The 114,623-nt window shown below is 62.1% G+C and carries 104 protein-coding genes and 1 pseudogene (1 of these 105 cut by a window edge); 37 read left to right on the top strand and 68 right to left on the bottom strand.

Annotated elements, in window-relative coordinates; translation table 11 throughout:
* Positions 1–183: the final stretch of an aspartate 1-decarboxylase gene (panD, locus tag A3M3_RS0109265; RefSeq protein WP_028266082.1), read on the top strand. It extends 234 nt beyond the left edge of the window; only the last 183 of its 417 coding nucleotides appear in the window; its start codon lies beyond the left edge, outside the window; the stop codon is at positions 181–183.
* 61 nt (positions 184–244) lie between these two features.
* Here panD and A3M3_RS24500 read toward each other — a convergent pair whose 3' ends face one another.
* A complete protein-coding gene (locus tag A3M3_RS24500; protein ID WP_051423077.1) occupies positions 245–787 on the bottom strand; it encodes a nuclear transport factor 2 family protein in 543 nt (180 codons plus the stop codon).
* Between the two features lie 122 nt (positions 788–909).
* On the opposite strand from A3M3_RS24500, the gene A3M3_RS24495 reads away from it, so the two are divergent.
* Positions 910–1,161 carry a hypothetical protein gene (locus A3M3_RS24495; protein ID WP_051423076.1) on the top strand — a complete coding sequence of 84 codons (252 nt, stop codon included), beginning with the start codon at positions 910–912 and terminating at the stop codon, positions 1,159–1,161.
* Here the strand turns inward: A3M3_RS24495 and A3M3_RS24490 are convergent.
* Positions 1,158–2,075, bottom strand: coding sequence for an acyl-CoA thioesterase (locus A3M3_RS24490; RefSeq protein WP_051423075.1), 918 nt, complete (start codon positions 2,073–2,075; stop codon positions 1,158–1,160). The genes A3M3_RS24495 and A3M3_RS24490 overlap by 4 nt on opposite strands.
* Positions 2,076–2,100: 25 nt before the next feature.
* Complete coding sequence (locus tag A3M3_RS24485) at positions 2,101–2,835, bottom strand: acyl-CoA thioesterase domain-containing protein (RefSeq protein WP_231497325.1); 735 nt, start codon at positions 2,833–2,835, stop codon at positions 2,101–2,103.
* Between A3M3_RS24485 and A3M3_RS28850 the strand changes: the two genes are divergently transcribed.
* On the top strand, positions 2,770–3,141 hold the full coding sequence (locus tag A3M3_RS28850; protein ID WP_231497353.1) for a hypothetical protein: 372 nt from the start codon (positions 2,770–2,772) through the stop codon (positions 3,139–3,141). The genes A3M3_RS24485 and A3M3_RS28850 overlap by 66 nt on opposite strands.
* Here A3M3_RS28850 and A3M3_RS0109240 read toward each other — a convergent pair.
* The 5 genes from A3M3_RS0109240 to A3M3_RS24480 are packed head-to-tail and all read right to left on the bottom strand — an operon-like array spanning position 3,134 to position 9,219.
* Complete coding sequence (locus A3M3_RS0109240; protein WP_028266081.1) at positions 3,134–4,345, bottom strand: acetyl-CoA C-acetyltransferase; 1,212 nt, start codon at positions 4,343–4,345, stop codon at positions 3,134–3,136. The two genes, A3M3_RS28850 and A3M3_RS0109240, sit on opposite strands and share 8 nt — an antisense overlap.
* A gap of 49 nt (positions 4,346–4,394) precedes the next feature.
* Positions 4,395–5,162 (bottom strand): 3-oxoacyl-ACP reductase FabG, encoded by a 768-nt coding sequence (gene fabG, locus A3M3_RS0109235; protein ID WP_028266080.1) that lies wholly within the window; start codon positions 5,160–5,162, stop codon positions 4,395–4,397.
* Between the two features lies 1 nt (position 5,163).
* A complete protein-coding gene (locus tag A3M3_RS0109230; protein ID WP_028266079.1) occupies positions 5,164–6,330 on the bottom strand; it encodes an acyl-CoA dehydrogenase family protein in 1,167 nt (388 codons plus the stop codon).
* Positions 6,327–8,282 carry an AMP-binding protein gene (locus A3M3_RS0109225; protein ID WP_028266078.1) on the bottom strand — a complete coding sequence of 652 codons (1,956 nt, stop codon included), beginning with the start codon at positions 8,280–8,282 and terminating at the stop codon, positions 6,327–6,329. The genes A3M3_RS0109230 and A3M3_RS0109225 overlap by 4 nt, the downstream gene beginning before the upstream one ends.
* Before the next feature lies 1 nt (position 8,283).
* The gene (locus A3M3_RS24480) at positions 8,284–9,219 is read right to left on the bottom strand and encodes an HpcH/HpaI aldolase/citrate lyase family protein (RefSeq protein WP_197023173.1); all 936 of its coding nucleotides are present in this window, start codon (positions 9,217–9,219) and stop codon (positions 8,284–8,286) included.
* Between the two features lie 179 nt (positions 9,220–9,398).
* Between A3M3_RS24480 and A3M3_RS0109215 the strand changes: the two genes are divergently transcribed.
* The 3 genes from A3M3_RS0109215 (at position 9,399) to A3M3_RS0109205 (ending at position 12,021) form a co-directional block, all read left to right on the top strand.
* Positions 9,399–10,601 (top strand): CaiB/BaiF CoA transferase family protein, encoded by a 1,203-nt coding sequence (locus A3M3_RS0109215; RefSeq protein ID WP_028266077.1) that lies wholly within the window; start codon positions 9,399–9,401, stop codon positions 10,599–10,601.
* Positions 10,602–10,636: 35 nt separating this feature from the next.
* Complete coding sequence (locus A3M3_RS0109210; protein ID WP_028266076.1) at positions 10,637–11,425, top strand: SDR family NAD(P)-dependent oxidoreductase; 789 nt, start codon at positions 10,637–10,639, stop codon at positions 11,423–11,425.
* Positions 11,426–11,547: 122 nt separating this feature from the next.
* On the top strand, positions 11,548–12,021 hold the full coding sequence (locus tag A3M3_RS0109205) for a MaoC family dehydratase (RefSeq protein WP_028266075.1): 474 nt from the start codon (positions 11,548–11,550) through the stop codon (positions 12,019–12,021).
* Between the two features lie 325 nt (positions 12,022–12,346).
* Here the strand turns inward: A3M3_RS0109205 and A3M3_RS24475 are convergent, their stop codons facing one another.
* The 5 genes from A3M3_RS24475 to A3M3_RS0109180 form a co-directional block, all read right to left on the bottom strand.
* Complete coding sequence (locus A3M3_RS24475; protein ID WP_051423073.1) at positions 12,347–13,159, bottom strand: SDR family NAD(P)-dependent oxidoreductase; 813 nt, start codon at positions 13,157–13,159, stop codon at positions 12,347–12,349.
* Positions 13,160–13,231: 72 nt separating this feature from the next.
* On the bottom strand, positions 13,232–14,026 hold the full coding sequence (locus A3M3_RS0109195; protein WP_028266074.1) for an SDR family oxidoreductase: 795 nt from the start codon (positions 14,024–14,026) through the stop codon (positions 13,232–13,234).
* Positions 14,027–14,074: 48 nt separating this feature from the next.
* Positions 14,075–15,532, bottom strand: a complete 1,458-nt coding sequence (locus A3M3_RS0109190; RefSeq protein ID WP_028266073.1) for an MmgE/PrpD family protein — start codon at positions 15,530–15,532, stop codon at positions 14,075–14,077.
* Between the two features lie 330 nt (positions 15,533–15,862).
* Positions 15,863–17,299: an MmgE/PrpD family protein gene (locus tag A3M3_RS0109185; RefSeq protein ID WP_028266072.1), complete on the bottom strand. Its 1,437-nt coding sequence runs from the start codon at positions 17,297–17,299 to the stop codon at positions 15,863–15,865.
* A gap of 345 nt (positions 17,300–17,644) precedes the next feature.
* The gene (locus A3M3_RS0109180; RefSeq protein ID WP_081736754.1) at positions 17,645–18,397 is read right to left on the bottom strand and encodes a GntR family transcriptional regulator; all 753 of its coding nucleotides are present in this window, start codon (positions 18,395–18,397) and stop codon (positions 17,645–17,647) included.
* A gap of 133 nt (positions 18,398–18,530) precedes the next feature.
* Here A3M3_RS0109180 and A3M3_RS0109175 point away from each other — a divergent pair, with 133 nt between their 5' ends.
* Genes A3M3_RS0109175 through A3M3_RS0109160 form a run of 4 tightly spaced genes read left to right on the top strand, consistent with a single transcriptional unit; the run spans position 18,531 to position 22,361 of the window.
* Complete coding sequence (locus A3M3_RS0109175; RefSeq protein ID WP_028266070.1) at positions 18,531–19,289, top strand: SDR family oxidoreductase; 759 nt, start codon at positions 18,531–18,533, stop codon at positions 19,287–19,289.
* 44 nt (positions 19,290–19,333) lie between these two features.
* Positions 19,334–20,560: a CoA transferase gene (locus tag A3M3_RS0109170; protein WP_028266069.1), complete on the top strand. Its 1,227-nt coding sequence runs from the start codon at positions 19,334–19,336 to the stop codon at positions 20,558–20,560.
* The gene (locus A3M3_RS0109165; protein WP_028266068.1) at positions 20,557–21,402 is read left to right on the top strand and encodes an HpcH/HpaI aldolase/citrate lyase family protein; all 846 of its coding nucleotides are present in this window, start codon (positions 20,557–20,559) and stop codon (positions 21,400–21,402) included. Before A3M3_RS0109170 ends, A3M3_RS0109165 begins: the two co-directional genes overlap by 4 nt.
* Entirely contained in the window at positions 21,399–22,361 is a 963-nt protein-coding gene (locus A3M3_RS0109160; protein WP_028266067.1) for a MaoC family dehydratase, read from the top strand. Before A3M3_RS0109165 ends, A3M3_RS0109160 begins: the two co-directional genes overlap by 4 nt.
* A gap of 104 nt (positions 22,362–22,465) precedes the next feature.
* Here A3M3_RS0109160 and A3M3_RS24470 read toward each other — a convergent pair whose 3' ends face one another.
* Genes A3M3_RS24470 through A3M3_RS24465 form a run of 3 tightly spaced genes read right to left on the bottom strand, consistent with a single transcriptional unit; the run spans position 22,466 to position 25,829 of the window.
* Complete coding sequence (locus A3M3_RS24470) at positions 22,466–23,863, bottom strand: acetate--CoA ligase family protein (RefSeq protein ID WP_051423072.1); 1,398 nt, start codon at positions 23,861–23,863, stop codon at positions 22,466–22,468.
* The gene (locus A3M3_RS0109150; RefSeq protein ID WP_028266066.1) at positions 23,860–24,669 is read right to left on the bottom strand and encodes an enoyl-CoA hydratase/isomerase family protein; all 810 of its coding nucleotides are present in this window, start codon (positions 24,667–24,669) and stop codon (positions 23,860–23,862) included. The genes A3M3_RS24470 and A3M3_RS0109150 overlap by 4 nt, the downstream gene beginning before the upstream one ends.
* Positions 24,666–25,829, bottom strand: a complete 1,164-nt coding sequence (locus A3M3_RS24465; RefSeq protein WP_051423071.1) for a CaiB/BaiF CoA transferase family protein — start codon at positions 25,827–25,829, stop codon at positions 24,666–24,668. Before A3M3_RS24465 ends, A3M3_RS0109150 begins: the two co-directional genes overlap by 4 nt.
* A gap of 127 nt (positions 25,830–25,956) precedes the next feature.
* Here A3M3_RS24465 and A3M3_RS0109140 point away from each other — a divergent pair, with 127 nt between their 5' ends.
* From A3M3_RS0109140 to A3M3_RS0109130, 3 genes are all read left to right on the top strand, one after another.
* Complete coding sequence (locus tag A3M3_RS0109140) at positions 25,957–27,150, top strand: acyl-CoA dehydrogenase family protein (protein WP_028266065.1); 1,194 nt, start codon at positions 25,957–25,959, stop codon at positions 27,148–27,150.
* Positions 27,151–27,230: 80 nt separating this feature from the next.
* Positions 27,231–27,503: a hypothetical protein gene (locus A3M3_RS0109135; RefSeq protein ID WP_028266064.1), complete on the top strand. Its 273-nt coding sequence runs from the start codon at positions 27,231–27,233 to the stop codon at positions 27,501–27,503.
* A gap of 69 nt (positions 27,504–27,572) precedes the next feature.
* Complete coding sequence (locus A3M3_RS0109130) at positions 27,573–29,729, top strand: amylo-alpha-1,6-glucosidase (RefSeq protein WP_028266063.1); 2,157 nt, start codon at positions 27,573–27,575, stop codon at positions 29,727–29,729.
* Positions 29,730–29,742: 13 nt separating this feature from the next.
* On the opposite strand, the gene A3M3_RS24460 is transcribed toward A3M3_RS0109130, so the two are convergent.
* From A3M3_RS24460 to A3M3_RS24445, 14 genes are all read right to left on the bottom strand, one after another.
* Complete coding sequence (locus tag A3M3_RS24460) at positions 29,743–30,603, bottom strand: ABC transporter ATP-binding protein (protein ID WP_051423070.1); 861 nt, start codon at positions 30,601–30,603, stop codon at positions 29,743–29,745.
* 14 nt (positions 30,604–30,617) lie between these two features.
* Entirely contained in the window at positions 30,618–31,406 is a 789-nt protein-coding gene (locus tag A3M3_RS0109120) for an ABC transporter permease (RefSeq protein WP_028266062.1), read from the bottom strand.
* A complete protein-coding gene (locus A3M3_RS0109115; protein ID WP_231497215.1) occupies positions 31,406–32,209 on the bottom strand; it encodes an ABC transporter permease in 804 nt (267 codons plus the stop codon). The genes A3M3_RS0109120 and A3M3_RS0109115 overlap by 1 nt, the downstream gene beginning before the upstream one ends.
* Entirely contained in the window at positions 32,206–33,207 is a 1,002-nt protein-coding gene (locus A3M3_RS0109110) for an ABC transporter substrate-binding protein (protein WP_051423069.1), read from the bottom strand. The genes A3M3_RS0109115 and A3M3_RS0109110 overlap by 4 nt, the downstream gene beginning before the upstream one ends.
* 115 nt (positions 33,208–33,322) lie before the next feature.
* On the bottom strand, positions 33,323–34,696 hold the full coding sequence (locus tag A3M3_RS0109105) for an MFS transporter (RefSeq protein WP_028266059.1): 1,374 nt from the start codon (positions 34,694–34,696) through the stop codon (positions 33,323–33,325).
* Positions 34,697–34,874: 178 nt separating this feature from the next.
* Complete coding sequence (locus A3M3_RS0109100) at positions 34,875–35,648, bottom strand: carboxymuconolactone decarboxylase family protein (RefSeq protein ID WP_028266058.1); 774 nt, start codon at positions 35,646–35,648, stop codon at positions 34,875–34,877.
* Positions 35,649–35,686: 38 nt separating this feature from the next.
* Positions 35,687–36,457 (bottom strand): methyltransferase domain-containing protein, encoded by a 771-nt coding sequence (locus A3M3_RS24455; RefSeq protein ID WP_051423068.1) that lies wholly within the window; start codon positions 36,455–36,457, stop codon positions 35,687–35,689.
* 49 nt (positions 36,458–36,506) lie between these two features.
* Entirely contained in the window at positions 36,507–37,334 is an 828-nt protein-coding gene (locus A3M3_RS0109090; protein ID WP_028266057.1) for an SDR family NAD(P)-dependent oxidoreductase, read from the bottom strand.
* A gap of 78 nt (positions 37,335–37,412) precedes the next feature.
* Entirely contained in the window at positions 37,413–37,892 is a 480-nt protein-coding gene (locus A3M3_RS0109085) for a cupin domain-containing protein (protein WP_028266056.1), read from the bottom strand.
* 60 nt (positions 37,893–37,952) lie between these two features.
* Positions 37,953–39,593 (bottom strand): flavin-containing monooxygenase, encoded by a 1,641-nt coding sequence (locus tag A3M3_RS24450; protein ID WP_035741543.1) that lies wholly within the window; start codon positions 39,591–39,593, stop codon positions 37,953–37,955.
* A gap of 196 nt (positions 39,594–39,789) precedes the next feature.
* The gene (locus A3M3_RS0109075) at positions 39,790–40,581 is read right to left on the bottom strand and encodes an IclR family transcriptional regulator (protein WP_028266055.1); all 792 of its coding nucleotides are present in this window, start codon (positions 40,579–40,581) and stop codon (positions 39,790–39,792) included.
* A gap of 50 nt (positions 40,582–40,631) precedes the next feature.
* Positions 40,632–41,459 (bottom strand): fumarylacetoacetate hydrolase family protein, encoded by an 828-nt coding sequence (locus A3M3_RS0109070; RefSeq protein ID WP_028266054.1) that lies wholly within the window; start codon positions 41,457–41,459, stop codon positions 40,632–40,634.
* Between the two features lie 40 nt (positions 41,460–41,499).
* Positions 41,500–42,420: a VOC family protein gene (locus tag A3M3_RS0109065; RefSeq protein ID WP_028266053.1), complete on the bottom strand. Its 921-nt coding sequence runs from the start codon at positions 42,418–42,420 to the stop codon at positions 41,500–41,502.
* 24 nt (positions 42,421–42,444) lie between these two features.
* Positions 42,445–44,052 carry an FAD-dependent monooxygenase gene (locus tag A3M3_RS24445; protein WP_051423311.1) on the bottom strand — a complete coding sequence of 536 codons (1,608 nt, stop codon included), beginning with the start codon at positions 44,050–44,052 and terminating at the stop codon, positions 42,445–42,447.
* Positions 44,053–44,213: 161 nt separating this feature from the next.
* Between A3M3_RS24445 and A3M3_RS0109055 the strand changes: the two genes are divergently transcribed.
* Positions 44,214–45,095: a LysR family transcriptional regulator gene (locus A3M3_RS0109055; protein WP_028266052.1), complete on the top strand. Its 882-nt coding sequence runs from the start codon at positions 44,214–44,216 to the stop codon at positions 45,093–45,095.
* 25 nt (positions 45,096–45,120) lie between these two features.
* Here the strand turns inward: A3M3_RS0109055 and A3M3_RS0109050 are convergent, their stop codons facing one another.
* Positions 45,121–46,089, bottom strand: a complete 969-nt coding sequence (locus A3M3_RS0109050; RefSeq protein ID WP_028266051.1) for a quinone oxidoreductase family protein — start codon at positions 46,087–46,089, stop codon at positions 45,121–45,123.
* 250 nt (positions 46,090–46,339) lie between these two features.
* Between A3M3_RS0109050 and A3M3_RS24440 the strand changes: the two genes are divergently transcribed.
* On the top strand, positions 46,340–47,863 hold the full coding sequence (locus tag A3M3_RS24440; protein ID WP_231497214.1) for an MFS transporter: 1,524 nt from the start codon (positions 46,340–46,342) through the stop codon (positions 47,861–47,863).
* Here the strand turns inward: A3M3_RS24440 and A3M3_RS0109040 are convergent.
* The 3 genes from A3M3_RS0109040 to A3M3_RS24430 form a co-directional block, all read right to left on the bottom strand.
* Positions 47,855–49,042, bottom strand: coding sequence for an acetyl-CoA C-acetyltransferase (locus tag A3M3_RS0109040; RefSeq protein ID WP_028266050.1), 1,188 nt, complete (start codon positions 49,040–49,042; stop codon positions 47,855–47,857). The two genes, A3M3_RS24440 and A3M3_RS0109040, sit on opposite strands and share 9 nt — an antisense overlap.
* Positions 49,039–51,204, bottom strand: coding sequence for a 3-hydroxyacyl-CoA dehydrogenase NAD-binding domain-containing protein (locus A3M3_RS24435; RefSeq protein WP_155854348.1), 2,166 nt, complete (start codon positions 51,202–51,204; stop codon positions 49,039–49,041). The genes A3M3_RS0109040 and A3M3_RS24435 overlap by 4 nt, the downstream gene beginning before the upstream one ends.
* A 67-nt stretch (positions 51,205–51,271) precedes the next feature.
* The gene (locus A3M3_RS24430; RefSeq protein ID WP_081736752.1) at positions 51,272–52,021 is read right to left on the bottom strand and encodes a TetR/AcrR family transcriptional regulator; all 750 of its coding nucleotides are present in this window, start codon (positions 52,019–52,021) and stop codon (positions 51,272–51,274) included.
* A gap of 62 nt (positions 52,022–52,083) precedes the next feature.
* Between A3M3_RS24430 and A3M3_RS24425 the strand changes: the two genes are divergently transcribed.
* From A3M3_RS24425 to A3M3_RS28015, 3 genes are all read left to right on the top strand, one after another.
* The gene (locus A3M3_RS24425) at positions 52,084–52,812 is read left to right on the top strand and encodes a GntR family transcriptional regulator (RefSeq protein WP_081736751.1); all 729 of its coding nucleotides are present in this window, start codon (positions 52,084–52,086) and stop codon (positions 52,810–52,812) included.
* A 123-nt stretch (positions 52,813–52,935) separates the two neighbouring features.
* Positions 52,936–54,150, top strand: a complete 1,215-nt coding sequence (locus tag A3M3_RS28020) for a CoA transferase (RefSeq protein WP_051423065.1) — start codon at positions 52,936–52,938, stop codon at positions 54,148–54,150.
* Positions 54,151–55,311: an acyl-CoA dehydrogenase family protein gene (locus A3M3_RS28015; RefSeq protein WP_028266048.1), complete on the top strand. Its 1,161-nt coding sequence runs from the start codon at positions 54,151–54,153 to the stop codon at positions 55,309–55,311. It abuts the gene before it with no gap.
* A 43-nt stretch (positions 55,312–55,354) separates the two neighbouring features.
* On the opposite strand, the gene A3M3_RS0109010 is transcribed toward A3M3_RS28015, so the two are convergent.
* From A3M3_RS0109010 to A3M3_RS24400, 14 genes are all read right to left on the bottom strand, one after another.
* Entirely contained in the window at positions 55,355–55,846 is a 492-nt protein-coding gene (locus A3M3_RS0109010; protein ID WP_028266047.1) for an HtaA domain-containing protein, read from the bottom strand.
* A 62-nt stretch (positions 55,847–55,908) separates the two neighbouring features.
* The gene (locus A3M3_RS24420; RefSeq protein ID WP_081736749.1) at positions 55,909–57,303 is read right to left on the bottom strand and encodes an MmgE/PrpD family protein; all 1,395 of its coding nucleotides are present in this window, start codon (positions 57,301–57,303) and stop codon (positions 55,909–55,911) included.
* An 11-nt stretch (positions 57,304–57,314) separates the two neighbouring features.
* Entirely contained in the window at positions 57,315–58,109 is a 795-nt protein-coding gene (locus tag A3M3_RS0109000) for an SDR family NAD(P)-dependent oxidoreductase (protein WP_028266046.1), read from the bottom strand.
* A gap of 31 nt (positions 58,110–58,140) precedes the next feature.
* Entirely contained in the window at positions 58,141–59,331 is a 1,191-nt protein-coding gene (locus tag A3M3_RS0108995) for a cytochrome P450 (RefSeq protein WP_028266045.1), read from the bottom strand.
* Positions 59,332–59,436: 105 nt separating this feature from the next.
* The gene (locus A3M3_RS0108990) at positions 59,437–60,231 is read right to left on the bottom strand and encodes an N-acyl homoserine lactonase family protein (RefSeq protein ID WP_028266044.1); all 795 of its coding nucleotides are present in this window, start codon (positions 60,229–60,231) and stop codon (positions 59,437–59,439) included.
* Entirely contained in the window at positions 60,228–61,772 is a 1,545-nt protein-coding gene (tcuA, locus tag A3M3_RS24415; protein ID WP_051423063.1) for an FAD-dependent tricarballylate dehydrogenase TcuA, read from the bottom strand. The genes A3M3_RS0108990 and tcuA overlap by 4 nt, the downstream gene beginning before the upstream one ends.
* A gap of 50 nt (positions 61,773–61,822) precedes the next feature.
* Positions 61,823–62,740 (bottom strand): NAD(P)-dependent oxidoreductase, encoded by a 918-nt coding sequence (locus tag A3M3_RS24410; protein WP_035741540.1) that lies wholly within the window; start codon positions 62,738–62,740, stop codon positions 61,823–61,825.
* Positions 62,737–64,266, bottom strand: a complete 1,530-nt coding sequence (locus tag A3M3_RS24405) for an aldehyde dehydrogenase (RefSeq protein ID WP_081736748.1) — start codon at positions 64,264–64,266, stop codon at positions 62,737–62,739. The genes A3M3_RS24410 and A3M3_RS24405 overlap by 4 nt, the downstream gene beginning before the upstream one ends.
* Before the next feature lie 159 nt (positions 64,267–64,425).
* Entirely contained in the window at positions 64,426–65,151 is a 726-nt protein-coding gene (locus tag A3M3_RS0108970; protein WP_081736747.1) for a GntR family transcriptional regulator, read from the bottom strand.
* 145 nt (positions 65,152–65,296) lie between these two features.
* Complete coding sequence (locus tag A3M3_RS0108965; protein ID WP_035741538.1) at positions 65,297–66,253, bottom strand: PDR/VanB family oxidoreductase; 957 nt, start codon at positions 66,251–66,253, stop codon at positions 65,297–65,299.
* 10 nt (positions 66,254–66,263) lie between these two features.
* Positions 66,264–67,535: a cytochrome P450 gene (locus A3M3_RS0108960; RefSeq protein ID WP_028266041.1), complete on the bottom strand. Its 1,272-nt coding sequence runs from the start codon at positions 67,533–67,535 to the stop codon at positions 66,264–66,266.
* Between the two features lie 116 nt (positions 67,536–67,651).
* Entirely contained in the window at positions 67,652–68,446 is a 795-nt protein-coding gene (locus A3M3_RS0108955) for an ABC transporter ATP-binding protein (protein WP_081736745.1), read from the bottom strand.
* Between the two features lie 17 nt (positions 68,447–68,463).
* Positions 68,464–69,747, bottom strand: coding sequence for an ABC transporter substrate-binding protein (locus A3M3_RS0108950; RefSeq protein WP_081736744.1), 1,284 nt, complete (start codon positions 69,745–69,747; stop codon positions 68,464–68,466).
* A gap of 58 nt (positions 69,748–69,805) precedes the next feature.
* Positions 69,806–70,774 carry a branched-chain amino acid ABC transporter permease gene (locus A3M3_RS24400; RefSeq protein WP_155854347.1) on the bottom strand — a complete coding sequence of 323 codons (969 nt, stop codon included), beginning with the start codon at positions 70,772–70,774 and terminating at the stop codon, positions 69,806–69,808.
* A gap of 529 nt (positions 70,775–71,303) precedes the next feature.
* Between A3M3_RS24400 and A3M3_RS0108935 the strand changes: the two genes are divergently transcribed.
* The 3 genes from A3M3_RS0108935 to A3M3_RS0108925 are packed head-to-tail and all read left to right on the top strand — an operon-like array spanning position 71,304 to position 74,225.
* The gene (locus A3M3_RS0108935; protein ID WP_028266038.1) at positions 71,304–72,503 is read left to right on the top strand and encodes a serine hydrolase domain-containing protein; all 1,200 of its coding nucleotides are present in this window, start codon (positions 71,304–71,306) and stop codon (positions 72,501–72,503) included.
* 7 nt (positions 72,504–72,510) lie between these two features.
* Positions 72,511–73,326 carry an ABC transporter ATP-binding protein gene (locus A3M3_RS0108930; protein WP_051423061.1) on the top strand — a complete coding sequence of 272 codons (816 nt, stop codon included), beginning with the start codon at positions 72,511–72,513 and terminating at the stop codon, positions 73,324–73,326.
* The gene (locus tag A3M3_RS0108925) at positions 73,323–74,225 is read left to right on the top strand and encodes a branched-chain amino acid ABC transporter permease (RefSeq protein WP_028266036.1); all 903 of its coding nucleotides are present in this window, start codon (positions 73,323–73,325) and stop codon (positions 74,223–74,225) included. Before A3M3_RS0108930 ends, A3M3_RS0108925 begins: the two co-directional genes overlap by 4 nt.
* Positions 74,226–74,276: 51 nt before the next feature.
* Here A3M3_RS0108925 and A3M3_RS0108920 read toward each other — a convergent pair whose 3' ends face one another.
* From A3M3_RS0108920 to A3M3_RS29255, 6 genes are all read right to left on the bottom strand, one after another.
* Positions 74,277–74,822 carry a TetR/AcrR family transcriptional regulator gene (locus A3M3_RS0108920; protein WP_028266035.1) on the bottom strand — a complete coding sequence of 182 codons (546 nt, stop codon included), beginning with the start codon at positions 74,820–74,822 and terminating at the stop codon, positions 74,277–74,279.
* Entirely contained in the window at positions 74,819–76,789 is a 1,971-nt protein-coding gene (locus A3M3_RS24395; protein WP_051423060.1) for an MFS transporter, read from the bottom strand. Before A3M3_RS24395 ends, A3M3_RS0108920 begins: the two co-directional genes overlap by 4 nt.
* 233 nt (positions 76,790–77,022) lie before the next feature.
* On the bottom strand, positions 77,023–78,360 hold the full coding sequence (gene gdhA / locus A3M3_RS0108910) for an NADP-specific glutamate dehydrogenase (protein WP_028266034.1): 1,338 nt from the start codon (positions 78,358–78,360) through the stop codon (positions 77,023–77,025).
* Positions 78,361–78,517: 157 nt separating this feature from the next.
* Positions 78,518–78,646, bottom strand: a complete 129-nt coding sequence (locus A3M3_RS29260; RefSeq protein WP_269317253.1) for a hypothetical protein — start codon at positions 78,644–78,646, stop codon at positions 78,518–78,520.
* Positions 78,647–78,881: 235 nt separating this feature from the next.
* A complete protein-coding gene (locus A3M3_RS0108900) occupies positions 78,882–79,601 on the bottom strand; it encodes an SDR family NAD(P)-dependent oxidoreductase (RefSeq protein ID WP_028266033.1) in 720 nt (239 codons plus the stop codon).
* Positions 79,602–79,830: 229 nt separating this feature from the next.
* Positions 79,831–79,965, bottom strand: a complete 135-nt coding sequence (locus A3M3_RS29255) for a hypothetical protein (RefSeq protein ID WP_269317252.1) — start codon at positions 79,963–79,965, stop codon at positions 79,831–79,833.
* A 384-nt stretch (positions 79,966–80,349) separates the two neighbouring features.
* Here A3M3_RS29255 and A3M3_RS0108890 point away from each other — a divergent pair, with 384 nt between their 5' ends.
* Complete coding sequence (locus tag A3M3_RS0108890; protein ID WP_155854346.1) at positions 80,350–81,429, top strand: hypothetical protein; 1,080 nt, start codon at positions 80,350–80,352, stop codon at positions 81,427–81,429.
* 742 nt (positions 81,430–82,171) lie between these two features.
* On the opposite strand, the gene A3M3_RS0108885 is transcribed toward A3M3_RS0108890, so the two are convergent.
* The gene (locus A3M3_RS0108885; RefSeq protein ID WP_028266031.1) at positions 82,172–83,059 is read right to left on the bottom strand and encodes a DsbA family protein; all 888 of its coding nucleotides are present in this window, start codon (positions 83,057–83,059) and stop codon (positions 82,172–82,174) included.
* Positions 83,060–83,220: 161 nt separating this feature from the next.
* Between A3M3_RS0108885 and A3M3_RS28010 the strand changes: the two genes are divergently transcribed.
* Both A3M3_RS28010 and A3M3_RS0108880 read left to right on the top strand, forming a co-directional pair.
* Entirely contained in the window at positions 83,221–83,373 is a 153-nt protein-coding gene (locus A3M3_RS28010; protein ID WP_155854345.1) for a hypothetical protein, read from the top strand.
* Positions 83,374–83,623: 250 nt separating this feature from the next.
* Positions 83,624–84,457, top strand: coding sequence for an IclR family transcriptional regulator (locus A3M3_RS0108880; RefSeq protein ID WP_035741535.1), 834 nt, complete (start codon positions 83,624–83,626; stop codon positions 84,455–84,457).
* Positions 84,458–84,462: 5 nt separating this feature from the next.
* On the opposite strand, the gene A3M3_RS0108875 is transcribed toward A3M3_RS0108880, so the two are convergent.
* Positions 84,463–85,275, bottom strand: a complete 813-nt coding sequence (locus tag A3M3_RS0108875) for an IclR family transcriptional regulator (protein WP_028266029.1) — start codon at positions 85,273–85,275, stop codon at positions 84,463–84,465.
* 128 nt (positions 85,276–85,403) lie between these two features.
* Positions 85,404–86,177, bottom strand: coding sequence for an N-carbamoylsarcosine amidohydrolase (locus A3M3_RS0108870; protein WP_028266028.1), 774 nt, complete (start codon positions 86,175–86,177; stop codon positions 85,404–85,406).
* Positions 86,178–86,526: 349 nt separating this feature from the next.
* Here A3M3_RS0108870 and A3M3_RS0108865 point away from each other — a divergent pair, with 349 nt between their 5' ends.
* Complete coding sequence (locus tag A3M3_RS0108865; RefSeq protein ID WP_028266027.1) at positions 86,527–90,393, top strand: hydantoinase B/oxoprolinase family protein; 3,867 nt, start codon at positions 86,527–86,529, stop codon at positions 90,391–90,393.
* Between the two features lie 117 nt (positions 90,394–90,510).
* Positions 90,511–91,878: an MFS transporter gene (locus A3M3_RS0108860; RefSeq protein ID WP_028266026.1), complete on the top strand. Its 1,368-nt coding sequence runs from the start codon at positions 90,511–90,513 to the stop codon at positions 91,876–91,878.
* A 135-nt stretch (positions 91,879–92,013) separates the two neighbouring features.
* Here A3M3_RS0108860 and A3M3_RS0108855 read toward each other — a convergent pair whose 3' ends face one another.
* Together A3M3_RS0108855 and A3M3_RS0108850 are read right to left on the bottom strand one after the other, a co-directional pair.
* Positions 92,014–94,170, bottom strand: a complete 2,157-nt coding sequence (locus A3M3_RS0108855; RefSeq protein ID WP_028266025.1) for an amylo-alpha-1,6-glucosidase — start codon at positions 94,168–94,170, stop codon at positions 92,014–92,016.
* 178 nt (positions 94,171–94,348) lie between these two features.
* The gene (locus tag A3M3_RS0108850) at positions 94,349–95,962 is read right to left on the bottom strand and encodes a phospholipase D family protein (protein WP_028266024.1); all 1,614 of its coding nucleotides are present in this window, start codon (positions 95,960–95,962) and stop codon (positions 94,349–94,351) included.
* Between the two features lie 214 nt (positions 95,963–96,176).
* Here A3M3_RS0108850 and A3M3_RS24390 point away from each other — a divergent pair, with 214 nt between their 5' ends.
* The 3 genes from A3M3_RS24390 (at position 96,177) to A3M3_RS0108835 (ending at position 98,631) form a co-directional block, all read left to right on the top strand.
* Positions 96,177–97,034, top strand: a complete 858-nt coding sequence (locus A3M3_RS24390; RefSeq protein ID WP_051423059.1) for a phosphatase PAP2 family protein — start codon at positions 96,177–96,179, stop codon at positions 97,032–97,034.
* 414 nt (positions 97,035–97,448) lie between these two features.
* Positions 97,449–98,279 carry a response regulator transcription factor gene (locus A3M3_RS0108840; protein ID WP_028266023.1) on the top strand — a complete coding sequence of 277 codons (831 nt, stop codon included), beginning with the start codon at positions 97,449–97,451 and terminating at the stop codon, positions 98,277–98,279.
* Between the two features lie 211 nt (positions 98,280–98,490).
* The gene (locus tag A3M3_RS0108835; RefSeq protein WP_155854344.1) at positions 98,491–98,631 is read left to right on the top strand and encodes a hypothetical protein; all 141 of its coding nucleotides are present in this window, start codon (positions 98,491–98,493) and stop codon (positions 98,629–98,631) included.
* A 141-nt stretch (positions 98,632–98,772) separates the two neighbouring features.
* Here the strand turns inward: A3M3_RS0108835 and A3M3_RS26935 are convergent, their stop codons facing one another.
* Positions 98,773–99,138 (bottom strand): IS3 family transposase, encoded by a 366-nt coding sequence (locus A3M3_RS26935; protein WP_028266021.1) that lies wholly within the window; start codon positions 99,136–99,138, stop codon positions 98,773–98,775.
* Between the two features lie 52 nt (positions 99,139–99,190).
* Positions 99,191–100,720 carry a cellulose binding domain-containing protein gene (locus tag A3M3_RS27400; RefSeq protein ID WP_197023167.1) on the bottom strand — a complete coding sequence of 510 codons (1,530 nt, stop codon included), beginning with the start codon at positions 100,718–100,720 and terminating at the stop codon, positions 99,191–99,193.
* Between the two features lie 905 nt (positions 100,721–101,625).
* Here A3M3_RS27400 and A3M3_RS0108815 point away from each other — a divergent pair.
* The 3 genes from A3M3_RS0108815 to A3M3_RS24375 all read left to right on the top strand — a co-directional run bounded on the left by A3M3_RS0108815 (position 101,626) and on the right by A3M3_RS24375 (position 104,060).
* A complete protein-coding gene (locus tag A3M3_RS0108815) occupies positions 101,626–101,817 on the top strand; it encodes a hypothetical protein (protein ID WP_028266020.1) in 192 nt (63 codons plus the stop codon).
* Between the two features lie 207 nt (positions 101,818–102,024).
* Entirely contained in the window at positions 102,025–103,845 is a 1,821-nt protein-coding gene (locus A3M3_RS0108810; protein ID WP_028265556.1) for a glycoside hydrolase family 15 protein, read from the top strand.
* Positions 103,846–103,877: 32 nt separating this feature from the next.
* Complete coding sequence (locus tag A3M3_RS24375) at positions 103,878–104,060, top strand: hypothetical protein (RefSeq protein ID WP_035741532.1); 183 nt, start codon at positions 103,878–103,880, stop codon at positions 104,058–104,060.
* 57 nt (positions 104,061–104,117) lie between these two features.
* Here A3M3_RS24375 and gndA read toward each other — a convergent pair whose 3' ends face one another.
* The 7 genes from gndA to hxlB all read right to left on the bottom strand — a co-directional run bounded on the left by gndA (position 104,118) and on the right by hxlB (position 110,183).
* Complete coding sequence (gene gndA / locus A3M3_RS0108800; protein WP_028266019.1) at positions 104,118–105,554, bottom strand: NADP-dependent phosphogluconate dehydrogenase; 1,437 nt, start codon at positions 105,552–105,554, stop codon at positions 104,118–104,120.
* The gene (locus A3M3_RS24370) at positions 105,554–106,507 is read right to left on the bottom strand and encodes a glucose-6-phosphate dehydrogenase assembly protein OpcA (protein ID WP_035741530.1); all 954 of its coding nucleotides are present in this window, start codon (positions 106,505–106,507) and stop codon (positions 105,554–105,556) included. The genes gndA and A3M3_RS24370 overlap by 1 nt, the downstream gene beginning before the upstream one ends.
* Positions 106,504–108,060 carry a glucose-6-phosphate dehydrogenase gene (gene zwf, locus A3M3_RS0108790; RefSeq protein WP_035741527.1) on the bottom strand — a complete coding sequence of 519 codons (1,557 nt, stop codon included), beginning with the start codon at positions 108,058–108,060 and terminating at the stop codon, positions 106,504–106,506. Before zwf ends, A3M3_RS24370 begins: the two co-directional genes overlap by 4 nt.
* Before the next feature lie 81 nt (positions 108,061–108,141).
* A complete protein-coding gene (locus A3M3_RS0108785) occupies positions 108,142–108,357 on the bottom strand; it encodes a hypothetical protein (RefSeq protein WP_028266017.1) in 216 nt (71 codons plus the stop codon).
* Positions 108,358–108,428: 71 nt separating this feature from the next.
* Positions 108,429–108,653, bottom strand: coding sequence for a hypothetical protein (locus A3M3_RS0108780; protein ID WP_028266016.1), 225 nt, complete (start codon positions 108,651–108,653; stop codon positions 108,429–108,431).
* A gap of 148 nt (positions 108,654–108,801) precedes the next feature.
* Positions 108,802–109,425 carry a 3-hexulose-6-phosphate synthase gene (gene hxlA, locus A3M3_RS0108775; protein ID WP_028265554.1) on the bottom strand — a complete coding sequence of 208 codons (624 nt, stop codon included), beginning with the start codon at positions 109,423–109,425 and terminating at the stop codon, positions 108,802–108,804.
* Between the two features lie 158 nt (positions 109,426–109,583).
* On the bottom strand, positions 109,584–110,183 hold the full coding sequence (hxlB, locus tag A3M3_RS0108770) for a 6-phospho-3-hexuloisomerase (protein WP_442853097.1): 600 nt from the start codon (positions 110,181–110,183) through the stop codon (positions 109,584–109,586).
* A gap of 709 nt (positions 110,184–110,892) precedes the next feature.
* Here hxlB and A3M3_RS0108765 point away from each other — a divergent pair.
* The 5 genes and pseudogenes from A3M3_RS0108765 to A3M3_RS24365 form a co-directional block, all read left to right on the top strand.
* Positions 110,893–111,399, top strand: coding sequence for a flavin reductase family protein (locus A3M3_RS0108765; protein WP_028266014.1), 507 nt, complete (start codon positions 110,893–110,895; stop codon positions 111,397–111,399).
* Between the two features lie 467 nt (positions 111,400–111,866).
* On the top strand, positions 111,867–112,256 hold the full coding sequence (locus A3M3_RS0108760) for a hypothetical protein (protein ID WP_155854343.1): 390 nt from the start codon (positions 111,867–111,869) through the stop codon (positions 112,254–112,256).
* 64 nt (positions 112,257–112,320) lie between these two features.
* A complete protein-coding gene (locus tag A3M3_RS0108755; RefSeq protein ID WP_051423052.1) occupies positions 112,321–113,550 on the top strand; it encodes an MFS transporter in 1,230 nt (409 codons plus the stop codon).
* A gap of 106 nt (positions 113,551–113,656) precedes the next feature.
* Complete coding sequence (locus A3M3_RS0108750) at positions 113,657–113,872, top strand: hypothetical protein (protein WP_035741524.1); 216 nt, start codon at positions 113,657–113,659, stop codon at positions 113,870–113,872.
* Between the two features lie 359 nt (positions 113,873–114,231).
* Positions 114,232–114,623 (top strand): annotated as a pseudogene (locus A3M3_RS24365) (hypothetical protein); the annotation flags it as partial.

Genomic DNA, 114,623 nt, shown 5'->3' with positions numbered 1-114,623 from the left:
GTCCATGAAGGAGATACGGTCATCGTCATTACTTACACTTCGATGAGCGAAAAGAAGGCCCGGAGGTTCCGGCCGTCAGTGGTGCACGTCGACGCCGCCAACAGGATCGTGGCCATCGGCTCGGACCCAGCCGTCCCGGTGACGGGAACGTCCACCCCGCCTTTGGCCACCATGAGCAAATAGCCGTAAGCATTAAAGAGCCGAGGGGGGCGGGCGATGCCAGCCCCCCTCGGCCTGTCGGCACTCAGACCGGGGTAGTCCGGACTTCGAACCGCGGCGAGGCCGGCCTCGAGTAGCAGGGATCGTTGAGGTCTCGCGAACCACGGTGGGAGCGGGACAATCGCTGACCCATCCCCGATGCGTCGCCCAGGCATTGCCACTCAAGGAGCACCAAACGGGTCTGGATCCGCCACTCCCCCTGCCGTCTTGCAAACAGGTCCACGTAGCGGCCGCCAACAGTCTCAATCTCCTCGCTGCCGTATTTCTTGGCCACCGAGATGAAGTAGGTCTCTGCATCGGCTTCGTTTCCGCGGAGCTCTACGAACTGGTTCATCAGGAAATGCTGGGCGACCTCGCGTTCCGGCTGATTCGGAATGAACCACGCGAGTAATTCCTCCGGTGTTCCGTTGACGGCGCCGTGAGCGTCGTGGGCGTCTTCCCAGTACGCGGAGCGAATGAGTTCCTCGTCAACACGGTCGACACCGCGGGCATACCGCAGCAAACAATCCGAAATCGCTTGGCGGTCCAGCAATTCCCCGAGGGCCTCGCGCTCTGTGATGTGTTCCATGATCCTCCTTGAAACGGGCGCCAAGACGCCACGTGATTAATCGTTCTTCGTAATTCTAGCTATAAAAGATTGTATTTTATATACTAAAACTCAGGGTAAATGTTCGGAAAAGGAGACGCCCCATGAGCCTTCATCTACAGGACGATTGGCAGCGCAGCGTGGGCCAATATGTCGAGATACGCCTCGGTGGCCTGCTAGTCAGAACGGGAACCGTCGAGGCCGTCATGCCCGACGACTCGTTGCTTTGGCTGGCCGCCGACGGAACGGATTCGCGGAAAATGCTCTCAAAGGCGGACGGCTACCAGGTCTTCACGCGGTATGCCTGGAACTACAGTGCCAGTGCGGAGGAAACCATCGCGGCCTCGCCGAGCTAGCCCCGGGCCGGGTCGAAGGGCATGGCGAAGGCCGGCAATCGCAGCCTCGTCCGGTGCTCCCCGTGAGGACGAATCAGGCCTTCCTGGGCCGTCGTTGCCACAAGGACACCCGCCGAAGTGAAGACTCGCGCCGTGACCATGCCCCGCCCGCCGCCCGCCCACGAGGACTCCTGATCGTAGAGAAACCACTCGGCGGGGCGGGGGCGCCCGTGGTACCAGATCGAATGGCTGAGCGTGGCTCGATGAATTTCCTTGGACCCCAGAAAGAAGCCGTGCGGAGTCAGTGCGGCCCCGAGGAGGCTGAAATCGCTGATGTACGTGAACACCAGCGTTTCCAGAGCCGGATCGTCCGGAAGCCGGCCCTTGAAGCGGAACCAGATCCGCTGCGCGCCGCCGCGTGCCTCCTCGCTGGAGCGGGACGGCCTTTCCTCGACAAACCGCATCTCGAAAGCTCCGAATTCCTGCCGCCACTGGGCCGCCGGGACGTCGCTTCTCTCCTGTGCGACGTCGAATAACTCCCGCGATTCACGGGGCGGAGAGACAAGCGGCATCGTGGCCCGGTGCTCGAACCCCGGCTCCATCCGCTGGTAGGACGCAGCCGCCGTCGCAATCCTCTGCCCGTCCTGCGTTGCCGCTATCTGGCGAGCGCTGAACGATCCGCCGTCGCGCACGCGGTCCACCGCGTAGTGGATGGGGGCCGACCAGTCTCCCGGCAGGTAGTAATTAGTGTGCAATGAATGGACGCAACGATCGGCGTCCACCGTCCTGTTGGCGGACGCAAGAAGTTGGGCGGCCACTTGGCCGCCGAAGACCTTGGCAAGAACCGTTGATTCCGGTTGCCGGCCGAGGTAGGCGTCGCCGCCGAGATCTTCCACCTCGAGCAGATCCAGTGTTTCGTTGACAGTTGCGGGCATGCGTTCCTCTTTCCTCAGCGCTCGCTTAGCTCGCCGGCTCGGCAATCCGTTCCAGGGTTCTAGGGTCCACGCTGCGGAGGGTATTGGCCAGGCCAAGAACTGTCGTGGTGCCGAAGACACCGGCACGATCGAACATCACGGCCGTGCCTACCGAAATCCCGTCGGCTTCCACGCGGTCAATTGCAGAGAGACCGATTTCCATCTCGATCGGCCGGCGGACAAGGGCTAATGTCACATCGGCGTTGATGAACTGCAGCCCTTCGCTCCCCCAGTTGGACACAACGTTTGCCACGTCTGCAACGGAGGCGGCCATCTGGAAGGGTGTCATCGGCTCGCCCTCAACCATCGGCATGGCGAAATGCCAGGACTGCTTGCGCTCGCCCGATGGCTCCGCGGAGGCGGTTTGCCCCCAGCCCGCGCTTTCTGAGAAATAGAGGCGCAGCTCCGGGGAGTCCGGGACGAGTTCCCGTGGCGGCGGCAAAGGGGCCCGGCCTGCCGTCCACACGGCGCCCGAGGGCGTCTGATCCGATGCCAGGAACAACGTCGAGGAACGGGCCACCGCCTGGCCGTCTTGCACAAAGACGGCATCGATGAGGCACAGCCGGCGCCCCCGCCGCACTAGCCGCACGTTAGTCGTTGTTGGGACCTGCCGGGCCGGCTTGAACAGGTCGAGCGTGAACCTGGAGGGGAGCATATGGCCGATCCCAAGGTCATGTGCCGCACGTTCAGTGGCGCGCGCCAGCGCACCGCTGATCGGCATCCCCCGCATGCTTCCATTGCCCCACCCGCTTCCGGCCAGGGGTTCCGGCAGCAGGATCTCGGTGTCGCCGTTCCGCTCTACGCGGAAAAAAGCCGGTTTCATCATGGTCATTTCCCCTTAGACGAAGATTTGACTGCCCCGTATGCGGTGGAAGCAGCCGAGGTGGAAGTGGCAGCGCCGCGAAAGACCACTAAGCCGTCTCTCGCCCGCCGCGTTTCACAGGCGATCGAGACGATCTTTCGCCTGGCACTCCCGGCAGAGCCTCCGTTCATACAACAAATAAATGAAATTGAAGTGCTCAGCTGACTCGCTCGAAGATCGCGGCGATACCCTGTCCGCCACCAATGCAGATAGTTTCCAGTGCGTAACGGCCTTGCCGCCGTTCCAGCTCTCGGAGCATGGTGGCAAGAATCCGGACTCCGGTCGCGCCGACAGGATGGCCCAGCGAAATTCCGGAGCCGTTGACATTGAAACGCCCGAAATCGGAGTCAACGAAACCCCAGGCCTTCGTGACGGCCAAAGCCTGCGCAGCAAAGGCCTCGTTCAGTTCAATGAGGTCCATGTGCTTCAGTTCGAGGCCAGCCCTGACCAGCGCCGTCTCAGTCGCCGGCACAGGACCGATTCCCATGCGGGAGGGTTCCACACCGGCAACAGCCCAGCTGACCAGCCGTGCGAGGGGACGAAGCCCAAGCTCGGCGGCGCGTTCGGGTGTCGTGACGATGCAGGCGGCAGCACCGTCGTTCTGTCCGCTGGCATTGCCCGCCGTGACCGTTGAGTCGACATCCACCGAGCGGCGTACCGGTTTGAGCGCGGCCAGGGCTCCCAGCGAGATTTCGGGCCGCGGGTGCTCGTCGCGGTCGACGACGGTGTCGCTTCTGCGGCCGGGCACCGTCACCGGGACAATTTCGTCCGCAAAGCGGCCCTCTTCGTGTGCCGCGACGGCTTTCATATGCGATGCATAGGCTAGCTGGTCCTGCTCTTCACGACTGACTGCGTATTCCTGGCGCAGATTTTCGGCCGTCTCCAGCATTCCGCCTGCTACAGGATGGAATCGGCCCCCTGCAGTCACACGGCCACGCGCAATGCGGTCCATGAACGGCGTCGCGTCGCCCTTGAGCCCGAACCGTGCCCCAAGGGCATAGTGCTCGGCCTGACTCATGCTTTCCGCCCCGCCAGAAATGACAAGGTCGGCCGCGCCGGTCTGGACCCGCATGGCCGCGTCAATGACAGCTTGGAGGCCGGAACCACAGCGGCGGTCCAGCTGGATTCCCGGAACAGTCACGGGAAGGCCGGCATCGAGCGCGGCAATACGACCGATTGCCGGAGCCTCGCCGTTTGGATAACACTGCCCGAAGATGACGTCGTCAACATCGCCGCCTTGGATGCCGGTGCGGCGAACCAATTCCTTAAGGACGGCCGCGGCGAGATCCACGGCGGGGACGTCTTTGAACACTCCGCCGTATCGGCCTACCGGCGTGCGCAAGGGCTCGCAGATCACTGCATCGCGCATGGGATGCCTACTTTCTGTATTGCTTTCGTCATCATTTGATTCGGGGCGGCTAGATGCCGCGCCCGCCAGTCACTTCAAGTACGGCACCGTTGATGTAGGACGCCATCGGCGACGACAGGAACACCACTGCATCAGCAACTTCTTCCGGACGCCCGGCCCTGCCGAGCGGGACTTCAGCTTCCTTGGCCGCGAAAATCTCCGGCTTCATGGCAAGCGTCATCGCTGTGCGGACCAACCCCGGCTGGACGGCATTTACGCGCACCCCGGCCGTACCGAATTCCTTCGCGCCGGCTTTCGTTAGTCCGATCAGTCCAGCCTTGGCCGCGCTGTAGTTGGTTTGACCTGGGTTGCCGATCTTTCCTGACAGGGAGGACATGTTCACAATTGCGCCGGAGCCTTGCTGCCGGAACAGCGGAGCCACGGCACGCATGCCTAGCCAGGCACCTTTAAGGCTGACGCCCAGCACGAGGTCATAGTCAAACTCGGTGAGTTTGCTGATATAGCCGTCGCGCGTGACGCCGGCATTGTTCACCAGGATGTCTATCCGGCCGAACCGGTCCAGGGCCGCTCTAACCAGTGAGGACTGGTCGCTCTCGACGGTGACATCGCACCCGTGGGCTGCGATGTCACCGCCGGCGTCAGCCAGGGGGGCGATCGCTTCGGCCGCCTTTTCTCCGTCAATATCGGCCACCAGGACACTGGCACCATGCGACAGGAACTTTTCGGCAATGGCAAGGCCAATGCCTTGGCCGCCCCCTGTGATGATGGCGGTCTTGCCCTGTAGGAGTTGCCCGGCGGCCTGGGTGATCGCGCTCATGTCAGTACGACTTGGGGAGGCCGAGCACCTTGGTCGACACATAGTTCAGCACCATCTCCTGGGAGACCGGCGCAACCTTGAGGAGCCTGGACTCCCTCCAGAAACGCTCGATGTGGTATTCCTTCGCGTAGGAGTACCCGCCGAAGGTTTGCATCGCTCGGTCGCATGCTTCGAAGCCGGCCTCGCTGCCGAGGTACTTCGCGGCGTTGGCCTCTCGAGCGCACGGTTCATGTGCGTCGAAAAGGGCCGCAGCCTTCATGGCCATCAGCTCTGCAGCTTCGAGCCGGATCCACGAGTCGGCCAGCGGGTGTGCCACGGCTTGATTCTTGCCGATCGGGCGGTCGAACACGACGCGCTCGTTGGCGTACTTGGTGGCCAGTTCCAAGGCTGCACGTCCAAGGCCCAACTGCTCCATCGCAACCACGATGCGCTCAGGGTTCAGTCCGTCAAGCAGGTGGTAGAAGCCCTTTCCGACCTCTCCAACGACCTCGTTGTCTGCGACCTCGAGGTTGTCGATGAAAAGCTCATTGGAGTCGACGGCGGCACGTCCCAGCTTCTCAATCTCGCGAACCGTAATGCGTGTCCGGTCCAGGTTGGCGAAGAACAGGGTCATGCCGTCGAAGGGGCGTTCTTCCGTGCGCGGCGAGGTGCGCGCCAGCAGCAGGATGCGCTGCGCGTTCTGGGCATTCGTGATCCAGATCTTGTGGCCGTTGATAACCCAGCCGCCCTCGGTCTTGACGGCCTTGGTTTTGATACGGGAGGTGTCCACTCCGGCGTCCGGCTCAGTAACACCGAACGCCATGAGCAGCTCGCCCTTGGCAATCTTGGGCAGGTATTCCTGCTTCATTTCCTGGGAGCCGTGACGGATGATGGGCCCGGGCGGGAAGATGTAGAAGTGAACGGCAGATGCGCCGGCCGCGCCGGCACCTGAACCCGCCACCTCGGAAAGCATGACAGCGGCTTCCGTCAGCCCGAGGCCGAGGCCACCGTATTCCTCAGGGATCATTGCGCCCAGCCAGCCGGCGTCGGCAAATGCCTTGACGAACTCCCAAGGGTACTCAGGCTTGCTGTCCTTTTCGCGCCAATAGTTCAAGTCGAACTGGCGGGCGATCTCACGAGAGTGCTGGCGCACTTCCTCGATCGAGATCTTCTCCTGGATGACGGTCATTGTGGGTCTCCTATTTCTTCGTGGATTGGAATGTCTTGAAGTGGGGTGGCGGGATCGAGCGAGGAAAGATCACCCTGCGGAGTGCCGAGGTATCTCGCACGGATCGCCCGCCGCATGATCTTGCCGTTCTTCGTTTTCGGCACCGTAGCGACGAAGTGGAGGCGCGGAGCGAATGCCCGGCCAACGTTGTGCTCTGCCGTGGCGAGGAGTTCAGCGGGGTCGTAATCGCCATCGCGGACAACCGCGAACGCTACGACGCGCTGGCCTCGCTGCTGGTCGGGTGCACCGATGGCTGCAGCGTCCACGATCCGCGGATCTTTCAGAAGCGCGGCTTCAATCTCGGCGGGTCCAACCCTCCGGCCGGAGACCTTGATGGTGTCGTCTGAACGTCCGAAGAGCCGCCAGCCGGGGCCGGCCTCGACGCTCGCCAGGTCACCATGGACCCAGACGCCATCCCATCTGCTCCAGTAGGTTTCGAGATAGCGTTCCTTGTCCCGCCAGAACGCGTGGGTCATCCCGGGCCACGTATTGAAGACCGAAAGTTCACCGATCCGGCCCTCGACAGGCTGCCCGTCCTGGTCGAGGACAGCCACGTCCATACCTGGCAACGGGCCGTTGAACGCACCCACATGCATGGGCAGGAAGGGGTAGCTGACGAGGATTCCGCCCCCGGTCTCCGTTCCGCCGCTGTAGTTGACGATCGGACGCTTGCCGCTGCCAACCTGATCGAACAACCAGCGCCATGTGGACTCATCCCACGGCTCGCCGGTCGAGGCGAAACTACGCACCGTGCCCAAATCGGCCGTCACGGCTTCACCACGTGCCATGACTGCCCTTGCCGCGGTTGGTGCGACCCCTTGGAAGGTGACCCTGTTGCGTTCGGCAATCTCCCAGAGCCGCTGCGGGCTCGGGAAGTCCGGTACACCCTCTGTCATCACAATCGTTGCGCCGAGCTGGAGACCGCCCAAGATCATGAGCGGGCCGAGCATCCAGCCCAGGTCGGTGATCCACGCGATGACGTCGTCATCATGGATATCGAATCCGTAGGCGAAGTCCGTTGCGGCTTTGATCGTGAACCCGGCGTGCGAATGAACAATGCCTTTGGGTGCACCGGTGGTGCCCGAGGTATAGATGATGGTAAGGGGATCATTTGATCCGGTGTCCGCGGTCTGGACCGGTGCGGGATCCTGGTCGAGCTCGTCCCAGTAGACGTCGCGTCCGTCCTGCATCGACGCCCCGTCCCCGAGATGCCGTACGACGATGACGTTATTCACGTCCGGCGCAGACTCCAATGCCTCGTCCGCCGTCGATTTCATGGGGATCCGTCTGCCGCGCCGGGTTGTTCCGTCCGCGGTTATGAGAGCCACGGCTTCTGAGTCGCGGAGGCGGGTAGCGAGTGCCTCGGCACCGTATCCGGAGAATGCCGGGACTGAAATCGCACCGAGCATGGCACAAGCCAGGAACGCCACGGCCGCTTCGGGGACGACCGGCATGAACAGCACAACCCTGTCTCCGCGCTGGACCCCGAGTTTTGCCAGGTTTGCGGCAAGCCGCCGGACCTCCGTATCGAGTTCGGCGAAAGTGAAGGTTCGGCGTTGCCCGCTGTCACCTTCATAGATGACGGCGTCTTTGCCGGCGAGCGGCCCCAAGGCATGCCGGTGCACGCAGAGTGAAGCCGCGTTGACCCGTCCGCCAACGAACCAGCTCGGAAAGGGTTTACCCAAGCTCTCGTCGCGGACCCGTTCAAAAGGCGTGCTGAAGTCAATCCCGAGATCCTCCACGACGGCGCGCCAGAACCACTCGGGATCATCGATCGAACGTGCATGAAGTGCTTCGAGGCTCTCGACGCCCCAGCGACGCATCGCGGCAAGTAGCCGGCTGCGCTCCAGAACATCCTTCCCCGGAACCCATTCCGGGTCCCCTGAGGCTCCGAACTCCGCTGCGCCCCGCATGTTAGCTGGCCACCGGGGAAACGGTTTCGACGACGGGGTCCGCGGCCCGGTCACCCAAGAGGCGATCATAGGCAAGTACTTCACGGGCAGTCTTGATGTGCGCGTAGTCAACGTGCATGCCTTCGTAGACCACTGCTGCGGCACCGTTGGCCACCGCTTTCTCGAAGGCCTCGATCATGCCGGCGTAGAAGGCAACCTCAAACGCCGAGGGGCTGAACACGTCATTTGCCACAGCGATGTGGGACGGGTGTATGAGCACTTGGCCCCGAAAACCGAGTTGGCGGTTCTGTTGCGAGAAGCGGCGGGCTCCCTCATGGTCGGCAAGGTCCTGCCAAACGCCGACAATCGGGAAGTCAAGGCCAGCTGCGCGGGCTGCCAGGATCGCCTTGCTGCGCAAGTAAAGTGTTTCGGTGCCCTCCGGCGAGAACTGGAACCCGATGGATCGGGAAACATCGGCATCACGGGCCGTACCGGCGAACAGCGTGGCGACTCGCGGAGAGGCGACTGCCATCTTGTCGCAGTTTGCGTAAGCCTCCGCGGTCTCGAGGTTGCAAATGAACTGGATGCTGCCAGGCTCGACCCCGTTGCGGCGTTCGAAATGGGTGACGAGCGCGTCGAAGCGCACAATGTCGTCAGGCCCGTAAGTCTTCGGAAGGCTCAGTCCGTCGAGGCCCGGGATGACCACTGTCTCAATATCGTCGCCGGACATGCCGGTTTCCAATGCATTGACGCGGACGTAGATCGGAATGTCGGATCCCGATGCGCGTACCCGTGTAATCGAGCGGGCAACCTCTTCGCGAGCCTGTTGCTTGAGATCAAGGGGGACCGAGTCTTCAATATCCAGCAGAAGGCCGTCAACGCCGGCTGCTATAGCTTTCTCAACCCATGTGCCGCGGTGTCCCGGAACGAACAGCAGCGAGCGAAGTGGTCTCATCATTCTCCTCAGTTGTGCAATCTTCCTTGATCGTACACACTATATATTATAGATCAAATCCAATCGATGCAAGCAATTACTCACTGAGGGTGTGATGTGGCCAACATCGGATATCGTATATTCAGAAGATATCGGCGCAATGTCGGCACCTTTCACCCCTGTACGAACAACGAGGTTCAGAGATGCAGAACAAGCCTTTGACAGGAATCCGGGTGCTGGAATTCGGCGGGTACATTGCCGCTCCCTATGCCACGTCAATCCTCGCGGCGTTGGGCGCCGACGTCGTCAAAGTCGAACGACCGGTCACCGGCGAGGACTTCCGACGCGGCATGAACGACCAGAGCCCCTATTTCATCCAGTACAACGGCGGCAAACGTTCGCTGGCCGTTGACCTCAAGACTCCCGAGGGCATCACCCTCGTCAAGGAGCTGATCCCGAAATTCGACGTGATCGTCGAGAACATCCGCCCGGGCAAAATGGACGCCCTCGGCCTCGGAAAGTCCGACTGTGCCAGGCTCCGTCCGGACCTTGTCTACGTCTCCGTCACAGGATTCGGCAATGGTGGGCCGTTGGCTCAGCGTCCGGCCTACGACATGATCGGCCAGGCCTTCGGCGGCATCATCTCCGTATTAAGCGATGCGGGGAACATGGGAGCCACCGGCACGTGCCTTGCAGACCTGGTCACAGGGCTCTCCACCGCCACCGGCGTTCTGGCTGCACTTGTGGGCCGCGCTCACGGCCATGGTGCACAGCATGTGGAAACCTCCATCGCGGAGGCAGTCAGCGCCATCACCGTGGACGCGGTGACCCAATTGTTTGAGAACCCCCTCGTGAACCCCAGCCGCCAGACCCGCCACCCCCAAGCCCTGACGTTCTGCTTGAAGACGGCCGGCCCGGAATTCATTACCATTCACGTATCTTCGTCGCAGAAGTTCTTCGAGTCGCTGATTGAAGCGATAGACCGTCCTGATCTTAAGAACGATCCCCGCTTCGCCACCTATGCGGCACGAGTGGAGAACTACTTCGATCTGGCCCCGATCATCGCCGATGCCTTCCTCGGGAAGCCAGCCGAGCAATGGGAACGGCTGCTGATCGAGTTCGATGTACCGTTCTCGCCCGTGAACACCATCTCCCAGCTCCGTACGGACCCCCAGATGCAATGGCTTGACCTCTACGAACCGGAACGTGACGGCGTCACCCAGGTCAGGCCACCATGGCGTTTCGACGGCGTCCGGCCGGGCAGGGATGCGCCCGCCCCGAAGGTGGGGCAACACTCACGCGAACTCGCGGCCGAAGTATATGGAGCCGCACACATCGATCACCTGATCGATGAAGGCATCCTGTTCACCACCGCTGGGCGGGGCGCGAAAGTCGAAGCCCGCTAGTGCCGCCCCCCGACGCCGGCCGAGCGGGAAACGCCATGGACATGGACGGACGGACAGTCCTCGTCACCGGGGGAACAAGCGGTACCGGGCTGCGGGCAGCAGAGCGCTTCCTGGCCAAGGGCGCGAATGTCGTCATCAATGGGCGCGATCCCGGGCGGGGCCGTCAAGCCCTGGCGGGACTGCGGACGGTCTCAGAGGACGCGGGCACGAGGACCGAGCTGGTGCTCGGCGATTGTGCAGCCTATAAGGTGGCAGCGGCGGCCGTCGCGGCCGCCGTCGAGCGCTTCGGCGGCGTCGACGTCCTGGTGAGCGCCGGAGCAACCGGACGTGGCGATCCCAAGCCGTTTGCCGAGATGACTCCGGAGGAAGTCACAGGCGGACTGGAGAGCCGGTATCGCGCCAGGATGTTTCCCGTCCACGCCGCAATTCCACACCTCAGGGGCCGCGAGGGCGCGAACATCGTCCTTCTAACCACAGACGCCGCCCGGCACACAACCGTGGGCGAAAGCGTCATCGGCGCCTACGCCGCCGGGATCATCCAACTGACAAAATCCTTGGGCCGCGAGCTCTCCAGGGAGCGCATCCGCGTCAACGCCGTGTCAATGACCCTGACCTCGGAGACCCGGTCGTGGGAGCACATCTTTGGCGACGACAGCTTCCAGAGCGGGCTCTTTGGCAAGGCGATCTCGAAGTTTCCATTCGGTGCTCCACCCACTGCCGGCGACGTGGCGGAGGCGGTGGCCTTTCTGGCCTCACCCGCCGCCTCGCAGATCACGGGCCAAACACTGAGCGTGAACGGCGGATTGTCGTTCGGCGGCTGGTGATTACAATATATTATGTATAATAGAGTTTATCGACGGGCCGACTAGACGATCGGTCCCTAGGAAACGTCGACAAGACAATGGCGTGCCCCATGGCGGCGCACGCACCATCGAAAGGAACCACCATGGCTGGCCTGTACTACGAAGAGTTCGAAGAGGGCGCCGTCATCGAACACGGAACACGACGCACGGTAACTGAGTCGGACAACATCACGTTCTGCGCAATGACCCTCAACCTGGCCCCACTCCACATCGACGCCGAATACGCAAAGGCATCGATCTACGGGCAGCCCCTTGTCAACAGCCTTTACACCCTCGGCTTGGTGACCGGCATCTCGATGCAGGACACCACTCAGGGCACCACACTGGGCAACCTTGGTTTCCAAGAGACCACATTCCCCAAACCGGTCTTCTACGGAGACACCATCCGCGTCCGGACTGAAATAGTCAGCAAGCGCGAGTCCAAGAGCCGGACCGACTCCGGGATCGTCTTCTTCCGCCACCTTGGCATCAACCAGCGCGACGAAATCGTCGTCGATTGCCGCCGCGCCGGCCTGATGTTCAAACGCGCTGCTGTCGAAGGCGTTCACGCTGCCTAACCCGATGTTTAAGCGGCGCCGCCGGGCATTTGGTACCGGCGGCGCCGCTGGCATTAGGGCGCATCTGCCGGGCTGCCCGATCACCGTTCTCCGTGTGAGTCTTCGACAGCCACGGAATAGGCATGGGCCTCAGGTTCCCTCCGCACGGATGCTCTGGTTCAAAAAGTCGAGGCCCCATCAGGTGGCGGCCAACTGACTGCCCATGTTTGGCAACGATCCGCTGATGCAAGGCGGCCACGGCACGGCCCTCCAGCACCACGTAGTCACCCCCTGTCGAATACGCCAGGGGGTGACTACGTGCTCCGATCAGCCAGGCCCGGCTGCCCTATCTGAACGCAACCGCGTAGCCGGAGTACAGGGCGTGCTGCCCGCCGTCGACCGCTGCGACTTGACCAGTTGTATAGGCGGCCTCGTCGCTATTGAGAAACAACGCTGTGGCGGCTTGGTCCGAGGGCACTCCACCACGCCGGAGAGGCGTCCTGGCTTCCCGGTCGCTCCAACGCCCCGGACGTTCGGCGCGTAGTTGAGTGTTCATCCCCGTGGCGGTCAGCCCGGGACAGATCGCGTTGACACGGATGCCATGCTGCCCCCATTCCACGGCCAAGCCTCGCGTTAGGCCCACCAGGCCGTGCTTGGAAACGACATAGGCAATGCTGTTGGGTATCCCGAACATGCCAGCGGGCGATGCCGTGTTGAGGATGGCCCCGCTGCGCTGTTCAATCATCACCTGACCCACCGCAATGGCCACTCTGAACGCGGCGTCAAGATTGATGTCCATGACCCGCCGCCAGTCTTCCATCGCGAAGGTCTCTGCAGGCCCGTTCACAGAGATCCCGGCGTTGTTGAAAAGTGCATCGATCCGCCCGGCACCGACGGTGGTCGCCGCCTCGACCAGCTGTCCGGCCGTGGCGGGGACTGCAATGTCGGAGGCAACAGTATGGATGTTGGCGCCTTGCAATTGCCCCAGTCCCTCAGCATTCAGGTCATTTGCCACAACGATCGCACCTTCGGCGCTCAACTGTTCGGCGATCGCTTTCCCGATCCCCGAGGCAGCACCAGTCACGACGGCGACCCGGCCCTCGTAGCGTCCGCGAGTACGGTTGGACGACCGGACGCCTGGGCTATTCCGCTCGAGCATTTGAGTGCAACCTCTCCAGAGATGTTGTCTTGCTGGCCACGGCGGGCTGCAGGGACCCAACGTGCCGGGTGATCACAGTGTTGTCGCGTATCCGCCATCGACGCTCAGGACTACTCCCGTGACAAATGCCGACGCATGCGAGGCCAAGTAGATCGCCGCCCCAGCGAGGTCGGATGGCTGAGCCAGTCGCTTCAACGGAACGGGTTCCACGACGGCTTCCTCCCCCTTTGCCTCGAGGGTTCCTTGAAGCATCTTGCTCAGGAACAGGCCTGGGGCAATGACGTTGACGGTAATGTGCACTGGCGCCAACTGCAGAGCGAGGTGCCGGCTCAACTGATGAACTGCGGCCTTGGATGAGGTGTACGCGTAGGTCTCGTGCCTAGGCACGTGGTACGCATCGATCGAACCGACGTTGATGATGCGCCCGGGATCCTGCGGGCTTGCTGCCGCCTCCAGCAGGGGCATCAGCGCTTGAATCAGGAAGAAGGGCCCCTTGACGTTTAGATCGAACACTTTGTCCCAGCCGGACTCCGGGTAGTCGGCAAGGGTTTCCGCCCAAATTGAGCCGGCGTTGTTGACCAGAACGTCAATCTTGCTTTCATGTCCGGCAAGTTCACGGGCTAACCCCTGGCACGCTTCCACGGTACTGAGGTCTGCGGCAATAGCCCGACACTCACCGTAGGACGAGAGCCGCTCGGCTGCAGCCTCGCAGTCATCCTTCTTGCGCGAGCAGATGTAGACCCGCGCGCCCGCCTTCACGAACCCTTCGGCGATTGCGTAGCCGATGCCACGGCTTCCGCCGGTCACCAAGACGACTTTTCCGGCGACTCCGAAAAGTTCCTGAATCTCAGCATTTCCTTCTGCCATTGTGTTCTCTTCTCTCTCGGAATTTTCGTCGTCCTGCCCCACCACGCGCTAGCGGGCGACGCCGACGGATTGCATGGAAGGTTCGGCGGCGAGAAGCCGTGTGACCACCCCGATGTCGTCGAGCCGTTCGAGGTTCAGGACAGCGTCGATCACCTCGTCGGCCGCAGATGATGTCAGGACGCCCGCCACGTTGACGCGGAACTTTTCCACGATTTGCTCGGTGGTCATGTACGTATCCTGCTCCGGTGACGGCGATCCCTTCGGGAAGCGCCGTTCCGCGTTGAACGTGGTTCCCCGGGCGTCGACCTCAATCAGCGAGGGACGGGCCGAAGGGTGCTTCCCAAGTTCCGCAGCGTAGTTCGGATGCGGACTGTACGTCACCTTCTTCATCAGCTCCATGACGGACGGACTGAAGACGACGCCCGGATCCTGCCATGCAGGGCCCGGAGTGATGCGATGTGCACCCACAGCGATTCCGTGCGCAATGCTGAACTGCCCATCATGGACCGCGGCAATGTCGTTGTTGAGCCAGACGGGAAGCATGACCCAGGCTTCCCCCCACACACGGATGGCATCGATTTCCTCGGGCTTGATGTCATTTTCCGCCAGCAGATGGATCAACGCGTCCAACGGAGCGTGCAGGATCCGGCAATGCGGGTAGGGCTTGAAACTGCTCTCACCAAGGAAACGCCATTCTGTGTCTTTGGCGTCAAGTTCGGCGATCACGTCCGGCTCCCAGCGCGTGGTGCCGATGAATGTTGGATATCCGAATTTGCGGTCGTCCAGGACCTGAAGATCGCCCCGGTGCCCAAGCTGGGCCGAATAGGCGGCGGTGAGCGCCGCTTGGGCCATGGGGCCTGCCATCGTGTACTTGATGGTGGCGCTGGGTGAATGGGCCATCCAGGAGCGATGGGAATTGACGGGTGTGATGGCAGCAGCGATTCCAAGAGCGTTGGCGATGACCGGCCTGTCCACGCCCTGTACCTTGCTGATTGCGGCGGCCGCGCCAAAGATCGTGGCGGTATAACCGATCACCGGGCTCGTGGATATTTCACCAGTCGTGGCGTCCCGAATGTAGTCCATTGCCTTGCCAAAGCGGTAAGACATTTCATGCGAAAGGGCAGTCGCGGCGATCACGGACTTGCCGGTGGAGCCAAGTGCCTCGCCGACTGCCAGAAGAGCGGGGAAGACGTAAGGGGCCACATGGCCAGGCGGCAGGACGGCGTCGAAGTCGAGCGCGTTCATCAATTCTCCGTTGGCGAAAGCCGCGCCGGAAACTGAGGATCGCCGACTGGTCCCCACGATGGTGGCGGGGCCACCCGAACCGCCTGAAACCAAACCATACTCAATGCCGATCCGGCCTTTGGGATGTGACACTCCGCCAACAGCGCAGCCGAAACTATCCAACAGCAAGCGCTTGGACTCATCCACCACTGCTTCCGGCAGCCGTCCAAATTCTGTCCGGTCCGTGAAATCCGCAAGCTGTTCAACCAAGGTCTTCGTCATTGAATCTGGTCCTTTCGTAGTGACAATAATACATTATGTTTTATATGAAACAAGAGTCAAGCTGTTGGGCATCAACATCCCGGGATGCCGGGTGGGTGGCGATCACGGCATGGTGAAGGACAATGGCTCGTGGATGGGAGAGCGGGCCGGGCCGATGGTCGGACAGCCTCCCACCACGACGCGGGATACGAAACCGAGGCAGCCGCCTCAGGCCAGCTGACCGGCGGCTGCATCCGGGGCCATGACCCGGTCAATCAGTGGGTCCACCACCACGATCGCGCATCCTCTCGGTCCCTGCTCCGACGTATTCGCCAAAGGTCCTGACGGAAGTTAGACCTTCGCCCCCTCGACGGCACGAAGCAGGCCGGTGACGGAGCGTACGTCAGCCACCGATTCCAGGTTGAGCACGGCGTCCACTGCCGCTGTTGCGGCAGAAAATTCAATCACCCCTTCGGCATTGTGCAGGAATTTGTCCACCAGTTCCGCATCAGTGAAATAGGTTTCCGGATCCGGAGAGGGGCCGCCCTTCGGGTAGGAACGCTCTGCCACGAAGGTAGTGCCCCTGGCCGTCAACTCGATCCGCGAGGGCCGCGCGGACGGATGGGCGCTGACGGCCGCAGCCCAATCCGGGTGGGGCTCCACTGCGATCCTGGCCATGAGGCCGAGCACCGAGGGACTGAAAACCAGTTCCGGCGCCTGCCAGTCCTTGCCCGGTTTTACCCGATGGGCGGCCACAGAGAGTCCGTGGGCCATGCTGAACTGGGCATCGCGGACCTCGCTCACCACGCGGTTCTCCCAAATGGGTTCCATGACCCAGGCTTCGCCCCAGGCTCGGATGGACTCGATCTCCGCCGGCCGGATATCGTTCGCCTCCACCACCTCGATCAGTGCGTCCATGAGTGCGTGCATCACCCGGCAGTGCGGGTATGGCTTGAAGATCAGCTCGGAAGGGAAGCGCCAATCCTCGCCCAGACCAGAGGTGATGACCTCTTTGCCCCACCTCTTCGAGCCGATGAACTTCGCGTATCCATAATCAGCGTCATCAAGAATGAGAACGTCGCCTCGGTGGCCCAGTTCCCCCATGGCTGCTGCAGTGAGGGCAGTCTGCGCGAGCTGCCCTGGCAGCAGGTATTTGATAGTAGTGCTCGGCGCGTGCGCTACCCATGCGCGCTGCGAGTTGACCGGAGAGATACTTCCCGCGATACCCAAAATGTTGGCGATCGTCCCTTCGTCCACCTTATGCACCTGCGCGATTGCCGCAGCGGCTCCGAAGACGGTGACACTAAAACCAATGACATCCGGGGTAGCAGGCTTCCCGTCGTTGATATCCCGGAGATAATCCATGGCCTTGCCGATTCTGAAGGACGTCTCATGAGCGACAGCGATGGCGGAGATGAGGTCCCGGCCGGAGGCTCCACGCTGTTCGGCAGCGGCTAACGCTCCGGGAATCACATACGGAGCCACATGGCCAGGCGGAACCACCGCGTCAAAGTCCAGGGCATTGATGAGCTCGGCATTCGCAAATGCCGCGCCAAAGACCGATACCTTCTCCCCCGTCCCGAGGATCGTGGCCTCCGGGTTTCCCCCGCCGAGGGCGCGGCCATGCTTGACACCGATCTCCGCACCCTTCTCGCCGAGGGCGGCAAGCGCGCATCCGAAAGAGTCTAGGAGAATGCGCTTCGACTCCTTGATCACCTGCTCAGGAAGCTCCTCAAACTGAGCCCGGTTTTTGGTAAATCCGGCCAACTGCTCAACAATCGTCGCCATGATGACTCCTCTCTGAGTACCAATCTTGAATCGACTATATATGATCGATAACTATTGGCCATAGAGTTGAGCATAATATTTAATGCACATTACCTGAGACATAAAACGAGTTAAACAACGCGCCAAAACGACAAAGTGGGAGAAGCATCAACGGCGCGTTCATTGAGCGGGCAGACATTGGGATCGCCGCAGCGGCATCCATCGCAGCGGTAGTGAGCGCCTCCCACCGCTACCGGCACGCCAAATTCAGTGTCCTTATGGAATGCCGGCATCTTCCCCACGGACTTCGAAACGTGGGACGATCTCTTGGCTCACGCTGTTACGGCAAGATCGGACTGCCGAAACTCACTGCTCCAAAGCTGCGGGTGCTTCGACCAGATCCGACCATAGACCACGCTGGCGCAGCATATCGATGAGGCGATCGGCGGCGCCGGCAATATGATTCACGGTGACTTCCCGGGCCCGCACCGCATTTCCGGCGCGGAGGGCTTCGACCATGAGGGGGTGCTCCTCGCGGCTGTCCAGAATCTGACCATCAATCGCAGCGTAGAACCGGTTAGGCAATTGCTTTACGACGGAGCCTTGAATCAGGGCGAGCCTGGGCGACTCGGCGGCTAGGTTGATCTCGCGGTGGAACAGATGGCCGAGGTCGATCAGTGCCTCGGTGTCACCTTGGACAGCGGCCTGATCATAGCGTTCGAGCATCGCATCCAGCCGCTCGAGGCGCTCCGGAGTAATCCTCTCAGCGGCGCGGGCTGCGAGTTCGCCGCCGATGGAAGCCTGTGCCCAAAAAAGATCCTTAATGTCTTGCGGCGAAAACGTCTCCACCACAAAGCCCCTGCGCGGAACCTGCTTCACAAAGCCCTCGTTGCTCAAAAGCAGGAGCCCCTCGCGAACGGGGGTGTTACTTACCCCTACAGCATCGGCGATCCGCTCCATGCGCAAGAACTCACCCTGCTTCACCGAGCCAGAGACAATCAGCTCGCGAACATAGGACGCCACTTCCTCCGGCAACTGCTGCCGTTGAGCGCGACTGGGTCGATAAGTGAAGGCTTTGGTGCCCCCGGCTTCACGGGCTGTCGACTGTATGGATGCCATGAATATAGTATATCCGCGCCAAACCATGAAAGGTCACATCGTGTAAGATATATTTTGTTGGTTTGTGGTCGTCATCTGTCCTATGCCGACGCGGCTCAAGTACAACCTCAGTGCCGGAACTCGAAGGAGAGTCATGGACCTCGGAATCACTGCTAAGCGGGCACTCGTGATCGGCGGCAGCTCCGGTCTGGGCTTTGCTGCGGCAAAGGCACTCGCGGCGGAAGGCGTGCATTTAGCGCTCTTCGCCCGCTCCCCCGGCCCCTTGGCAACCGCAAAGGAAGGCCTTGTTCAATATCCTGGGGTCGAGATCGAAACCCTGGCGGGAGACATCACCCACCGCGCCGACGTCGTCGAGCTCGCTGGTCGGCTGCGCGAATCGGGTGGCGTCGACATCCTGATTCTGAACACCCCGCGACCGCCAAGCCCCATGCGGGAGTTCCTGGACGAGGACGACGACGAGCGCTGGAGCAGCGCGTACCGGAATCAGCTCCAAGGAGCGTTGAACGTGCTGCGCGAGATCACGCCCCTGATCATCGGCAAGGGCTGGGGTCGCATCGTCGGTATTACCTCCGCGAGCGTCAAGCAACCCATGCCGCGCCACGCAATCTCCACCATCTTCCGCTCGGGCGTCCAGGCCGCACTGAAGCACCTGTCACTCGAGATCGCCGAACACGGCGTCACGGTCAACTCCATCGCGCCAGCCACCATCATGACGCCGACGTTCGCCCAGTTCCACAATCTCGAAGATCGCGTGGCGGCGACGCCCCTGAAAAGGTTCGGCACGCTCGAAGAGTTCGGCGGGACTGTTGCGTTCCTTGCCTCGCAACAGTCAGGCTTCCTCACCGGCCAGGTAATTCAACTCGACGGCGGCAGGACTGCCGCGCTTGTCTAGGACGCCCCAGCGGCGCTTCCACCCAACGACCTTCAGGAGGACCCATGTCCAAGCAGCCGCAGCAACCACTTGCCGGACTGCGCGTTATCGAGTGCGCGAGCTTCGTCGCGGGCCCATCCGGCTGCATGACGCTCGCCCAGCTGGGCGCGGACGTCATCCGCGTGGATCCGATCGGCGGGGCCCCGGACTTCAAGCGGTGGCCCGTCTCCCAGCGTTCCGCGGACAGTCTCTTTTGGACAGGCCTTAATAAGGGGAAGCGTTCCGTCACCCTGGATCTTCGGCGGCCTGAGGGACGGGAGCTTTTGCTGGCCCTCGCAACCGGCCCAGGGCCGGAAAGCGGGATTCTTGTCGACAACCAGGTTGGCCGTTCTTGGCTTGCTTATGAAAGACTCGCCGAACGCCGCGCCGACGTCATTCAAGTGCGAATCGGCGGCAGCGCCGACGGGCGTCCCGCCGTGGACTATACGGTCAATCCGGAAGTAGGCGTTCCGGAAATCACTGGACCGGCAGGCGTTTCCGGGCCGGTCAACCACGTGCTTCCGGCGTGGGATCTCCTGACGGGTATGACAGCTACCACCGCCCTATTGGCCTCGCTGCGCCACCGCGAACTAACCGGCGAGGGCGCCTACCTTGAGGTGGCATTGGGCGATGTCGCACTCGCCGGCCTGGCAAACATGGGCTGGTATGCGGAGGCCGACGAGCTCGCCGCCGATCGTCCCAAAGTGGGCAACTACCTCTACGGGAGCTACGGCGTGGACTTCCAATCCGCCGACGGACACCGGGTCATGGTTGTAGCGCTCACGTCCCGCCAGTGGCATGCCCTGCTGAAAATTACGGGTACGTCTGAAGTCTTCGCGGCCCTCGAGAGGGCCCTGGGAGTGAATCTCGCAGCGGAGGGAGACCGCTACCGACAGCGCGAGGCCATCACCGCCATCCTCCGTCCCTGGTTTGAGGTCCGTTCCATCGACGAAGTCAGCACGGCGCTGAGTGACGGTCACGCACTCTGGAGCCGCTACCGCAGCATGAGCGAAGTTGTGGAGGGTTTCCGCCGCGCCCAAACGCCCTCCGTATTGGCCGACGTCGAACAGCCTGGGATAGGGCGCGTCGTCTCAGCCCGCTCCGCCATAAGGATCGATGCCCACTACGGTGCCACCGCCGTGGCACCGTCCCTGGGCCAACACACCGATGAAGTGCTCGAGCAGTTCCTGGGCCTCAGCCCGTCCGAGCTCGGAAAGCTACACGATGACAAAGTGATTGGAGAGGCAGTATGACAACCCGACGTTCGGTGCTCTGCGTGCCGGCAAGCGAGCCGGCCAAAGTGGCCAAAGCCCTGGCGTTCGACGTTGACGAGGTCGTCGTCGACCTCGAAGACGCCGTAGCCCCCGGCCGCAAGACCGAGGCGCGGGCCGCGCTTGGAGCCCTTTCCGTCCGTGAACGCGGCAGCATCGCAGTCAGGGTCAATTGCCCGGGCTCCCCTTGGCTGCTGCAGGACCTGGCCGCCGTGGTCGCAAACGATGCGATCACCTCGATCGTGCTGCCTAAGGTCGATAGCGGAGGTGACATCGCCGCAGTGGAGCGGGAACTCGCCCGGCTCGAGAAGGAGCGCGGCCGCGGTGCCGCCGTCGAGATCCAGGCACTCATCGAATCGGCGCGTGGCATCGGCGACGTCCGCGCCATCGCCACTGCGTCAGTCCGGGTGGTCTCACTCATCATTGGCTACGCCGACCTGGGCGCATCGCTTGGCCGCCGGGCGGAGGCCCCATGGCTGTTTGCCCAGGATGCCGTCGTCCTGGCGGCGCGGATCGCCGGCATCCAGGCCGTCGACGGCCCGTTGCTGACGGTTCACGCCGACGAGGCCTTGGAGATGGCCGCATCTACGGCAGAATCACTAGGCTTCGACGGCAAATGGGTCATCCATCCCCGCCAGGCCCCGGTTGTCCAGGCTGCATTCACTCCCGCCGCCGAGGATGTTGAAGAAGCACAGGGCCTCCTTGCTGCCATGGACGAAGCCGTAGCAGACGGCCGGGGCGCGGTGGAGTGGCGCGGCCGGATGTTGGACGAGGCCGTTGCAGTGCAAGCCCGCCGTGTCCTTGCCCGGACGGCAGCGTCATGAGCAGCCACGAGGGACCCTACTTCGACGAGCTGAATGTCGGGGATGTGTTTGACACCGCCCCGAGCTTGAGCCTGACCGCAGGACGGGCGGCTGTCCATCAGTCCATTCTGGGGGGCAGACTTCGGTTGTCGCTCGATGCGGGTCTCGCCCGCCGCGTGGCCGGCTCCGAGCTCGCGGACCCTTCCTTCGTATGGGACGTGGCGATCGGGCAGTCGACCCTGGTGACCCGGCGCGTAGTCGCGAACCTTTTCTACCGCGGCCTCGCCTTCCATCGTCTCCCATCCATCGGAGACACCCTCACCACCAGAACCGAAGTGGTCGGCCTGCGGCAGAATGCCAGTCGAGCAAGCGGGCTGGCAGCACTGCGGATCACGACCCGAGACCAGGACGAGCGCCTGGTGCTTGATTTCTGGCGCTGCGCAATGCTGCCCTTGAGTTCGCCTGAGGTGCGCAGCGGGCACGCCGATGACCTGAGTGCAATCGGTACCGACCCGGATGGCAGGTCAATGAGCGCCGCAGTGGCCTCGTGGGATCTGTCCGGATTCCCGGCGTCGAACAACATCGCCAAGGGCGACAGGTGGATCCTGGAAGCGGGAGACGTGGTTTCCAATGCCACAGAGTTGGCGCGGCTCTCCCTTAACCTTGCGCACGTTCACCATGACCGCTTCAGCCAGCCATCAGGGCGGCTCGTCTATGGCGGCCACACTATCGGGCTCGCTCTTGCACAGCTCACGCGGACCCTTCCGAACCTGATCACCATCGCGGGCTGGCATAGCTGCGACCATATCGGCCCCGTGCGCGAAGGCGACACGCTTGTGTCCACCATCGAAGTTCTGGACGTGGAACACTTGGCCGGGGACCTCAAGGCCATCACCCTGCGCGTGCTCGTGGCCGCCAAGCGAGACAATGACGAGTCGGAGCCGGTCCTCGACTGGAAAATGACCGCGCTCGGCAAGTGACGGAACTCCGCCGCTAGAAGCCACGGGGCCAGAGGCGAAAACACTGACGGGGTAGGCCATTTCAGGCCTACCCCGTCAGTGCTTGGCGCGCCGTTGCGTCAAGCTCAGTTATTTGCTGCCCAGCCGGGCCGCAGGCTGTATTCAACCACCCGGCTCAAGGCGTGCATTGCGCGGTCAGCCTCCGCGTAAGCAGGCACTCCGGCTTTGAGCAGTTCCTGCAATGGACGGCCGGAGCCGCCGGTCCACACCACGACGAACGGCTTGGTGGTGCTCCGGTATCCGGCCACCAGGCGCTTCACGATCTCATCGGCCCCCTTGTCCGCATTGCCCAGGACAAGCAATAAAGCGTCGGTCTCGGCGTTCTCGGCGGTCACCCGCAAGGCCCGGTCCAGCAAGTCCAGATCGTTGATCATGACGCCGGTCATGTCGATCGGATTGGCCACCGAGGCGAAGGACGGCAGTTGCGCCGCCAGTTCCTCGCGATCGCCGGATTCGGTCCAGGTGTCCACAGCCAGGCCCAGTTCGACGGCGCGGTCCGCCGCCAGGGCGCCCACGCCGCCACTCAAAGTGACGATCGTCAGCCGCCGGCCGGCAGCACGACGCCCGGCAGAGAATGCCAGCGCGGCATCCGACCAGGCTTGCATGCTTTCAACGCGCACGGCGCTGTGCGGGGCAAGCGCCGCGTTGAACGCCGCGTCGTCGCCGGCAATGCTCGCCGTGTGCTTCGCGACGGCGCGGGCACCGGCCGCGGTCCTGCCCGACTTCAGCAGCAACAGAGGCTTGTTGTTGTCGCTGGCCGCTTTGGCAAGCTCGCTCAATGCCTCGAGATCCTTCGCGCCCTCGATATGTCCCATGAGGATCTCCACACCTGGATTTCCCACCAGGCCTGCGAGCATCTCGACGGACGTGAGGTCGGACTCGTTGCCGGTGTTTGCGTAAAAGCGGGCCCCGAGGCCCAGGGAGTTCATGGTGCTGTAAGTGAACGTGCCTACGGCGCCGGACTGTGAAACCAACGCGATAGGGGAATCCGGCCGCTCGCTATCGTCGTCGAAGGCGGTGGAGAAGGTCGCGAAGGCCTTATCCGGCGCGGAAAAGGTACCCAGGCAATTCGGGCCCAGAACGCGCATCCCGCTGGACCGCGAAATGCGGGTGATCTCGTCCTGCAGGGGTGCGCCGGCGTCACCTGTCTCTGCGAAGCCCGACGCGAAGATGGTGGCCGCACCCACTCCGGCATCGGCGCAGCGCTGGACAGCGTCCAGGACAGAGGCGGCCGGAACCACGATGACCGCTAGGTCCACCGGCCCTGGCACCGAAGCGATGTCTTTGTATGCATCGACTCCCTGTACTTGGTCACGATGCGGGTTGACGGCGTAGATCTTCCCTGGAAAACCGAACTTGAGCAGGTAAGCCAACGGCCGGCCGGAGAGCTTGTCCGGGTCCGAAGACGCGCCATAGACGACGACGCTTCGGGGGCGGAAGAAGAGATCGGCGGCATTCGTCATGACGTGACGACCCCGCTGAACTCCGGAGCGCGACGCTCGCGGTGGGAAGCGACGCCTTCAACAACATCCTGCCCGCCGAAGCCGAGGAACTCGAGGCCGAGCCCGGCGTCGAAGATCGGGGCATTCTGCCGGTACCACTGGTTGAGGGTGTATTTGGTCCAGCGGAGTGCTTCCTGGGCTCCGGCGCTGAGCTCGCCGGCGATTTCCCGCGCAATGTCCAGCAGGTCTTCCTTGTCCACAGTGACGGAAACCAAGCCTGCGCGTTCGGCTGCTTCACCGGAAATCTCGCGGCAGGTCAGCAGAAGGTATTTAGCCTTCGCCATACCGCACAGCAACGGCCAGACCATGGCTGCGTGGTCGCCGGCGGCAACGCCGAGACGGGTGTGGCCATCGATGATCCTCGCGTCCTTGGCCGCGATGGAGATGTCCGCCATGAGCGCTACCACGAGGCCTGCACCTACGGCAGGACCATGGATGGCGGAGATGATCGGCTTGTTGCAATTGATGATGTTGTAAAAGAGGTCACGCGATTCCCGCATGATCCGGACGCGTGTTCCGTAGTCCTCAATCTGCTTGTCAATGAGGTCGAAGCTGCCGCCGGCGGAGAATGCCCGTCCAGCGCCGCGCACCAAAACCACCCTTACTTCCGGATCCGCATCGATGACGGGCCAGATGCGCGGAATCTCGTGGTGGGTTGCTTCATCCACGGCGTTCAGGCCGGGGCCGTCGAAGATTACCTCCAAGACGCCTTTCTGGTTGCTTTCAAAAGTTAGCCGTTTGAACTGCGCCTGGTATTTCTCGATCATGATTGTCCCTTTCGATCGGTGTCCACCGGGGTGGTGGTGTTTTCTTGCGCGTCCCAGCGCGAGAGCAGTTCCGGGACGTCGACGTCGCGTTGGCTCGGAGCCTGTGGGGCGCGGGCCGGAGTACGGCTGAAACGGGGCGACGGGGCGGGATGCAAAACGCCGGCCACGCGCTGGTACATGCCGCGTTCGGCGTTGTGGGGATGCTGCGCTGCTTCTTCGAAGTTGAGCACCGGGGTCACGCATGCATCGCTGCCGGCGTAGACGGCGGCCCATTCGTCGCGGGTCTTGGCGCCGACGGCTGCCCCAATGACTTCGCGGAGCTGAGGCCAGGATGCCCGCTCGTCCTGTCCGGGCCAGCCGCTGGTCTCCACGCCTAGCCGGGAAATGAATTCCTGGTAGAAGTGTGGTTCGATGGCGCCGACAGCAAGGTACTTCCCATCGGCGCACAGGTAGGTGTCGTAGTAGGGGGCACCGGTGTCGATGAAGTTCGTTCCTCGCTCATCGCTGAAGAGCCCCGCGGCCCGCAATCCCTGGATCTTGGAGGTCAGTAGGGCAACCCCGTCCGCCATGGCGGAATCAATGACCTGGCCGAGCCCGGAACGGCGGGCTTCCAGCACTGCGCACACGATCCCGAACGCGGCCAGCGCTCCCCCACCGGCGTAGTCGCCCAGCAGGTTGATGGGCGCATGGGGCGCCTCGTCCTTCCTCCCCAGTGCACTGAGCGCGCCGGACTGGGCCACATAGTTCAGATCGTGGCCGGCCTCGAGGGCCAACGGTCCCGACTGTCCGTAACCGGTGAGCCGCGCGTAGACGAGGTTGGGCCGCGCGGCCAGCAATGCCTCAGGTCCCAGCCCGAGCCGTTCGGCGGCTCCAGGCCGGAAACCCTCAATAAAGACCTCCGCGCGCCCTACGAGTTCCAGGACGCGTTCGACGCCGGCAGGATCCTTAAGGTCGACCGCCACCGAAGTGACGCCCCGGTTCACGATGTCCTGTTCTGCCGTCATAGCGTCGGCCGGAGTTCCAGACTGCCTGGCCCGCCCGGGTGGGCGGCAGATCCTCACGACGTCGGCTCCCATGTCAGCCAGAAGCATGGACGCAAACGGAGTGGGTCCCATTCCGGCAAGTACCACCACGCGTACCCCTGCTAGCGGACCGCTCACAGTGTCCTCACACCCATTTGGATTCTCCTTCGTGACCCATGTTCCCTACTTAACATATAGTATATAGTCGACAAATAACAGGGAGGATCCACTCCTGACCGACATGATTAAGGAAGCGTGAGCCAGCATGGGACGTCTCGTGACCACTGACGGACTGACCGAAATTCAGGAGGAGATCCTGCAAACGGTCCGGCAGTTCGTGGACCGGGAAATCATCCCGGTCGCCACCGAGCTCGAGCACAAGGACGAATACCCCTCCGCGATCGTGGAAGGGCTGAAGGAACTTGGCATTTTCGGCCTCACGATTCCTGAGGAGTATGGCGGACTCGGCGAATCGCTGCTGACGTACGCCCTGGTCGTCGAAGAGATCGCTCGCGGATGGATGAGCGTCTCGGGCGTCATCAACACGCATTTCATCGTCGCCTACATGCTCATGCAGCACGGCACCGAGGAGCAGAAGCAGAAGTATCTGCCGCGCATGGCCACCGGTGAGGTACGCGGCGCCTTCTCCATGTCCGAACCAGGCCTGGGTTCGGATGTTGCCGCCGTCTCCACCAAGGCCAAGCAACTCAGCGACGGCTCCTTCGAAATCACCGGGCAGAAGATGTGGCTGACCAACGGCGCCACCTCCACTCTCGTGGCGGTCTTGACGAAGACCGACGAAGGCGCGGAGAGCGTCTACCGCAACCTCACAACCTTCCTGGTCGAGAAGGAAGCCGGGTTTGGGGAGACCGCCCAGGGCGTCACCATTCCGGGCAAGATCGACAAGATGGGCTACAAGGGCGTAGAGACCACGGAGATGTACTTGGACCAGCACCGGATATCCGCGGACCAAGTCCTGGGCGGCGTCCCGGGCAAGGGCTTCTACCAGATGATGGACGGCGTCGAAGTGGGTCGCGTCAATGTTGCCGCGCGGGCCGTTGGCATCGCGAACAGGGCCTTCGAGCTGGCCGTTGCGTACGCGCAGCAGCGTGAAACCTTCGGCAAGAAGATCGCAGACCATCAAGCAGTCTTGTTCCGCCTGGCCGAAATGGCTACCAAGGTGGAAGCTGCCAACGCCATGGTGGTGCGCGCCGCCCGCAAGAAAGACTCCGGCGAGCGCAACGATGTCGAGGCCGGCATGGCAAAGATGCTGGCCAGCGAGTACTGCAAGGAAGTTGTCGAGGCTTCCTTCCGCATTCATGGCGGCTATGGCTACTCCAAGGAATTCGAGATCGAGCGGCTCTACCGCGAGGCCGCGTTCATGCTGATCGGCGAAGGCACGTCCGACATCCAAAAGATGATCATCGGCCGCAGCCTCCTCAAGGAGTACAAGCTCTGACGAAGAACATTGCGGGACCACCGTCCCCCGGGTCCTTCCCTTCGAAGCGCAATGACCGCCACCCTAGGGACGTCCTGGTCATGACCACAGGCAAGAGTTCGAATTCCAAAATCTTCGACCAGGCTGGGAACGAAGTGCGCACAGAACTGCCTGCCCGGGCAGTTCTGTGCGCTCAACTCCGGCGTTCCATCGCGAGGATGGCCAACCTGGCTTGGCTTGCATACGGGGAGTTTGCCCTTGAGTATCTCGACCTCGTGACAAAGGGCTCGGTGCCGTCCCCACCGCACGCCGAAGAGAATCGATCCGCTTCATCTGGTGCCAAGGAGAAGAGCGGCGTAGCGTCGTTGGAGTGATGAATGCGGCCGCTGGCGCTTAGGTCCGCTGGATGCGGCGTCTCGTTCAGCGCGTCGAGGGAGCCGAGGATGGCGGGATGGAATACTGACACGGCTGCCGGGCCTCTGGGTGCTGGCACGGTCACCCTTGTAGAGGGCACCTCCTTTTGTATTTCATCGCCGAACGGCGATATCGTTCCCGTACTCCCCCACGGAGTTTTCTTCGAGGACACCCGCATCGTGTCCGGCTGGAGCCTAGCGGTAAATGGCCAGACGCTGGAGCCGCTGGCGGCGGAGACCAAGGAGCCGTACCGGGCGCTGTTTGCTTGCCGCGTTGCCCGATCCAATGGATATGCGGATAGTCCGCTTCTCGTGGAACGCCTGCGTGAAGTCGGCGCCGGAGTCATGGAGCGGATTACCATCCGAAACTTTGGCCTGGATCCTGCCGAATGCGTTGTTTCCTTGAGCGTCGAGTGCGATTTCGCGGATCTATTCGAAGTGAAAGAGGCGCGGATCCAGCGGCGTTGGGAAGAAACCCGCCAAGCTGATCGCGAGGCGCTGATAATCCGGGGCATCTGGCAGGAAGTGCGGAAGGGCATGGTCGTGCGTGCACCCGGAGCAAATATCGTGCCGGAGGCCATCACATACAAGGTGTCGATCCCGCCGCATGGCCAATGGAGCAAAGTCGTCAGCGCGGTACCCCTCGTTGACGGAGCCAGCCGTGAAGCGCTGTTTGTTCATCCGAGCGCGGGTGAACTCTCCCCCAGCGACCGGCGTCGCCAGCAGTGGGTGGCGAAAATTCCGGTAATCCAGTTGGGAAACCGCTCCATCGAACGGACCCTGCGATACAGCTACGACGACTTAGGCGCTCTGCGCATTGAGGATCCGAACCATCCGGAGCGCGTGGTGGTGGCCGCCGGAGCACCATGGTTCATGACCCTGTTCGGTCGAGACTCGCTCTTGGCCTCCCAGATGGCTCTTCCGGTGGACCCCGCGCTAGCCTTGGGGACGCTGCAGACGCTCGCGGAACGCCAAGGCGCCGTGGTTGATCCAATAAGCGAAGAGGAACCGGGCAAGATCCTCCATGAGATCAGGTTGGACGTCTCCAGCGGCCTTGCCCTGGGAGGGAAATCCGCATACTACGGCAGCGTCGACGCGACGCCCCTGTTTGTGATGGTGCTTGGATCGGTGAGCCGGTGGGGATTCGCGGCGGATACCATCGCTGCCCTTCTGCCCCACGCGGACCGCGCACTGGAGTGGATACGTGATTATGGAGACAAGGACGGCGACGGATTCGTCGAATACAGCCGCCTTAACGCCGTCGGGCTGATCAATCAGGGTTGGAAAGACTCTTGGGACGGAATCAACTTCGCCGACGGTCGCCTGGCCGAGCCGCCGATCGCGCTCTGTGAGGTACAGGCCTACGTCTACACCGCCTACTTGGCTTGCGCACGCATCGCGTACGACGCCGGTGACGTGTCACTCGGCGATGAGTTGTCCGATCGGGCGGCGAAATTGAAGAAGAGGTTCAACGAACAATTCTGGATGCCCGATCGCGGCTACTACGCCATCGCCCTGGACGGCAAGAAGCAACCCGTCGACGCGTGCGCTTCGAACATGGGCCATTGCCTTTGGCTTGGGCTCGTGGATGAGGACAAGGCCCCCCACGTGGCGGAACGGCTGATGTCCCCGGAAATGTTCAGCGGGTGGGGGGTGCGGACCCTGGCCACCGATATGGGCGCCTACAATCCCGCCAGTTACCACAACGGTTCAGTCTGGCCGCATGACAATGCAATCATCGCAACCGGTCTGTTGCGCTATGGCTTCGTCAGCGAGGCACAACGGATCTCTACCGCGCTGTTCGAGGCAGCCGAATGCTTCCAGGGCCGGCTGCCCGAGCTGTTCTGTGGTCTCAGTCGGGACCAGTTCTCCGCGCCCGTGCCCTATCCGACGGCATGCTCGCCGCAGGCATGGGCAGCGACCACGCCCATCCAGCTCGTGACGAACCTGATGCGTTACGACACCCATGTATCCCGCGGTGAGCTATGGATGGATCCCGTGCTTCCCAGCTCCTACGGCAATCTGCACATTTCCAACGCCCCGTTAGCGGGCGGCCGGGTCACAATCGACATTGTGGACTCCGTTCCATCCATCCAAGATCTGCCCGAGGGCATGGTATTCCACCGCGGGCATCGGCCGTGGGTTGCCGACGAGGTGCAGGAGACCAGGCGCCATCGCGAGCCGTAGCCGGACTCGCAGCTCAGGAGGAGGTTGCGCGTAATTCCGGTGCCATCGCTTCCTTGCCGCGCTTCGCCAGTTGAATCAGCGAGTACACGTGCGCCCTCAAATCAGCGAAGCGCGGATCGGTGCGGGTGGACAACTGGTCCCGCTGTGTGGGGAGATCAACAAAGACTTCCTCCAGGACAACGGTCGGTTTGTTCGACAGTACGACGACGCGTTGGGCCAGGTACACGGCTTCATCAATATCGTGGGTGACGAAGAGGACCGTTACGCCCAGTCGCTCCCAGAGCGATCGAACGAGGTCCTGGATCTCTGCGCGGGTCTGCGCGTCCACCGCGGCGAATGGCTCATCCATCAGCAGGACACTGGGTTCGTAGGCAACTGCGCGTGCGATGGCGACGCGCTGCTGCATCCCACCCGAGAGCTGCCAGGGGTGAGCATGCGCGCTGTCCGGCAAACCAACAGCTTCCAGTGCTGCGTCCGCCCGTTTGCGTCGCTCGCTCCGGGGCAAACCTTTTTCCTTCAGCGGCAGCTCGACGTTCTCCCTGACGGTCAACCAAGGGAACAGGCTGCGACCATAATCCTGGAACACGATCGCCATTCCGGCTGGTGGCCCCGAGATCGCCCGGCCATCGAGAATCACCTCTCCCCCGGACAGCTCGGTCAGCCCTGCGATGCAGCGGAGCAGTGTGGTCTTGCCGGATCCAGAGGGACCAACGATGCAGACGAATTCGCCCTTCCTGACACTGAATGTGAGGTTCTCCACGACCTCAACAGGCCCGGATGCAGTGTTGTACGACTTCTTGATTCCTACAACGTCGAGGGCGATAAGGCCGGGTTCGGCGGGTTCGGCGTATGCGCCTGCGGTTGAAAATGACATGTGAGTGGCCTTTCTCATGGGCTGGTGCGAGCGGTTCGTCGCTGACCGTGGTACCACGCCAGAACCCTGCTCTCGACGAACTGAAATATGGCGGAAAGCGCGACGCCGATGAGGCCGAGCACCATAATGCCCGTCCACATCTGCGGGATGGCGAACGTGCGTTGGAACTGGACCACGGAGGCGCCGAGTCCGCGATCAGCAGCGAACATTTCACTGATCACCATGAGAACGACGCCGATCGCAAGCGACAGGCGGGCTCCTGCCGCAATGCGGGGGCTGGCTCCCGGCAGGATGACTTTGAAAAGCCGGGTTGAAGGGCGGAACCTGAAGCTTCGTGCGGCATCGAGTAGTCCCGCTTCAAGGGAGCGCACGCCTTCTATCGTGTTGAGCAGGATCGGCCACGTGCATCCCAACCCGATGGTGACGATCTTGGACGTCTCGCTCGTGTAGCCGGCAAAGAGTGCCACGATGGGGAGCAGGATCGGTGGTGGAACTGCCCTGACGAACTCAAGGATGGGATCGCACAGCGCACGCAACGTTGGCAAGGACCCTATGGCGGTTCCCAACGCAACGCCAAAGGCGAGCGCCATCGCGTAGCCGAGCAGGAGTCTTGCCAGGCTCGGAAGCATGTCGCCGATCAGCCGCTCAGGGGTCCACGTTCCCGGAAAGGCATCGAAGATGACCGCCAGCGAGGGCCAGTACGGGTTGGTACTCCCGTAAGAGAAGGCCCACCACGCCAGAAGGAGAATCGCGGGCAGGGCAACCATTCTCGAAATTCGCCCGACGAGCCAACGGAGCTTCATCAAAGGTCCTTTCGGGTGGAGGGGTGCCAGCTCAAAATGCGACGCTGGAGTTGGCTGGTGCATTGATTGACGGCCACGCCGATCAGCCCCACCACGATCACGAGTGCATAGGTTTCCGGGACCGCCCCGGAAGCCTGGGCAATCCCGATAGTTCGGCCAAGGCCAGGCACCCCGATGACGAGCTCTGCGGTGATTTCGATGATCAGCGCCACCCATGCGGCGAGACGGAATCCGGTGACGATGTACGGAAGGGCAGTTGGCCAGAGCACCTTGGTTCCCATGGTGAATCTGGAAAAGCGGTAGGCGCGGCCGGTGTCCCGGACAACAGGGTCCACGTCGGCAAGGCCGTAAATGACCTGGATGAGGATCTGGAAGAACGCCGCGTAGACAACCAGGACCAGGGCCGCCGGCGGACGGCTGCCAAAAAGCAGCACTACCAGAGGGATGAGGGCAACTGAAGGAATGGGGCGCAGGAACTCGATAGTCGAGGCGGTGTAGTTCCGGGCAAAAGGCACCGTTCCCAGAAAACCCCCGACGGCGATCCCTCCCGCCATCGCGATGGCGAGGCCCACGATCCATCCTGTTAGCGTCTGGCCGAGCGCCACCCAGAATGCGCCTTCACCCAATTGTCCTATGAGAACCGTGGCGATATCGCTGAAAGGCGGGATGAAGCGCGCATCTACTGCCCCGCTGCGCGGTAGGACCTCAGCGACCACTACGACGGCCAGAAGGCCCGCCGCCCCCAGAACTGCGTTCCGCCCTTGAGAGCGAAGCAGTCCCGGGGACCGTGGAGCGAGACTCACGGGAGTAGCCCTGCCACATTTGGCTTGGCGGTGAGCAGCTTCCCGTTGTACGCCAAGTCGCCAAGCAGTTCCAACGATCCGCGATCGAGGCCTGCAGTCCACTTCGGCAAGTTCAGCTTCGGACCCGTCGCGGCGTCGATCTTGGTGTACGTCGGAAGGATCTTGCGTACTGCATCACTGTTTCCTTGGGCATACGCCTTGGACTTGTCCAAGGCCGTGACAAACTTCTGGACAACATCGGGGTGCTGCTGCGCGAAGTCCTTTGACGTGAAGTAGTAACTAACCGTCAGGTTCGGGTTGGACGTTGCCGAAGCGAAGCTGGACGCCACTGAACGCAAACCCAGGTTCTTGGACTGGGCAAGGAATGGTTCCACAACCTCCCCGGCGTCTGCTTCGCCCCGCTGCACAACTGCGGGAATGTCAGCGAGGGGGATCTCGACGTACCGGATCGTGGTGGGATCACCGCCGTCGTTCTTTACCGCGGCGCTGACCGCCGTATCCGTCAGGCTGTTGCGTACGGCGACAGCGATCGTCTTGCCGGACAGATCCTTGGCTGACTTGATGGCGCTGTCGTTTCGCACCACCACTCCCTCGGGCTCGACCGCTGGGCCGCCGCCCACGGTGGAGACCCCGCTGGCGATGATCTGGACGGGAATGCCCTTTGAGGCGGCGACCAGCAACGACACACCGTTGCTGAAGCCGAACTGGTATTGCCCGCTCACGACGGCGGGAACGATGGCTGCACCGGTGGCTGCCGACTCAATGGTCGGGGTGAGGCCTTGATCCTTGAAGAAACCCTGCTGGACCCCGAGCTGGACCGGTGCGACATCGATAATGGGGATCAAGCCGATGGTGATCGGAGTGGACGCCCCCGCGCCTGTTGGGGTGGAAGCCGCAGCGCTGCAGGCGCTGAGCCCCAGCGCCACGATGGCTGCCGACGCCGTCAGCAGGAGTCTCCTACGGTTTAAGGGCACGGTTGTGATAGACGAAAGCTTCATTTAACTCTCCTTTGAGCCAAAATGGTGCAGGTTCGCAATACGGCTTCGGCCTGCAGCATGCGTTGGGGTGTGGCGGGCCGTTCAGGCCCGGCCGTGGTGTCGCTTAGTCCTGGGGCTAGAGGGAATTCAGCTGCTTGCCGTCACTTGACTGCAACGGAGTTTGGATTGCCGCGTTTTCCAGCTGCCGCTGGTGGGACTTTTTGTCGCTGACCATCGCGATGGCAAACGCCGCGACGAGGCCGGGAATGGCGAAGACGAAGAAGATCCCTTGGCTGCTGAGCGAAAAGGACAAGAGGAGTCCACCCAGGATTGGCCCCAGTATTGCGCCGATTCGGCCCATGCCGGATGCTGATCCAAGGGCTGTCGACCGGACGAAGGCCGGGTAGTACTCGGCAATGTAGACCTGCACCAGGTTCTGCACGCCGGTGATGGTCGCGCCGGCGATCCCTACAAGTACATAACTGAGCAGGGCGTTGGTACTGACACCGACGCCGGCAATGACAATAGTTCCCGTAATGTACAGGGCGATCACAATCTTCTTGGCGCCAAGCCTGTCCGCCATGCGTCCGGCCACGATCGTCCCGATAATGCCTCCGAGCTGCCAAATCACAAGGAACCCCAGACTTGAGGCCAGGTTGAAGCCGCTTTCGATCATTAGCTTGGGCAACCAGTTCAAAATTCCGTATGCCATCAGCAGATGGGCGAAGAACGCCAGCCAGAACATCAGCGTGCTCATGGCCCTGTTGTTGTTGAACAGGTCCGTCAGCGGCAATTTCGCTTTCGACGGCGATTCCGTAGTGAACTCAATGTTCCGGTCAATCGTTTGGCTGGGGTCAATCCGTTCCAAAAGCTTGACGATTTCCTCGCGATTGCCCTGCTTCATCAGGACCGAGATGGATTCCGGCAAAGCCTTGTACATCCATGGGAGGAAGAGCAAGGGAATGGCAGCGACCCAAAGGCTCACCTGCCAGCCGGTGGTGGGAATGACCAGGATTCCCAGCAGCGGGGCAAGAAGGCCTCCGACGGCGAAACCACACAGCACGATCGTCGTGATCGTTGCAGTCAACCGTTTGGGCGAGAAGTCCGCCAGCAAGGCGATGACGTTGGGCATGATTCCGCCGAGGCCCAGCCCGGCGATGACGCGGCAAACGGTGAAGAAGGTGGGCTCCTGGGCGAAGCCGCACAGCGCCGTGAACACGCTGTAGAGCAATACTGTCACCAGGACCACGCGCTTCCTGCCCAGGCGATCGGCCAAAGCACCGAAACCGATCGCTCCGAACAGCATCCCCACGAGGCCGGAGCTTCCAATAGCTCCTGCTGCGACCGGAGTCAGTTTCCAAGCGGCCATCAGGGGCGGAGTGATGGTGCCGAAGACAGCTACGTCGTAGCCATCACACATGATGAGGAGGAATCCCACCGCTGCGATCATCAGATGGAAGCGGTTGAATCGTGCCTCTTGCACACGTTGGGTCAAGTTGAGATTTTTCATTGGATCCTTCTTCCTTGAAGGTCGACGATCTACGTCGTGGAGATTCGGCGTACCTTGATATCGCCGTCGCCGGTTGGAAAAGATGGGCTCTGAGACAACTGTGACCCACTCCATAGTGAAACAGAAGTACCAAAATTGCAGGCCAGTGATACCTGCAAGGTAATAGTCTTGGTTACCCCTATCCGAAGACTTCCTGGATGATGGGTGCCGAGGTTCGCAGGCTTGAAATGCCCACCAGCGCGGTTACTTCAAGCGTTTCCACGATTTCCTCCGTGGTAGCGCCGTAGCGGATGGCATTTTCAATGTGTGGCCCTACCCCTGCGGTGAAAAGGTGGGTAGGAGATAGATCAATGGCAATGTAGATGAGCTCACGAAGTTTGGGGCTCAGTTCCCCGTGTACCCATGGGTGCGAGGAGTACTCCGTGTACGCGGCGAACATGTCCTGGTCCACGCGCAACAACATCTCGTTCATACTGCTCCAATAGCCGCGCCTCGCCTCGAAATGATCCTTGATCTCCAGCTGCGCCGCTGACAACGGCTGTTCGCTGACCAGTTGTTCTCCGTGGCCCTTCAAGACGGCCGCGACTTCCGGGAAACCTGTCACCAGCGAATGCACGCCAAGCACGGAAACGAGATGAATCGCTTCCAGTGCCTGCGCGCGGCTTGCCCCTGCACGTTGTGCCTGCACTGCGGCGGTCCGGATCCCGGCAGGATCCAGTGTGGTCACCGACGCGCTCACTGCCAGCGAAATCAGGGCCCGGGACACGGGATCCAACCGTGATTTCCGCTCCGGAACCTGAGCAAGGGCGATATAGGCCCGCACAAAATCGTGGTCGATGTCGACGGCAGCCTGCCACTGCGCGTCAAGGCTTCCTATCAGCCCTTCCAGGGCTTGGGCGACGCATTCCCGTACGTTGGCGTCGCTTGCGGCAGTGGTGCTGATGCTCGTCATGGGCACTCCTTGAATTTTTTTCGGTGAGGTTAGGGGTACTAGTCCTTTGCCGGCTTACGACCCCAAAACATTTCGATGCCCTTCCACTCAAGGATCTGCGGGCTTTCGACTCGGTCACCAAAGGCTTCACGGAGCTCTTCACCTGAATAGTAGGGGATGTCTGTTGGGCGGATCTGCTCGTAGAGCTTGTCGAACCACTGGCGGAAATGCACGTCGCTGTTGACCCGGTTGTGAAAATTCGGCCCATTGAGCACGGCTTCGGCAAGGACAATCCGACGTCCCGGCTTGAGCACGCGCAACAGATCTCCGGCCGTCTCTTCCCAGTCGTCGGAGTGTTGTGTGGATTGCAGTACGGCCACGCAGTCGTAGGACTCTGCTTCCAGGCCATCCGCGTAATCCCAGCGCCAACAACCGGTCATGCCGTTGCGTCCCGGCGTCTTGCTGTGCACGGCCTTGCGACCGTCGCGGATAATCTCCACAACGTCAATTTGCCCGTCCGGGCCGACAATTTCACGCAGCTCGCGATCCCAGCCTGCCGGCCCAACGCCCTCACCGATCAGCAGCACTTTGTCTCCACTACGGACCTCCAGCAGGCCGTAGGCAATTTCCGTGATGGGGCGGGCCAGTTCCTGCCAGATATAGGGCAAGCCGCCAGCGAGTCGAATAGCCAATTCCCACATTCGACGCTGCTGCGGATCACGGACATCTGGACCGAGCAACTCTTCGTCCCAATCCTGGACATAATCCCAGGGATTCTTGCCCCCGAAATTCTTTTCGCCGTAGGTCTTGGGCTGGTAATTGGTTTCCATGGCTTGTACTCCTCTTTGCTGGCAGGCTTTGCTTGTGATCGGGCCGCGGCTAGCGCAGCATGCGTCCGCCATCCATGACTATGGTCTGTCCGGTGATGTACGTGGACTCACCGGAGAGCAGGAACACAGCCGCATATGCGGTGTCCCACGACGTGCCATAGCGGCCAATCGGGATCTTGATCTGGTTGCGCTCCGGACGTTGCCGGCCACCCTTGCGGCCGAGCGGGGTGTCGATGAGCCCCGGAGCCAAGATATTGCAGCGGATGCCCTGATCGACATATTCGCTGGCTGCGTGGTTGCGAATGCCTTCGAGGGCAATCTTGGAGGCACTCATGGCAGGCACGCCACCCGAGGAAGTGTATGCCGACGTCGAGCTGATTAGCACAAGCGATCCACCGGGGGTCATCAGGGGAAGTGCGGCCTTACAGGCCAGGAAATGCGAACGCGCGTTGACGGCGAACACCCTGTCCCAGGTTTCGGCGCTGGTGCCGGCAAGCTTGTGGCCGCCGTCGATCCCTACATTGAGCACCAATCCATCAATCCCGCCCATCACCTCCTTGGCCTGCTCGACCATCCGCTGCACATCGGCTTCGTTAGTTGCGTCGCCGGAGACGGTGAACGCCTCGGCACCTTCCTTGCGCACGTACTTGGCCGTATCTTCGGCACTATCCTGGTTGAGATCTGCAACCGTGACGGTTGCGCCTTCGCGGCCAAAGAGAATGGACATCGCCCGGCCGTTGCCGTGCAAATCCTCTTCGGCTCCGTAGTCTGCCTGGCCACCGCCGATGACCAGGATGCGCAAGCCCTTGAGACGTCCGCGTCCGGGGGCCGTACCGCGCGCTTCCGCTGAAAGTTCAATGAGGTTCTGTCCGCTCATCGAAACAGTCCTTTCTAAACTAAGGTGGCGTCGCTGACGACGCCGTCAAAATCGTGGTGGATGAGTGTGGTGGTGGGGCTAGTTGGCCGGGTCCAGTTCCTTCTCGCCGATCTTGACCGGGTTGGCGTCAAGCAAGATGAACGCAACCTTGCTCATCTCATCGCTTGCATTGCGCCAGGTGTGGATCGTTCCGCGCTGCACCACGACGTCGCCGGCCTTCACCACGGTCTTTTCGCCGTTATCCAACTCGAGTTCCAGCTCGCCCTCGAGCACGATGCCGTAGTCGAGCGACAGGGTGCGATGGTGCTTGGACTCGGTGTGGGGGTACATGCTGACGAATTGCAGGACGCTGCCACCTGGGGAAACGCGGCGAACTTCGCGCAGAGCGCCATCGAAGTCGTCGTTGTTGTCCGAGGGGAACACCGCGGTGGTCCAGGGAACCACAACTTCGGCTTCGGCGCCGAGCACCTTGGTGTCCAGGACCTCGTCCGACTGGAAGATTGCGTTGCCCTCTTCATCGTGACCAGTGACGACGCGACGAACATTCAGATAAGCCATGGGAGTTTCTCCTCTGTAGGTTGAAAGATGGTGTTTCGGGGTGGTGAGTAGGGTGAAAAGTTATGCTTGCGCAGCAGCGGGCTCGAGTGCGGAGCTCAGGGTGAAGCCCTCGAATCCGTTTGCCTCGTTGGCGTCGAGTTCCTCCCGGTACTTCTTCACCCCACCGAGGTAGGTGAGGAAGAACTTCGGACGCGGCTTCTCGGCGATGTTCGCGCCCGACCACCAGGACTCGGTCTTCAGCAGCAGGGTGGCCTCGGCCTGCTTCTGCACCATGTCGGCCCACTCGAACTCAGCGTCGGCATTCGCCTCGGCGCGCTCGATGCCATGGGCCACCAGATAGCCGATCAGCTTGGCCGTCCATCCGACGTTCAGCTCGATGCCGAACAGGAAGTTGGCCATGACCGACGGGCTCTGCGGCCCTTGGCACATGAACATGTTCGGGAAGCCGTGGGTTGCGATGCCCAAATGGGCCATGACCTCGGCGCCATCGAGCCACTTCTCCTGAAGCGTCTGTCCGCCCACACCGCGGATGTCCATGTTGAACAGGGTGCCGGTGACCGCATCGAACCCGGTCGCGAAAATGATCATGTCCAGCTCGTAGAAGCCGTCCGAGGTGCGGATACCGTTGGCGGTGACTTCCTGGATGGGCTCTTCCTTGAGGGCGACCAGATCGACGTTGTCGCGGTTGAAGGTCTCGTAGTAATTGTCTGCCTTGATGGGGCGCTTGGTACCGAAGAGGTAGTTCGGCATCAGTTTACGAGCCGTTTCCGGGTCACTAACGATTTCGGCAATCTTGCGACGCACGAAATCAGCTGCGAAGCCGTTGGCCTCCTCATTGGAGGTCAGATCGTTGTATGTCGCCAAGGCGAACGCCTGTGCGCCGTACTCCCAGGCAGCCTGAAAGACTTCGTCCCGCTGCTCCGGGGTGTGTTCGAAGGCGGAACGGTCAGTGCTGGTTCCAGGGGCACCGAAGGAGGAGTTCTTCATCTCCTCCACCAGCGCTTCCAGGTTGTCCTTGCGCTCGCGCACGGTTTCTTCGTCCAGAAGCATCTGTTTGGCCGGGGTGATGTACTGCGGGGTGCGCTGGAAGACAACCATGCGGCCGACCTGTTCGGCGATACCGCCATTGCAGATCACCTGGGCGCCGGAGGATCCGGTACCAATCACGGCGATGCGCTTACCGGCGAATTGCACGTCCTCGCGCGGCCACGTGGCGGTGTGGTAAATCTCCCCCTCGAAGTTTTCCATGCCAGGTAGTTGCGGGACATTCGCGGTGGACAGCGGACCCGAGGCAGTAACGAAGAATCGGGTGGTCAGCTCGGTACCGTCATCAAGTCCGACCTTCCAGGTGTTGGTGTCTTCCTGGAAGTGGGCGAAGGTAACGGACGTTTGGAACTGGATATCGCGGCGCAGGTCCAATCGGTCGGTGACGTACTCTGCGTAGCGCTGGATTTCTTCGCGAGGTGCAAATCGGCGGGACCAGGTCCAGTCACGGTAGAGGTCCGCGTCGAAGGTGAAGCTGTAGGAGATGGTCTCCGTGTCGCATTGCAAGCCCGGGTAGCGGTTCCAGTACCACGTGCCGCCGACGGCGGTTCCGCGCTCGAACACTCGGACGTTCAGGCCCTGCTCACGCAGCCTGTGCAGCATGTATAGGCCGGAGAAGCCGGCGCCTACGACGATTGCGTCGAAATCTGTCTTCACGGGGGGTCCTTTCGGTGTTTCTGACTCATAACTACTGTGACCCCGAACATAAAGATACTGAAGTACTAAATTTGGTAGTCAGTAATACCTAAGAGGTAAAACTAAAACGAGGTGATTGGCGTAGAAGAGTTGTTGCCGGACATGCCAATAACCGCCCTCCATGTCGTGGAGCGCGGTTATTGGTGGTGCCGTCCGATCAGCCTGCGGCGATCCGGAGCGTATGGCTGATGTGTTCAGCTGCTTCCCGGACTGCGGCGATTATTTCCTGTCGTTCTTCAGTGTTCACACGACTGCCTAGTGCCACCACGCTCAAACCGGCCGCGACCTCTCCATCAGGAGCAAAGATCGGGGCTGCGATACCCAGTGCGTCGGGATCGACTTCGGCATGGGTCATTGCGAACCCGTCGGCGCGGATCTCGTGGAGCCGAGCCAGGAGATCCTCGGGAGTCGACAGCGTGCGCTCCGTGAACCGGGGCCGCTCGATGGCTTCGAAAAGTGCCAAGGCCTGGGCGTCCTCGAGCCACGCCAGGAGCACCAACGCTGAAGCACCTGCTGTCAAAGGCAGCTGGCTTCCACGTTCATACGAGATACGAAGCAACTGGCCAGAGGGCGCTTCTCGTTCCAAACACACCACCGAAGTCCCGGCCCGCCGCGTGAGCAAAACTGTTTGCCTGAATCGCTCGCAAAGGGAACGCATCCGCGGCAGGGCCACCTCGGATAAGCCATATCCCTGGCGAGCCACGCGTGCCAACTCGAGAATCCGGAGGCCCAGGCGGAAGCCTCCAGCGGGCGACTCCTCGAGGAAGCCGCGGGAAACCAAGGACTCAAGGTATCTGTATGCAGTGGAACGGGCCACCGACAAAGCTGCAGCCACCTCCACAGCGGAAACCGAGAACTTTGCTTCGCCGAACATCTCCAGGATGGTCAATGCTCGATCTGCGGTACTGTTGCGGTCCCGGTATCCGCTGGTGGAGGTCTGTGAATCCATGTGCCTTAGCTTATAGAGATCTCCGAAGTGAGATGGGGCCTCGGTCGAGCCTAGAGGACCTCGGCGACAACCTTGTTGCTGACGGTCCCTACGCCTTCGATGCTCACTGAGACGGTGTCCCCGTCCTTAAGAAAGAGCTGAGGATCGCGGCGGTACCCGACGCCGGCGGGAGTCCCGGTGAGGATGACGTCGCCCGGAGCCAGTTCGGTGAATTCCGAAACCGTGGCGATCAGCTTGGCAACGCTGAATATCAGGAAGGACAGATCCGAGGACTGCACAACCTCACCGTTCAGCACTGTCTGGATGGCAGCCGTGGACAGGTCCACTTCGCCCGGGGTAATGACATATGGGCCGATCGGAGTGCTGTTGTCCCAGGCTTTGCCCTGCATCCACTGGTGGGTTTTGTATTGGTAATCGCGCATGGTCACGTCGTTCGATGTGGCGTAGCCGAGCACATGGTCCAGGGCATCGACCTCGCTGATTCGACGTCCGCCGCGGCCCACGATGACTGCCAATTCGGCTTCGTAGTCCACCTGGCTAGCCTCTGGCGGCAGCTGGATGTCATCCTTAGGGCCGATCAAGTTGGAAGCATACTTCGGGAACATGACCGGGTAGGTGGGCAACTCCCGGTTGGTCTCTTCGATGTGGGACTTGTAGTTCAGTCCAACGCAGACGATCTTTCCAGCCTCTGGCGATGCCGCGCGCAAGGTCACGTCGGTCACAGCAACGGCCTGGTCAATGAGACGCTCAGCGGCCTCGAGGACCTCTGGGGTAGTGTCCGCGTTGATCGAGCTCAGCCCCTTCAGCGGGACAACCTTGTCGCCGTCGACTTCGCCGAGGAAGTTCCGTCCCTGGTAGGTGTAATTTGCATATGCCATAAGGATTCTTCTCCTGAGATGTGGGGTGGTTGGGATGCGCTTAGCCGGAAACCTTGCGCCAGGACGGAAGCTGGCCGCCCCAGAGGTTGACGCTGACCGGGGTCGGTTCCCAACGACGCGGCACGTACGTCACGCGATCGTCGTAGAACTTCTCCATTTCGGCAGACAACTCGATGTGGTTTCCGGCCGGATCGTCGAAGAACACGAAGAGGTTGTTGCCCGGGCCGTGGCGGCCCGGGCCCCAGGCCACAGGGACGTCCAGTTCCGTAAGACGGTCACACCAGGCTTTGAAGTCTTCCCACTCGGCCAGGTCATACGAGTAGTGGTCAATGTCGCCGCCCTTGCCGACGAACACCACGGCAAGGGTGTGATGGTCCTTGTCCGAACGCAGCCAGCAGAAGTTTCCGTCGTGCAGTTGATCCGAGATACGGAAGCCGATGACTTCGGTGTAGAAATTGACCATGCGTGCCACATCGCCGCTGCCCAACGTGGTGTGCTGGAACTTGATGGGTCGGCGGCCGGTGTCGGCAGCGTTTTCGCCCTGGCGCAGGACCTGCGAATGGAAGTGAATTTCGGTGCCGTCGGGGTCGATGACGGAAACGCCCTCGACGCCGCCCACGGGCGAGGTGATGAACGAGGCATCCAGGTCCATGACTTTGTGGCCGGCAGCGAGCAGACGCTCTCGAATCCCGGCGATGCCGTTTTCGTCGCGGACCTCAAAGCCATAGTAGGCAAGCTTCTTCTCGCCTTGGATGAGGTCCACTACGTGGTGGCCGGTACCCCAACCGAGGCGAACTCCGTTGTCGATTTCGGCGTGGCGGACCAGGCCGAGGACACGGGTGTAGAACTTCTCGGCTGCACCCACATCCGGGACGCTGAAACCGATGTGCGATACGGCAGTGTGGCGCAGTGAGCCCGCGGCACCCTTTTCCTCGAGGATAACTCGCTCTGGACGTTCCATGATGACTCCTTTGTTCAGTGTGCTCTAGACGGAAGCGACGGCTAGCGACGCTTTGTTCTGCCGCAGCGAAGCGGTCTTTTCCAAGATGACTGCGAGTTCGTCAGGTGCGAACACCGCTGAGGTGAAGTGGTCAGGGCGTACGAGCACAAACTTCCCGCGATACTCTTCGAACTCCCGGTACAGCGAGCCATCCAGATCGATCAGCAAACCGTCCACCTCGGCAGTACGTGGCTGAACGTCATCGAAAGGGATGTACCAACGGGAGGCATCGAAGCGCTCGGCCACTTGCTTGGCTTCGGCCCAGGCTTCGGGCGCCACGTCAACACCCAACAGCACCCAGTCGTTGCCGACCACATGATCCATGCGGGCGGTGGTGCGTGAAGTGGTGTCAAAGACCAACGGTTGCCCGATGGCGCGGCCGGCATTATCGGTGACGGACAAGTCCGAGACGAATTGGGCGATGGGGCGGTAGCGCATCTCTTCAAAGAAGGCCCGCCCATCAGCGGTGCCCAGCTTTTGGCGAATGACTTCATCGCGATTGCGGGCCACTCGCTCCGAGGTGGTCATCACGACCCTGCCCAGACGGACCGACTGAGCAATAATCGCACCCGCATGAGGCTTGCGTTCAGGTTCGTAGCTGTCCAAGATGCTGTCCGGCGCCTTGCCTTTGATGGCTTCCGCAACCTTCCATGTCAGGTTTGCGGCGTCACGAATACCGGAGTTCAGGCCCTGGCCGGCGAACGGAGGCATCATGTGGGCAGCATCCCCGAGCAGGAAGAACCTGCCTTCGCGGTAACGGTCTGCGTTGACTGCGTTGAAGCGGTAGTTGATGGCACGCTCAACCTGGTGCGGCTCGATGTCGCGGTACGGGGCCACGAGCCGCTTGATCAGCTCGAAGTCCGGAGCCTGGCTCGGCTCTCCTTCGCCTGCGAAGAGGCGGAATTCGTAGCGGCAACGCCCGTCCAGGCCCGGAACAATGACGTGGGGACGTTTCGGGTCTCCGTGATGCATTCCGTAACGCTCGGTGTGGGGGTCCTCAAGGGTATCGGCCACGAGCCAGACATCCGAGTAGCTGCGACCGGACATTGCGTTGTCCATGACGAGTTCCCGAACGACGGAACGGCCACCATCGGCGCCGAGGACGTATCGCGCGGCGAGAACTTCGGTGCCTTTCGGACCCTCCGTGGTGACGTAAGCGAAATCGTCATCCTGCTCAACATTCGTGACTTTGGTGTCGTACTCCAAAGTGACCCGTTCGTGGTTGATCAGGCCCTGGGCCAAGACCTTTTCCAGATCAGGCTGCGCGAAAGGATTCTTGAAGGGGTGGCCCAAACGGAATGGGATTGCCCCGCGCGCCTGGAAAACCGGGCGATTGCCGGCGTCGTAGTAGCGGGTTCCCGTGCCCGGCACGATGATGCTGGAAATGTCATGGTCGATACCGGCCTGCTGGTAGGTGCGCAGCGCCTCGTCATCGATGCTGATCGCCTTCGGTTCCTCACTGGTTCCGGAGCGCATTTCCAAGACAATCACGTTGATTCCACGTGCAGCCAGCAGGGCGGCTGAGGTCATTCCGACCGGCCCCGCACCCACAACTACTGCGTCCGTGGAGCGCGCCACGTTGCGTTCGCTCATCTCCATGTCCTCTCTCGACTGTTGCATTCAGACTAGGAGTTCTATGTCCTATTTTCAAGGGCATATGTCCCAAAATATAGGAATAGGTTCAAATTCTGGGGTTCCGTATCCGCAATGAGATCACTTGAGTATCTTTGACTGGCTACCTATACTCTTTTGATATGGATGTCAGAAATGCGCAAGCCTTCGTGGCCGTGGCGGAGGAGCTTCACTTCGGCAGGGCAGCCCAGCGGCTCCACATAGCGCAGCCGCCCCTCAGTCGCTTGATTCGGCAACTCGAAGCCGATCTGGGTGCGCCGCTGTTTGAGCGCAATACCCGCAAGGTTGAACTCACCACGCATGGCGAGGCCCTCCTGGAGCCGGCCCGCGAGTTGATCATGCTCTCCCAGCGAATGCGGGAGATTGCCAAACAATCCGAATTGGGCGAGACCGGCAGGATCAGTTTGGGGTTCGGTGAGGCGGCAGCCAATCAAATCGTCGGCGAACTCGCCCGCAGGGTCAGGCAAAACCACCCCGGCATTACCTTGGACCTGGTCAACTCCCAGTTCTGGCACACGGGTATCGAAAAGCTGATCGATGGTCGACTGGATCTGTTGATTGGCCGCTGGGACCTGCTGCCGGCAGAGGTCGATTCATTTGTGATCGGATACGACGACGAGCTGATCACCCTGCCTGACAACCACCCCCTGGCGACCCGCGAAAGCATAGCTCCTGCCGAACTCGCCGCTGAGCCATGGGTGGTTCTTCAGGGCGGAAACTCGCAGCTGCCCAACCGGATAAACCGCTTGGCCCAGGCAGGCGGGTTCGTCCCTCGAATTGTCCAAGTGGCCCCGGACTCGTCCACCGTGCTCTTGTTGGTAGCCGCCGGTATCGGGATCTCGCTGTCACTGTCGAGCATTCGGGACAACCTTCCGACCCGGGGTGTCGTGTTCAAGCCATTGAATCCTGGCAACGACCCCGTGCCGGTTCGCATGATTTGGCGCAGGGTGGACAGGAGCCCGGTCCTGAACAAAGTCTTGAACATCACCAAGGGACTGTTCTAGGGGCCCGAGCAGTTGATGTGACGATTCAGGGAACCAGAATGGTCTTTCCAGTCGTTGCGCGCGCCTCCAGGGCAGCGTGGGCCGCAGCGGCTTGGGCCAGCGGGAAACGGGAGCCGATGTGGATGTCGAGCTTGCCGGCTGCGACCAGATCGAAGACTTCGGTGGTCCGCCACAGCCGCTCTTCATCGGTACGCAGGTAATCACCCGTTTTGGGCCGGGTCACGTAGAGGGAACCGTGGGTGTTGAGCCGTTGCAGCTGCACAGGCGGCACCGGCCCGGAAGAACCGCCGAAGAGAACCATAGTGCCACGGACCTTAAGGGAAGCCAGCGAGCCGTCGAACGTATCTTTCCCCACGCCGTCGAATACGACGTCGACGCCGCGACCGTCGGTGAGTTCGCGAACGGACGTCGGCACGTCCTCATAATTCAAGACGTAGTCGGCTCCGGCTGCCCGGGCAATCCCGGCCTTGGCCGGGGTGGAAGTGGTCGCGAAGACAGTGGCTCCCCGCAGCTTGGACATTTGAATCAACAAACGGCCAACTCCCCCGGCACCGGCGTGGATGAGGACGGTATCGCCGGCCTTGACCTCGTAGCAGGAGTTCACCAGGTAGTGGGCCGTGATTCCTTGGGACATCATGGCACCGGCAGTCTCCAAAGGAACACCGGCCGGAACCGGGACGGCCTTCGAAGATTCGATCAACGTATGGGTAGCGTACGTCTGCTTGCCCCACATGGTGGCCACGCGGTCCCCGATGTCGAATCCGGTGACACCTTCGCCCAGCGCTTCGACCGTGCCCGCACATTCACTTCCCGGAACGAAGGGGTAATCCACAGCGTAAACGCCGGCCCGCCGGTAGGTCTCAATGAAGTTGATGCCCGTAGCGGCAACCTTGACCAAAAGCTGGCCCGGGCCGGGCGCAGGGATGCTCATGGGAACGAGTTCGAGAACTTCGGGACCGCCGGCTTTGCTGGCAACAACTTTATGGGAAGTCATGTTTGGGGCTTTCTGTGGTTTCAGGGCGTTGCGGAAGGCGCATTCAAGGCGCATGACGCTGATTGAAGTATTCAACATTTACCCATAACCCTCAATATCAAATCGCATATATACCAAATAGGTAAATATTCCTATCAAAATTGGTCTTATAATATGCACCTTTTAGTCGTGTAACCTGACTTTCTCGAACCCACTTCACGCAGCTTGTCGGCATTCGTCAGGCCAGCTCGAACGTGAGAGAAGGAATATTGTGCTGATCGACCGGCAACAAGCCATCCATCCGACGCCAGATCCGGCACGGTGGCACATCCTGGCCGTGCTCTTGACTGCGCAGTTCATGTCCCTCGTCGGCATCAGCATCGTCAATGTGGTGCTGCCCTCCATCCAGCAAGGGGTGGGCGCCTCGCAGGCTGACCTGCAGTGGGTCTTGTCAGGGTATTCCCTGGCTTTCGGCGTGGTGCTCATTGCGGCAGGCCGAGCCGGGGATGTGCTTGGCCGAGGCGCCTTCTTCATCATTGGCGTCGCCATCTTTACGCTGGCCTCTGTTGTCGCAGGGCTGGCCACGGATCCGTTGAGCCTGAATATTGCGCGATTTGTCCAAGGAGCCGGATCGGGGCTGATCAATCCCCAAGTGATGGGAATGATGCAGCAGAACTTTCGGGGCCGCGAACTCGGAAAAGCATATGGATTCTTTGGAACCGTGGCTGGAATCTCGGTTGCCGTCGGTCCGCTCCTCGGCGGTGTCCTCATAGCCTTGCTCGGCGCCGGCGCGGGGTGGAGATGGACTTTTCTGGTGAACGTCCCGATCGCTTTGACGACCATCATCCTGGCGTGCCGTTGGTTTCCGCGTCCGCTGTTCTCCCGAACCGAACGCGAGCGGCTCGATGCGCGAGGGAATGCACAAAGGAATGCACAAGGGATGCAGCAGACCCGCCGTGACTCCCGTGATCTGGACCCCGTGGGCTGCGTGCTTCTCGGGCTCGCTGTGCTGACCTTCCTGCTGCCTTTCGTCCAGGGGCGCGAAACAGCCTGGGTGTGGTGGCTGCTTCCCACGAGCCTGGTGCTTCTCGGGCTGTGGATAGCCTGGGAACGCTCCTACGCCTCGCGAGGCAGGTTCCCCATGGTTGACCTGACGTTGTTCGGCATTGGATCCTTCAGCCTTGGAAACATCATCGGAGGCCTTTACTATCTGGGCATCACGAGCGTGTGGGTCTTGGTGGCGATCTACACCCAGCAGGGACAAGGATTCAGCGCACTGCAAGCCGGGCTGCTGGGCCTTCCTTCCGCTCTCTTTGCCGCTGCGAGCTCGCATTGGGCGGGCCGACGGGTGACGGACTACGGACGCAAGATTGTGATTTGGGGAATTTTCAGCGCGCTGCTCGGCCTGGGGTTGAGTATCGGCGTCATCGAACTACATGCGATTGGAAACGTTAGCTTGTGGTGGCTCCTCGTCACGCTTTCCTTCATGGGCATAGCTCAGGGAGCCATCATTTCGCCGAATCAAACGCTGACCATGCTGGAAGTTCCGGTTGAACAATCCGGTACCGCAGGTGGGTTGACCCAGGCGTTCCAGCGGATCGGCACGGCAGTAGGCATAGCCATGATCACGGCGGTCTTCTTCAGCACCCTGCGCCTGAGCACGTGGGACACAGCGATGAGTGTCGCACTCGCGTCGATCGGCATGGTCGTCGTGATCACGCTTATTGTGGCGCTCGGCGATCAACGCCGTCGCAACGCAAACGGCCGTCAGGAAAGAGCGAGTATTTCAGCGTGACAGGAGCAGTGCCTCGCCTTGGCCGCCGCCGCCGCACAAGGCGACTGCGGCTTTGCCGGTGCCGCGGCGCATGAGCTCGTGGACGGCCGAGACGACGACCCGTGCGCCGGAGGCGCCGATGGGGTGGCCGAGGGCGATCGCTCCCCCGTTGACGTTGACCTTCTCCATGCCGAGACCGAGCTGTTCGGCTGAGTGCAGGGCCACGGAGGCGAACGCCTCGTTGATCTCCACAAAGTCCAGATCAACGGTGGTCCAGCCCTGTGTCTTGAGCGCTTTGCTGATGGCATGGGCCGGTTTGTCCGGCAGGGAGGTGTCCGGGCCCGCGGTCTGTCCCGCAGCGCCGAGCACCGCCAGCACTTTAAGGCCGTGTGCCTGGGCGTAGCCGCGGGTGGTCAGGACGACTGCGGCAGCGCCATCGTTGAGCGGGGACGCGTTGCCCGCAGTCACCGTGCCGCCCGCTGAGAAGGCCGGCCTGAGCTTGCCGAGTGATTCCGCAGTGCTGTCCGGGCGCACGCCCTCATCGGTACCCACAAGTTCGGTCTCGCCGCGGCGCCGGGGAACCTTGACCGGGACGATCTCGGCGTCGAAGAGACCGGCGGCCTGGGCAGCGGCGGCACGCCGGTGGGAGTCGGCGGCGGCTTTGTCCTGCTCGGTGCGGGGAATGCCCAGGGCATCATTGGCCCGGTCGGTGGCCAGGCCCATGGATACCTGCTCGAAGGCGTCCGTCAGCCCGTCGTGGGCGGCGGAGTCGATCAGCGCAGCGTCCCCGTAGAGGTGACCTGCACGGGAACCGGCCAGCAGGTGCGGGGCGTTGCTCATGGATTCCTGCCCGCCGGCCACCACCACCGCAGCTTCACCCAGCCGCAGGAGCCGGCTCGCCTCGATAATGGCGCTCAGTCCGGAGAGACAGACCTTGTTGACGGTGACGGCGTGCGCGCTCAGTGGTACGCCTCCGGCGACGGCGGCCTGCCGGGCCGGATTCTGCCCGGCCCCCGTCTGGAGCACATGTCCCATGATGACCGCCTCGACGGCGTCAGCCTGAATCCCGGCCCTGTCCAGCGCTCCCGCGATCGCCGCTCCGCCGAGCTCGACGGCGGACAAGGGGGCCAGCTGGCCCATCAGTTTGCCCTGCGGGGTCCGGGCGGCACCGACGATGACAACATCTGCACTGGAAATCATTTCTCTCCTTGGAGGTGGCGAGCGAGGTGGCGAGCGAGCTCGCGAGGGGATGGAAGACCGGATACACGCAGTTCCGGATGGAACCCAGTCCCCGCATCCCGGTCCAACAACGGGGTCAGCCCGCCGGTGTGGAAGGGGTAGTTGGCGCCGAGGATCATGCACAAATCGATCTGCTCCGGGCCGGCCACCACACCCTCTTCCAGCATCGCGGTCACTTCTTCGGCCAGCGCGGCCAGGATCCGGTAACGGACGGCACCCGCGTCTGCTGCCATGGGCGCGGGGAGGAGGGAAGCCGCCTCCGGTGAGAGGCCGCCGTCGTCGTCCAGGTAGCCGGGAAGCCCGGCGGCGACCAGCTTCGCGAGGCTGGCACTGACGCCGAACCGTTCCGGATAGCTCTGGTGCATCTTCTCGCAGATGTGCAGCTGAACCGCAGGCCCGATGAACTGCAGGAGCTGCAGCGGTGTCATGGGCAAGCCCAGCGGGTCCAGCGCGTGGTCAACGGTGGCCGGATCGGCGCCGTCGTCAAGCAGGGAAAGAACCTCGCTGAAGAGCCGGGTCAGCACCCGGTTGACCACGAAGCCTGCCGTGTCCGTGACGAGCACGGCCGTCTTGCGCAACCGTTTGGCCAGCTCGAACGCCGTCGCGAGCGTGGTCTCGTCCGTGCAAGGGGTGGTAATGATTTCCACGAGCGGCAAAACCGCCACCGGGTTGAAGAAGTGGAAGCCGATCAGCCGTCCGGGATTTGCCAGGCCTGCGCCCATTTCCTCGATGGAGAGCGAGGACGTGTTGGTGAGCAGCAGCGCCTCGGGCCGAAGCAGCGGCTCCAGCTCGGCGAGGACAGCCCGCTTGACCTCCAGCTCCTCGAAGACCGCTTCGATGACCACGTCGCAGTCCGCGAACGCTTTCTTGTCGATGCCGCCCGTCACGAGGGCCCCGATGGCCTCAGCCTCGGCGGGGTCCAACTGTCCCCGAACAGCGAGCTTGTCCAACTGCTTGGCGATCCACTCGAGTGCGGCGTGGATGCGGTCCTGGGACAGATCCGTCATCCGCACCGGTACGCGCAATTCACGCGCGAAGACAAGGGCGAGCTGGCTGGCCATCAACCCCGCACCGACGACGCCGACGGACCGCACCGGCAGGGGCCCGACGGCGGGACGTCCCGCCGGGTTCCTGGCCAGGGATTGCGTGAGGCCGAAGGCATAGATGCTCGCGCGGGCCTCGTCAGAGAGCAGCAGTTCGCCGAAGGCCCGGATTTCCGTCTCCTGTGCGGGCGCGCCGGTGGGGGCCGCCGCCGCGGCGATGAGGTCCAGCGCCCGATAGGGTGCGGGCGCGGCACCGTGCAGGCGCGTATCGAGCTGCTCCCGGATATCCTCCAACGCAACGGGCCCGACGGCGGGGGCCGGCTCCGGCCCGGCGCCGCCGTCACGCGCCGCAGCCGCAGTCGCGGGCGCAGCCGCAGCAGCCGCGGGCGTGCCGGACAGGACGCCCGAGGCGAAATCCAGCGAGGCGGCCAGGAAGCCGTCCTCCGGGACCACGGCATCGACCAGGCCAAGTCCCGCGGCGGCCCGGCCGCTCAGGTTCTTACCCCCGAGGGAATCGGAGACCACCAACCGTGCAGTCACCGCGGGGCCCAGCAACGCTGCCGCCCGGGGAATGCCGCCCCAGCCCGGGATCAGGCCGAGGCGGACTTCGGGAAAGCCCAGCGCCCGAGCGGATTCCGAGACGGTCCGGTAACGCGCGTGGAGCGCCAATTCCAGGCCTCCACCCAGCGCGATCCCGTTGATGAAAGCGAACGTCGGCACCGGAAGCGCCTCCAGCAGGGCGAAGGCCTCAATGCCCCGGCGTGACACGTCCGCGGCCTGTTCGGGAGTGACCGCCTCCGTCATTTTCTTCAGGTCTGCCCCGGCGCAGAAGACCGGGCCGGTTCCGGTCACTGCGACCGCATTCACCCCGGACATGTCCAGCGCGCGCACGGCGGCCTCGAAATTGTTCAAGGACGCCGGACCCAACGTCACGGGGCGGCGGTCGGCGTTCCTCAAGGTCAGGATCGCGAAGCGGTAACCGCCATGGGCGAAGTACTCGGTATTGACCTCGGTGATGGACTCCGCGGACGTGGTTCTGCTGTCCCGGACAGTCTCCAGGGTTGCGGGCTTCTCGGACACGGCGCTCCCTTGCGTGAATAGCGGATACGCAAGTTTCACGTGAGACTCAGTGTCACGTCAAGTGCGACTACGTTTCGTGACCCTGTTGCGTGAGGCTGGCAGTCCGTGTGGAGCCGGTCAAGGCTGCGCTGAATTTCTGAGCCATGGCTGCAGCCGACATGGAGCGGGGAAAGATGGCAACCACTACCTCATCGTCCGCCGTCCGCCCGTCATTAAGCACCCCATGCAAGCGGCGCACGTCATCGAGGGCGTTCCGCAAGTCCTCCTCCGTGGGCGGATTGTCGTCGCGCATAAGGGTACGGAGGAAGTAGTTGTTGGTGCTGACGACGGCGGAACTGAACTGTATGCCGTCCAAGGGCGCCATACCCGGCAATGTCCGGCGCAAGTGTTGATTGAAGAGCTGCTCGTAGCGGAAGACTGAAACCAACTCCTTGTCCCGCAGCGCCGGAACGGCATTGACCACACGGTATCTTTGCGTTGCCATCGCGCTTTGGCGAGCGTAATGCCGGAACACCGCGGCAGCGGCCTCGCAGACTGCGAGCCAAGGATCATCGTTCGCCTCGGACAGGAATTTCCCAGCTTGTTCTATCAGCTCATCGTGGTCAGCAAAGACCACATCCTCCTTCGAGCGGAACTGCCGAAAAAAGGTACTTCGGGAGATACCGGCCGCTCGCGCAACGTCTTCGACGCTGGTGGCTTCAAAGCCTTGCTGTGCAAATAGCCGCACGGCCGTTGCCGCAACAGCAGAGCGAAAACCTGCCTCGCGTGCGCCGTGATTCGCAGAATCGATGCTTCCCGTTGCGTGAGCTTTGTCCATCGTCCTACGCTACCGCTCGGACACGCTCGAACCCTCGTGACGATGAGCCGTAGAATTTCAGCATGAGTAGCATGCAACAGATTGACCACGGGGTATCGCTGACGGTCCAGGTCACCAACATGCTGCGGGCTGCCATTACATCGGGTGAGATGAGCCCCGATCAGCACTTTTCGGCTATCGGGCTTGCTGAAAAGCTCGGCGTGTCCCGGACGCCGGTCCGCGAAGCCCTGCAACTTCTTGAGAAAGAGGGCATCGTCCGGATCGAGAAGAACCGCGGCGTCCGGGTGCTGCAGATGTCGCTGGAAGAAATCGTGCAGATCTTCCAGATCCGAATCATCCTCGAGCCCCCGGCAGCAGCGCGGGCCGCTGAAGCCGCCACAGACGAGGACCTTGCACATTTCCGATTGCTACACGGCAGAATCCTGGACGCAGCAGCCAGCGACGACGGCCCCGGCACCCTCCAAGCGGACAAGGACTTCCATCTCTTCTTGATGGGACTGGCCGGCAACCCACGGCTCACCGCATTGGACAGCGAACTGCGCAACCTGGTGCTCGCGCATGGCCTTGTCACCATCCCGGCCGCCCGGAGCAGCCAGGACCTGGCCAACGACCGCAAGGAGATCCTCGGCGCGCTGGAGCGCCGGGACCCCCGCGCCGCGGCTGATGCAGTCCGGGACCACGTGACCCGGACGGCCCAGTTGCTTATTACCGGGGTTTGCGCCCAGACACCGGGACTATCCGCCAAGGAATACCTGGCGAAGCTTGAGCATCTGACCAAATTCTCCAGCTGACCGTATTAGCCAGGCCAGGTTGGGGCGCGGCATGCCCGCGCGCACTTCTGCCGGCACCGCCTCTTTACATATGAAGAGAATTATTTTAGAGTTGCATGCAACATGCGAGTTGTAGCATGCAACATGTACCAGAAAGGGTGCGCTGTGGCATCCCCCTCCCCCATTTCATCAAGCCCCCAGCCGCTGGCCGGAATCCGAGTAGCGGATTTCTCCCGCGTCCTTGCTGGACCCCTGTGCACCATGATGCTGGCCGATTATGGGGCCGAGGTCATCAAAATTGAGAGTCCGGCCGGGGACGATACCCGTGCATGGATTCCACCCGTGGATGCCAGCGGCACGGGGACATACTTCGCCAGCGTCAACCGCAATAAGAAGTCCGTGGTCGCAGACCTCTCCACGGAACGTGGGCTGGCATATGCCCGCACCCTGATCGCTGAGTGCGACGTCGTCGTCGAAAATTTCCGTCCTGGCGTGATGGCGAAATTCGGACTGGACTACCACACCCTGTCCCAGGACAGGCCGGACCTCGTTTACTGCTCGATTTCGGGCTTCGGCGCCGGCGCCGGCGCGGACATGCCCGGCTACGACCTCCTGGTCCAAGCCCTCGGCGGCCTGATGAGCATCACCGGCCCCTCCGAAGGGGAACCCAGCAAAGCGGGAGTCGCCTTGGTGGATGTCCTGACCGGACAAAACGCACTCGCGGGAATCTTGATGGCGCTGCGGGTCCGCGATGCTACCGGGATGGGGCAGGAGGTGCAGGTCAACCTCCTCTCTTCACTGATTGCAGCCCTGGTGAACCAAGGCACGGCTACCCTCGCCACCGGGAAATCCCCCGCTCGATTGGGCAACGCCCACCCCAGCATCGCCCCTTATGAGACCTTCCGCACCGGGAGCGGCACACTCGCAATCGCCGTCGGCAATGATCGGCAGTTCGCAGCCTTGACGCGGGTCCTTGGCCTGGAGGGTTTGGCGGCGGAGGCAAGGTTCCTCAGCAACGAACGCCGGGTGGCCTCCCGGACGGAACTACGCACTGTTGTCGAAACGGCGCTGCTTGCCGACACGGCCGCGCGGTGGCAACAGAAACTGCTCGCAGCCGGGGTTCCAGCAGGCAAGGTCAACAGCGTCGGCGAGGCTTTCGAACTGGCGGAGAGCCTGGGACTCGGCCCGTCGATCATTGTCACTGATCCCGCTACCGGCCGGGAGTCCCGGCAGCTGGCCAATCCCATCCGATTGTCCGCAACCGGTCCGGAATACCGGCAGGTCCCTCCGCGCCTTGGCGAACACCAAGGCACCATCTTCTCTTCGGAACCCTCAACCACCACCGTGAAAGGCCAATAAATGTCTGATATCAGCGATCTGATTGATTTTGATTCCCTCCTCAGTGCAGACGAGCGTGCTCTGCGCGATTCCGTGCGTTCCTTCGTGGACAGCGCGATCAAGCCGAACATCGCCCAGTGGTATGAAAAGGCCGTCTTTCCGCTGGAAATCGTCCCGGAACTGGGCCGCCTGGGCCTGTTGGGAATGCATCTGAAGGGCTACGGCTGCGCGGGCCGATCCGCCGTCGACTACGGACTTGCCGGCGCGGAACTGGAAGCCGGCGACTCCGGGCTACGCACGTTCGTTTCCGTGCAGGGCTCTCTCGCGATGAGCGCCATCTACAAGCATGGCTCGGAAGAACAGAAACAGGAATGGCTGCCGGCGATGGCCAAGGGCGAGGCGATCGGTTGCTTCGGCCTGACCGAGCCCACTGCCGGCTCGGATCCCGGCGGCATGAAGACTTTCGCCCGCCGCGACGGCAGCGACTGGGTCCTCAACGGTTCCAAGCGCTGGATCGGTCTGGCGTCCGTGGCCAAAGTCGCCATCATCTGGGCCCAGACCGACGGCGGCATCCGGGGCTTCCTGGTCCCGACAGAAACTCCGGGATTCACGGCCACCCCGATCGAACCAAAACTCTCCATGCGTGCCTCCATCCAGTGCGACATCGAACTGACCGAGGTGCGGCTGCCCGAGTCCGCGGTGCTGCCCGACGTCGTCGGACTCAAAGGCCCGTTCTCCTGCCTGAACGAGGCCCGTTACGGGATCATCTGGGGCGCCATGGGCGCCGCCCGCGACGCGTTCGAAGCGGCTTTGGACTACTCCAAGGAACGCCTGCAGTTCGACAAACCCCTGGCCGGCTACCAGCTGACGCAACAGAAGCTGGTGGACATGGCACTGGAGATCAACAAGGGTTTCCTGCTGGCCCTGCACCTGGGCCGCAAAAAGGACGCCGGCACACTATCGCTGGACCAGATCTCCTTCGGCAAACTGAACAACTGCCGCGAAGCCATCAAAATCGCCCGCGAAGCCCGCACGATCCTGGGCGGCAACGGCATCACACTGGACTACTCACCTCTGCGTCACGCCAACAACCTCGAATCAGTACGCACCTATGAAGGCACCGACGAAGTCCACACCCTCATCCTGGGCAACAAACTCACCGGCGTCCCCGCTTTTCGCTAGGAGACGCGCCCGACGGCGGACCGGGCACCTTATCGAGCGCTGTTCAGTACGCCACGACTTCGATGGAAATCGTGTCCAGTGCCTCGCCGGCCGCGTAGACGTCGCCGAAGATCTCTCCACCCTCGGCGGAGAGTGTCGCCGGCACGTTGTGCCAAGCCAGACGACCGTCGTCATGCGTTGGCTGTCCGAGGACCAGGTTGGCCAGGACAATCCGGGCCGCACGCCCGGGCCACCGGACAGTGCTAAGAACCGCACCCTCCGGAGTGATCTGGATCCAAGGGTCGGTCACCGTGGCCACGCGCATGCCGTGGTGGCCCGTGAATTCCACTGTGCCCTCGAATCGGAGCGTTCCCAGCCCGGTGGAGATGTCATAAGCGGACGCCGCGGCAGGGAAGCCAAAGGACTCAACATCCAGGGGCACCACGCTTCCATTGACGGTAAATTGACCGTCCGCGGGCCCGGCAACGTATTCACGCAGACTCTTCTTGATGCCCCAGCGGAGGATCCCGCCGTCAGCACGATTGTCGTCACTCAATGGTGTAACCTCTCCGGTCCAGGCGGAACTCCGCAGGGAGTTCCGCTGCCGCTTTAATCCAACTATTGCTCTGTCTGGTAGGCCACGCAGAGCCGCACTAGCTGATCCACCGACGCGGCTTCGCCAATGTTTTGCACATGCTCCACCAAATCTCTCAGCCTTTCGGCGTCGATGGGCATTTCGGCGTTCATGGCTGACAGAAGCCCTGCCTCCTGGGCGAAGGTCGGACGCCAGTCCCGCTCTCCCAGCGCCAGCGTATTCTCAAATTCGCTGCCATCCAGAAGCCGGACTGTGATGCGGGACTGCAACATCCGCAAATCGTCAGCGGCAACCACCTTGCTAAGGCCCACCAGGCGACGGACACCCGGATCGTCATAGCTTTCCATGGCTGCCAAGGTGATTTCGGTTCCCAAGAGTCCAAGCGCCACACAAAACGGGGTGCTCATCAGCGTGTTCACCCGGTTCCGGAAGGGCCCGTATCCCGCGATTCCCGGGTGGTTAGCCTCATACGGGTTCATTTCGATCCGGATGGATTGCACTTGCGAAATGTCACCGATCCGCTCGGCGAGGATCTTGGCGTTCCTCACCGGCACTTGGTTTCCGGCGCACACTGGGAGTGGTTTGAGGTTCACGTTGAGAATTTCAAACGTCTGACCCAGCTCTGCAGCGGCCCGGAACGGCTCGGTGCGATCTCCCGCATAGGCCTGAAGATAGCCTGCCACGCCCTCGAATGCCGTGCTGGCCGCTGTCACACCTTCCTCCGCCATGATGGCAGCGAGGATGCCGTTCTTTGCGGCCTGCCCGTTATTGAAGTGGAACTCCGGGCTGCCCGCGCCGAAAGGCTCGCTCGTTCCACAGGCAAAGCCCGCAGCGATTCCCAGTGCGTGAGCGGTGTCCGCCTCGTTGAGGCGCATAAGTTTAGCCGCGGCTGCGGCCGCGGCGATCACACCGAAGACGCCGGTTGCCCGGATTCCGCGGGGTGTGGTCAACGCCGTGTACTCACGGCTGAGGCCACCGGCAATCTCATAACCGGCAACCATTGCAGCGAGCAGATCAGCGCCGCTTGCTCCACGTTCCTCAGCCACGGCGAGGGCGGCGGAGATTACTGCCGTTCCAAGGTGGGCGGTATGGTGCGTGTCGTCCTGGACCCGGGCGTGGAAGAGGGCGCCATTGGCGAAGGCAGCGTTCATGGCCGAGGTGCGCTCTCCCCCGTGCAGCATCGTTGCCGCCGGCCGAGCCTGCTCTCTGGCGGCGATGTGGGCGGCCTGGCCAACGCACGCGATACCGTGCGCCGCCAGCCCCATCCCCAGTTGGTGAAGCAGACAAATCCGCGCCTTTTCCGTCACCGCAGGGGGCAGCTCGGCAAACACAAGCCCAGCCACGAATCGTGCGAACCGCTCACTCAGCGTCGCATCTGCTTGCGCCCCCTCCGCCGCGGGCCGTTCAGCCGTCACCATTTGTCGACGCGCTAGTTCGCCGCGGCAGCATCGATAGCGTCGAAAATGGGCTTGTTACCTCCATGGGAGGTAAATCCGCCGTCGATCGGGATCTCGCTGCCGCTAATGAATGTGGAGTCCGCTGAGAGCAGGAACAAGACGAGATCCGCCACTTCATCCACGTGCCCTCCCCGGCCTGCCGGGGTCAAAGCGAGTTGAGTGTTGAGAAATGCGGCGGGCATGTCGGCGTTGATCGGCGTCTTGATGTAACCCGGGTGGATCATGTTTACCCGGATTCCCTGATGGGCCAGCTCGACTGCGGCGGTCTTCGACAGGCCACGGAGAGCCCACTTCGCCGCACTGTATGCCACGTTGTGGTGTGCGATCAGGCTCGCGATCGAGCCGACATTCACAATCGAACCGCCCTGGTTCATGATGGGACTCAGGGTCTGGATTCCGAGCATTGCTCCAGTCACGTTGACGGCGAAGGAATTGTTCCACGCCTCGAGGGTGACATTGGACAGGCGCCCCGGAACGGAGATTCCAGCGTTATTGACAAGCCCGTCCAGCCCGTGGCCGGCGGCTATCAGGGACTCGCGCAACTTGGCCCAATCCGACGCGGAGGTGACATCCAGATGCTGGTAGCTTGCGTGTCCACCCCCGGCTGCGATTTCTTCGGCCAAAGCCTGGCCCGCTGCGTCCGTCACGTCGGCAATAATGACTGTGGCACCTTCTGACGCCAGAGCGCGTGCCTCTGCAGCACCCTGCCCCCGCGAAGCGCCGGTGACGACCACCGTCTTACCAATGAAGCGTGTTTTTTCTGTCATGAGATTCTTCCCATCGTTGGTTGGTGAAAAGTCATTTTCCGGTAAGTGAAATCCGCAAAGAGGTGACCTCGCGGACGAAGGGACCCTCATGCTGTTGCCAGGGTTCGATGAGGCGCGCGTTCGGGAACCGCTCCATGACGGCGGTGAGCAGTGTGTGCATTTCGAGCCGTGCCAGATTCTGGCCGATGCAGGAATACTGCCCTTGACCGAACAAAAGAGGACCGGGCACCATTGGACGCGTCATGTCAAACTCGGACGGATTGTCGAATACCGTCGGGTCGTTTTGTGCGGCCTCAACATGGATGAAAATAAGGTCATCCTTGGGCACGGTGGTACCGAGTACGTCCATGGTTTCGGGAACATACCGCATATGCGTTCGGAAGCGGGGGTAGACCCGGAGCGTCTCCTCCACCGCGTTTGGCATGAGACCCGGCTCAGCCAGGAGCTGCTGCCACCGCCCCTGGTCTTCGAGCAACATTCCCATCATGATCGCGCTCTGGTGAACAGTGTTGTCAACGCTGGCCTCCAGCAGACCCACTCCCGTGTCATAAAGTTCCTGAGTGCTGAGGTTGCCGGCCATTTCCTCCTCGATGAGAGCGGAAGTGAAATCGTCGTTGAGGTTCTTGCGCCGGGTCTCGATGTGTTCTTCGACAAGGGCGAACACCTCATAGTGGGCATCAATGAGTTCCTGCTTGCGGCTCGAATCCACGGTGAGCAGCGGACCAAGGAGGCTGTCGGAAAGCCGCCCGATTGTCGGGGCCAGCTCACGGGGAATCGACACCATATGGCAATACACTTCCGGAGGGAGACGCCAGGAGACTTCTTTGAGGAAATCGACGTCATCGGGATTCTGCACCTCGTCGAGCAGGGTGTTGACGATGTCGCGGACGGCCTCAGTCAGCGTCTTGGTCTTGCGCGGGGACAGCAACCGCGCCATGGGAGTCCGTAGATGCTTGCGCTGCTCGCCCTCCTGGGTATTGAGCATTCGTTCCATGAAGTCACGGGCATAGCCCTCGGTCAGGCCGATGTTGTCGGCCCGGTAAAGGAACAGCTTGGCCCGGCGGATATCGGGGGAACGCAGCACCTGCAGACTGTCTTCGTAGTGGAATATTTCATATCCCCGCGGGCTCTTCACAATGCGCGCTGAAGCAGCGGCTTCCAGCTGCTCTTCCAGAGACGCAATCGCCCCCGGGGATACCGTCAATTCTTTGACAGCTACCATCTGTTTCTCCTTCTCATTCCCACACCTGCTGGAGATCAATTGTTTTCGTATTGTATGCAACTTTGACAGGACAAGACTGTTCCCGTCCCTGACGGGCACAGTCCCCTACGCCAAACGAACGGCGATGCCCTCAAGCCCAGGCACTGCGGGGAATCTTTCGAGCACCAGAGGATCGTGTCCCGGAATGATGAATTCGGGAACGCTGGCTGTCATTTTGATCCAGTCAAACGCGTCGTACATCGACGGCAGGTGATCAACGATTGAATAAGGGCGGTCCTCGTCTATGTTGGCGTAGAAGTGGGTGGCGTCGGAGGCCAAGACAAGCGTGCCGCCTTCAGTCTCCACCGCAACAACCTGCAGACCCTGGGTATGGCCGCCAACACGGTGCACCTTCACTCCAGGAACAATCTCCGCGTCGCCGTCGACGAGCGTGACATTCCCGTTCTTCAGCTGCTCCTTCACATATGCCAGGTCCCCCGGTTCGATGAGGTGGGGGTTCTCTCCTCGTCCGGCATAGGGTCCGGTCCAGTAGTCGAGCTCCGTGCGTTGCAGGTGCACCTGAGCCGATGGAAAGTCCGGAAGGTGGCCCGTGTGGTCGTAGTGGAGATGAGTCAAGATGACGTTCTTGACACTGTCGGTGGCGATGCCGAGCTGCCGCATTGTTTCGGCCGGGGGTTGCAGAAAGGTCCTGTTCCCCCGGCGCTCGGCAACTTCCCGGGTGAACCCGGCATCCACCAACACGGTTGTTCCGCGGCCTACGATCACCCATACGAAGTAGTCGATCGGCAGGCTTTCATCCCCACAGGGATCACCCCGGTAGAAGTGCTCCTTGCGAAGGGAGGCGTCCCGGGAAGCGAAGCGGATCGCGTATACGGCGAATGCGTTTGCCTGGATGGTCATGACACCAGTAAACCGGCACGGGTGAGAGAAGCCGCATGGGATCCGGCCAGACGTCCGAAAACCGCTCCGGATGTCAGTCCTGATCCGCCAGGATAGTTGCCGGAGAAGAGCCCGCCCACCATCTCACCTGCGACATACAGTCCCGGGATCGGGGTGCCCGACTCATCGACAGCCTGCGCGTTCTCGTTCACTTTCAACCCGCCGAAGGTGAAGGTGATACCGCAGGTCACGGCGTAGCCGTAGAAGGGTGCGGTATCGATAGCCAAGGCCCAGTTCGACTTCGGCGGCACGACTTCGGCGGCACGTCCATCCTTAACGGACGGGTGGAATGGCTGGTCGACGATTGAGTTGTTGAACTCATCCACCGTGCGCCGGAAGTCGTCGACGGCTATCCCCAGCTTCTCGGCGAGTTCCTCGATGCTGTCGGCCTGGGCGCCCGAAATCGGCGTGGAGTCGTACTCTTCCGTGCGCAGCATGGGGCGCGTCTTTGCATCGAAAATCTGGAACGCAATCCCTTCGGGCTGCTTCAGTATTTCGCGCCCGTAACGGGCGTAGGTGTAGTTGCGGTAGTCCGCACCCTCATCGATGAATCGCTTGCCCTCACGGTTTACAACGATGCCGAGCGGATAGCTCTGCCGCGTCATCTGGTTGGTCAGCTCGCGGTTGCCTCCGTTCGGCGGGCCGCCGGCATCCCATGCCACGCTGTGGCAGCTACCCCAGTCGCCGAACCGCTGTACTCCGGCTTCGAGCGCCATGTCGAGCACCTCGCCTGTGTTGCCCGGATTGCCGCGCACGAGGGCATTTGACCAGCCTTCGCCAAGGTAGCGTTCCCGGCGCTCGGGGTCTGATTCGAAGCCACCTGCTGCGAGTACGACCGCTCCGGCCGAAACTGTTCGGGCGGCGCCGTCGGCATCGGTGTACTGGACTCCAGTGACTTCGCCGTTGTCACCGCGGAGAAATCCGGTTACCCGGGCGCCGTAGCGGAAGCTCACACCCGAGGAAACAGCCGCCTCGGTGTGCTGGGCGATGAGCCCCTTGCCGCCTCCCACGGACCCGACGACGAGATTGCCGTAGAACGTGAACACGCCGTTGTCTTCATAGGCCTGGCGTTCGTACATCAGTCGGAACTGCAGGCCCTTGGAGTGCAGCCAGCGCAGCGTGTCGTATGAGCGCGAGACGAGGATCTCTGTAAGGGTCGCATCGTTGCGTCCTTCGGTGATGCGGCTCATATCGCTGGTGAAATCAACGGCCGGATACGCCGGGACAACGGTCTGCGGCAACCGCTTCACAGTTTCGTCGTCGAGCAGGGGAACAAGGTCGGAGATGTCGTTGAACGCGATTCGATAGGCGCCAGCGGTGTAGAAGCTATTGCCTCCAGCGTCCTCGACCGGCGCTTTCTCCAGAAGAAGCACGGACGCTCCGAGCTCCCTCGCGGCGTGGGCTGCACTGAATCCGGCGTTTCCGGCACCGACGACAATGACGTCGTAGTGCCCTTCGTCTCCGATTTGGGATTCTTCGGTGGTGGGTATCACATCTGTCATGTCTGTTGTTCCATTTCAGTCTGTTGGTTTTGGCCTGGATACCTAGATGCCTAAACGGCAGTCGTGGGGGTCCGGGCGCTATCGGATAATGGGCTGTGCGTCCAGCCTTCCCACAGGGTGGCGATGGACGCATAGTCGTGACGGGCAAGGCCTGCAGCAAGGGCCAGTTCATACACGCTGTGGGCGCCTTGGATGGCAAACAGCGGTACGTCATGGGCCTGCGCTAGCTGCAAGGCGAGCACCGAATCCTTCCGGGCGGCCTCGGTCGGCATACCGCCCTCGTAGTTGCCCTGCCGAACACGCTCGTCAATTCGGTGAGTGAGGGGGCGAAGCAGGCCGGCATCCGGGTCGCGGAGCAGATCAGCGATCTGTTCAACGGTGATTCCGGTGGCGACGGCCAGGGATGCTGCCTCGGAAAGGACGACCATTACGGCGTGTGCCACGGCGTTGTTGATGACCTTGGCCGCCATGCCGGTGCCAAGCTCGCTGTAACGGATGGTGCGGCCGCTCATTGCCTCCAAGACCGGCGCCACTGCGTCGAGATCCTCGGAACGGCCGCCGGTGAGCAGCACGCTGGTACCGGCGGCCATGCCCCCGACGCCGGAGAGGATGGCGGCGTCGACCACGCGGATGCCACTGCTTGACACTGCGTCGGCGAGGCGTCCCATGTCCGCGGGGTTGACGGTACTCGTCTCAACGATGATGCTGCCCGGGCGCAAATATTCGGCCAGGGTGCGTCCGACCGTGAGGGAGATCTCAGGCGTAGGAAGAGACAAGAGGACGACGTCGGCGTCAGCCAGCTCCGCTAGATCGTCCACGGCTGTCACGCCCATGGCTGACGCGGCGTCGCGTCGTGACGCGCTGAGGTCGAATCCCTTCAGCGGGCCGACGCGAACCAACCGTGAGGCGACCGCGGCGCCCATGTTGCCCAGCCCGACCAGAGCTACGGTGGTTGCGTTGTCAGTCACTGTTGGTTCTCCTTCGTGGAATCTGAATCCTGTACGTGAATCGGAGGCTCCCCGAGTGCGGCGGCGAAAGGATCGATGGTTTCTTCGCTTAGGTCGACCATGACGTTCTTGGTTCGCAAGTACTCGTCCAGGGCTTCTTCGCCTCGTTCGCGTCCGTGGCCGGATCTTCCAACGCCCCCGAACGGTGCCTGGGCTGCGCTTGAGCGGTAGGTGTTCACCCACACGGTCCCCGCCACGATCTTCTCGGCGACACGGTGTGCCCGGCCGAGATTGTCGGTCCAGATGCCGGAAGCCAGACCAAAGCTGCTGTCGTTGGCAATCGCGACCGCTTCGGATTCATCCGAGAAACGGATGATCGACAGTACAGGACCGAAAATTTCTTCCTGAGCCAACGAAGAACCATTGTCAACGTCAGCGAAGACCGTTGGCCGGATAAAGAGTCCCTCGGAAAGCTCCGTGGCGTGCGGAACCACCCCGCCAGCCACCATGCGCGCGCCGGCGTCGACGCCCGAACGGATCATTCGTGTGATCCGCTCAAATTGCGGTTCATTGGCGACTGGTCCCATATGGGTAGCAGGCTTAAGGGGGTCTCCAAGCCGGATAGCGTCTGCCCGTATGGCGATTTCGCTGACGACGCGGTCATAGACGCTGTCCTGTACCAGGAGCCGGCTGCCGGCAATGCAGGTTTGTCCACCCGCGGAGAAAATTCCGACGAGCGCTCCCGTGACGGCGCGCTTCAGATTGGCATCTTCGAAGATGATGTTCGGGGATTTTCCCCCTAGTTCAAGAGTGACCGGTACCAATGTGCGCGCGGCGGCTGCAGCAATCGCCTGCCCGGTGGGCACGCTTCCGGTGAAACTGATGCGGTCGAGGCCAGGGTGTTCGGAGATGGCACGGCCACACTCAACGCCGCCGGAAACGATGTTGATGACGCCCGCAGGAAAGCCCGCTTCTTCGACGAGGTCGGCTAGTACCAGGGTCGTGAGGGAGGCGTGTTCCGACGGTTTGATCACGACGGTATTGCCAGCTGCCAACGCTGGTGCCAGCTTGTTGGCGAGGAGCTGCATAGGCGAATTCCATGCAGTCACAAGGGCTGCGACGCCCACCGGCTGCCGCAGCGTGTAGTCGAGCGTGTTGGGAGTGTCCAGGGGAATCGTGCGCCCATAGAGCTTGTCGGCATAGCCGGCGAAAAAGCGGTAATTGCGGGCTGAGAACCGGGCCTGCGCGCTCGTCTCCCGCAGAAGCTTGCCGTTATCCTGCGACTCGAGAAGGCCGAGAGCGTCGGAGCGGTCGTCGATGAGGGCGGCAAGGCGGTTCATCAACTCGGCGCGACGCGTCCCGGAAACTGCGGACCACACATTGTCGAAAGCATGGCGCGCTGCGGCGATAGCATCATCGACGTCCGAGGCCGACGCATCCGGAATCGTGCCGATCTGCTGCCCGGTGTAAGGGTTGGTGACCGGCAAGCGGCGGAGCGCGGTCGCATCAACTCTTTGCCCGCCGATCAGCATGCGGTAGTCAGTCATTCGTGCACCTGTTCCGTTGAAGATTCATAACGCGATACGTGTTTCGTTTTGAGGAGTGTGATTACGCACAAAAAAATATGCAGATTGTTCACACATTGCATGCAATAACCATGCCGATTGGCCTCTTCTCTGTCAAGTCGAGGAAATCGGGCGGCCGGCTTAGCGCGCAAGCATCTGCTTCACCCGCACCTCGCGGGCGCGGCGCATGTGGGCCACTGCTTGCTCTTCGGCACGATCGGCATCACCGGCCGCAATGGCCTCAAGGATCGCATAGTGTTCCTTGAGGCTCTCGACGGAACGCCCCTCGGAGTCATAGGTCGTACGTCCAAAGCGGCGCACAGCGTGTTCGACCTGCGTCAGAAACCGTTCGAGATATGGATTGCCGCTCGCGTCCCGAATGAGACGGTGGAATTGCAGGTTGAGCTCAGCCAAGCGCCTACTGTCGTTGACCTGTCCTTCCATCTCGCGGTGCACCGCGGTAAGTGCATCCACCAGGCCTGCCGGCCTGCGGATGGCTGCGGTGCGGGCCGCTAGTCCTTCAAGGCTCTCGCGAACGGCATAGACAGCCAGGATTTCGTCGATCGACATTTGAGCGACGACGGTGCCCCGGTTGGCCACGCGCTGGGTGAGACCCTCGTCAGACAAACGGCGAAGAGCCTCCCTCACCGGTGTCCGGCTGACGCACAAGGTTTGCGCTAGGTCATCCTCGCGCAGCCAGGCGGGAGGTGCCAGTGCCCCGCTGAGAATGGCCTCGCGCAGAGCATCAGTGACGGCATCCGTCATACTGCCATGCTCGGGGGCGACAAGGAATGACCGCAGCGAGTTTGCCGCCGGATCAGCCGGCGTCCGGGGTTCGGTTGGCTCCGTCCGTTCTGAATGAGTCATGATCTTTTGCTCCTGACCGTGGCTGTGGACCGTCGATTGCACGGGTTCGCAAAGACAGCTGGGATTGATATTAGACCGTCTGTATGCAATCTCGACAGTCCTACACTTGTCACTTGATCCATAGGATCCCCTGTGTCTGCGGACGTCAGAGCTTGAGCACAAGCTTGGGGCACCCGTGTTCGGCACGGGATACGCAGATCATCATGCTGGACTGCTCGTCCTTCTCGGAATCGGTGAGTAAGGAGTCCCGGTGCTCAGCGCGGCCCGCCAGGATCGGAGTTTCACAGGTGCCACAGGTCCCTTCCTGGCACGAGGAGAAGACGTTGATACCGATCTTCTCGGCAACCTCAAGGATGGTCGTGCCCGGGGGAACTATCGCGGCAAGCCCGCTTTCCGCGAACTCGACTTCGAACGATTCGTCTTCGCCGACAGTCTCGACCACCTTGGGGGCGAACCGTTCCACTCGCAGCGAGTTCTTCGGCCAATGCGCGCTGGCCGCTTCGGTTGCCAGCAATAAAGGCTCGGGGCCACAGGCGTAGATCAAGGTGCCGGTTTGGGGCACAGCGAGCAGGGACTTCAGATCCAGCAGCCCTACTTCATCCTGCGGGGCGATGGTGACGCGATCGCCGTACCGTCCCAGCTCCTCCAGAAAAGCCATGGACCCCCGGGTACGGCCACCGTAGAGCAGTGACCAGTCAGCGCCGTCGGCCTCCGCCTGCTCAATCATCGGCAGGATCGGCGTAATGCCAATACCACCGGCGATGAAGATATAGCGGCTGGCGCGGTGGAGCGCGAATTTGTTCCGTGGAACGCTGGCCGTCACGCTGGTGCCTGCCGTTAATGAATCATGGATGCGGGCAGATCCACCCCGCCCGGCAGGCTCACGTAGCACCGCGATCCGCCAGGTACCTGCATCAGCCGGACGTGAACACAGCGAATACTGGCGGACCATCTCGTCGTCGAGAACGACGTCGATATGGGCGCCAGGGGCCCATGCAGGCAATGGCGTGGCGTCGGGTGAGGCGAGCAGGAGCGATATTACGCCCTCAGATTCATCGCGACGTGCGGAGACGGTCAGGGGGATGCGGGTTTCCGTTTGCATATTTTCTCTCTTAGATCAGTTCACGGGCACGGGCTGCGTCTGTGACGTCCCAATGCACGGGCAAGGTCCTGCGGATCGGCAGGAGTGCCATCTGCACAAAATCCAGCGGCGTGTCAGCATCAGCGCGCAGGGACGGAAGGCGCTCGAACAGCACCTTCAGACCCGTCGCTCCCTGGACCCGGGCCAATGGCTGCCCAAGGCAAGTATGGCGCCCCTTGCTGAATGCAAGATGATCGCCGACGTCCGCCCGGTGAATGTCAAAATCGAACGGCCGATCGTAGTATGAAGCGTCCGTATTCGCACTGGCCAGACCCAGCCAGACCACATCGCCCTTTTTGATCTCGGCACCGCCGAGGATCACATCTTCTTTGGCCCACCGCGTCGCCGTGCCGGATGGACGGCGGCGGACGGTCTCGTCGAAGACCCGCGGCCAGAGCTGCGGGTCGGCCATGGCGGCCTCAAGCGCCTCGGGGTTTGCAGTGAGAAACAGTACCGCGTTGGCCATCGCTTGCGCCGTCGTGTCGGTGGCGGCGCCGGAGAACTCTCCGACGTGCACGGCGATCTGCTCAGGCGAGAGCACCATGGCGCCTTCGCGGTCCCTGACCCCTGCCATCTCCGAGATGAGGTCATCGCCGGGGTTCTCGATGCGCTCGTGGACGATCCCGCGCAGGTATGTCTGCGCCTCGGCGTAGCGGCCCCACACTTCCGAACGACGGGGTTCCTCCATGGGCTCCAGAGCACTGGCGAGAATAGCAAACTGGTCATCTCGCAGTTGGCGCATCATCGGTTCGGCCTCATGGTCAAGACCGGCGAGAGCCATGAATGTCTGCGTAGTCAGCTCGAGGCAATAGGCCTCCATGAGGTTGGTACTTCCCTCGGCGGCGAAGGAGTCGACGATACGGTGCGCACGCTCCTCAATGACAGGCTGCAAGGCATCCATCCGGGGTTTGACGAAAGCTCGGCCAGCTACGCTGCGGGACAAAGTGTGACCGGTCGGATCGGAACCCACAAGAATCTTGGCAATCAGCTCCTGCGGAACGATGTGCTGAAACTGCTCTGGCACCTCGATGGAGGCACCTTTGTCTCCGCTTGAGAACTTCTTCCAGTCGCTGAGCACGTATTCGCAATCGGCCTTGGCCGTGACGACCCAGGCGTTGAGGTACGGGTAGAAGAACGTCGGCATTTCGTCGCGTACATTGGCAAAGGCCAATGCCGGGTCGCGGAAGTAGTCATCTCCCATTGCATCGAAGGTGTGCGAGACGGGGCAGCGTGCTGCTGTCACGAGGAGGTCCTTTCGTTTCTGCGGGAGCAGATGCCCCGCCATGCTTGCAATATGTTGTGCAGCGTCCAGTCGTCAAAAGATCGCAAAGGTCGTCCCTTTCGAGAGCTGTTGTTGTGCTATCCGGCGTGGCCGCCGAGGTAGGCGGCCTTGACTCTCTCGTCGTTCTTGACTTCCGCAGCAGGACCTGACGCGACAACAGCTCCGGATTCGAAGACATACGCCAGGTCAGAGGCCTCGAGGGCCATAGCTACGTTTTGTTCAATGAGGAGCACCGTCGTGCCCGATCTTTTGATGTCGGCGACGACCTCGAAGACGCGCTCGATCAGCTTGGGCGCCAGCCCAAGGGAAGGCTCGTCGAGAATGAGCAGTCGAGGCTTTGCCATCAGTGCGCGACCGATCGCCAGCATCTGCTGTTGGCCTCCGGATAGGAATCCCGCCTTGGACGAGCGGCGCTCCCTCAGCTCCGGGAATTGGTCAAAGACCCGTTCCAGGTCGCCCCGGATCTGGTTTCCGCCCCGGCGGGTGATCGCCCCTGCGCGGAGGTTGTCGTCCACGGACAGCTGCGTGAAGATGCGGCGGCCCTCCATGGCTTGGGACATTCCCTTTCGCACGCGCTCCGATGCCGAAGCGGCGGTCACATCCTGCCCGTACAGCAGGATGCTCCCCGACACGACCCGCGCCTGATGCACGTCAAGAAGGCCGGTCGCCGCGCGGACGAGGGTTGACTTGCCGGCACCATTAGCGCCGAGGAGGGTGACAACCGAACCATCGGGCACGTTAAGGGAGACGTTGTGGAGTACAGGCGCGTGGGCGCCGTAGCTGACTGAGAGGTCATTGATGGCGAGGGCGGTTGACGCCGGGCTGTTATGCCCGGCACCAACCGAGTCACTCGCAGTATGCGTTTGCGACATTAGTTTCCTGACATTTGCTACTTCTTGTTCTGGAAGGTGTATCCCTTTGAGGTCTTACCCTCGACGCCGAAATCCTTGATCTTTTGGCCGGTCTGGGTGGAAACGTCGATGCCGATAACGGAGTACACGCTCGATGCCGCGCGGACCGCTGGTGCACCCCAGGGCATATTGCCCTGAAGGCCCTTGAAATCGAGTGCCGTTGTCGAATTGAACGCCGCCATCATGCCCTTCCGGGATAGGTCGCCACTGGCTATGGCTTTCTCAATGACGGAGGTAAGTGCCATCGCGGAGGAATAACCGTTCGTGTAAAGCCACACCGGCGTCACGTTGGGGGTGTACTTGTCATGCGCCGCCATCATGTCGGCCATACCTGCCGCGTTGGTGTCACCGTAGATGGTGGCGTCCTTCACGAGCAGAAGATGCGCCTGCATGTACGCGGCGAGGGGGGAGGCCTTCATGGACGGGATCCAGTCGGAGGACGGCGCCATCCACTGCGGTGCGAAGCCAACTTCGGCTGCCTTACTGAGCAGCTTCGTGAGAACGACGCCAGAGCCCTTGGTCATAATGATCTGGCACCCGTCTCGACGCAGCTCCTGGATCTGGGGCGTGTAGTCACCGTCGAGCGGCAGGGTCACGGAGGTTCCAGTGTTCAGGCCCATCTTGCCGGCACCCCAGTACAAAGCATCCTTGCTCGAAGCACCGAGAGCCCCTTCAAGGGCGGCGTAGCAGACCCGCGCGTTTTTCTGGCCCGACTGGGATGTTGCCCACTCGATTCCGTTAATCACGTCGATCTCAGCGGGGGCAGTTGTCATCATGATGGAGGGCTGGTGCAGCAAAGTCCCGTCACCGCTGCTGGGGATGCCGATGATGCCGTCGGCATTGAGGTCCGGAAGAATCGCGTTGGTCATGGCGGTCCCGAAAATCTGGGTGTACGCCAAAACATTGGCCTTGCTGGAGTTGTACTCCTGTATGACTTTTGCGGGGTCGTATGCCGTGTCGCGGACGAGCAGGTCGACCTTGTACTTGCCGTCGATGCCGCCCTTGTCGTTGAGCGCCTTGTAGTACGCCTGCATGCCCTCAAGAATGGTTCCGGACGGCTCCGCGAGGGCGCCCGTAGTTACGCCAAGAACGCCGAGAGTGATTTTGTTACCGTCAAAGCCGGGAGCGCTGGCGAGGCCGCCGTCCGCAGCGGGCGCTGTCGCGGGCCCGCTCCGACCACACGCCGTGGCCGTAACCGTCATCGACAGGGCGATCAGTCCGATGCCCATCATTCGTGCGGCAGAAGTAGTTCTCTTGTTCATGCTCAATCTCCTTTGGTTGAGTTGTGCTGCGTCCGTGAAGCTGATGGTTGAAAGTGCGTTATCCCGCCCGGCGGCGCCATTTGGCGACCCCGAAATCCCAGAGGCTCACGAGACCCTTCGGGGCGTACATGAGGAGAAGGACGATCATGAGTCCATAGGCAAGGATGTTGAAAGCGCCGACCGTCATGAGGCCCGGCCCGCTCTCGGTTGTTTTGAGGAAGAGGCTCAGCACGGGGCCCTGGGATTCCTGGGCGATCAGTTGTTGGGCCGACCAGACTACGACGGCGCCGAGGATCGCGCCGGAGACCCTCCCCATTCCGCCGATGACGATCATGGCAAACAGCAGGATCGACGTCGAAATACCGAAGGCCGTGGGCGAGACGAACTGCTGGAGCACCGCGTAAAGGACTCCCGCGAGGGCACCGAGCCCGCCTGCCAGCGCCGAAACCTGAATTTTGTAGGAACGGACGTTGACGCCCACGGCCTCGGCCGATCTCTCTGAATCATGGATGGCCTGCATGGCACGGCCGGGACGGAAGACCACGATCGACCCCGCCAAGTAGGCAGCAACAGCAAGGATGCCCCAAGTGAGCCAGAACATCGATTGTGATCGGGTGAAGTCTCCCAGTGCGGCGAAATCGACAGGCCCGAGCGCGATCGACGCGGACCGAAGGCTGATCCCGGACTCCCCTCCGGTCACCGTTTTCCACTCGTTGAATACGTATTGCCCGACCATGAGGATACCCAGGGTCGTGATAGCGAGTTCGTCCCCGCCCAGCCGGATGGAGAGGAACCCGGTCAGGGCGCCGAGTCCGGCGCCGATGGCGAGAGCCAGAAGGGTGTAGAACCCAAATGGAAGGCCCAGCTGAGCTCCGAAGTAGGCGGCCCCATAGGCGCCAACCCCCATGAAGAACGGCATCGCCATGGTGACCTGGCCCGTCTTGCCGGTGAGAAGCGTCAGCCCGATCGATGCGATCGCGTAGACGGCACAAAGCGACAACACCCCGAGGCGTGCGTCATCGAGCATCAGCGGGCTCCCGATGTACGCAATCAGCGCCACAAGCAGAGCTGCCCACTTAACTATCCGTGGGATTGCCCGCGGATGGTGCGCTGCCGCCCTCGGGGCAGACTTCGATTTCGGAGACTGCAGTACGGTCACCGCTGCACTCTCCTCGTATTTTTGATTTACCAACTCACCGCTCCCTCAAGGTGGGACTTCACAGTTCCCGCAGGCCAGTTGCCACGGGTAAAAGTTCACCGTGACCAGGGTCACCTAGTATGTATATCTTTTGTATCCAATATTGTCCAGTTGGCAAATCCCGGATTGAGATTCACTACTCGACCTCGAGATATTTCATCAGTTGCAACCTGATAGACACCGAAATTTCGGGATAGCCCTGTTTGTTGCCGGTGAGATTGCTGCTAGCATCCACCAATAAGATTGAATTCAATCACAATAAGAGCGCAGATGACGGTGGATCTGAACAGAGCCGTCGCAGCCGACATCATCTGCGACTACGCGCCGCTGGCACCCACAATGAAGCGAGGTCCCACCCATGACACAGTCCACCACCACGCGCATCGACGACAGGGCGCTGTCACGGCTTACTGATCGCATCAAGTTCGACGTCGAAGCTGGCGACTATGACGGAGCCGTGATCGCCATCGCCCACAAGGGCGAGATCGTCGCGCACGAGGCAATCGGGTACGCCGAACGCGACACCGGACGACGCGCGCATACGGATGATATTTTCCGCATTCTGTCGCTGACCAAGGCGTTCACCAACACCCTCGTCTACCAGGCGATTGAACTGGGGCTGCTGTCTATGACGACGAAAGTCGTGGACGTCATCCCTGAGTTCCGCTCGAAGGACCGCTTTCTCAACAAGCGTAAGGACCGTATTTCGGTCACCGATCTCATCACTCACCGGTCAGCCCTTCCGCCCACGCCGGAGCCCGTTGAGTACGAGCGGCTCGGTAGTCTGGAGGCAACCATCGAGGCGATCTGCTCCATGGATGCCATCGGCGATCCAGGCCATACTGTCGACTACTCTCCTGCCTTCAACCACGCGCTCCTCGGCGAAATGGTGCGACGGGTCCACGGCAACTCGTTGTCATTTGGCGAGCTGCTGCAGCGCGATGTCTTTGAACCGCTGGGAATGACCAACACCGCCCTCGGCGCCCCGGAGGCCTGGGCCGACCGCCTTGTTCCCCTGAAAGCACGCTTCGAGGCCACCGGATGGCTCAGCGCGGCCGATATCGAGATTCTTAATACGGTGCTCGATGAGAAGGCAGAAATGCCGTGGGTCGGCGCAGTGTCGTCGGCCGGCGATGTGCTCCGCTTCGCCGAGATGCTCCGCCGGGGCGGCGAACTCAACGGAGTCCGCCTCATTGCCCCCGCGATCCTGGAACGCGCTACGAAGAACCACACAGGTACCCTCATCAATAACTGGTGGATTCCGATGGCGCAGCGTCGAAACTGGGACGTCATGCCCGCAAATCTGGGCCTCGGATTCTTCATCCGAGGCGAAGGGATGCACCCGAGCATCCTCGGAACTCTCACCTCGCCCGGCACCTTTGGTAACTACGGTGCCGGATCAACCCTGTACTGGGTGGATCCCGCGCGTGAACTTTCCCTTGTGTGCCTCACCTCCGGCGTCATGGAGGAAAGCGCCAACATCGAGCGCTTCCAACGCCTCTCCGACATGACGGTGAGCACGGTCGTGAACGACAGTGTTTACCCCGACATGAAATAGGCCACCAATGACCGACACTTTGATCACCCCGGCTACGCCATCGGTGAATGCCCATGCCAAGCCACTTGAGGTCGCGGGCCTGAACGTTAGGATCGGCGGCCTGCGCATCCTCAACGATGTCAGCATCACCCTCGACCAAGGTGAAATCCTCGCCGTGATCGGGCCGAACGGCGCTGGCAAGACCACTCTTTTTAACTGCATCACCGGCCAGCATCGGCCGACCTCGGGCAGCATCACTGCAGATGGTCGTTCCCTGATAGGGATGGTGCCCTCGAAAATCGTTGCCCACGGAGTCGCCCGCACGTACCAGAACCTGGCTCTGTTCGGTTCGATGACGGTGCGTGAAAATCTGATGCTCGGCTACCACTACGTCATGCGAACAAGCATGGTCAGTGCAGGCCTCCGTCCGCGACGCACGCGCAAGGAGGAACGGGCCTTCCTGGAACGCGTTGATGGGCTGATCGCGTCGCTGAGCCTCGAACCCTTTGCCGATAAGGCTGTGGGGGAACTTCCACAAGGCATCTGCAAGCGGGTGGAACTTGCCCGTGCTGTGGCCATGTCGCCGAAAGTGCTGCTCATGGATGAGCCCGCTGCGGGCATGAACAGCGAAGAGACGGCGGAATTCGGTCGATACATCAAACAGCTGCACGAAGAAACCGGCATCTCCATCGTCCTCGTCGAACACGATATGCCGTTCGTGCTGTCGCTGGCCCATCGCATAGTCGTCCTCAACTTCGGTGCAATGATCGCCTCCGGGACACCGAGCGAGATTCAAAACGACCCCAAGGTGATCGAAGCGTACCTAGGAAAGGCAAAGCAGTGACCTGGAACGACATCCTGCAAACCGCGGTCTCCGGATTCGCCCTCGGCAGTACCTATGCCCTCGTCGCCCTCGGCTTCGTCATCGTTTTCGCGGCGACGCGGATCATGAACTTCTCGCAGGGCGCCTTCGTTCTACTTGGCGCATACCTTACTTATCAGTTCGGCGCGGTCTGGAACCTTGGCTTCTTTGTTGGCCTGCTGTGTTCGGTGGGCGTCTGCGGCCTCACTGCCATCCTCACCGAAAGATTCGTGATGCGGCGGTTCGCACACCGTCCGACGTTCAGCGTTCTCATGGTCACCATCGGGGTGCTCTATATTTTCGAAGCGATCGTAAGTTCGATCTGGGGAGTTAAGTCCCAGAACCTCGGCGATCCCTGGCGCCTGGACACGATCACGATGGGTGGGGTAGCGATCTCCGTCAGTGACATCTGGACCCTCGCCATCAGCGTGACTCTCATCATCGCCTGCTTCCTGTTCCTCACCTACACCCGGGGTGGTCTGTCGATGCGCGCCTCTGCAAGCGACAAAGAGGCCGCGGTCTCGATTGGCATCAACCCCCGCAGGGTGACTTACGGCGTGTGGTTTGTCGCCGGCGCTCTCGGCGCGGTCGCAGGAACGCTGCTGGCCACCGGATCATCCGGGGTGACACTGGGTCTGACTTCGGTGGTGTTTGCCACCATGCCAGCCGTCGTTTTGGGCGGACTCGACTCCCCTGTAGGCGCGATCGTAGGAGGTTTCGCCATCGGGTTGGTACAGCAGTTCACCGCCCTCGTACAGCCCGTGCTGTGGCCGGATCTCGGAAGTCGTTTTGCCACCGTTACGCCGTTCATAGTTTTGCTGCTGGTACTGCTCATCCGTCCTAAGGGTCTCTTCGGCACACGGGCCGTAGAACGCTTCTAGCGTTCCTGCCGGTATCCGACCGGCAGGGCAACACCCAGAAGTCAGCAATGCCTACGTTGCCGCAGTGCATGCGTCGATCTGGGCCTGGACGATTGCTCCGTAGTGCGACATCAGTTCGTCAAAACTCCAGCCGTCGAACAGGCCCAGGGTGCGTACGCCTTCGCCGAAGCCGATCATCAAGGTAGTCACCGTGGATGCGAAGCGGCGGTCCGCTGAGCGGTCGCCGATGAGGCGGGCGATGGCGGAGAGGTAGCGCTCACGAATGTCGGCCCGGGCAGCGTCCGTGCTGGGCGCATCCAGCACGGCGAACGGGATGGCGGCCCAGGGTTCCTGGTGTCCGCGTTCCCGACGCATCAGCACGCGGAACACGAGGGCCCTGCCGAGCTCCGACGTCGGGACGTCCAGTTCGGCGAGCGCCGATTCGTCCGGTTGCACGGCCGCATAAAGCCTTTCCTTGCTAAGAAACTGTTTTATGACCAAGGCCGCCGACACGCCCGCCTTTGCGGCGATGTCCCGCACCGTCACGGCCCGGTAGCCGCGCTCGCCAAAAAGGTGTGCAGCTGAGCGGAGGATCGCTTCGTGGCTAGTGATGCTCACATTCCCACCGGTTCTTCGGAGATTTCCCCAACGGGCGGCGCGGCGAGATCCAGGGTGACGGAGCGGTTGTCCACCGCGAGCTTCTGCGCGATTGCCCGCTCCGTCAACGGCTGAAGCATGGTCACGAGGTAGCGGCCTGCCGGGGGCAGCGGAAAGGCGTACATCCCGTCAGCGTCGGTCCTGGTGGTGGCAACGTGTCCGCCGCCGGCTTCGAGCAAGGTCACCACGGCACCGGCAATCCCCTCGCCGGCCACGCTTACTTCGCCGCCGATTGTCAGCCGGTCGCGCAGCAGGACGTTGTGCTCGAGAGTGCGTCCGTCGAACTCAAAGACTTCGGCCGTGGGTGTCCAGCCAGCTGCATTGGCCACCATGAGGTATTTGCCTGCGCCGGGGAGGGCCACGGAATAGTTCCCCTCAGTGTCCACGCGGCCCCAATCCACCGGCTGGCCGCCGGTCTGGAGAACGGTGACGACGGCGGGAGTGAGGGGGCGGTGGTCGGGCGCCAGTACGCGTCCCTGAACCACGAGCTCGCCGGCTTCGACTGCGCCCGCGGGCGGACGCAGGGCAGCGGCGGCGCGTGGGATGAAGACTGCCGCCAGAATGGAAGCGGCCGACGCAAGCACGGCCATCCAGAAGACGTCCTTGAAGGCATCGAATGCGGGGAGTCTCTTGGACCCGACCGTCAGGGTGACCGAGGTGAGGACGGCGGCAACCGCCGCACTGGACGTCGACGTACCGATGGACCGGACGAGGCTGTTCAACCCGTTGGCGGAGGCAGTTTCGGTAATGGGCACGGCACCCATGATGAGTGTCGGCATGGAAGCATACGCAATGGCTGTACCCACGCTCACCACCGTTGAGCCGATGATCACGGAAGCTATGGAATCGTAGAAGAAGACGCGGCCTACGTAGCCGGCAATCATGACGGCTGCCCCGGCCATCAGCGCGGTCTTTCCGCCGAAGACCCGGATGATGCGCCCGGAAATGGGTGCGAATATCACCATCGCGAGGCCGGACGGGACCATGCAGAGGCCCGCAGTGATCACGCTCAGCTCGAAGCCGTAGCCGGTGGAGGCGGGCAGCTGCAGCTGCTGGGTGGTCAAGAGCATGTTGGCGAACATGGCGAAGCCGATCAGCAGCGAGGCCACGTTGGTCATCAACACGGGCCGGCGGGCCGAGGTGCGCAGGTCAACCATCGGCTGGCTGACCTTAAGCTCATAGGGGACCCAGACGGTCAGCAGTATTGCGGCGGTGAGGAAAAGCAGCAGAACCGACTCCGAACGCCAGCCCCAGGAACCTCCCTTGGAAATGGCCAGCAACAGGGCGGCCAACGCTGCGGACAACACCAACGCGCCGGCATAGTCGAAGCGACCCGGGGTGCGGACCTTGGACTCGGGGACTACCAAAACCACTGCAACGAGCAGCAGTGTGCCTGCGGCCGCGGAAACCCAGAATATCGAGGCCCACCCCAAGCTCTGGTACAGGACTCCGGCGAGGGGCAACCCCAAAGCACTACCGATTCCCAGGGTGGCACTCATCAACGCAACCGCGGAACCCATCTTCTCCTTGGGCAGCTCATCGCGCATGATGCTGATACCCACGGGAATCAGGGCCGTGGCGAAGCCCTGGAGCGTCCGCCCGATGATCAGCCACACGAACGAAGCCCCAACCGCTGCCATCACCGAGCCTGCCACCATGATGGCAAGGCACACCACCATCATCTTGCGTTTCCCATACATGTCCGCACTGCGGGAAACGATGGGCGTGGCCACCGCGCTCGCGAGCAAGGTGGCAGTCACAAGCCAGGACGCGTCGTCGGCAGATACTCCCAGGATTCCGGGGAAATCCGGGAGGAGTGGAACCACAAGTGTTTGCATCAGGGCAACAAGGGTGCCGCTGAGGGCCAGTACCGCAGTGATGGCGGTCGAGGACGGCCGTGCTGTTGTCAGGGCAGTGGAGCGAGTCATCTCTTGCTTTCAGCTAAGGGGCGGCTTGTGGGGACGGTGAACGCGCGTTTACCCCTAAGGAGTAGAACATCATTCAATCCACGCAAGCAAGACTCGTCAGGTGTTCGTTCTGTCACGCCCCAAGGCTGGGCGGCGCCTTTGGCGCTGGCTACTCCCGCCCCACGAATACCCGCGCCGCCAGTTGAAATCTGACGAAACCGGCCTTCCTGGACCGCTGTTTTCCGCGCGGCAAGCTAAATGAGTCCCTGGGCCAGCATCGCGTCCGCCACCTTCACGAAGCCGCTGATGTTCGCTCCCAGTACGTAGTTCCCCGGGTCACCGTACTCGTCCGCGGTGGCTGAGCAGCGTTCGTGGATCCCGACCATAATCTCGGTGAGCCGTTCTTCGGTGTGCGCGAAGGACCAGGAGTCGCGGCTAGCGTTCTGCTGCATCTCCAGCGCGGACGTCGCCACCCCGCCGGCGTTGGCGGCCTTGCCCGGGCCGAACAGGATGCCTGCTTGTTGGAAGACCGCGACGGCGTCTCGCGTCGAGGGCATGTTGGCGCCCTCCCCCACCGCCAGCAGGCCGTTGCGGACCAGCCGGGCGGCAGCGTCGCCATCGAGTTCGTTCTGCGTGGCGCACGGCAGCGCGACCGTCGCGTCGATGTCCCAGACGGAACCTCCCTCCACATAGGAAACGGCGGAGCGCCGGGCTTCGTAGTCCTTGAGCCGTCCGCGCTCGATCTCTTTGATCTGGCGCAGGAGGTCGACGTCGATCCCGGCCTCATCCACGATGTAGCCGGAGGAATCGGAGCACGCCACAACCGTGGCACCGAGCGCCTGCGCCTTGGCGATCGCGTTGATGGCGACGTTGCCGGAGCCGGAGACCACCACGCGCTGGCCCTCAAACGACTGGCCGCGGGTTTTAAGCATTTCCTCGGTAAAGATCACGGTGCCGTAACCGGTGGCTTCGGGCCGTACCAGCGAACCGCCCCAAGAGATGCCCTTACCGGTGAGGACACCGGATTCGTAGCGGTTGGTGATCCGCTTGTACTGTCCGAAGAGGTAGCCGATTTCGCGGCCGCCGACGCCGATGTCCCCGGCCGGGACGTCGGTGTATTCGCCGATGTGGCGGTACAGCTCGGTCATGAAGGACTGGCAGAAGCGCATGATCTCGGCGTCCGAGCGTCCTCTGGGGTCGAAGTCGGACCCGCCCTTACCACCGCCGATCGGCATGCCGGTCAGCGCGTTCTTGAAGATCTGCTCGAAGCCGAGGAACTTGATGATCCCTAGGTTTACCGAGGGGTGGAAGCGCAGGCCCCCCTTGTAGGGCCCCAACGCCGAATTGAACTCCACCCGGAAACCACGGTTGATCTGGAAGCCGCCGGCATCGTCCGTCCACGGCACCCGGAAGATGATCTGGCGTTCGGGCTCGCAGAGCCGTTCGAGGACCGCGCCTTCAAGGAACTCCGGGTGGCGGTCGTGCACTGGGCCGAGGCTGTCGAAGACCTCAGTGACTGTCTGGTGGAACTCCCCTTCGCCGGGATTTCGTGCCAGCACCGTATCCCGGATGGCTTCAAGCCGTGCGTCCATTGCAACTCCCTATACCTCAGCGCCCCTCGCTGGGCGCAACAAATAAGCTTTTCCATAGTTGCACCGGGCCGGATGGGATTGCTAAATGAAGCCCTGACAGGCACTCCGTATGACTCAGATGGCTTAACCTTCCATGCCGGCCGTCCATGATTGGACCCTAAAGGTCTTGCACCGCCGGGGTCGCGGGTTCTGCCCATTCCAGTGCCGCCGCGAAGTGTCCTTCGTTCGGGAGGGCCTGTAGTTCGGCCAGCGCAAGGTTGCCGTGCGTGCAGGCGGCGACGGCCATGGGTGCGGCGGAGCGGCCGTGGCTGTGGCGGTCAGCGTCCGAGGTTGGTCAACCGAGTGAGCATGTCCTTGTCCTGGTGCCACAAGGGCATGGCATCGGGCGAGGTTTGTGAACATCCCACGGCACATAGCCGGCATCTTCAATTATCACCAGACACCCGAAGCCGAGCGAGTTCCTGGAAACGCGGCGCGCCCCTGAGATGGCGGGGACGCGCCCAGATGCTGCTGGCTTCGTATTAGACGGCCGTATAGCCGCCGTCGATCGGAATGATCGCGCCGGTGATGAACTTCGCCTTGTCGCTCGCGAGGAAGGTGATGAGGTCGGCGACCTCCTGCGCCTCGCCAACGCGACCGGCCGGGTGGAGGTTTGCATACTGCTCCAGGGTCGGCTCGTCAATGAGCGGGGTACGGATGACCCCCGGAGCCACCGCGTTCACCCGGATACCCTCCTTGGCGTACATCGTCCCGGCTGCGCGGGTCATATTGACAACGCCGCCCTTCGAGGCCGAGTAAGCAATGTTGTTCGAGACGGCCACGAGACCGAACATCGAAGCAAGGTTGACAACCACGCCGCCGTCGCCCTGTTTCAGGAGCTGCTCGATGACGTACTTGTTCGTATAGAACACCCCTGAGTAGTCGATGCCATTGGTGCGCTCCCAGTTTTCGACGGTCGAGGTGACGACGTCGCCCTCGCCGCCGACACCCGCCGAGGCGACGGCAATGTGAAGGCTGCCAAACTCCTCGACCGTCTTCGCGACGGCGGCCTCGACGCTCTCGGCCTTTGAAACGTCGCCCTGGACGAACTTCGCGCCGATCTCGTCGGCGACTTCCTGGGACTTGGGGTTGAAGTCGAAGATCATGACCTTCGCACCTTCCGCGATGAAGGTCTTTGCGGTGGCGAGACCGAGCCCCGATCCGCCGCCGGTGATGAATGCGACCTTGTTCTCGAGCTGCATGAGTCAGTCCAATCTGTAAGCGATTGCGGTCACGGTCGTGTCCACGCTCCCGTGATACGCATTTATATATGCGTATGCATTTAGCTTGGCACTAATACTTGTTTTGTCAACTAAATGTGTGACGGCCCACATCTCGCACGACCATTTCGTGGTTGGGACCGTAAATGGTGACCATCCGCGCATTGGCCGGTGCCCGGTGTCTACCAGTTCGCTCTGGATTCAACCGGGCCTAATCCCCCGGAACCGTCACCACGGCCGAAATCAACGTACTTGCCCAGCGCCTGATCGGCACTGCTGCGGCGGCCAGCGCAGCGGCATCTGCGTGCGGGTCGATCACCTCCAGTGCCGCTTTCGACCCGACCATCAAGGACGGCCGGGCAGCCGCCGTCGCCCCCCTAAGAGCAATTGGGTCGTTCCGCTGCAGACGGGGCCGTTCTATGCCTATCCGGTCAGCTGCGGCCTTATCCGCGGCCCCTTGACCTGTCCAGACCCGCTGTCTGCGCACGATTTCTCTCTGATGGTGAACGGTGCTGGCCAGTGGCCGGGCTCCGTCACAATCTGCTCCGACTGGTTACTAGCTAATGGCCGCCCCGTCAGGGGATCGGTATCCATGAATCAGACGGGCCGGGTCTGAGGTGGCCCGGACAAAACCAGAGGGAAGATTATGAAAAGTATCACTAAAAGGCGTGCTGGACGGGTGGTAGGGCCCTTGCTTGCCGTTGCGTCCCTTGCCGCGGGGTCTGTTGCAATGGCATCACCGGCATTCGCCGTCACATTTATCGGGCAGAACCAGCCGACGGTTGTACAAGCCGTCCAAGGCCAGACGACCACGCTTAACTGGACGTACAAGAACACCGGTAGCCCGGGTGAAATCCGCGAATCGGGGTCGGTTCCCACCATAACGTTCTATGCCCCGGCCGGTACAACGTTCCCGGATCAGTCCACCGTTCCGACGTCGTACTCCTCCGACGGGACAAGCTATGCAGCGAACGACCTCAAACTGAGCGGATGCACCGTCGGCGGTGGCGGGACCACCCTCACCTGCACCGGGGGATCCGCTTCTGGTTCAGCGAGCAGCGGTTGGCCCACTAACGACTTGTTCCGATTCTCGCCGCAGGTCACGGTGAGCCCCACGGCGACCCCGGGGACGTACTCCGCGGCCGCAGTGATGCAGTACACAGACCATGCCACCGGCGAGGCCTACGAGATCAAGGACGGCACGCTGGACGTGAATGTTGTGGCGAAGGTTGAGTCCGAGGCCCCTAAGGTGAACGCGGCGAACACTATCCCGCCGGGAGGGACCGGTGATGTGGGGGCCACTGTTGAGAACACGTGGAGCGCGGCTGAAACGGGTAACGTGACGCTGTATTTGACTGCTCCGGCCAACTCGACGTTTACCAGTAACCAGGTCTGGGGGACCGACATTGTTGGGGGAGTGCAATCGGCAGGCTCCAGCCCGGTATTCACGAACTGCACCCTGTCCAACGGCAACAAGAACATGACCTGCAACGGGAACATCACCATCCCGGCAGCCGCTAACGGTCAGATAAGCGCGGTGAAGTTCACCACGCCCGTAGCTGTCGCTGCTTCGGCAGCAGAGAACACCCTCTACAGCGACGGCGTGTTCAACATGACCAATAGCACCGGGACCAACAACACCATCAAGGGCGGACTGACCACGCTGCAGTACAGAACCCCCGTGATTGCTGCGGTCCCCATGATCAGCGAGCAAGTCGGCGCAGCCGCCGCAGGCATGATCGGCGTGGCCGGCCTGGCAGCCGGCGGCACCTTCCTATACCGCCGCAGGAACCGGAACCAGACAGCATAAGCGGTACCAGCAAGACCCGGCAGCACCACGAAAGGTGTGGAGAAGTTCTACTTCTCCACACCTTTCGTGCATCAGTTTGCAGGGCTGGGAAGTTCTTGAAACCGGGGAACCTTGATTTCAGTGGCCTGTTCCGGAATCCAGCTGATGAACTAAATGATCCCTGAGCGGAGGGGATCCATGCAGTCTTGCCATTTGGGCACCGGCTCTTGGCGGGTGCGATGCTGTACCGATGACCATATGGCCGGGTTTGCTTGGCCTCCTGGCCACAGGGATTGTCGACCGACTTCCCTTAAGACAGCCGCTAGATCGCGCGCGATCCTTCCCGTGCGTCTGCCCCTTCCTTCCCCCGCCCCTTCCCCGCCCGCACCGTCATGAACCCGCTCTGGCGTCTGCATGGATTCCTGCGTCGTCATGCCTGCCTGTCGAGAGAGTGGAAGGACCAAGCGATGCCGAACCGTGAAGCGCCGGAGCGGTTGGCTCCCCGAGCGGGGTGAAGGCTGGTCTTAGCTAACCAGTTGATGCTGGGGCCCGTTGTTGCCCTAGTCTGCACGCCAAACAGGACGGGCCCCAGCACTTTCTGATGAACCCACACAAAGGTGGTGCCTGGCTGGCCCGGGAGTATCCGATGGCCGAGGCCAGCCAGTCATGGATTAGTAGCGCAGTGCGGCTGAATCATGACGGAGACGAGGACGGCTCTGGAGTCAGCGTTGCAGACAAGCAACGTCCGGAACCCGCCGTCAATTCAGGAGGCCTTTTTCTTTGCATCAATCGCTGTTTGGATGTCGGTGGTGAGGTTGGTCCTGCCGTTCCATTGCTTGCCCTCGATGAATACGGCGGGCGTGCTTGTGATGCCGGCTGCTGCGCCGGCCCGGGTGGAGTGCTTAACCCAGGGACGGAATTGTTTGCTGTCGACGCAGGAGTCGATGTTCGCTGCGCCGACTTCCTTTGCCATGGCCTTGAGGTCCTTGTCGGGGATGCCCGATCCGCCTTCAGCAGGCTGGCGTTCGAAGAGCAGGTTGAAGAAGTCGACGTATTTCTCCGGCGAGGAGTTCACTACGCAAGCAGCCGCATTGGCTGCACGGGAGGAGTAGTTGGTGGTAGACCTTTGATCCAAGAACCCGACCGGGCGGAACTCGAGGGAGATTCTCCCTTCATTGCGTAGGTTCGTAAGCGACTCACGGTTGGCGGTTTCGATTTGTTTGCAAGCTGGGCAGATGAAGTCGATGTACGCGATGACCTTGACGGGCTTTCCAGCCTCAGCTTCGCCACCGGGGACCGTCACAGTGGCGGCTTTCGTGCCCGCAGAGGCCGGTACATCGGTCACGTTGACGGTGGCCGGTTCTGACTTCACAACTTCGGTCTTCGCCAGCAGCGTCACGCCGCCGTGCAAGTTGGCGTTGGCCGGTGTGGGGCCTTGATCGGCGATAGGCGCGTTTTGCTGGATGCTGCTGGTCACCACGAGGGCGATGACCGTGATGATTGCCACAGCGGCAGCAACGATGCCCCAACCGACAAGGAGCTTTTTGCGTGTGTCCTTCTTTATCTGTGCTTCGCGGATTGCGCGGGCTTTTTCCCGTGCCTGGGCGGTGCGTTCAGCCTTGGTCGGGCGGGATTTGTTTACGGGGCTCATCAGTTCCTCGGGATGGTCGAAGTCGTCGTGCGCAGCCAGAGGCAGCAGGGCGCTGTGTCATATCGACGTGGGTTGCGCCGTCAAGGTGTTGCTGTTCCAAGTGCCACTTCACGTGCCTCAGCCTGAATGTGGCGTTGGCTGCATCTACTAGTAGCCCTGGTTTGAGCTGTAATGACGGCTCCTGGATCTTTGCCGATGCCGGCCGGCACGTCGTCCACCCGGGAGATCCCCTGGTCGAGGAAAACGATGACCAAGATGTCGACCGTGAGCGGATCTCCTCGTACCCGGTGTCCGGAATAGTCGCGATGAGGTAGGCGTCGTAGCCTTCGTCCTGCGCTTGGAGTGCCGCGCACCGTACATCACATCGGCCTGAGGCTAGCGACACGGGCTACTTGGGCTGAGCCGGGCGTCAGTCTTCCTTCGGTTTCTCGGCGAGCATCACGATGATTCCGCTGGGTCCGCGGAGTTACGTGAGTTTGTAGATCCCGCTAAGGGGCTCAAGGGGGCGTCGCCCCTCCGTGTCTGCGCCTGGACTGCGTCATATGATGGCCAAGGAGTGGCGGGATGGTCACGTCGCGCGAAAGGACGCAGATGGCAGGCAGGCCGAGGCAGGACAACGGGCAGGTTCAGGGAGCGGCGGCGTCGCTGTTGAATGGTCTTGCCGTGCTGGAAGCCTTTTCCGTTCAGAATCCGGTTCTTGGTGTGACTGAGGTTGCTCAGCGCGTTGGACTCCACAAGAGCACGGTCTCGCGCATTCTTAGCGGTTTAGCAGAAGCTGGATATGTGCAGCGGGATGAGGAGACTGGACGGTATCGGCTCGGGCTCGGTCTCCTTGCTTTGTCCGGCCCTTTGCTGGCGGACCTGGATGTCCGCCGTGCTGCGCTTCCATATTTGGAGCAGTTGACCGAAAGAACCCAAGAGACCAGCGCCATTTCCGTCTGGAACGGCTACGAGGCGATCGTCGTGGAACAGGTTGCCAGCCCCTATCAGGTCAAACACACTGCCACCATCGGAACCCGGTACAACAAATTCGAAAGTTCTTCGGTGCGGGTCTTCCTGGCTGAGCTGGCGCCCGCCCTCGCGACCGAACTGATCGAATCCGGGAAGATACTGCGAACGGCGGGAGACGGTTTGCCAGTTGACTACACCACCCACCTGCAGGAAGTGGCCCGTCAGGCTTACGCCGTCAACGACGGTTACACTACCGAGGAGGAGTTTGGTGTCTCTGCTCCGGTTCGGGATTACCGGGGCAAAGTGGTTGGTTGCATCACCGCATCCGCTCCCCGCTCCCGCGTGCACAAGCTCGCCAGCAGGGACGCCGTGGTTCAAGCCGTGCAACATGCCGCCTCGGAAGTCTCCAACCGTTTGGGCTGGCAGGCTTCCCCGGATGTGACGTGAGCCAGTCAGCACATTGGATTTGTTTCCCCCGGCCGGCTGCCTAGCCGTGTCGACACGCGCCGAGCGGCCTCCAGCACGGCTTCGCGCAGGAGGAACTGACTCTGCTGATGCTGCACCCGGGCCCGGGGTGCACTCGCCGTGATGCAGCCGACGACGGCGCCACGGTAGTCCCGCACGGGGGCGGACACCCCGTATTCCTCGTAGGTGGTCTCGCCGTCGTTGACGGCGAAGCCTTGTTCCCGAACGCCCGCCAGCTGTTCATGGGCCGCGTCCTCGAGTCCGAGGTAGCCTTCTCGCAGCACGGTCTGGCCAGCCAGAAGGCGGTCCGTCTCTTCGGGCGGCAGTTCGGCGAGGAACACGCGGACTGAAGAGCTGGCGAACTTGTTATAGCGCGTGCCGATCGCCGCGCTGTGCTTGACCTGATGGGGGCTCGCCGTCTGTTCCACAACGATCGCGTTGGTGCCGTTCCAGACGGCGATCGCGGCCGTCTCGCCGGTGGCTTCGGTGAGTTCTTCGAGATGGGGCAACGCAGCACGGCGGACGCCGAGTTCGGCCAGCAGCGGTCCCGCCAGGCCGATCATCCCGAGTCCGAGGCGGTATCGCCCGGTGTCTTCATCGCGCTGCACGTATCCGGCGTCGTCCAGGCCGGTGAGCATCCGGGAGACGGTGCTTTTGTGCAGGCCGACGAGTTCGGAGATCTCCGTGACGCCAAGGAGCGATCGCTTGGCGACGGAGAAGGCTTCGAGGACCGTCAGACCGTTGAGCAGCGATGCTGCCGCCCCTTGCGGTTTGTCAGGAGTGGGTTGTAGGCCCAGCATGAGTTCTCCCTCTCCAGGTGCTTGTGCACGCCACGGCGCGATCCAGGAGATCCAGGACCGCGCCGTAGTGTGAGGATCCAATCAGGCCGCGGATGCCGGACCGCGGGGCTCCGAGGGTGCGGTGCGGCTCAGGCCGGATCCGCGGGGGCCGCCACCTCGGGCTGGGGATCCGAGAGGGTCTTCGGGACTGTGTCCTCGAACTGCGGGAGGCCGTTCAGGTATTCCACCACCGAATCAGTGGACTCCACGTCACCGAACTTGTTGTCGATGTCGTAGAGGTTCCACTGCACGACCCCCGGGACGCGGTCGCCGATGGTCTCCCGGGGGATGATCGGGCGGAAGCCCTTCGCGATGGCGTCCTCGACGGTGTGGCGCACGCACCCGGCGGCGGTCGCACCGGTCACGATCAGGGTGTCGACACGGTTGGAGGTCAGGAAGAGCTCGAGGTTCGTCCCCGGGAACGCCGAGGCGCGATTCTTCTCGATCACGACCTCGCCCTCCGCGGGCGCAATGCGGTCGTCGATCTGCGCCCAGTAGGAATCCGCCGGAAGGGTCTCCGTGGGGATCTTCGAGTACCACAGGCCCATGTCGTTCGTCCCGGAGGTGGCATCGCGGTTGCGATACACGTTGGTGGTGTAGAAGACCGGGACACCCTTGGCGCGCGCGGCCTCGTTGATCCGCTGGACGTTCGGGATGATCGTCTCCATGCCCGGGCAGCTGAACGGGTGGCCCGGACGGGTCCACGCGTTCGCGAGGTCGATGTGAATGACGGCGGGGCGGTTGCCGTAGCCGATCCGACGCCTGAAGCCTCGCTCGTTGTAGATGTCCGTGCCTGCTGCGAACGCCTCCTCCAGCACTGCTGCAAGCCGGGCTTCGATGTCGTTGAACGTCTCTGTTGTCATGGCTGTCTCCACTCTCTCGGGACCGGATTTCCCCTGTCCGCAATTTGTTGCTGTGCCATCACAGTAGTTGCTGAATGTGCAACATGCAATCCCTTTTTTAGATTGCCCGGAATTCCCCACATCCGGCTTGAATGGACAAAGGAGGTGCCTCAAAAAAAGATCGGCCAGCCATTGCATGTTGCTCCCACGGGAACTACATTGCTTAGTAAGCAACTTTGTGATCTACAGCACACTGATTTGCGGTCTAACCCCAGTGGACTCCAAACCGGGGCTCGCCTAATGGCCGAGAGGCCCACCCAGGCTTTCCCCTTCAACGCAGTCCTGAGCCTCACTTCCGAAAGGACCCATTATGAAGCGCATCGGAGTAGACGTCGGCGGTACCTTCACCGACTTGTATTTCTCGGACGACGATCAGCGCATCGCCGTTGTGGAAAAGGTTCCCTCGACCCCTCACGACCCTTCCGAGGCCGTGGTCAACGGCATCATAAAACTCTGCGCGAAGGCCGGGGTCTCGCTTTCGGAGATCGACCAGCTGGTGCACGGGACCACGGTCGCCACGAACACCGCGCTGACGCACACCGGCGCCGAGGTCGGGATGATCACCACCGAGGGCTTCCGGGACATCCTGCACATTGCCCGTCACAAGAAGCCGTACAACTTCTCCCTCCAGCAGGATCTGCCTTGGCAGACCAAGCCCCTGATCAAGCGCCGCCATCGGCTCACCGTCAAGGAGCGCATCACCGCGCCGAACGGCGACGTCCTGGTTCCCCTGGACGAGGACGAGGTCCGGGAGCGCGTGCGCGAACTGCAGGCGGCCGGCGTCGAAGCCATCGCCGTTTGCCTGCTGCACTCCTATCTGAACCCCGCCCACGAGCAGCGGATCGGGGAGATCGTCGCGGAGGAGTTCCCCGAGGCTTACCTGTCCCTTTCCAGCGAGATCGTGCCCTTGTACCGCGAATACGAGCGGTTCTCCACCACGGCGCTGAATGCTTACGTCGGCCCCAGGGTCTCGCGTTACCTGCACCGCTTGCAGGAGCAGGCTGAGGGCTTGGGCTACAAGCGGGAGATCCTGCTGATGCAGTCCTCCGGCGGTATGGTTCCGATCAAGGAGGCTGCCAAGCGGCCCGTCACCCTGATGATGTCCGGACCGGTCGGCGGCCTGATCGGCGGCATGTGGGCCGGTCGCCAATCCGGCTTCGACAATGTCGTCACCCTGGACATCGGGGGTACCTCGGCGGACATCGGTGTGGCCTACCAGGGTGAACTGCGCATGCGTCACCTGCTGGACACCAAGATCGGCGACCACCAGGCAATGGTCCCCATGGTGGACATCGACACCATTGGGGCCGGCGGCGGTTCCATCGCCTACGTCGACGCCGGCGGGGTCTTCCGCGTCGGTCCCCAGTCGGCGGGAGCTGTCCCGGGCCCGGTCTGCTACGGCCGCGGCGGGACGGAGCCGACATCGACCGACGCCCAGATGTTGCTGGGCCGCATGCGTCCTGACCGCGTCCTGGCAGGCTCAGGCATGGATCTGGATCTCGATGGCGCCCGAAAAGCGATGGAAGGGCTCGCGGAAAAGCTCAACATGTCCGTGGACCAGGCAGCCCTCGGCGCCCTGCAGATCCAGAAGTTCGGCATGACGCAGGCGATCGAGCAGAACTCCGTGCGCCGCGGCTACGATCCTCGCGACTTCACCCTCGTCGCCGCCGGGGGTGCCGGAGCGCTGTTCGCCTGCGAGATCGCAGCTGAACTGGAGGTCCCGAAGGTTCTGATCCCGGCCCACCCCGGCATCATCGCCGCCACCGGTCTGCTGGCCACTGACGAGAAATATGAGTTCGTCGCCACCAGGCGGTTCACCTTCGCCAACGCGGATCCTGCCGCCATCCAGGCCTCCTACGAGCAGTTGGAGCGTGACGCCAACGCCCAGCTCGATGCCGAGGACGTCCCGGCCGAACGGCGCAAGCTTGAATGGCTCGCCGACGCGCGCTACGAGGGCCAGGGATACGAGATCCGCTTCACCGCCCCCGCCGGTCCGGTCAATCAGGTCTGGCTGGAAAAGGCCGAGGCAGCCTTCCACGACGCCCACTTTGAGGAGTACGGCCACCGCTTCAAGAACGGCACCGTGGAGGTCATTAACATCCGGGTCGAGGCCAGCGCGGTGATGGATGACCTGCCCACGCCGGAAGCGACCAAGTCCGGTTCCCTCAAAGATGCCCTGGTGGAAACACGCCCGGTGACCTTTGAACAAGATGGCAAGCCAGTCACCTTGGACACCGGCTTCTATGATCGCGACAGGATGGGCGTGGGAATCGCCTTCGCCGGCCCCGCCATCATCGAGCAGTACGACTCCACGACGGTTATTCCTCCGGGATTCTCCGGAACGGTGGACGCAGCCGGCAACCTCGTCATCGACTGCCCGGCCGCCGCCCAGAGCGCCGAGAAACTGGCCACCCCGATCCTGATGCGCGTGATCGGCGGCGCCTTGAACTCAGCGGCCAAGGAAATGGCCTCGGTGCTGTTCCGCATGGCTTACTCCTCGATCATCCGCGAGTCCGAGGACCTCGGCGCAGGCCTGTTCGACAAGGACGGCAACGTGCTGGCCGAGTCCGACTCCACGCCAATGTTCATGGGCTCCATGCCCAAGATCGTCAAGGGCGTGATCTCGGTGCTCGGCGACGACATCCACGACGGTGACATCATCCTGCACAACGATCCGTATCTGGGCGCCACGCACTCCCCCGATGTGGCGATCATCGAACCGATCTTCCACGACGGGGAGCTCGTCGGCTTCGCCGGCGCCTCCGGCCAGCTGATCGACAATGGCGGCGCGTACTCCGGGCTGATGGTGGACATCCAGGACATCCAGTCCGAGGGCACCATTTTCCGGGCGGTCAAGATCTCCGAGAAGGGCGTACGCCAGGAGTCACTGATCCGGCACATCCTTAACAACACCCGGACGCCCACCTCCAACGAGGGCGATTTCCAGGCCATGATCGCCGCCTGCGAGTTGGCCAAGACCCGCTACACCGCCCTCATCGAACGCTACGGTTTTGGCGCGGTGCGTGAGGCCGGCCAGAGCTGGATCGACTACTCCGAGCGGATGCTGCGCCAGGAGATCGCCAAGATCCCCGACGGCGTCTACGAGACAGAGGTCGGCTACCTGGACGACGACGGCCGCAACTACGGCAAGAAGCTGCCGATCGTCGTGAAGGTGATTGTCGAGGGTGACGAGATCACCTACGACCTGACCGGATCGTCCGAACAAGTACCCACCGCCTACAACTGCGCTTTCGAGGGCACCACCGTCTCGGCGTTCACGTTCATCACCCGCATGATGTTCCTGGACGAGGTCGCCTTCCCGGTGTTCGTGCCCCAGAACGAGGGCATGCTCAAGCCGTTGAAGGTGATCGCCCCGGAAGGCACCATCTTCAACCCGAAGTACCCGGCGGCGACCTTCTCGCGGTTCTCCCAAGTGCAGCGCGCCGTCGACCTGGCCCTGCGGGCCCTCGCCCCCGTTATCCCCGAACGGGTCACCGCCGGCAACTCCGCCCACATCCACTTCATCTCCTACTCCGGATGGGACGAGAAGCAGGGCGAGTACTGGGTTTACCTCGAGGTCAACGAGGGCTCCTACGGCGGACGCGCCACCAGCGACGGGCCGGACTCCGTGGACAACCTCATCGCCAACACCCGCAACAACCCGATCGAGGAGCTCGAGTGGCGGTTCCCGATGCGCACCGACCGCTATGAACTGCGTTCCGAGCCGGCAGCGGCCGGGGAGTTCCGCGGCGGCATTGGCATCATCCGCGAGAATACGTTCCTGACCGACACCGCGATCACTTGCGAGGGTGAACGCCACGAGTCGGATGTACCGTGGGGCGCCTTCGGCGGGCATGAGGGCCTCAACGGATCGCTCGTGAAGAACCCCGGCCGGGCGGGCGAAGAGTCCTGGCCCTCCAAGGTCACCGGCCGCCAGCTGCTGGCAGGAGACTCCCTCCAGATCACCGTGCCCAGCGGTGGAGGCTTCGGCGACCCGCATCGAAGGGACCCGCTGAAGGTCCTGGAGGACGTGCTGGACGGCTTCACGACCGCGGAGGCGGCAGCCCGGGACTACGGCGTGGTCCTCAAGGAGGTCAACGGCCAGCTGACGGTCGACCTGAAGGCCACCGCCGAACGCCGCGAAGTTCTGGTCTCCGAGCTCAGCCCTACGAGCTGATCCAAGAGCAGCAGTGAGGGGCGGGCTGGGGACCAGCTAGCGACCCTGCCCTCCAGACCGCCCCTTCGTTCCCTACTCATCACATCCCCCAACTCTCCCCGTGAATTAGGAACCGATATGTCCACTGTCCCAACCTTCCAATTCGTCGAGTCTGATGTCACTCCCAAAGACGTCCGCCTGGCCACCTGGATTTGCTTCTTCGCCTGGACCTTCGCCGTCTACGACTTCGTCCTGTTCGGCAACCTCCTGCCGAAGCTGGCCTCAGACCTCGGCTGGAGCGCTGCGCAGTCCACAGGGATCAACACCTGGGTGACTGCCGGTACCGCACTCGTGGCCTTCGCGATCGGCCCGATCGTCGACCGGATCGGGCGCCGCAAGGGCATCCTGATCGCCGTCAGCGGTGCCGCCGTCGCCTCATTGCTGACCGCCACGGTCGGCTGGGTTGCGGGCATCGCTGCCGGCCTGGGACTCGTCTTCCTGGTCCTCGTGCGTTCACTGGCCGGCCTCGGTTACGCCGAGCAGGCCATCAACGCGGCCTACCTCAACGAGATGTTCGCGCACAGCCACAGCAATCCCGCCATGGCTCGCCGTCGCGGCCTCATCTACTCGCTCGTCCAGTCCGGTTGGCCGGTCGGATCCGTACTGGCTGCCGGGTCCGTCTACCTGCTGTTCCCCATCGGCGGGTGGGCGCTCTGCTTCGCCGTGGCCGCCATCCCCGCCGTCTTCATCGTCCTCGCCGGACGCTGGCTCAAGGAGAGTCCCCAGTTCGGCCACCGTCACCAAATCGACAAGATGATCAAGGACGGCCGGGTTGAGGAAGCGCAGCAGCTCGGTATCAAATACGGAGTCGACGTCTCGGAGAAGTCCAGCCCGCTCGTCTCGGTCTTCCGCGGGGAATCACTAAGGTCAACCCTGACGATCGGTGGAGCCTTCCTCCTGAACTGGCTGGGCGTCCTCTCCTTCGCCATCCTCGGCACTTCGCTGCTTACGGCCCCGGACGGCAAGAACGTCGAGTTCGACAACGCACTGCTGGTCCTTATCATTTCCAACGCCACGGCCTTCGCCGGCTACTTGTTCCACGGCTGGTTGGGCGACCGGATCGGACGCCGTAACGCGATCGGGATCGGCTGGATCCTCTGTGCCGTTTCCTTCTTCACGATGCTTCAGGCACCGAACGGGAACTTCCCGCTCATCATCGGGCTGTACAGTGCCGGGCTGTTCTTCCTCATCGGCCCCTTCTCCGCCCTGCTGTTCTTCACCGGCGAGAGCTTCCCCGTCCACACCCGGGCAACGGGCAGCTCCATCATCAACGCCTCAGGCCAAGTCGGCGCGATCGTCGGTGGACTATTGATCACAGCCACCCTCGCCGCCGGCGCCGGCTGGATCAACGCCACCCTATGGTGGGGTGTCATCCCTATCCTGGCTTCCGGACTGCTGATCTTCGCCGCCCGGAACGTCGACCCCGGCACGGTCCGCAAGGACTGACAGGCCAAAGCGCACCACAAACACCATCCGCACCGCGAGAATTCCCAGAACCCCGGGAGTTCTCGCGGTGCGGACGACTTTAAGATGCGGACGATTTTAATCTGCAGGAACAAGCGGCCGGGCCCGCTCGTCCGGCTAAGCGTCCTTGCGCGACTTGGCCTGCTCCACTAGCTCGGTCATCCATGGCCGGTGCCCTCGGTGGAGCACCATGCCCTCGGGCAGCCCTCGGACCGAGGCGGCGGAACCGGAAATGTCGATGGAGATCCGGCCGCCTGCCATGGGCGCATTGGCGACGTGCAGCTCGCCGTAGGACTCCGGCAGCACCGGGTCCAGCCACACGCCCCCAAGAGATACGTGCGCGTCGTACCGCATCAGGCTTGTCACCAGCAGGACCGGTGCGGTGGCGGACCAGGCCTGCGGCGAGCACGCCGTCGGATACGGCACCGGCTGGCCGAACCGTTCCCGGTCAAAGCCGCAGAAGAGCTCGGGCAGCCGGCCGTCCGAGTACTCGGCGGCCTCCAGGAGGGCCGTGGCGATTCGCTGCGCTTCCTCGACGAAACCATAGCGCACCAGGCCCGCCGCAATAATGGCGTTGTCGTGCGGCCAGACCGAACCGTTATGGTAGCTCGCCGGGTTATAAGCTCCCATGTCGGAAGCCAGTGTGCGTACCCCCCAGCCGGAAAACATCTGAGGGGACATTAGCTTCTCGGCTACCAGCGGCGCCTTGTCCTCATCCACCAGACCGAACCAGAGGCAATGGCCCATATTAGAGGCACAGGCATCGACCGGGCGCTTGTCCTTATCCAGCGCGATCGCGTAGTAGCCGCGATCGGGAAGCCAGAACTGTTCGTTGAACCGTGTCTTCAGCTGTGCCGCCCGGTCGGTGAGCTCGTCAGCCAAAGCCGTGTTGCCGGCGTCGTAGGCCATCCACGCACGCGCCATGTAGGCCGAATAGACGTAGGCCTGGACCTCGCACAAAGCGATCGGCGGTTCCGCCAGGGTGCCGTCCGCGAAGTTGATCCCGTCCCAGGAATCCTTCCAGCCCTGGTTGATCAGCCCCCGATCATTCAAGCGTTCATATTCGACGAAGCCGTCGCCGTCGCGGTCCCCGTAGTCGCGGATCCAGTCCAGTGCCCGATCCGCGTTGGGCAGCAGGGCGGCAATGGTCTCCTTGGCGAACCCCCAGCGGCTGACGGCTCCAAGCACGCTCACAAAGAGCGGGGTCGCATCGACGCTGCCATAATATTCTGGCTTACCGCCCAGGGACAGACCGCTGGAGACACCGAGCCGGACCTCGTGCAGGATCTTGCCCGGCTCCTCCTCACTCACCGGGTCAAACACCCGGCCTTGGCGGTCGGCCAGCGTCTGCAGCGTGCCCAGGGCGAGGGACGGGTCCACCGGCAGCGCCATTTCCGAGGCCCAGAGTGAGTCGCGCCCGAACAGAGTCATGAACCAAGGCGCCCCGGCGGCGACTACCACCCGGTCCGGATGGTCGGGGTCCTCGATCCTGAGCGCGCCCAGATCGTCGTAGCTGCGTTGCAGGGTGCGTTCGATGGAACGGTTTCCCATCCGCAACACCGGGATCCTGGCCACCCACTCCAACCGGCGCCGGTCCCGAGGAGACATGCTCCCTGGCTCCGGACGAACAAACGGTGCCGCCGGACCGGTCCCGTCCAGGGCCGGCACCACGCTCAGTAGGGTGCTCCAGTGGCCGTGCGGCGGGACAACTGTGCGATATATCAGGGCGTCCGGCCCGACATCGGCGCCGTCGGCGTGGATGACAGTCCCCTTGCGGGCATCCTGCCAGGCGGCCTTGATCGTGAGTGAACCAGCGTCCGGCTGCCGGGTTTCATCCCAGTGCCGCTGGATGCGCGCTTCCTTGACTTCGAACAGATCGGCAAAATCCGCTTCGATGCTGAGCGAGACCACACATTCAACCGGATCCAGCGAATAGTTCCGGACGGTGATCTCCTCCAGGATGCCCGCTCCCACCTCGCGCAGCCGCTCCACAATCAAGGGGCTGTCCGCATACCCGTCAGCACGGGCAACACGGCCGGCGAACAGCGCCCGGTAGGGTTCCTTCATTTCCGCTGCCAACGGCTCCAGCTGCTGGCCGTTGACGGTCAGGCTCCAGCGGGACAAGATGCGCGTGTCCTGGAAGAAGACCCCGTGCGGCATCTCGGGTTGGATGTCCCCGTTCGGCAATGAGATGCAGAATGACGAACCTTCCACCAACGTGATCGTCCCGGCACCCATTGGGCCGGCCGCCGTATCGGCATTCCATCCAGCCATTTCCGGCTCCTCAAACGGATATTGGCGCGGTACGGCAGCGGGCCAGCCCCGGTCAGGCTGGGAGGGGCGGCCACCGCCGTCGTACTAATTGACGGTACGCCCGTCGGCTCCTCCCTGCCAGAGGCCGCGTTGACTCGTTGGAAACCTCCGCGAAGTGGGCCGGGGACGGTCCCCGGCCCTAGAACTGGGCGGTGCCGCGCAGCCGGCGCGGACGGCCGTCGGGGTCCACGACGAGGCGGCCGATCAGATCCGCCCAGGGACGTTGCAGCGGGGACACGGGCTCCGGAGTGTGCCGGCGCACGTGTCCGGAGGGGCGGGGCGGGCGGCGCCCCGTCTCGTGCCAGTGGTCGAGGGTGTCGGCAGTGGTGTTCCAAAGCTTGAGCCCAGCCGCCGGGTCGTCGAGTCGGGGATCGTCCTGGTCCAAGCCCAGGTGTTCTGCCCAGAGTTGGAGCCGGAGCCCGCGGGCCAACGGCCGGGAAGCATCGTGGCCGTTGGCCGGTCCCCGGGATTCCCGTTCGTCGGCAGTGGTGTCGAGTACGGCGCAGGTGAGTTCGCTGTCGGTAGTCCAGGATCGGCGGTTGAAATTGTCTGAGCCGCAGGTGAACCAGGTGTCGTCGATGATGCAGATTTTGGCGTGGACGTAGATTGGCGTTCCGGAGCTGTTCTCCAGGTCGAACACGCCGACCCTGCCGGGTGCGACCCGGCGCAGCATTCCGAGGGCACGTAATTGCCCGATTCGGCTAGGCGGTCCCGCTAGTGGGCCGTCAGAGTCGGGATAGCGGGGCACGACGGCGATCACGTTCAATTCGCGGTTCCGCTCGAGGGCGTCAGCGATTCCGGCTGCGACCTCTGTCGACCACAGATACTGATCCTCGATGTAAATCAGCGAGCGGGCACGAGCGAAGGCTTTCGCATAGCCGCGGGCAACGCTGCGTTCCCCTTCCGGCGCGAACGGAAACGGGGGACGTTTCACCCCATAGGTGCGCAGCAGCTGCACGGCATGAGGGCCGGCCGGTGGTGGTGGCGGTGCAGAGGCCGGTAGCGGTTTGGGGTGCCGGGGCATACGGGCCAGGCGTTGCAGCAGCATCCGATACGGGGTGCGTCGGTCGAGGGGATGGGGGTCATTCCACCGTTCGGCGAACACTGCCAGCACATCTGCGACCACGGGGCCACGCAGTTCAAGTGCGGCGTCGTGCCACGGGGGTCGTTTCCCGTACCGGGAATCCATGGTCACCGCTTGCGGGTCTCCCGCGTGGTCGGCGTCGTCCCGACGACCGTGGGAAAGGTCGAGCCCGCCAACGAATGCGACGTCCCGTGCCGGATCGTCACGACGGCGGATGACCAACATTTTCTGGTGATGGGAGCCGAACCGGCGTACACGCTGATCCAACAGCACCTCTCCGCCGGCGTCGTTGATCTTACGGCTCAGGAGCTCGTTGGACCGGCCGCTCATTGGTGCCGATACTCGCTCTCCGTGGGATCTCCAGACAAGGCCCCGCACTTCGACCCCTGCGCGGGCCAATCCCGCGAGCACGTCCCCGATCGACGGTCCATCCTCCAGCAGCCGCTCATCGGCGTCGCCCCGCCAGTCGGTGAACCATACACGGTCCCCCGCCTGCAGAGTAGTCAGCTCCTCATGTAGTCGGGCGAAGTAGCTCGCTCCATGAATCAAGGGCCGAACCAGGTTGCCCTCAGACCACGACGGACACCCGGCACTTCCCGCGTGCACGTCTGTGTCCAGATTCCCCCGCTCAGCGCGACTCAGGAACCAGGTACCGGCATCACTGTCCACTCGATGCTCCTTTCGGGGCCGGGCCTGGCCTCTGGTGTCCGGTCTCCACATAGCCTACGGCTGCACCGGTCAGTGAAAGACTAGGCATGGACTGGCCCGCGTGGGCAGTGTGCACGATTCGACCCCACAATAATGGAAGATAAGCTTCCTTATTAAATATTTATGCAATGTAAATCTGTGCAACGTAAATTTGTGCAATGTAAGGCGGAAAACGATGGGTGTTCGCGCACAAGGCGCATCGGACGACAAGTCAGCGGGAGGCAAAGGCGAACTGACCGAAGACCGCTTCGTCGGTGACACTGATCTGGCCCGGTGGAAGACCCCGGCAGGCAGGTGGCTTGCCGCCCGTGCACAGCGGCTCAGCGCACGTCTCGGCCCATACGGCGTGCTGATCCTGACCCTTGCCGCCGGAGCGATCATCGCATCGCTGCTGGCCTTCACGACAGGCTGGGTCTACGACGCTGTGACAGAAGCAGATGGCGTGGCCGCCCTGGACCATCCGGTATTGGAGGCGGCGAAGACCCTGCGCAGCCCCGCACTGGACGTCGCAGCCACTGCCTACACCGACCTGGGCGGAGGAATCGGGATGCCGATCCTGGCCGCGATCGCCACGGCCGTGCTGGTCCTCCGCCGCCGCTCCTGGACCCCGGGGATCCTCATCGTGACCGCCGCAGCCGGCTCCTTGTTCATGACCATCGCCGGCAAGCAGCTTGTCGGCCGCGCGCGGCCCCCGCTTAGCGACGCCGTGCCTCCCTATGAGTATTCCCCCTCGTTTCCCAGCGGGCATTCGCTAAACTCGTTCGTGATCGCCGGAATCGTCGCTTACGTGATCATCCTGCGTTGCCACTCCCGCCGGGCCCGCGCCTGGACAGTTACCACCGCGGCCCTCTTCGCCCTGACTATCGGCCTCAGCCGAGTGTTCCTGGGCCACCACTGGTTAACCGATGTCCTGGCGGCCTGGACCCTCGGCGCCGCCTGGCTGGTCCTGGTCTCCACCGCCCACCGCGTTTACCTCACCGCCAGAAAGACTCAAAAGCTCAGCCACTCCCGGGGCGAGACTCCGGGCGGATGAAGGAGGGGCTGGGGCCAATCCGGATCGCGAACAAGCCACCGTCCGGGAAACGCTTCTGCTTGCGCCCCCATTGAGCGCCCGACGAACATCAGCCACATGCGGAGTGAAACACTCCAGACCAATTACATCTCTTTACGGAAAACTCAATCTCAATAAACACGCACTACTACAGCAACCTCAAGATCACCTCAAAATAGCAACAATTTTCGAAATTGAACCATCTCCGCCGGGTGGCTTCGCCAAGGCCGGCAACCCTTCTAAATGAACTAAACAAAACTGCACGGTTTGCATTAGTGAATATAAAATGAAATAGCTTTAGATCGTGTGCCGAAGGCGCACCGGCCGAGTGGACGCCGATTCAGGCCGGAGGCCGTTCAGCTGCGGCTGTAGTACGAGCTATGGGGGCATAGACGAATGGTCGGGCGGGGCATTGCCGTCGTTGTGGAGGACGACGAAGACGTGAGGGGAATCCTGGAGGAGGTACTCCGGCAATCAGGTTTTACCGTGCATACGTCATCCTCCGGGATCGAAGGTGTCGAGGCCGTCAGGGAGCACAACCCCGTCATCATCATCATCGATGTCGGCCTGCCCGATTTTGACGGGATTGAGGCTTGCAGGCGGATCCGCACCTTCAGCGACGCTTACCTCATCATCGTCACAGGAAGGGTCGAGGAGGCCGATGCCCTGATGGGATTCGAAGCCGGCGCCGACGACTACCTGACGAAACCGTTCCGTCCTCGCGAGCTGCGCGCCAGGATCACCGCCATGCTCCGACGCCCCCGGTCACTTAGCCCAAAGCCGTCGCTCATCTCTGCAGGCACCGGGTACCGGCTGCATCCCGAGCCTCTGACCGCGGCACCGCCAACCTCTCCTTCCGTTTCATCGGCCGAGTCGCAGCTCAGTCCGCTGACCGAAGGGGTTTCCGGTGGTTTCGAGCACAAGGGATTGACCCTCCATGAAGGATTCCGTGCAGCCGCAATCAACGGCGTGCCCGTTGACCTGACCCGGACACAGTTCGACCTTCTCCTGGTCCTGATGGAGAACGGACGGGTGGTCCAGACCAAAGCGGACCTGGTCCGCCGGCTGCGGAACGAACCCTTCAACACGGGCTCCCATGTCAGCACCAGCGAGGAACGCACCGTCGAGGTCCATCTAGGCAACCTGCGCAAGCGCCTCGGAGACAGCTCACGCTCTCCGCGCTGGGTCGAGACCGTCCGGGGTGTGGGATACCGGCTGACCCCGTAACTATTCCGAAACGCAACGAGGGGCGCTGGCCAGGTATTTTCCTCAACCGGCTTCGGGATGAGCATGTCAAAGATCAAGAGTAATCAGCACAAACTTTTGCGCTCCTGCTGCGAATGATTTCGCAAATAGTGCGAAATCATTCGTGACGTTTTTTGTCATGGATCGGAAAAATATAATGATGACCATAACGTCGTATAGGAAGTTACTGGTGATGAAAACAAAGTCTCCGTCATACCGATATTTTGAAAAAGAGGAACGGCGCAGCCGCCGGATCAGGATTGCCTCGTACGTGCTGGTGGGGCTGCTCGCGATCACCACGGCCGTCGTCGTTTATTACGCGTTGACTAAATAGTCTGTCAAGCCCCGGGTTTGATGGAGACGTTTTTAGTTCGGATACGGCAGTAGTTCCGGTGCCGGGTGCCCGGCGTGGAGATGTTCGTATTCGGTAGGTTGAATGGCGGGTAGACCCAGCCGGCGAACGTGCGGACATACTTCATGCCGCGACCAATAGCCGATTCGGCGCAGCTGCGGCAAACCTGCGCTCGATCAAATCCGAAGGCCGTCCGGTCTGCGGTGCGGGCTTCGCCGCGCACGGGCCCTTCGCCCGAGAGATAGCATCCAGGCCTTGGGCCCGCATGAGCCGTTCCACCGCGAACTGCGCGGCCGGTATGTTCCGGCCGCGCAGCTCCTTGCAGATCCGCTCGACTCCGCGTTCGTCGCGGTGCTTGTCGACGAAGTCACACATCACCTGGACGGGCGTTCGAGCTCCGCCCTGGTCGCCGGATCCTTTCTTGCCTCGACGGCCATCCGGGCCGCACGTCCACGCAACTCGATCGGGCACTTCCCTTTGTGCTGGCATGGGAAGCATCCTTCCGGGCAATCGATGCCGCCAGGAAACCCGGTGCGATTCACTACCGACTCGCAGCGACGAACGCCTTCGAGAACGCCCATCGCGGCTCGCTCACGCCGGAGCACATGTACGTCGGGATGCCTGCTGCACACGGCTGGTCTCGCGTCATCTCCCACCAAGCGAGGTTGGCAAGCGAATTCGCCTTGGCAAATGCGCCAACTGTCGCCACGTCGGCCAGTGTGAAAATTTCCCCCGCGATGTCGTTCGCACCGATCATCGGCGTGAGGCCGACCAGAGACAGACGCTGTGCGCCGGTGAGGCTGGCATAAGCGGGTACGGTGGCCAGCTGGGCGGCCGTCGCATTCGCTGCGGAGATCGCGGCCGCGCCCATGGCCGTCGTCCCGTCGCCATAGTCCATCGCCATGACGTTGACGGCGGACAACGTCACTCCTGCAGCGGCAAACTCCCGGACCGTGCGCAGACCGCTCGCGACAAGACCGTAAGGCATGACCGGGAGGGTCAGAGAGACCTGCAGCGGATGACCGGCTGCGGCGCGCTGCGCTTGGAGAGCCGCGACCGCCGTGGCGCGACGCTGGTTGGAGGTTGAATCGGAGACGTCAGCGCCCTCAATGTCGAAGTCGATCCGGTCCAGGCCGAATCGGGTCACAACCTTCGTATACGCGTTCAGCAACGAAGCAGGGTTGGTACAGACACGGGCGAGCTCGTCGTTGATCGCTCCACCGAACGAAGCGATGAACCGCCCTCCACTGGCTTGGAAAGCGCTGATCCCAGCCAAGGAGTCACCCGTCGAGCCGATCGTATAGGCGGTGTACCCGGCCCAGGTCGGGCTGCAAGCACTGGACCTGTCAGCGACGATGAACGCGGCCGTCATGGCCTTGACGCCGGAAGCCGAAGAGAATGCCGACAAATCTGCGGTCGGCCACACTCCCATGTCCACGTAGGGGGCGACGAGGGTGTTACCGGCGCCCGGCGTCGCGGTTCCTGTCGGAGTCGGCGTCGGCGTGGGAGTGGGGGTCGGCGTCGGAGTGGGGGTCGGCGTGGGAGTCGGCGTCGGCGTCGGCGTCGGCGTGGACGTTGGAGTCGGCGTCGGCGTGGACGTTGGAGTCGGCGTGGACGTGGGAGCCGAACCATTAATGGAACACGGGATTACCGGGGCTCCCGCTGGAAGACCGATCACGGTGCACGCCGTGGGGAACAATGCGGCGGTTCCGACCTTGAAGGAGGTCAAGCCGAACGATGTGGAGGTGCCGGCGGCCAGCGTCGTGGCCCAGGAGGGAGCCGCCACGGCGAAGCCACCCGCAGCGGGCGACAGGACTCCGTTCCACAGCGTATTCACCTGATTGCCATACGCGAAGGAGATCTGCCATGGGTTGAGTTTGGTGGACGATGTATTGCGCACTCCAACCTCGGACTGGAATCCGGTCGTCCAGACATTGGTGTTGGTCCAGGTGACAGCGACACCACCCGAAACGGTGGCCGCCGATGCTGGCAGTGTGCTAACCGCTCCCACACCGATCATGAACAAGAAAGAAGTGATGAGAGCAACTGCCCGCGGGCGTTTAGTGATCATGCCGGTCATCGTATTGATTTCTTTCCCGGGGGGCTAGCTATTACTTAGATCGATTTGGAATGTGTCGGTTTTAATCCGCCCTTGAACTATAATTTTTCTGGCATGGGCGGCGAAAAGCCTCCGGCGCTCGGTTTATGCAGCCTGCGATGACAGAATGCATGTTTTTTATTCTTGGTTGCATACTTCATCTGCGGGACATCTCGATGCCCGAATGCAGACGCCCGGAGTTAAGCCAATGGACATGTGCAAAGTTCTGGTCTCAACTTGCTGACATGATTTCCGCAGCAGGTTACAATGGCGGTCGATGTCCGGGCAACAACAAGAAAGCTGGTCTATCTGGCAGAACCGCAATGCTCCGATAAGACTGGCTGTGTCTTGTGCACCGAGAGCCCTGTTACCCGGATTCACAGCCTGCAAGGCGGAGTTACTAAGCTCCCGCTCCTTCCTTAAAGGTGGAGAATGCACGCGATAAGGTCATGCTCACTTTTCAGCCTGTCCTTACTTTCCTTCAATCTCAGGCGATTCTTGCAAGTCCAAAACTGCCAATGTAGCGAGAGACGCTTTCAATTCTCCTTTACGGTACCTTCGGCACATCGAAGCCTGTATTAGCTGTGATATTGCGGATTGGGTTCCGGGATGAGGAGTACGGTGTGTCCGAGCAGGCCAAGGTAGCTGACGTTGAGGCGAATCCAGCGCCACGGGTCCAACCGGGCTTATGAGGATGCCAGCGCCCCTGTCCAGGTTCAGACTCCTGCATATTCGCCTTTGTAGAACAGCACGGGTTCGGCGTCATCGCGGGCGCTAAAGGCGCGCACCGCAGCGACGGCCAAGTGCCAGTCATTGTGTCCTTTCAAAGTCTGTGCACTCTGTTGCGGCTACGCTCCGGCGCTCACAATGCCGGAGTCTTGAGCCTGTGGGCAGCGTCGGCTCCTGCCCAGCTGTCCGGAACGGAGGCGAGGGGAATCCTGCCGGACAGCACTCGGCTTCCGGACCGGCGCCACAAGCTCTTCGAGCAGGACCGGATCAATGAACGCCACCCGGCCGCGCGCTACCGCGGCGCCTTCGGCGGCGTCACCGTCAACAACACCGACGATTGAGCGCTTGAAAGATCCGGAGGCGACGGCAGCGGGCTTGCTACGGCTCAACTGAACCGGGTCAAACGCCCTCGTGATGCCGGAATCAATGGGCCTCCCCTAATGAAATGCGTGATCACCTGAAGCAGGAATCTACCGGGCTGGTGGTTGCGTGTTGATGGGCATATGGCGGGCCTAACCGAATGTGGAGAAGTTGTGATTGAGTGGAGCATGGCTGCACTCATAGAGGACTATGCGTTGCTATCGGATCTTCAGACGGGGCCTCTTATATCCCGGGACGGCAGTGTGGACTGGCTCTGTTTCCCGCGTTTCGATTCGCCGTCCGTGTTCAGTGGAATTGTGGGCACCGATGAGCATGGCCGCTGGTTGTTGGCTCCGGGCGAATCGGGTGCTGTGGTTGTCGAGCGCTACTATCTTGACTCGACCTTCGTGCTTCAAACCATCTGGGAGACCGGTGGGGGAAGGGTCCTGGTTACCGATTTCATGCCGCTGGGGGATAACGGTTCCTCCCTTATCCGCCGGGTTACCGGTTTGGCGGGCAGCGTTGAGATGCATCAGGAGCTTCGGATCCGCCCGGGATATTCAACGGTCGTGCCTTGGGTGAGTCGTGTCCGGGACAATGCGCCGACGGCGGCGCCGGTCCTGTTGGCGATGGCCGGTCCGGATGCTCTGGCGCTAAGAGGACCTCATCTTCCACAAGCCCATGCGCACGGGCACGAGGGAAAATTCCTCATTTCAGAGGGCGAGAAGGTGGATTTTGAACTAACGTGGTTCCCCTCCCACCGTCCCCTGCCAGCAGCGGTTGACGTTGATGCTGCTCTTGAAGAAGCTACTGAGTACTGGAGCCGTTGGGGAAGCCACTGCCGGCAAGACGGCGCCTATGGGAGTGCGGTGAAACGTTCGTTGTTAGTCCTGCGGGCCCTGACGCATTTTGAAACCGGCGGCATCGTCGCAGCTCCCACGACGTCCCTCCCGGAGGATTTCGGCGGATCACGGAACTGGGACTACCGGTATTGCTGGTTGCGCGATGCGGCCCTGACGCTGGAATCGATGCTGACCCACGGTTATGAAACCGAGGCGCTTCAGTGGCGCAACTGGCTCCTTCGGGCACTGGCCGGCAACCCCGAGCAAATTCAGATCATGTACGGGGTCGGGGGAGAACGGGAACTTCTTGAACGCGAGCTCAACCACCTCCCCGGATATGCGAACTCCAAGCCTGTTCGCATTGGAAATGCGGCCGCTTCACAGTTCCAGGCCGATGTTGTCGGCGAAGTGATGGTGGCATTGGAAAGACTGCGTATGGCCGGAGGCAAAGAAGACCATTTCTCCTGGGCCCTTCAGCGGGCCCTCCTGGGATTCGTCGAAAGACACTTCGATGACAAGGACTTCGGCCTTTGGGAAATGCGCGGCCAGGCACAATACTTCACCCACTCACGAGTGATGATGTGGGCCGCCTTCAACAGCGGGATCCGGGCAGTGCGGATCCACGGACTATCCGGAGATATAACGAAGTGGGAGCATCTGCGTGCCCGGTTGCGCGAAGAGATAATGCGCGAGGGATTCGACCGCAGGATCGACTCCTTTACCCAGACCTACGGCGGAGGCCAAACCGACGCTGCGTTACTCGTCATTCCACAGGTCGGTTTTCTCCCCTACAACGATGAGCACATGCTCGGCACAGTCGCACGGCTGGAAAAAGAACTCCTCACCGACGACGGTCTCTTGCTGCGCTATCGAACAGAGAGCGGCGTTGACGGCCTGGAACCGGGCGAACATCCTTTCCTCGCATGCTCTTTCTGGCTCGTGGAACAATATGCCCGCACAGGCCGTCAGGCCGAGGCAACAATGCTCATGGACAAACTCGTCGGGTTCGCCAACGAGCTCGGCCTGCTCAGCGAAGAATACGCAACGAACGAACGACGGATGGCCGGGAACTTTCCCCAAGCATTCTCACACCTGACCCTCGTCAGAGCCGCCGACGCCATCCACGGCGTCGACCGCCTCAGCCTGGCCGTCAACACAGCAGTTTAATGGAACGGCTTCCGAGGAGGCGGTCGCGGCGGGTGAATTCGGTGCTTTTGCGCCGCTCCTACCGGGAGGGCGCGAAGGTCAAGCACGAGATCCTGGCGAACCTCGCGGCCCTCCCGGAACACACGGTCGAATCGCTGCGGGGCTCCCGGGCCGGCAAGACTCTCCTCTACGCCCTTGCACCCCAGACCGTCACCGATCAACCAACACACCAATAACGCCGGAATCCCCGCCCATACGGGGATTCCGGCGTTTCAGCCTGCGTGACTTCGGTCCTAGTGGGTGTCGACTGCCGAGATTTCGGACTTGTCTTCGCCCCAGAGGGTGTGGAAGGTGCCTTCGGCGTCGACGCGGCCGTAGGTGTGCGCACCGAAGAGGTCGCGCTGTCCCTGGATGACCGCCGCGGCGAGGCGCTTGCGGCGCAGTCCGTCGTAGTAGGCCAGCGAGGAGGAGAACACCGGAACCGGGATGCCCAGCTGGACGGCCGTGGCCACCACGCGCCGCCACGCCGGCAGCGCACCGGCAATCGCCTTCGTGAAAGCCGGAGCGAACAGCAGGTTGGCCGGCTTCTCCTCGGCCGCGTACGCGTTGGTGATTTCCTTCAGCAGCTCGGCACGGATGATGCAGCCACCACGCCACAGCGAAGCGATCTCATCCAGCTTCAGGTCCCAGCCGTACTCCTTCGCAGCCGAAGTCAGCATGTCCAGGCCCTGGGCATAGGAAACCAGCTTGGAAGCGTACAGCGCCTGGCGGATGTCCTCGACGAAGTTCTCGGGAACCTCGACGGCGATTTCCTCCCCCGCAAGCAGCTCCTGGCCCAGCTTGCGCTGCTCCGCCTGGGAAGACAGGGCCCGGGCGAAGACCGACTCCGCGATGCCCGAAACCGGAGAACCGAGCTCAAGGGCGGAGATGACCGTCCAACGGCCGGTGCCCTTCTGCCCGGCAGCGTCCACGACGACATCGACGAACGGCTTGCCCGTCTTGGCATCAACGTGGCCCAGGACCTCCGCGGAAATTTCGATCAGGAACGACGCGAGTTCGCCCTTGTTCCACTCGGCGAAGATCCTGGACTGCTCAGCCGGCTCGATGCCCGCACCGGAGCGCAGGAGATCGAACGCTTCACCGATGACCTGCATGTCGGCGTACTCGATACCGTTGTGGACCATCTTGACAAAGTGACCGGCACCATCAGTGCCGATCCACGCACAGCACGGCTTCCCGTCAACCTTGGCAGAGATCTTCTCCAGCAACGGACCCAAAGCGTCGTAAGACTCCTTGGAACCACCGGGCATGATCGAGGGGCCGTTGAGCGCACCCTCCTCGCCGCCGGAAACACCCACGCCCACGAAATGCAGCTCCTTCTCAGCCAATGCTGCTTCCCGGCGACGGGTGTCCTCGAAATGCGAGTTACCGGCGTCGATCACAATGTCACCCGGCTCCAGCAAAGGAACAAGCTGATCGATCACAGCGTCAACCGGCTTGCCGGCCTTCACCATGATCAGGACACGACGGGGCTTCTCTAAGGAATCAACGAGCTCCTGGAGGGTTTCCGTCCGGATGAAGTCACCGTCCGTGCCGTGCTTAGCCAGCAGGGCGTCGGTCTTCTCGACGGAACGGTTGTGGAGAGCAACGGTGAAACCGTTGCGGGCCAAATTGCGGGCCAGATTGGCGCCCATCACCGCGAGGCCGGTGACACCGATGTGTGCTGACATCAAAACTCCAAAGATAGTAGTTCTAGAGATTTCGGAAGAATCTCCCGTTGTAAATGCTGGAGCACGTCGCCGAAGACCTCGTCGGGGTCGAGGCGACGCAGTTCTTCGGCGAGGCAGTCCCGCAGGCTGCGGCGCGGGAGGGTGATCCGCTGGTCGGGCTGACCGGGCTGGGTCAACTCGGCGATGGACAGGCCGGAGCGGACCAGCTGGATGTCGCCACCGGGGCGGCTCAGCCGGACGCCGTGAATGCCGGTGCCGATACCGGCCGGGTCTGCGACGATGGTGACGGGGGCGTCCAGGGCCCGGTGGAGCCACGCGGCCAGCAGGATGGTGCTGGGTGAATCGGAGGCGCCCTCGACCTCGATCGCCGTGACGGACCGTGCGTCTACTTGGTCAAACACGGCGGCGAGTTGGATGCGCCAGTTGGTCAGGCGTGTCCAGGCGAGGTCGGTGTCTCCGGCGCGGTAGGTTTCCCGGATCCGGGCCAGTGCTGCTGCGGGGTCGGGTTCGTTGGCGGAGTCGGTGATGCGGCGGTGTGCGATGCGTCCGATGGAGGTTTCGCACGCGTTCTCGGGGGCGCCGTGCGGCCACCAGGCCACGATGGGTGCGTCGGGCAGGAGCAGGGCCGCGACGAGGGATTCGCTTTCCTTGGCGAGTTCCCCGTAGCCGCGCAGCACGATGACTTCGGAGGCTCCGGCGTCCCCGCCGACCCGGATCTGGGCGTCCAGTCGGGTCGGTGCGTGGGCGCCGGCGTCGGCGAGGACGATGATGCGGCAGGGGTGTTCGCGGCTGGCGTCGTTGGCTGCCTCGATGGCTTCTTCTTCCAGGCCGGAGGTGGTGACCACTACCAGGGTCAGGACGCGTCCGAGGGCGATCACGCCTCCTTGCTCGCGCAGGGAGGTGATCTTCTTGGAGATCTTGGAGGTGGTGGTGTCCGGCAGGTCTACGATCATGGCCTTCTCCAGGTTCGTCCGTCGCGGGCAAGCAGTTCATCGGCCGAGGCCGGGCCCCAGCTGCCGGGAGCGTAGGGTTCGGGTTGTTCGTCCAGGGACGCCCAGTAGTCCTCGAACGGGTCAAGGATCTTCCAGGACTCCTCGACTTCGGCGTGCCTCGGGAACAGCGGGGGTTCGCCCAGCAGCACGTCCAGGATGAGCCGTTCGTACGCTTCGGGGCTGGACTCGGTGAAGGAGTGCCCGTAGCCGAAGTCCATGGTCACGTCGCGGACTTCCATCTGCGTGCCCGGGACCTTGGACCCGAACCGGATCGTGGCGCCCTCGTCGGGCTGGACCCGGATGACGACGGCGTTCTGACCGAAGTCGTCCTCCCCGTGCCCGCGGAAGAGCAGGTTCGGTGCGCGTTTGAATACCACGGCGATTTCCGTGACCCGGCGCCCGAGGCGTTTACCGGCACGCAGGTAGAACGGTGCCCCGGCCCAGCGCCGGGTATGGATGTCCAGGCGGATCGCGGCGAACGTCTCGGTCTTCGAATCAGCCGGGATGCCGTCCTCGTCCAGATACCCCTGGACCAGTTCCCCGCCTTGCCAGCCGCCGGTGAACTGGCCCCGGGCCGAGTGGGTGGACAGGTCCTCGGGCAGCCTGACCGCGGCCAGGACCTTTTCCTTCTCGGCCCGCAGGTCATCGGCGTTGAAGGAAATCGGCTCTTCCATGGCCGTCAACGCCAGCAACTGCAACAGGTGGTTCTGGATCACGTCCCGTGCCGCCCCGACACCGTCGTAATAGCCCGCACGGCCGCCCGTGCCGATGTCCTCGGCCATGGTGATCTGGACATGGTCCACGTAGTTCGCGTTCCACAACGGCTCGAAGAGCTGGTTCGCGAAACGCAGCGCCAGGATGTTCTGGACCGTTTCCTTGCCCAGGTAATGATCGATGCGGAACACCGCGTCCGGCGGGAACACGGACTCCACAATGTCGTTCAGCTGCCGGGCGGACTCCAGGTCATGCCCGAACGGCTTCTCGATCACCACCCGCCGCCACTGCCCGTCCCCGGCCCGCGCCAGGCCGTGGCGGGAGAGCTGCCGGCAGACCTGCTCGAAGGCCTTGGGCGGAATCGAGAGATAGAACGCATGGTTCCCCCGCGTCCCGCGGGTCTCATCCAGCTCATCCAGAGTGGCACTCAGACGCTTGAACGCCTCATCGTCATCGAACTCCCCCTGCACGAACCGGATACCCTCGGAAAGCTGGCCCCAGACGGCCTCATCGAACGGGGTCCGGGAATACGCTTTGACGTTCTCCCTGACCTCGTTGGCGAAGTCCTCGTTGCTCCACTCGCGCCGGCCGAAACCGACCAGCGCGAAGCTTGGCGGCAGCAGGCCCCGGTTGGCGAGATCGTACACGGCGGGCATGAGCTTCTTACGGGCAAGATCGCCGGTGACCCCGAAAAACACCAACGATGACGGCCCGGCGATGCGGTTCAGGCGGCGGTCTCTCGGGTCCCGGAGGGGGTTATGCCCGGACCTCACACCCGCATCAAGGTAACTAACAGACATTGTTGCCTTCTAACTTTTCGACGGTCAGTACAGCTGGCGACCGACCGTCACTAGAGGATTTGTGCGGCCGTTGACCGGCGGTCATGAGAGGATCTGCTCGCGGGTCTCACCAAAGGGAACCGCGGCGCTGAGCGCGAGCGTGTATCGGCCAGGATGATGGCGGGTGACCAGGATTCCGGCAGACTGTTGGGGCAGCGCTACTTGCCGGAGCATGGCTTCTGCATCGTCGAGCAACTCGTAAAGCCGAGCAGGCTCGGTAACGAGGACTTCCAAATGCTCGGCGGTCTGACTACGCATGCTGAACAGCTTCCTTCCCAGGGATTAGGGTTCCCAAATATGCCACCCCTCATATGAGGGTGTGGTGTGTCTTAGATCGAATACAGCGTGATGGGAGCATCACGAACAAACAGATAGCGGCAGCCGGTACCGTTCTCGATGACCCAGATCAGGTGGCCGTCGTCGGCACGGCCATCAATATAGGCGGCGTAGAGGAACGAACCGTTGGACCCGAATTCAACACAGTTGCCATACTGCAGGGAATTCCACCCGCGAACAGGCTGCTGGACAGAGAATCTGCGACTTCCCCCGGGCATTCCCAGGGTTTGTTGATTCGTCAGTTCTTCCGCCGGGCTTGTACTGCCCCGCGGTGATGTAGCTCCGTGGACAGCACAGCTCAGAACCTCCGAGGCTGCGGGTCCCTGAAGTTGCAGGGGCTGCGCCTCGGAGGTGACGCCCGAGGGGTTAGACGATCGCGGCGCGCAGTGCCTTGGCTGCCAGGGCCGGGTCGGCTGCACCGTAGATCGCGCCACCGGCGACGGCGACATCAGCGCCGGCCTGCTGCACGGCGGCGATGGTGGACAGGTTCACGCCACCGGCCACGGAGAACGGAACACGCGCTTCGGCTCCGGCACTGAGCAGACCGTTCAGGTCGTAACCGGGCTGAGCCTGCTCGTCCAGGCCCGCGTGCATCTCGACGAACTTCGCACCCAGCGCACGGACTTCCTTCGCACGGCTAACCTTGTCGGCCACACCGATAAGGTCAACCACGATGCCCTTGTTGTGGGCCTTGGCTGCCTTGACCGCACCGGCAATGGTGGAGTCATCAGCGCTACCGAGCACCGTAACCAGGTCCGCGCCGGCCTTGAAAGCGATATCGGCTTCAAGCTCCCCCGCGTCCATGGTCTTCATGTCAGCGAAAACAATCTTGTCCGGGTGGGCTTGCTTCACAGCAGTGACGACAGCAAGCCCGGCAGCCTTGATCAACGGGGTACCCAACTCAATGATGTCAACGTACTCGGCGACCTTGCCGGCCAGTTCGAGAGCGTCTTCGGTCGTGAGAAGGTCCACGGCAACTTGGAGTTTCATGATGATTTATCTTTCTGTAGGGAACTGCAGAGATGGTGATGGAAAAACAGGGGCCCCGCCAAACCAGGGACCAGCCGGTAACCCGGGGTCGGCCAGACAGGGACCGGCCAGACCGGGGCCGGTAACCCGGCGGGGTTATCCGGGGCTATACAGGGGGGTTATTCGAGGTTGGCGTGCCTGAGCCACANCTGCTCGGCCGGTTCGTCGGCGTTTTCCCACAGCGACTGGAACAAAGCCTCGGTAGCCAGGAACAACACCTGCTCGAACAGGGAACCGGAGTACTGGCGCGAAACACTCGAACCATGATCGGTCTTCTGCGCGGCAGGAATGATCACCACCGCGTCGGCCAGCCCGGCCAGCGGCGATTCCCGATTAGTGGTGAACGCGGCAATCCGCGCCCCGGCCTTCGCCGCGGTCTCCGCGGACTTGACCACACCCGAGGTCGTTCCCGACCCCGAAGCCACCAGCAGCAGATCCCCGGAAGCGATCGCCGGAGTCGTGGTATCCCCGGCAATGTGGACCGTCAAACCCAAATGCATCAGCCTCATCGCGGCCATGCGCAACACCAGACCACTCCGGCCCGCCCCGGCAACGAACACCCGACCCGGCTGCCCAAGATGCCCCGCCAGACCGGCCAACTCCTGCACATCAATCTTGGCCGCGGTGTCCGCGATCTCATCCCTGACAAGCGCCAAATTACGCACAATATCACTCGTAGTGCTATACACCGCACGCGTCGCGTTAGCTGTCGGATTCACGATTTGGTCCCTTCGATTCGGCAATCGGCCATAAAGGCCGAATGGGTGCTTTCCGGTTGACATCCATGATCCAGAAGCAAAGGGGTGGGAGTAACGCTATTTTCTGACGGTTCTAACTACCCTTAAGGATTGGTGGGCGTCCCCGCTGCCCAGGCAAACTGTCCGGATAAGGACCAACTCACGCTGTGCCCTCAGCCGCCAGGTTGGGGGCACGGGCTCACCGGCACCACTAAACGGCCCGGTTCAACCGAAAAACAATCCCAAGTCTGCTCCGTGCAACCGGCACGCTACCAGAGCCCGCCCCGGCACAAAATTCCATGCCCGATGCGGGGCGAAGCCTCTGGGTAATTGAAGCCGTCAAACGTGGGTGAGGTGTCCCCAACAAAGTTGCAGTGGACGCATGCAGGTCACTCCGTGCTGGCTCCCGTGGAGAAATCCGTGATGACCACGGATGCACAGTATCTGTGACCCAATCCACACTGAAGGGGAAGCGTTGTAGATCCTGAATCTGAAACTTTCGGAGGCTTTTGTGAACGTCTCAATCCTATGTATCCGTGAACTTCAACTGGCCCTGAGTTAATTTGCGCCTGGCGTATCCGCGGGTGACAGCACCGTTCATAGCACCCGTGTTGGGCTGGTTGCCCAACATCTGACAAATGGGTAGCTACGTAAGCCGCCGTCCTTACCAAACAAATGAAAGGAAGAAATCGTGACTACACAAGTTGCTAACGACAGCCTCCTCCTCCAGGACGCTCTTTCACATTTTCCTGCAGGCGTGGTCGCCCTGTCGGCGACGGTCGAGGGCGAACCGCAGGTTATGGTCGCCTCCTCATTCTCTGTCGGAGTTTCGTATGAACCGTCCTTGGTTTTGTTCTCCGTTCAGAAATCTTCATCCACTTGGCCCAAGATCAAGGAAGCTCCCCTGATTGGCGTGTCAGTAATGGGTGAGGACCACAATCCTGTCTGTCGTCAACTCGCCTCACGTGATAAGTCGAAGCGGTTCAACGGAGTCGAGACTGTTTCCGGGGGCCTGGGCGACATCTACATATCCGGGTCTCCCCTGTGGCTTACGTGCTCGATTTACCAGGAAGTCGACGCCGGCGATCACATTCTCATCCTGCTGAAGATTGAAGATTTCCAGGCTCATAGCCTGCACATGCCGCTGGTGCTCCATCGTTCGATATTGGGCCGCTTAGACCGCTTGGACCGCGTTTAGCCCCCGAACGGAAGAACCATAAGTAGCCAACCCGGAAGACGACGAATCATGAATGGGTTCTCGCAGCCACCTGGATCATCGTGATCCTTGGACAAATCGAAGGGAGGTTGAGGTGAAAAAGCGCCCACCCGTCCACTGCAGCAAATGCGGCCAGCAGCTTGTATTGCACACCGCAGGCAACATTGCCGACTACCGGCATAACAGTATCTGTCCGGCCATGATCGAGCTTAAGGAAGCAGCATGATCTACGACAAGCAGTGCACCGTCTGGGGGCAGTCGCTGCCGTCAACGCATCGCACGTGATGAACGTACAAGCCATAGCATCTGACCAAGCCCGACGCATTAAGCCTGCTGCTCAGCCCTCGGGGCGAGTCGTCGACTCGAAGACGAGCGTAAGACAGCTTGACATTCTGCTGACGTGGAGGGGCCGGGTAGGTCTCTTCAAGAGGTCCGCGCACGGTTCAACGGTGAGCACCCCGTGGCAACTTCTCTCGGTGGCCCAGGCGGGCAGTGGGTGGGCCACGGATGAGGGATTCCTGCAGTGCATCCAACTGCTCCATGCGGAAACCGGCCTCGCCGTTCGCGACGTCCTCACGATTCAGCCTGGCCCCACTGTCGAGTTGTTCGACCGCTCTCAAAGCACCGTGCACGTCGTCTACATGGTCGAAACCAACCACCGGCGGCTAGCCCTTGGACCCGAGTATTCGGTTTACAGATGGGTCAAGAAGTCGAGGATCGGACGATTCGATGGTGGCGTCGATTGGCTCGAACCTGTACTTATGGCGGCCGTTTCCAGGCCTTCGAAATCGCCTGAGTTGGTCCACACCGCGGCCGGGAACAAAGCCTTGTTGGCCTAAATGGTCCCAGCCCCATCAATCGAAACCCAAGACACAAGTCCCGACGAATGAGTTAAGGAAACGAATGACACTCAAACAAGCAACCCTGCCCATAGTGCGAGGGCGCACCAGGTCTATTCGCCTGATCCTCCTTTGTCAGGTCCTGACCTTGGCCGTCTGGTTCGCTTCGACTGCAGCGTTACCTAGCATCGCTGTCCTCGAATCCATTTCTGAGACACAAATGGCGTTGATGACCAGTGTGCTGCAGGTGGGGTTCGTTATCGGCGCTCTGGTCAGTGCTTTTCTCAATGTGGCAGACAGATTTGACCCCCGGAATCTCTTTGCAGTGTCGGCGATCGTGGCAGCACTGACTACGGCAGCCCTGCTTGTGGTGTCTCCTGTAGGAACCGAAGCACTCGTTCTCAGGGCTCTTACCGGAATTTCCTTGGCAGGGATCTACCCTGTGGGTATGCGTATGGTGGCCAGTTGGGCGACCAACGACTTGGGAAAGCTTGTCGGCTTACTGGTCGGAGCATTGACCATAGGGTCCGCCCTGCCCCATCTCTTCACCATCGGTGAAGCGTGGGACTGGAAACTCGTTTATGCAGTCTCCTCGATTGCTGCCCTGTCGGCGGCGGGCCTGGTCAAACTTGTGAAGCTCGGACCAGCCTTCACCCGGGCGCAAAAGTTCGACCCAAACATTGCGAAAGCTGCTTGGCTCCAGCGGCCAGTCCGTTTGGCAAATCTGGGATATCTCGGCCACATGTGGGAACTATACGCAATGTGGGCCTGGATCGGGCTGTTTTTCCGGGCATCCTTGGACGCCCGGGGAATTAACCAACCAGGGCTTGCACCCGCAGCCACCTTCATCGTCATCGCCGCGGGCGCTCTGGGGGCAATGATCGGGGGGCGTTTAGCCGACCGATTCGGTCGCACGGCTGTCACTATTTATTCCATGGCAATCAGTGGTGCATGCGCGCTGACGGTGGGATGGCTCTTTGGCGGCCCACCCCTGCTCATACTCTTCGTGGCCGTAATTTGGGGTATATCGATCATTGCGGATTCTGCTCAATTCTCGGCATGCGTCGTAGAACTCTCACCCCCGGAGTCAGTGGGAACAATGCTAACCATCCAAATCTGTATGGGCTTCGCAGTGACCCTCGTCACGATCCAATCCATGGGCTTCGTTGTGAATCACTTGGGATGGGGAATCGGATTCTCGATGCTCGCCATAGGTCCGCTCTTTGGCTGCCTGGCCATGTGGCTGCTGAGGCGCGATCCAGCGTCGCATCTGCTTGCGGGCGGACGCAAATGATGCGTGATGATCCCATCACGCTGTACTAGATCTAAGACACCCCACACCCCCATATGAGGGGTGGCACATTTGGGAACCCTAATCCCTGGGAAGGAAGCTGTTCAGCATGCGTAGTCACACCGCCGAGCATTTGGAAGTCCTCGTTACCGAGCCTGCTCGGCTTTACGAGTTGCTCGACGATGCAGAAGCCATGCTCCGGCAAGTAGCGCTGCCCCAACAGTCTGCCGGAATCCTGGTCACCCGCCATCATCCTGGCCGATACACGCTCGCGCTCAGCGCCGCGGTTCCCTTTGGTGAGACCCGCGAGCAGATCCTCTCATGACCGCCGGTCAACGGCCGCACCGCGTGTATCAAGCGATAGGGCGACAATGTCTGTCACTTACCTTGATTCAAGCGTGAGGTCCGGACACAACCCCCTCCGACGGCCGAGACGGCCGGCTATCATCGGCGGCAGGCCCGTCCTCCCTGGTGCTCTTTGGCGTAACAGGTGAATTCACCGGTAGAAGCTCACGGCGCGGTGTATAACCCGGCTGAAGGTATCGCTGCCCGTGTCTCGGTCGAGGCAGGCTTTGCCCTGGCTGGAAGGAACTCGTCGACGATGCCGGCCGTTCCGTCAGCCCGAAAGGCATTCCGCGGCGCCATCGCAAGCTGCCACCAATTTCGAAGGAAGAAACAGAAGCCATGACCGATGCAACACCCACTGCACAGCTTTCCGCCGCCGGCGTGTCCACCTGGTTGGATGACCTTTCACCGGAACGTCTTTCCAGCGGCAGCCTGCGGGAGCTCATCAGCTATGACGCCAGCGGTGCTGCGCAGCAGGCCATCGAGCAGCACGTCCCGGCCCTTGTTGAAGACCGGGTCGCCTCGAGGATTTTCGCGAAGGACCACACGTTGTGGGGTGCCGATGCGGAGTCCGAGTCCGCCATCCGTCTTGGATGGGTGGACGCGGCTACCGTTTCCCGGTCCCTGGTCGAAGGAATCCTGGAACTCCGGGATGCCCTCAGGGCCGAAGGCGTCTCCCGTATTGTCCTGTGTGGCATGGGCGGCTCTTCGCTTGCCCCGGAGGTCATTGC

Origin of the sequence: Arthrobacter sp. MA-N2, assembly GCF_000517125.1 — a bacterium.
GTDB lineage: Bacteria > Actinomycetota > Actinomycetes > Actinomycetales > Micrococcaceae > Arthrobacter > Arthrobacter methylotrophus.
The sequence above is the reverse complement of the archived record's forward strand: the minus strand, read 5'-3'. Positions and strand labels throughout refer to the sequence as shown.

Coding starts and splice junctions, on each gene's coding strand:
- A3M3_RS0109150 (WP_028266066.1), bottom strand. CDS start 24,669: ATGATCGAGAAATACCAGGCGCAGTTCAAACGGCTAACTTTTGAAAGC.
- A3M3_RS0108855 (WP_028266025.1), bottom strand. CDS start 94,170: ATGGCTGGATGGAATGCCGATACGGCGGCCGGCCCAATGGGTGCCGGG.
- A3M3_RS0109120 (WP_028266062.1), bottom strand. CDS start 31,406: ATGAAGCTCCGTTGGCTCGTCGGGCGAATTTCGAGAATGGTTGCCCTG.
- zwf (WP_035741527.1), bottom strand. CDS start 108,060: ATGTCTGTTAGTTACCTTGATGCGGGTGTGAGGTCCGGGCATAACCCC.
- A3M3_RS0109165 (WP_028266068.1), top strand. CDS start 20,557: ATGACAACCCGACGTTCGGTGCTCTGCGTGCCGGCAAGCGAGCCGGCC.
- A3M3_RS0109135 (WP_028266064.1), top strand. CDS start 27,231: ATGACCACAGGCAAGAGTTCGAATTCCAAAATCTTCGACCAGGCTGGG.
- hxlA (WP_028265554.1), bottom strand. CDS start 109,425: ATGAAACTCCAAGTTGCCGTGGACCTTCTCACGACCGAAGACGCTCTC.
- A3M3_RS0109040 (WP_028266050.1), bottom strand. CDS start 49,042: ATGATTTCCAGTGCAGATGTTGTCATCGTCGGTGCCGCCCGGACCCCG.
- A3M3_RS0109190 (WP_028266073.1), bottom strand. CDS start 15,532: ATGACGAAGACCTTGGTTGAACAGCTTGCGGATTTCACGGACCGGACA.
- A3M3_RS0108875 (WP_028266029.1), bottom strand. CDS start 85,275: ATGCTGGGCCTACAACCCACTCCTGACAAACCGCAAGGGGCGGCAGCA.
- A3M3_RS24390 (WP_051423059.1), top strand. CDS start 96,177: ATGGGTGTTCGCGCACAAGGCGCATCGGACGACAAGTCAGCGGGAGGC.
- A3M3_RS0108990 (WP_028266044.1), bottom strand. CDS start 60,231: ATGACCATCCAGGCAAACGCATTCGCCGTATACGCGATCCGCTTCGCT.
- A3M3_RS0108750 (WP_035741524.1), top strand. CDS start 113,657: ATGCGTAGTCACACCGCCGAGCATTTGGAAGTCCTCGTTACCGAGCCT.
- A3M3_RS0109180 (WP_081736754.1), bottom strand. CDS start 18,397: ATGGCATCCATACAGTCGACAGCCCGTGAAGCCGGGGGCACCAAAGCC.
- A3M3_RS0108955 (WP_081736745.1), bottom strand. CDS start 68,446: ATGTCGCAAACGCATACTGCGAGTGACTCGGTTGGTGCCGGGCATAAC.
- tcuA (WP_051423063.1), bottom strand. CDS start 61,772: ATGACAGATGTGATACCCACCACCGAAGAATCCCAAATCGGAGACGAA.
- A3M3_RS0108890 (WP_155854346.1), top strand. CDS start 80,350: ATGGCATCACCGGCATTCGCCGTCACATTTATCGGGCAGAACCAGCCG.
- A3M3_RS0109070 (WP_028266054.1), bottom strand. CDS start 41,459: ATGGCATATGCAAATTACACCTACCAGGGACGGAACTTCCTCGGCGAA.
- A3M3_RS0109185 (WP_028266072.1), bottom strand. CDS start 17,299: ATGGCGACGATTGTTGAGCAGTTGGCCGGATTTACCAAAAACCGGGCT.
- A3M3_RS0108755 (WP_051423052.1), top strand. CDS start 112,321: ATGACACTCAAACAAGCAACCCTGCCCATAGTGCGAGGGCGCACCAGG.
- A3M3_RS0108810 (WP_028265556.1), top strand. CDS start 102,025: ATGGCTGCACTCATAGAGGACTATGCGTTGCTATCGGATCTTCAGACG.
- gndA (WP_028266019.1), bottom strand. CDS start 105,554: ATGTCAGCACACATCGGTGTCACCGGCCTCGCGGTGATGGGCGCCAAT.
- A3M3_RS24490 (WP_051423075.1), bottom strand. CDS start 2,075: ATGCCCGCAACTGTCAACGAAACACTGGATCTGCTCGAGGTGGAAGAT.
- A3M3_RS24395 (WP_051423060.1), bottom strand. CDS start 76,789: ATGACTCGCTCCACTGCCCTGACAACAGCACGGCCGTCCTCGACCGCC.
- gdhA (WP_028266034.1), bottom strand. CDS start 78,360: ATGGACGCACGGCTTGAAGCCATCCGGGATACGGTGCTGGCACGAAAT.
- A3M3_RS0109195 (WP_028266074.1), bottom strand. CDS start 14,026: ATGGCAGAAGGAAATGCTGAGATTCAGGAACTTTTCGGAGTCGCCGGA.
- A3M3_RS24370 (WP_035741530.1), bottom strand. CDS start 106,507: ATGATCGTAGACCTGCCGGACACCACCACCTCCAAGATCTCCAAGAAG.
- A3M3_RS29260 (WP_269317253.1), bottom strand. CDS start 78,646: ATGGCCGTCGCCGCCTGCACGCACGGCAACCTTGCGCTGGCCGAACTA.
- A3M3_RS0109105 (WP_028266059.1), bottom strand. CDS start 34,696: ATGAAAAATCTCAACTTGACCCAACGTGTGCAAGAGGCACGATTCAAC.
- A3M3_RS24480 (WP_197023173.1), bottom strand. CDS start 9,219: ATGATGAGACCACTTCGCTCGCTGCTGTTCGTTCCGGGACACCGCGGC.
- A3M3_RS24495 (WP_051423076.1), top strand. CDS start 910: ATGAGCCTTCATCTACAGGACGATTGGCAGCGCAGCGTGGGCCAATAT.
- A3M3_RS27400 (WP_197023167.1), bottom strand. CDS start 100,720: ATGATCACTAAACGCCCGCGGGCAGTTGCTCTCATCACTTCTTTCTTG.
- A3M3_RS0109110 (WP_051423069.1), bottom strand. CDS start 33,207: ATGAAGCTTTCGTCTATCACAACCGTGCCCTTAAACCGTAGGAGACTC.
- A3M3_RS0109140 (WP_028266065.1), top strand. CDS start 25,957: ATGGGACGTCTCGTGACCACTGACGGACTGACCGAAATTCAGGAGGAG.
- A3M3_RS0109230 (WP_028266079.1), bottom strand. CDS start 6,330: ATGACCGTCATCCAGGAGAAGATCTCGATCGAGGAAGTGCGCCAGCAC.
- A3M3_RS0109075 (WP_028266055.1), bottom strand. CDS start 40,581: ATGGATTCACAGACCTCCACCAGCGGATACCGGGACCGCAACAGTACC.
- A3M3_RS24420 (WP_081736749.1), bottom strand. CDS start 57,303: ATGGTGACGGCTGAACGGCCCGCGGCGGAGGGGGCGCAAGCAGATGCG.
- A3M3_RS0109050 (WP_028266051.1), bottom strand. CDS start 46,089: ATGACTTCCCATAAAGTTGTTGCCAGCAAAGCCGGCGGTCCCGAAGTT.
- A3M3_RS0109090 (WP_028266057.1), bottom strand. CDS start 37,334: ATGAGCGGACAGAACCTCATTGAACTTTCAGCGGAAGCGCGCGGTACG.
- A3M3_RS24460 (WP_051423070.1), bottom strand. CDS start 30,603: ATGTCATTTTCAACCGCAGGCGCATACGCCGAACCCGCCGAACCCGGC.
- A3M3_RS0108965 (WP_035741538.1), bottom strand. CDS start 66,253: ATGCAAACGGAAACCCGCATCCCCCTGACCGTCTCCGCACGTCGCGAT.
- A3M3_RS0108880 (WP_035741535.1), top strand. CDS start 83,624: ATGGTCACGTCGCGCGAAAGGACGCAGATGGCAGGCAGGCCGAGGCAG.
- A3M3_RS29255 (WP_269317252.1), bottom strand. CDS start 79,965: ATGGTCGGGTCGAAAGCGGCACTGGAGGTGATCGACCCGCACGCAGAT.
- A3M3_RS0109215 (WP_028266077.1), top strand. CDS start 9,399: ATGCAGAACAAGCCTTTGACAGGAATCCGGGTGCTGGAATTCGGCGGG.
- A3M3_RS24405 (WP_081736748.1), bottom strand. CDS start 64,266: ATGACTGACTACCGCATGCTGATCGGCGGGCAAAGAGTTGATGCGACC.
- A3M3_RS0108885 (WP_028266031.1), bottom strand. CDS start 83,059: ATGAGCCCCGTAAACAAATCCCGCCCGACCAAGGCTGAACGCACCGCC.
- A3M3_RS0108870 (WP_028266028.1), bottom strand. CDS start 86,177: ATGACAACAGAGACGTTCAACGACATCGAAGCCCGGCTTGCAGCAGTG.
- A3M3_RS0108865 (WP_028266027.1), top strand. CDS start 86,527: ATGAAGCGCATCGGAGTAGACGTCGGCGGTACCTTCACCGACTTGTAT.
- A3M3_RS0108935 (WP_028266038.1), top strand. CDS start 71,304: ATGACACAGTCCACCACCACGCGCATCGACGACAGGGCGCTGTCACGG.
- A3M3_RS0109160 (WP_028266067.1), top strand. CDS start 21,399: ATGAGCAGCCACGAGGGACCCTACTTCGACGAGCTGAATGTCGGGGAT.
- A3M3_RS0108950 (WP_081736744.1), bottom strand. CDS start 69,747: ATGAACAAGAGAACTACTTCTGCCGCACGAATGATGGGCATCGGACTG.
- A3M3_RS0108995 (WP_028266045.1), bottom strand. CDS start 59,331: ATGGTAGCTGTCAAAGAATTGACGGTATCCCCGGGGGCGATTGCGTCT.
- A3M3_RS0109065 (WP_028266053.1), bottom strand. CDS start 42,420: ATGGAACGTCCAGAGCGAGTTATCCTCGAGGAAAAGGGTGCCGCGGGC.
- A3M3_RS28020 (WP_051423065.1), top strand. CDS start 52,936: ATGTACCAGAAAGGGTGCGCTGTGGCATCCCCCTCCCCCATTTCATCA.
- A3M3_RS24485 (WP_231497325.1), bottom strand. CDS start 2,835: ATGCCGATCAGCGGTGCGCTGGCGCGCGCCACTGAACGTGCGGCACAT.
- A3M3_RS0108840 (WP_028266023.1), top strand. CDS start 97,449: ATGGTCGGGCGGGGCATTGCCGTCGTTGTGGAGGACGACGAAGACGTG.
- A3M3_RS24445 (WP_051423311.1), bottom strand. CDS start 44,052: ATGAGCGAACGCAACGTGGCGCGCTCCACGGACGCAGTAGTTGTGGGT.
- A3M3_RS0109085 (WP_028266056.1), bottom strand. CDS start 37,892: ATGGCTTATCTGAATGTTCGTCGCGTCGTCACTGGTCACGATGAAGAG.
- A3M3_RS0109240 (WP_028266081.1), bottom strand. CDS start 4,345: ATGCGCGATGCAGTGATCTGCGAGCCCTTGCGCACGCCGGTAGGCCGA.
- A3M3_RS24500 (WP_051423077.1), bottom strand. CDS start 787: ATGGAACACATCACAGAGCGCGAGGCCCTCGGGGAATTGCTGGACCGC.
- A3M3_RS0109210 (WP_028266076.1), top strand. CDS start 10,637: ATGGACATGGACGGACGGACAGTCCTCGTCACCGGGGGAACAAGCGGT.
- A3M3_RS0108780 (WP_028266016.1), bottom strand. CDS start 108,653: ATGCCCGGGGGAAGTCGCAGATTCTCTGTCCAGCAGCCTGTTCGCGGG.
- A3M3_RS28015 (WP_028266048.1), top strand. CDS start 54,151: ATGTCTGATATCAGCGATCTGATTGATTTTGATTCCCTCCTCAGTGCA.
- A3M3_RS0109055 (WP_028266052.1), top strand. CDS start 44,214: ATGGATGTCAGAAATGCGCAAGCCTTCGTGGCCGTGGCGGAGGAGCTT.
- A3M3_RS0109130 (WP_028266063.1), top strand. CDS start 27,573: ATGGCGGGATGGAATACTGACACGGCTGCCGGGCCTCTGGGTGCTGGC.
- A3M3_RS28850 (WP_231497353.1), top strand. CDS start 2,770: ATGGCCGATCCCAAGGTCATGTGCCGCACGTTCAGTGGCGCGCGCCAG.
- A3M3_RS0108930 (WP_051423061.1), top strand. CDS start 72,511: ATGACCGACACTTTGATCACCCCGGCTACGCCATCGGTGAATGCCCAT.
- A3M3_RS24470 (WP_051423072.1), bottom strand. CDS start 23,863: ATGACGAATGCCGCCGATCTCTTCTTCCGCCCCCGAAGCGTCGTCGTC.
- A3M3_RS0108900 (WP_028266033.1), bottom strand. CDS start 79,601: ATGCAGCTCGAGAACAAGGTCGCATTCATCACCGGCGGCGGATCGGGG.
- A3M3_RS0108860 (WP_028266026.1), top strand. CDS start 90,511: ATGTCCACTGTCCCAACCTTCCAATTCGTCGAGTCTGATGTCACTCCC.
- A3M3_RS24455 (WP_051423068.1), bottom strand. CDS start 36,457: ATGGAAACCAATTACCAGCCCAAGACCTACGGCGAAAAGAATTTCGGG.
- fabG (WP_028266080.1), bottom strand. CDS start 5,162: ATGAGCGCGATCACCCAGGCCGCCGGGCAACTCCTACAGGGCAAGACC.
- A3M3_RS0108970 (WP_081736747.1), bottom strand. CDS start 65,151: ATGACTCATTCAGAACGGACGGAGCCAACCGAACCCCGGACGCCGGCT.
- A3M3_RS0109175 (WP_028266070.1), top strand. CDS start 18,531: ATGGACCTCGGAATCACTGCTAAGCGGGCACTCGTGATCGGCGGCAGC.
- A3M3_RS26935 (WP_028266021.1), bottom strand. CDS start 99,138: ATGCCAGCACAAAGGGAAGTGCCCGATCGAGTTGCGTGGACGTGCGGC.
- A3M3_RS24475 (WP_051423073.1), bottom strand. CDS start 13,159: ATGCTCGAGCGGAATAGCCCAGGCGTCCGGTCGTCCAACCGTACTCGC.
- A3M3_RS0109170 (WP_028266069.1), top strand. CDS start 19,334: ATGTCCAAGCAGCCGCAGCAACCACTTGCCGGACTGCGCGTTATCGAG.
- A3M3_RS0109205 (WP_028266075.1), top strand. CDS start 11,548: ATGGCTGGCCTGTACTACGAAGAGTTCGAAGAGGGCGCCGTCATCGAA.
- A3M3_RS24430 (WP_081736752.1), bottom strand. CDS start 52,021: ATGGACAAAGCTCACGCAACGGGAAGCATCGATTCTGCGAATCACGGC.
- A3M3_RS0108785 (WP_028266017.1), bottom strand. CDS start 108,357: ATGCGTAGTCAGACCGCCGAGCATTTGGAAGTCCTCGTTACCGAGCCT.
- A3M3_RS0108835 (WP_155854344.1), top strand. CDS start 98,491: ATGAAAACAAAGTCTCCGTCATACCGATATTTTGAAAAAGAGGAACGG.
- A3M3_RS24400 (WP_155854347.1), bottom strand. CDS start 70,774: ATGCTCGATGACGCACGCCTCGGGGTGTTGTCGCTTTGTGCCGTCTAC.
- A3M3_RS0109100 (WP_028266058.1), bottom strand. CDS start 35,648: ATGACGAGCATCAGCACCACTGCCGCAAGCGACGCCAACGTACGGGAA.
- A3M3_RS24425 (WP_081736751.1), top strand. CDS start 52,084: ATGAGTAGCATGCAACAGATTGACCACGGGGTATCGCTGACGGTCCAG.
- A3M3_RS0109225 (WP_028266078.1), bottom strand. CDS start 8,282: ATGCGGGGCGCAGCGGAGTTCGGAGCCTCAGGGGACCCGGAATGGGTT.
- A3M3_RS0109000 (WP_028266046.1), bottom strand. CDS start 58,109: ATGACAGAAAAAACACGCTTCATTGGTAAGACGGTGGTCGTCACCGGC.